Source organism: Metallococcus carri (assembly GCF_011440275.1).
Lineage (GTDB): Bacteria > Actinomycetota > Actinomycetes > Actinomycetales > Dermatophilaceae > Metallococcus > Metallococcus carri.
This window is the reverse complement of the sequence record NZ_JAAOIV010000011.1, coordinates 1-112,374: the sequence shown is the minus strand read 5'-3', so window position 1 is coordinate 112,374 and position 112,374 is coordinate 1. Positions and strand designations below refer to the sequence as shown.

The window sequence follows — 112,374 nt, the reverse complement described above, 5'->3', positions numbered from 1 at the left end:
GGCCAGGTCGGCCCGGTCGGCTGGCGCGAGCAGCAGGTCGGTGAGCACCGCCGCCAGATCACGCGAGTCCTCGTTGACGAAGAGCGCACCGGCCCACCCGTCGTCGAGCACCGCGCGGAAGGCATGCAGGTCGCTCGCGACCACCGGGGCGCAGGCGCTCATCGCCTCGACCAGGATGATGCCGAAACTCTCACCGCCGGTGTTGGGCGCGACATAGGCGTCGACCGAGCGCAACAGACGCGCCTTGTCCTCGTCGCTCACCCGCCCGAGAAAGACGCACGCCTCACGCACCGCAGGTGACCGGCCGGCGAGCGCCACCTGCGGGTCACCAGGGCCAGCCACCAGCACCCGAAGGCGCGGAAACCGTTGCAGCAGAGCGGGAATCGCGTCGAGCAGCACCGGCAGCCCCTTGCGTGGCTCCTCGATCCGGCCGAGGAAGCCGAGCGTCGGCGCCTCGGGGTTGCCCTGCCATTCGGGACGGGGAGCGGCAGCCGCGAACCGGTCGGCATACACGCCATTAGGTATGACGACCGCGTCGCCGCCGATGTGTTCGCGCACGAACCGTCGGGCCTCGTCGGAGACGGCGATCCGGCCGGAGATCTTCTCCAGGCCGGGTTGCAGCGCTGGCCGGGAGGCGAGCAGCGCACGCGAACGGGTGCCGGAGGTGTGGAAGGTCGCGACCAGCGGACCCTCGACGGCCCACATGGCGAGCATCGACAGGCTGGGGCTCACCGGTTCGTGCACGTGGACCAGGTCGAAGCGCCCGTGCTCCACCCAGCGCGCCACCCGCGCTCCGGTGAGCGGGCCGAAGAGCAACCGCGCCACCGAGCCGTTATAGGGCACCGGCACCGCGCGACCCGCGCCGGTGACATAACCCGGGAGCGGGGTGTCCTCGTCGGCGGGCGCCAGCACATTGACCTCGTGGCCGTGGCCGAGCAGCCATTCGGCGAGATCGCGCACGTGCAGTTGCACTCCCCCGGGGACGTCGAAGGAGTAGGGGCTGACGATGCCGACCCTCACAGGTCCTCGCTGAAGATCCGCTGCATCATGTGCCAGTCCTGCGTGTGCGTGCGGATCCGCTCGCCGAGTCCGTCCACGCACGCCTGGGTCATCGCGCGCACCTGCTCGGCCCGGTCTCCGTCCGGCACGACGACGCGGTCACCGAAATGCGCCACCACGCGCGGCGCCGCCCGCCCGGGCACGTCCTCGTAGGTGATCGCGAGGGGGAACAGTGCCGCGCCGGTGTCCAGCGCGAGGCGGGCTGGGCCGGTGGCCGCCTTGATCTGCTGGCCGCACAGGGTCACCTCGACGCCGTGGCTGGTCAGGTCGCGGTCGGCCAGCAGCGGCACGAAAGCCCCGCGCCCCAGCGCCGCGCGCAGCGTCGGATAGGGGTCGACGCCCCCGGTGAGGGGCACGATCGTCATACCGAGAGATTCGCGGAAGGTGAGGAACTCGGTGAAGACCTCCTCCGGCTCGAGGCGTTCGGCGACCGTGGTGACCGGCGCGAAATGTGTGGTCGCCCAGGCGCCCGCGAGATCCCAGTTGCCCAGGTGACCGAGGAAGAGGATGAGCGGCTCACCACGCGCCACGATCGCGCGCGCCTCGGCGTCGGCACCGGTCAGCCGGATCCGCTCGTCAAGCTGCTCGGGGGTGTGCACCGACAGCCGGAAGGCGTCGCACCAGTAGCGCAGGTAGGAGCGCACGCCGGCGGCAACGAGGTCCTCGAGCGCGGCAGCGTCGAGCTCGGGCCGGATGCGCCGGTAGTTCTCCCGCATCCGCTGCACGGAGCGGCCGTCGCGCCGGTAGGTCGCCTTCGCCGCCGCGTCGAACAGGCGGTATGCCGTGCGCTCGGGCAGGCGCCGCACCAGGGACCAGGCGGCGCGATAGCCGAGGACTTCGAGCCGGTCGGTGCTGATCACGAGATCACAGGGGCTTGCCCAGCGCCTGACGCCGCACAGTGAGCATGCGTTGCAGCACGGTCACGAAGCTGGCGACCGCTAGCAGGGCGAGCACCACGGTCAGCACCACCTTGGGCAGGCCGAGGCCGACCAGGCCGGTGGTGACCAGGACCGCGACCAGGCGGTCGGCGCGTTCGGCGATGCCCACGTTGGCCGTCATACCGAGGCCTTCGGCGCGGGCCTTGGCGTAGGAGACCACGCTGCCGAGGATCAGGCAGGCCAGGGCCAATCCGGCCATCACCATGTCGTGGCCGCGGTAGCTGGCGTAATAAAGGACCAGGCCGCCGAAGATGGCGGCGTCGCCCACGCGGTCCAGCGTGGAATCCAGGTAGGCGCCCCACACGCTCGAGCGGCCCGACATCCGCGCCATGACGCCATCGATGGTGTCGGAGAAGACGAAGAGGGTGATGACGATCGTGCCCCAGAAGAATTCGCCGCGCGGGTAGAACCCGAGCGCGCCGAAGGCGACCCCGAGGGTGCCGATGGTCGTCACGACGTCCGGGCTGATGCCGAGCTTCAACAGCAGGCGCGCGACCGGCGTGAAGACTTTGGTGAAGAACGCACGGGCGTATCTGTTGAGCATGGTGGCGTCAGCCTACTGGTGCGTTCGGTTGCGGCTCAGGCGTCCCAGGCTTCGGCGATTCGCCGGCGGGTGTCCTCCAGCAGCGCGGGCAGTGCCTTGGTCTGGGCGATGATCGGCAGGAAGTTGGCGTCGCCACCCCAGCGCGGCACCACGTGCTGGTGCAGGTGCGCGGCCACTCCGGCACCGGCGACCGCGCCCTGGTTCATCCCGAGGTTGAACCCGTGCGGGTTGCTCGCGCGCTGGATCGCCCTGATCGCCTGCTTGGTCATCGCGGTGAACTCGGTCGTCTCATCGTCGGTCAGGTCGAGATAGAGCGGCACGTGCCGGTAGGGGCAGACCAGCAGGTGGCCGGGGTTGTAGGGGAAAAGGTTCATTACGACATAGCCGGTCTCGCCGCGGTGGACGATCAGCCCGTCCTCGTCGGATTTGCTCGGCGCGGTGCAGAACGGGCAGGCGCCGTCATCGTCGTCGTGGGGCTTGTCGGCCTCGATATAGGCCATCCGGTGCGGGGTCCAAAGGCGTTCGAACCCGTCGGGCACGCGCGCGAAGTCGGCCTCGTTCTCCACCATGGCGGCATCCTACGGGCGGGAATGCGTCGGCCTTCGCCGCCGTTGCCGCGAGTAGGCCATCGTTGTCGGGTGGCCGTCGTTTGTCGGGTGGCCATCGTTTGTCGGGTGGCCATCGTTTGTCGGGTGAAGGAGTGGTGCGATGCCGTTGCAGGGTGAGTACGCCGTCGAGAAGACCCCCTGGGTCGCCGAACAGTTGGCCAAGATCGATGAGACCGGCACGACCGAGTCGGTCGACGTCATGGGGATGCGCGTCGTGGTCTTCACCATGCGCGGCGCCAAGACCGGCAAGCTGCGCCGTGTGCCGTTGATGCGCGTCGAGCACGGCGGCTCCTATCTCGCGGTCGCCTCCAAGGGTGGCGCGCCCGAGAATCCCGCGTGGTTCAACAACATCGTGGCTCACCCTGAAGTTGACCTTCAGGACGGGACGGAGCACCACGAGCTGGTTGCCCGCCGGTTGAGCGGTGCCGAGCGTGCCGAGTGGTGGGAGCGGGCGGTCGCGGCATACCCGCCCTATGCGGAATACCAGACCAAGACCGATCGCGAGATCCCGCTCTTCGTGTGCGAGCCCCGCTGACCCGCCCTCCCTCGCTGGTCGAGTAAGGCGGGTGACGCCCCTCCTTTCGCCGGTCGAGTAAGGCGAGCGACGCCCCCTTTCGCTGGTCGAGTAAGGCGAGCGACGCCCCCTTTCGCTGGTCGAGTAAGGCGAGCGACGCCCCCTTTCGCTGGTCGAGTAAGGCGAGCGACGAAGGAGCCGCCGCATCGAGACCACCGCAGCTGGTTTCGACGCGGCCTCCTTCGTCGGCCTTGCTCAACCAACGAACGTTCACGCTGCTACGCGACACCCCTCAGCGCTGCAGTTGCATCAACCGTTCGTCGGCCGGGCCAAAACCGAGCCGCTCGTAGAGCGTGCGCGCCTTCGGCTCGGCATTCAGCTGATAGCGCGTGATGGCGTGCTCGTCGCCCCACCGCAGCATGGTCTTGAGCATCCGCTCGGCCGTCCCCTTGCCACGGTATGCCGGGCTCACGAACACCAGCTTCACGTGCAGCCAGCCGACCGTCGGCCGGGTCAGGCTCGGCAGCTTCTTCACCCAGGAGGTGACGACGAGCCCAACCGCCGTCCCGTCGTCGGCGAACGCCAGCCAGGTTGGCGTGCGCTCGAAATCGGCCAGCCACGCATCGGCATACTCGGTCAGAAAGCCGTCGCGACGCTCACCGCCATCCTCCAGATCGGCCTGCACGGTCAGCGCCGCGCATACGAAGGCGTGCTCCCGCTCGGCTGGCACGATCTGGATGCTCACGCGGGCATCGAAGCACGTCAGCCGCGGGTTTGTCCTCGCCCGCGCCGCATCAGCGGTGGTTGTGGGCCCCCGCGGCTCAGTTGTCGCCCGGCCGGGTCTCGTAGGCGCGACCCGACGGCGAAACCCAGGCGCACACCCCTTCCTTGGTCATCGTCACCCGCCAGTGCGTGGCGGTCTTGGCGCGATGGTGATGACGGCACAGCGCCTGCAGGTTGTGCACCGCGGTCGGCCCCTGCGGCCACGGCACGACATGGTCGAGGTCGCATCGGTGCGCCGGCACGGTGCAACCGGGGAACCGGCAGGTGACGTCGCGCTGGATCACGAGCCGCCGTATGTCGGCCGTGGGCGCGTAGGCGTCGGTGCGCAGCTCGAGGGTGGCGCCGGTGGCCGCATCGACCAGGGCGCGACCGAACCGCACGCCGAGCTTGTCGATCAGGCCGGTGACCACCTCCGCGTCGATGACCCCGACGCCCGGCACGGTCACCGGGCCGAAGGTCACGCCACCATCGACGCCCACGCCACCATCGACGCCCACGCCATCCCGATCACACGCGGGCGCTCCGGTGTCGCTTGCGCCATCCCAACCACGCGATTCCCCGTCCCCACTCACGTCTCCCGGTGGGGCCGAGCCATGCCCGAGCCGCCCCGCGCTGGCGCTCCCGTTCCCCGGCGGCGCCGAGTCGTGTTCCTCCCGGCGGGCGCCCGAGTTATCCGGCGGCGCCGAGCCACGCCCGACGCCTCCCGCATCGGCGCTCCCGTTCCCCGGCGGCGCCGAGCCACGTGCGTGCCCTTGGGCGGAGGCACTCGCATTCCTCGTCGGGGGCGAGCCCAGGCGCTTGCGCCATCGCTCGAGCTCACGCATCGCCTCGGCGAAACTCAGTGGTGGACCGAGCTGTGGCAGTCCGGCTCGCCGCAACTGCTCGCGCCGGTCCTCGTCGGTGAGCTTCGTGCGGCTGCCAGCCGATCTGCCCGTTGGAGGGCTCGTTGCAGGACCGCTGTCGGTCGAATCTCCCACGGCCGCAGGCACATTCGACGCATCAGCCGAACTCGGTGGATGTCCTGCCGCCCCACCCGTGGAGGTGTCCGGCCCAGCCGCAGCACCCGGACCAGCCGCCGCCGCTTGCCCGCATGAACCACGGCTCACCGGCACCTGGAAGATCAGCCGATAGTCGATCTGCGCGTTGTGATTGACCAGATCGTCCAACGCATCCGCCCGGTGCTGGCCGATGGTCTTGTCGCAGGTGGAGTCCGCTCGCAAGTGCTGCGCCAGCTCATCGACCGCGCCGTAGATGCGCGCCGCCTGCTCCGTCGGCAGCACGGCACGGAACTCGGTGAGACCACTGATCTGGTGACCGTTCACCCACACGCCAACCTCGTGACGCATCTCCCGCCGACGGGTCTCGCGGACCGCGTCCGACTCGAGCTCATGGATCAGCGCCCGCGCGCGCCGGGTGATCTTGCCGAGCGACCAGCCGGCGACTCCGGCCTTCCACAGCCGCCGCTGCACCGCCCGACGGGTCTGCTCGCTCGCAGTCTCGAGTTCGCGGGTGATGGCGTTGAGCCGCCAGACGTCCAGCTCCCCCTCGACAACCTTGGCGAGCAGCATCGGACAGGCCTGCACCGCGAGGGCCGCCTCATCGACGCGACGCGAAGCGGTCCGCGTGCCCCACCCCATCGCCGCCGCCAGGTCGGTGTCGGCGAACTCGGCCCGGTGTCCCATCGGCTGCTCCCCCACCGCCGTCTCGCCCGTGTCGGCATCGATGAGTTCGTCATCGACGGCCGCATAGCGAGCGATCGCGATCAGCTGCGCGGCCTGCACCGTGGCGAGCAGCCGCTGCGAGGCCCGGATCACGTCCTCCAACTCGCGCCGCGGATCGGCATCCACTCCGGTCGCACACTGAACTCCGGTCGCGGCCCCCTCGGGATGCAGCAGCGCGCGCGAGGCAGGGTGCGCGTCCGCGATCAACCGCTCGGTCGTCTCGCCCGTCATCAGCCGGGCACGGTCCAGCAACGCTGTTAAGTCAGCAGAGGCGCGCCTCGGCGAATCCTGTTGCGGCGCAACGGCTTCCACATCAGCGCGCGTCTCACCAAGCCCCAGCGAGGGCCCGTCGATGAGTCGCGTCGTTGCCATGAAAAGACTCTACGACCGACCACCGACAGACCTCCCCGGCACAACCTCGGGCCCGGCTGATCCGGCAGATCAAGCTCGCCCGGATAAGGTCCGCAGTGTGCGCATCCGGGTGAAGTCGATGGCGATCCTGCCCAATCCTGAGTTCACCGCCCACGCCGTCGCGGTGCACCCGCCGACGCCGGAAAGCCCGCACGGCTACCACCGCCTCATCGGCGGGAGCGTCGAACCCGGTGAGACCCACCGCGCCGCGATCGCCCGCGAGATCCGCGAAGAGCTCGGCGCCGAACTCACCGACGAGCACCTGCTCGGCGTCGTCGAGTCCATCTTCACCATCCGTGGTGCGCCGGGTCACGAGATCGTCTTCCTGTATGCCGGGCGCCTCACCCCGCCGATTCCGCCCCAGGGCACGACGCTCACCGAGGACGACGGCGCGCAGCACCCGGTGGTCTGGCGGTCCCTCAACGACGCCGACGAGCAACTCCCCCTCTACCCGGCCGACGCCGCGCGGTTCGTTCATCGCCTCCCCCGCACCGACCAGGACCGCCAGGCGGAGCGCGAGGCGACCGTGGCGGCATACGACCTCGATGCGGAGGCCTACGCGAGCGGCACTGGCGCGATTCCGGAGGACCTGCTGGCCGAGCTCGATCGGTTCGCCGGGCTCGTCGGCACCGGCGGCAGCGTTCTCGAGATCGGGTCCGGGCCCGGTCGCGATGCCGCCCTGCTCGAAGCCCGCGGGCTGGCCGTCGACCGCACCGACATCACGCCGGCCTTCGTCGACCGGATGCGCGCCGCGGGGCACAACGCCCGCGTGCTCGATCCGCTGCGCGATGATCTCGGTGGACCGTATGACGGCGCCTGGTGCGACGCCGTCCTGCTGCACCTGTCGCGCCCGGAGATGGCGATCGTGCTGCACAAGCTGCACCAGGCGATCCGGCCCGGCGGCCACCTCTACGCCGGCGTCAAGGAGGGCGACGGCGACGGCTGGACCCGCCACGGCAATGTCGCCGGCGCGCGGCACTTCACCTATTGGACCGAGCCGGCGCTGCGCGAGGTGCTGACGGCGGCCGGCTGGCGGGTCGACGAGGTCCACCGGGCACCTGGGCGCAGACTGCAGGAGACCTGGCTGAACGTGTTCTGCTCCCGCTGACGACGCCGACCAAAAAGAGACCGCCCCGACGGGCTGTTCAGCCGGTCGGGGCGGTCGACTCGCCGGGTGTCACCGCGTCAGTTCGCGAGAGCGCCGACGCCGTGGCCGCAGCGCCGACATCGCACCTCGGCGCGGCCGCGAGGACTGCAGCGCGGCCACCTGCTGCCGGCGAAGCGCAGCCTGTCGGCCGTGTTCCACCTGGGAGGGATAGGAGGTCAATTCGTACAACATGGGGATAGTTCCGATCGTCGAGCCGGAAACGGGCGCGACGCAGCGCACCGCAAACCGGCGAAAGGAGGAGAGTTGGAACTGCGACCGAGAAGGGTCAGCAGTCGGTGAGCGAGGCCGTGGCGAGCAGGACATCTGCGACGCCCATCGGGGCTTCGCCCACGACCTCGGTCGGGTTGATCGGGATCACATCGCCACCTCCTTCGCTCGAACTCACCCGGTCGACGACCGGAATCTGATGATCAGCTCCTGCTGATACGCCAACGCTAACGACCGCGGGAGAGCCCGAGCAACCGATTTATGTCGACGATCCCCGCCGAGTTCGATCGGGCCGGAAACCCTTGTCGCACAGGCACATTCACGTCATACCCACCGCTCGGGAAGCGGAGCCTCTGTCGCACACGGCCGAGTGATGCCAGGATCGTGACTACCGGGTCCCGCGCCGGTGGGACCACTTCGTGAAGGAGCCACATCATGGCGTCACGCCTCAACCCCTACCTCAACTTCGCCGACAACGCGGCCGAGGCCATGGCCTTCTACCAGAGCGTTTTCGGCGGCCAGCTGGACGTGATGAAGTTCGGTGACATGCCGAACAGCCCGGCCGAAGAGGCCGACAAGGTCATGCACTCGATGCTCACCACCGATGGCGGCTTCGCCCTCATGGGCGCCGACACCCCGAACGGCATGCAGCAGACCCCCAACGGCTCGGTCAGCCTCAGCGGCGACGACGCCAAGGAGCTCGAGGGCTACTGGACCAAGCTGTCCGACGGCGGTCAGGTGGGCGTGCCGCTGGAAAAGCAGATGTGGGGCGACGTCTTCGGCATGTGCACCGACAAGTATGGCGTCACCTGGCTGGTCAACATCAGCCAGCAGAGCTGACGCCCACGCCGACGACCGGGCCGCACCGGGTCAGGCCAGGGTCGGACTCGGTCAGGCCAGGTCGTCGGCGGTCGTGATCTGCGATCGGCTGTCGATTGCCTTGCGCACCAACGCAAGTGCCTCATCGACCGGCACTCCGTTGCGCTGTGACCCGTCGCGGAAGCGGAAGGACACCGCACCTGCCGCACGGTCGTCCTCACCAGCGATGAACACGAAGGGCACCTTCGACTTCGAGGCATTGCGGATCTTCTTGGGGAATCGGTCATCGGATTCGTCCAGTTCGACCCGCACCCCCGCGTCGCGCAGTTGCACGAGGACCGACCACAGGTAGTCGTTGTATTCCTCGGCCACCGGCACCCCGAGCACCTGCACCGGCGACAGCCACACCGGGAACGCCCCGGCGTAGTGCTCCACCAGCACGCCCATGAACCGCTCAATCGAGCCGAACTTGGCCGAGTGGATCATCACCGGCTGCTGCCGCGAGCCGTCGGCCGCCTGGTATTCCAGGCCGAATCGCTCCGGCTGGTTGAAGTCGTATTGCACCGTCGACATCTGCCAGGTGCGGCCGATCGCGTCGCGCGCCTGCACCGAGATCTTCGGCCCGTAGAACGCCGCGCCGCCCGGATCGGGCACCAGCTCGAGCCCGGTCTCGCGGGCCGCCTCCTCCAGGATCGCCGTTGCTTCATCCCACTGCTCGTCGGAGCCGATGAACTTGTCCTTCTTGTCGCCCTCGGTCTCGCGGGTCGACAGTTCCAGGTAGAAATCGTCCAGCCCGAAGTCGCGCAGCAGCGACAGCACGAACTTCAGCAGGTGCTTGATCTCGTCGGCCGCCTGCTCGGCGGTGACATAGGAGTGCGAGTCGTCCTGCGTCATACCGCGCACTCGGGTGAGACCGTGGACCACACCGGACTTCTCGTAGCGGTAGACCGAGCCGAACTCGAAGAAGCGCAATGGCAGCTCGCGATAGGAGCGGCCGCGCGAGGAGAAGATCAGGTTGTGCATCGGGCAGTTCATCGCCTTCAGCCGGTATTCCGCGCCCTCGAGCTCCATCGGCGGGAACATCGTGTCCGCGTAGTAGGGCAGGTGCCCGGAGGTGTGGAACAGCCCCGCCTTGGTGATGTGCGGCGTCCCGACATACTGGAAACCCTCCTCGATATGCCGCCGCCGGACGTAGTCCTCCATCTCGCGCTTGATCACGCCGCCGCGCGGGTGGAAGACCGGCAGCCCGGACCCGAGTTCGTCCGGGAAGGAGTAGAGGTCGAGCTCCACTCCGAGCTTGCGGTGGTCGCGCTTCTCGGCCTCGGCGAGCCGGTCGAGATAGGCCTTGAGTTCGTCCTTGGTCGCCCACGCCGTGCCGTAGATCCGCTGCAACTGCGGGTTCTTCTCCGAGCCGCGCCAGTATGCCGCCGCCGACCGCATCAGCTTGAACGCATTGCCCAGCACCTTGGTGGAGGGCACGTGCGGGCCGCGGCACAGGTCGCCCCAGGCGCGAGACCCGTCCCGGCGCAGGTTGTCGTAGATCGTGAGCTCGCCGGCGCCGACCTCGGCGGAGGCTCCCTCGGCCGCGTCGGCCGCCGCACCCTTGAGCCCGATGAGCTCCAATTTGTAAGGCTCCGAGGCGAGTTCGGCGCGCGCCTCGTCGTCGGTGACGACCCGGCGCTCGAAGGTCTGCCCCTCGTTGACGATGCGCTGCATCGCCTTCTCCAGCGCCTTGAGGTCCTCGGGTGTGAACGGGGTGTCCACGTCGAAGTCGTAGTAGAAGCCGTCGGTCACCGGCGGCCCGATGCCGAGTTTGGCGTCCGGGTTGACCTGCTGCACCGCCTGGGCGAGCACGTGCGCGGCCGAGTGCCGCAGGATCGCCAGGCCCTCCTCCTGGCCGAGGTCGACGGCCTCGACCGTCGCGCCATCCGGCACCTCACGGAACAGGTCCTGCAACTGCCCGTCAACCCGCATCGCCACGACCGACCGGTTGTCGCCGAACAGGTCGGTGCCGGTCGTCCCCTGCGCCACCTGCCGCGGTTCACCGGCGATGGTCAGCGTCACGTCTGCGGACACGGGGGACTCCTTCGAGCACGGGATCGGGTGGCCGCACACGGCATACGGCGTGGATCAGATTATCGGCCGGCCGCGAGACCGACTCACCCGGCGACGACAGCACGACGGCGGGCCCTGCGCACAGGGCCCGCCGTCGGTGAGTGCTGGCTGCGTTACTGCGGGTCGCGCAGGTTCGCGGTGCGGGTGCCGTCACCCGGCAGGCCCGTGGAATGAACGGTCGGGTCGTTCGGGTTCGTCGGACCGGTCGGGCCGCCGTAGCTGCCACCGGGCGTGGGCTTCTTGGCCTGCTTCTGGATCGCCTCCTCGGCCTTGTTGCTGGCCTTGGCGATCTTGTCGGCGTACTTGCCCTTGGTGACCTGGTTGACGGTGCCGCCGACGCGGTCGATGCCCGCGCGCACCTTGTCCGGGTTCTCCTGGGCGGCCTTCTTCGCCTTGGCGACGCCGTCGAGGGCAGCCTGCTTGGCCTGGGTGATGATGTCCTTGGCCTTGTCCGAGTTGCTCATTCGAGCCTCCTTCATTCGAGGGACCTCTCCCACCCCATCAACGATCCGAGGTCCCGGGTTGCTCCCAGCCTGCCAAGACCGAGGCCCGGATGGGTCCGATCAGGCCGTCGGATGGTCGGCGAGGATGTCGCGGCTGGCCTTCTCGCTCATCAGGTAGACCGCCGAGGCGATGAAGAATCCGGGGATATCAGGGAACACCGAGGCGTCCACGACCCGCAGACCCTCGACGCCCCGCACCCGCAGCTGACCGTCGACGACGGCCATCGGGTCACCATCGACACCGATCTTGGCGGTGCCGCATGCGTGGTGGCCCCACGCCTGGTCGCGCACGAAGGTCTCCAGCTGCGCCCGCTCGGTCGCCTCGTCACCGGGCACGAGTTCCCGCGCGACCGTGACCTCTTGCAGGTGGCCGACGATGTCGCGGGCGATCTCGATGCCGTCGACCACGCCGCGCAGGTCGCGCTCGTGACCCTCGCTGCCCTCGGTGAAATAGCGGAAGCGAATGTCCGGCGGTTGCGTCGGGTCGGCCGAGCGCAGCACGACCTCGCCCGCGCGGTTGGTGGTGTGCCCCTTGAGCACCAGGATCGACAACCGGTTGTGCGCCTGCACCGCGTCCTTGGCATAGCCCGGGTAATAACCGCGGAAGTCGATCGGTAGCGAGAAGATGATGAGATCCGAATCCTGCTGTGCCACAGAGGATTTCGCGATGATCGCGGCGAGACTTCCGTTGGTGCTGTAGGGCCCGAACTTCTCGTCGCGCCATTCCCGAAAGAGCGCGTCCCCCTGCTGCGGGTCCTTGGGCACATCCAGGTCGGCGCCCTCGAAGAGCGGATAGTCCTGCGTCAACTCCGACACCACCGACACCTCATAGCGGTCGTGCAGGTTCTGCCCGACGCCCGGCAGGTCGACGACCGGCTCGATGCCGAGCGCCCGCAACCGCTCCGCCGGGCCGATGCCGGACAGCATGAGCAGCTGTGGGGTGTTGAACGCTCCCCCGGCAACGATCACCTCCCGCCGCGCGCGAAAGGTCGTGCGCTCACTGTCCGTGTCGCTCGCCTGTTGCTCCGGCGAGGCACCGTATGCCGCCCGCCCGCTCACCGTCTCGACGCCCGTCGCCCGGCCGTCCTCGATCACCAGACGCGTCGCCAAGTGGTCCATCGCAAAGGCCAGCCGGCCGTCGGTGCGCTCGGCGACATCCAGCAGCCGCTCGCGCGACCCATTGCGGACGCCGTGCGACACGGCCACCGGGATGAACGCCATACCTTGGAAGTCGTCCGGGGTGTCCACGGCGTTCGGATCGCGCGGCAGGGAGATCGACTCCTCGATGCCGAAGCGGTCGCGCGCGGTCGCCTCCATCGCGCCGATGATGTCGAGGAACATCGGCTCGCGGCCACCGACGCGCGGGTCGGCGCGGGTGGTGCCGAGCCAGCCGTCGTGGCCGTGCTCGGCCTTGGCGTCGCGCTGCTCGGGCGAGTCACCGGGCAGCGGCTCGGCGTCCTGACCGGACCAGCGCTCCATCGCGGTGAAATGCTCGCGCATCCGCTGCGGTGACCAGCCGTCGTCGCCGGTCAGCTCGGCGAGGCGCTGCCAGTCGCTGTCGTGCGGATAGATCGTCACCATGGCGCTGACCGCGGTGCTGCCGCCAAGCGTGCTGCCGCGGGGATAGAGCACGCCGTCGCGGGACTCGACATACTTGCTGTCCCGCTGTTGCTGGGCGGTGTCGTCGGTATGCCGGACGTAGAAGTTCCAGGTCATCTCCCGGTCCTCGCTGGCGTAGGCCTGCATGATCGGGATGTCGTAGTAGGGGCAGTCGTGCAGGTTGCCCGCCTCGATGACCAGCACGCTGTGCCCGGCCAGGGCGAGATTGGCCGCGACCGGGCCACCACCCGCGCCCGAACCCACGACGACGAAGTCGTACTCCTGCTCCATCGGTCCACCTTTCCGTCGACGGTATGCCGAGCCTCGCCTTGCACCCTAGGCCGCGGCGACGACGTCTCGGCGCGATCAATCGGGTCCTGTCCCCGGTGAGTTCGACGGCTGTTGTTCACCCGAGCGGCACGCGGGCGCAAGGCTCGCGGAGAAGGCTCGAAGCTATGACGAATCTGGGGCGACGCGCCTTCCTGACCGGCATCACCGTTGCGGCGGGCACCGCGGCCACGAGCAGTCTCGGTGGTGCGCGCGCGAGCGCCGCGCCGGCCCTGGTGCGCACCGACCGGCTGACCTTGCCCTCCGGGGTGCAGACCGGTGACGTCACCACCAAGGAAGGGGTGCTGTGGGCCCGCTCCAGCGGACCCGGCCGGCTGATGGCCCAGGTGAGTAGCGGTCGGCATACCCGCCTGCTGCGCGGCGGCCTGGCGACCGACGCGACCGACCAGACGGCGCGGCTGCCGCTGCAGGGGCTCACGCCGGGTCGGGAGTACGACGCCGCGCTGTGGTTCGAGGACGAGAACGGCAACCGCGGCGAGGTGCAGCGCGCGCGGTTCGGCACCGCCTCGCACCAGCGCCGGGGCACCAGCTTCGTGTGGACCGGTGACACCTGTGGTCAGGGCTGGGGGATCAACCCCGACCTGGGCGGGATGACCGGCTACCGCGCGATGGCGCAGACGCGTCCGGACTTCTTCGTGCACGCGGGCGACACGATCTACGCCGACGGCCCGCTGCAGGCCACCGTCACCGAGCCGGACGGGAAGGTATGGCGCAATATCGTCACGCCCGAGGTGAGCAAGGTGGCCGAGTCGCTGACCGAGTTCCGCGGCCGGCACCGGTACAACCAGCTGGACCAGAACATTCGCGCGATGTATGCCGAGGTCCCGGTGCTCGCGCAGTGGGACGACCACGAGACGCACAACAACTGGTATCCGGGGCAGATCCTCACCGACGACCGGTACACCGAGCGGCGGGTGGACGTGCTTGCCGCCCGGGCGCGGCAGGCCTGGCAGGAGAACATGCCGATCGCGGTGCGCCGCACGACCACTGACGGCTTCGCACCCGAGCGGATCTACCGCAAGATCGCTCGCGGGCGGCACCTCGACGTCTTCCTGCTCGACATGCGCAGCTACAAGGACCCGAACACCGCGGGCACCGAGCCGCAGCTCACCCACATCCTCGGCCAGGAGCAGGCCGACTGGCTGATCCGTGAGGTGAGCCGGTCCACCGCTACCTGGAAGGTCATCTCCGCCGACCTGCCGCTCGGCCTCGTCGTGGCCGACGGCCCGGTCAACGAAGAGAGCCTGTCCAACCGCGACCCGGGCAAGCCGCTGGGCAAGGAGCTCGAGATCGCCCGGGTGCTCTCTGGCCTCAAGCGCAACCGGGTGCGCAATGTCGTCTGGATCACCGCCGACGTGCACTACTGCGCGGCGCACCACTACGCGCCCGAGCGGGCCGCGTTTACCGACTTCGACCCCTTCTGGGAGATCGTCGCCGGCCCGATCGCCGCCGGCAGCTTCGGGCCCAACGACCTGGACGCCACCTTCGGCCCGAAGGTCGTCTTCCAAAAGACCGCCGACTATCCCAACCAGTCCCCGCGCGGCGGCAACCAGTTCTTCGGCCACATCGCGATCGCCGACGACGGCCGCCTCACCGCCAGCCTGCGCAACAGCGCTGGTGCGGTGCTGTGGAGTCAGGACCTGGAGCCCCAGCGTCGCTGATCCGGCATGTGGTCAGCTCGTGATCGCGAAACCGCCGCCGGGCACGACGACCTGGGGTCCGCGGATCGACCCCCGCTGCGCGCCATCGGCGGTGTAGGCACGGCCGCTGCCTCCTGCCAGGCTCCCGGTCTGCCTCGTACGGGTCGTGCCGTTGACATACAGCACCGCATCACGTTGTGCCACACGGTGATAGCGCGCGGTGAGCACGGCCGGCTCGATCAGCAGGGCGTCCAGGTGCAGCTCACCGGTCGTGGTGATCTCGACCGCGACTGTGCCGGGTGGCAGTGGGGTCGGGAGGGGGAACGGTCGCAACAATCCGTCGGTCTCGACCACGCCGGTCTGGCGCAGCCCACCATTGGCGAGCGTGCCGAGCAGGTGGTGCCGACCGCGATCGTCGATCGCGGTGTAGGTGCTCGTGCCCTGGTCGCCGACCTGCCGCTCGATCACCGGATGCACCAACGCGCCATCGGCTCCGGTGACCGGCACGCGCACCGAACCTCCTTGTGGCACAACGACATACCCGCCCGCTGACCAGTTGGCCGCGCCCGTCCAGGCCGACGGTGGCGTGACCACGCGAGCGCCGCCGGCGAGCACGCCGGACTCCGCCTCCACTACCCGCAGCCCCCGCACAGTCGTAGCCGGTGATCGACCGGGCCAGTGCAGCCGCCGTCGGGTGCGCGTCGAGGGCCAGCATGGCCAGCAGGCCGTGGATGGTGGATTCCGCGCCGGAGTTGGGGTTGACCCGGCCGTCGAACTCGATGCCGTCGACCGTTGCGCCGGTCGCCGGGTCGTATGCCGGGCGCCCGCTCGGGTTGGCGCCGAAGAACCAGCCACCGGCCAGGCCGCCGAGTTGCAGGAAGCCCGCCGACCCGGTGAGGTCGGCGGCCGCCAGCAAGCCACTGACGCGACCCTCCGCGCCATACGCGATCTGCGCCTCACCCGGCATCGGCGACCAGGCGTTGTAGGGACCGCGGGAGGCGAGCAGCACCGGGGTGAACGACCCCACATCGGCCAGGGCGGCCTGGCGCAGACCGCCGTCACCGAGCACCGCGCTGGCCCGGCACAGCGCCTGCGGTGCCTCACCACCCCAGGCGTGCCAGAGGCTTTGCGAGTGCGTCCACGGCAACACGGCGCCGAACGGCCAGGTGCCGGTGCCACCGCTGCCCATCGCAGCGACACCCTCGGCATACTGCGACAGGGCCGTGCGGACCCGCGGCTGCGGATCGACGGTGGCGAAGGCGGCCAGGCCGAGCACGGCTTCGGCGGTCGCGTCGGCCCCGTCCTGGATCAACCAAGAGGGAACGCGCACGTCGTCGGCGATGTCCCATCGGCCATAGCGCGACAGGGAGCGTTGCTCGAGCGCGCCGAGAGCGAGCAGGAATCGTTCGCGCAGGAATCCGGCGAAGGCGGGATCTCTGGTGCGGAACGCGGCGTAGGCCTCCCCCAGCGCCCAGAGCAGCCGTGCGACCCAATAGGACTCGTCGCTGTCGGACGGATCGGGCAACTCGGTCGGCTGCGCGCTCGGCGTGAGCGTGCCGTCGGCCTGCAGCCACAGCACGACCAGTCCGGCGTAGGGCCCGGACGCGTCCTGCAGGAAGGTCAGGGTGCGCAACAGCTCGACCGCATCGCTGCGGCTCTGCGCGGATCCCGTTGTCTCCCAATCGCGCACGAAGACAACCGCAGCGCGGGCGATATCGTCGGCGTTGTAGGCACCCTGACCCCAGTGGCCGGTCACCGGGTCGTAGCTGCCGCCACCGACGCGCTTCCAGCCACCGCCAGGCAAGGCGTCGGCGTAGGTCCACGGCGCGCGCGCAACGGGGCGCTGCGCGACCTGCCAGGTGGTGTGCACCGCATCCGCTCGCAGCGGCACCTCGTCGAGCAGGAAGCGCAGGTGTGCCAGGTTGGTCAGCCGGCCCGGAGCGGCCTGGGCAGCATCGACGCCACCCCAGGTCGTCACCGCCGCCCCTGCGGCGACGGCCGTGCCCTGCAACAGGTGGCGTCGGCTGATCACGGCACCCTCACCTCCGACCAGCGGTCCTTGCCGGGTGTGAAGGTCGCCACGGCCAGCGTCGAATCGGACTGACCGTAGTAGGCAAACCAGCTGTCCTGGAAGAAGACCAGGCCCTCGACGAAGGTGACATTGGAAACGAGGCCATGGGTGTCCTCGTACGTCGTCGGCTCGATCCACGGCCGGGTGAGCTCGGCGAGGATCTCCGTCGGACGCGCCGGATCGATGAGCAGCTGGCCCGCGGTATAGCGCACCGTGCCGTCGGCGTTCTTGGTGGCGGCGTTGTGCACCAACAGGATCAGCCCGTCGTCGGTCACCAGCGGCTGCGGGCCGACCTCGACCAGGAAGTCGCTGAAGGTGCCCCGCCGCGGCGCCATGATCGGTGGCTCACTGTCGGGCGTGACCGGGGTCCAGTGCAGCAGGTCCGTCGAGGTCGCCAGCCAGATCGAGCCCTCGCCGAAATACATCAACCACTTCCCGTCCACCTGGACCGGCAGGATGCCGCCGGCCTTCGACCAGGGTCCGGGCCGGTCGTTGCCCTGGGGCTGGAAGGTGTCGAAGTCGGGGAAAAGCGGGCCGTGCTTGGTCCACTGCCGCAGATCGGTGGAGGTCGCAAGACACAGCAGCGCGTGCTCGCGATCCCAGCCGGTGTAGGTGAGGTAGTAGGTGCCGTCGATCTCGGTGACCCGCGGGTCCTCACACCCGAACCGGTCGTACTCCTCGCTCGGTGACAAGACCGGCTCGGCTTCCCGCTCGAAGGTGAATCCGTCTGTGCTCCAAGCCAATCCGACGTGCGAGATGATGTCGTCGGCGTGCGCGCGGTAGAGCAGCGCGACCTTGTCCTCGACGACGATCGCCGCGGGGTTGTAGACGCTGCCCGACTCCCAGGTGTCGCCCTGCGGGCTCATGATCGGGTTCTTGTCGTGCGGAGTGAACGGGCCGAGCGGGAAGGTCACGGGGCCGGTGGTCATCGTCTGGATTCCTTCGTCTGGTGCGGTCTGGTGTCGGGTCGATCAGTCACAGAAGGTGCGCGGACGCCGCGAGTTCGACGGCCCGCCCCTCAACGGCGGCCGTGGTGGCCGCCTCGGCGAGGGCAACCGCCTCAGCCGCGGTGGTCGCGTTGGACCGAGGCGCTCGGGACCGGCCCACCCGGCAGGCATGCAGGTCCTGCAAGGCCGCGGCGACGCTCGCGGCATACACCTGCTGTTTGGCGGGCTCTCCCCCGAGACTGAGCCGTATGCCGACGCGCCGGCTGGCCGCGAAACTCACCCCCCGGCCGCGCGCCACGGGTGCACCGCCGTCGGTGGAGGTGATGCGGACCGCGTCCGGTGGCGCTGCGTGCCCCGGGAGGTCGAGGAGGCCGGGCGTGCTGAGCAACACGCGGACAGCTCGCTCCCCCGCTTCGTCGGTGAAGACGTCGAGCTCGGCCTCCACCGGGATCCAGCCGGCAATCCGCGCCTCTGCCGAGCCGAGGTCGATGCGCATGAGTTGCCGCTCCGCCCGATGGGCATGCGTGAACGAATGCGTATGCGTGGCAAGGCAATCGCCGTGCAGCACGGTGGCCGAGACCAGGTCCGGTGCGGGCCACCCGCTGCGCCTCGTGGCCGCGGCGACCACACTCGTCGGCGCGACATCGACGAACATCCGGGCCGCGTCGAAGAAGTGCACTCCGTGCTCGATGAAGATGCCGCCCGAATCGTGCTCATCCCAGAACCAGTGATCGGCGGGCAGGCTCTCATCGGCCGCGTCGTTCTCGAAGAGGAAGCGCACCGGGCGCAGACCGAGCTCGTCCTGCACCGCACGCACCGCGGCGAGCAACGGGTTGTAGCGCAGCACGTGGTCGACGACCAGCACCCGGCCGGCGCCGATCGCGTTGTCCCGCAACGCATTCGCCTCGACCTGATTGCCGCCGAGGGGCTTTTCGCAGAAGACGTCCTTGCCCGCGGCCAAGGCACGCTGAGCAAGAGCGAAGTGGGTGTGCGGCGGAGTCACAATCGCGACGGCGTCGACATCCTCGTCCGCCAGCAGCTGTTCGACCGACCGCGCGGGAGCTATCGCAGCCCGTGAAAGCCGTTGCGCTGCAGCGGGATCGGCGTCGGCAACGGCCACCAGCTCGACGTCCGCTGCGGCAGCCGCGGCGCCGGCGACGAAGTGGCCGAAATTGCCCGCGCCCACCAGGGCAAGGCGGGTCCTCATCCCTTGACCGACCCGCCGACGACGCTCGCCACGAGGAAGCGCTGCAGGAAGACGTAGACCACGAGCAGTGGCGCCGCCACGATCAGGGTCGCAGCCGCCAGCAGGCTCCACTGGCTGGTGTAGGTGCCCTTGAAGGCAAACAGTCCCAGCGTCACCGGGGATTTCGCCTGGTCCGGCAACAGAATCGTGGCCAGGATGATGTCGTTCCAGACGCCGATCGCCTGCAGGATGAACACCGTCGCGAGCACCGGCTTGATCAGCGCCGGCAGGAAGGTGAACAGGTAGCGCAGGTAGCCGACGCCGTCCAATGCGGCGGCCTCGTCGAGCTCGCGCGGCACCGACTTGAGGTAGCCGGTGATGAGCAGCGGACCGACGCCGACGCCCGAGGCCAGGATGATGATGTAACCCAGCCGGGTGTCGTAGAGATTGAGCCGCAGCGCCAGCTGGAAGACCGTCACCAGGGTGTTGGGCAAGAACAACATGGCCGCGAAGACGGCATTCCACAGCTTGTTGTACTTGAGGTAGCCGCGCGCCACCGGGAAGCCGACCAGCAGGGACACGACCGTGCCGATGCCCGCGGCGGCGAAGGTGTAGAGCACGCTGTTGCCGATGTATGCCGCGAAGTTGCCCCGGTCCCAGGCCGTCGCGAAGTTGCCGATCTGCGGGAGTTTGACGATCCCGGTCGGGTTGGAGAAGAACTCGCTGTTGGACTTCAAGGCGGTGTTGACCAGGAACAGCAGCGGGTAGAGGTAGATCAGCACCACGACCGCCATCAGCGTGTAGAGCACGATCTTGCCGATCGGGCGCGGGCCCTTCCCGGGGTCGGCCGATCGCACCGGCGCGGCGCCACCGTCGGCCTCGAGGTCCGGCACCGGTGTGCTGTTGACCAGACTCATAGCGCGGTCTCCTTCCGGCGCAGGTAGGCCAGCGTCAGCAGGGAGACGATCATCACGATGACGAACTGCACCATCGAGATCGCGGCGGCATACCCCTGGGACAGCGCCGTGCCGCCCTGCGCACCGCCGAAGCCCTGGGTGAAGATCGCCAGCGACAGCACCTGGGTGGCCGGGTTGATCGGGCCGGTGAGCACGTAGATCAGCTGGTAGCTCTGCAGTGAGCCGATCATCGGGCTCGGGCTTTTTGTCGGCAACTGGGCCGGCGGCAAGGCGGCCGACCGTTCCCTTGACCGCACGCTGGCGGCGATGCTCGGCCTGCTCACGCTCGCGATGGTCACCTTCGCGCTCGTCGCCCCGTGGCGACTGCCTGCCGTGGTCGCACTCGTCGCCATGGGAGCCTTCGCCTTCGGCGCGGTGCCCGCGCTGCAGATGCGGATCATGAGGTATGCCGGGGCCGCGCCGACCCTCGCCTCCGGGTCGAACATCGCCGCCTTCAATGTCGGCAATGCGACGGGAGCGTGGATCGGGGGCCTGACGATCAGTGCCGGGCTGGGCTATGTCTCGACCCTCTGGGCCGGTGCCGCGATGGCGGGGGCGGCCCTGCTCACCGCCGTCGTCGCCAGCCGCGCCGACCGGCTGCCGAAGTGCACCGCCGAGCTGGACACCGCCAAGGCTCACGCTGGAGCAACGGCCTGACCGCGCACCTCGCGTCCGCAGATCCGCACCACCGCTCGTGCGCACACGCGGACGCACACCCGACCGAGCGCCGTGCGTCCGCAGATCTGCAGCACCGTTCGTGCGCACACGCGGACGCACGCCGGAGCACCGACCTGGCCGAAGTTCTGGCTCATCCGCAGGTCGGCACGTCCGCGGTGGGGAGTTCGATGCGATTGCTAGGGCGCAGGGGTCGGTCGCTTGGCAAAAGGCACGTCTCGCGAGACGTTAGGTCGGCGGTGCGTACGTAGATGATGGAGCGGTCCTTTTCCCGCATGATCATCGACCAACTGCGGTCTAGATCAACGACGTAGCCGACTTCCGAGGTGCTCTGCCTCGTGCCTGTGTCAACGATCCCGATACGCTCGGCGGGAAGGTACGGGCGCGTGAGCACGGGTGCGACGTTGTGCGTCAACAGGTAAAAGGAGAACAGTGCGATGCCAAGGACTGTTGCCATCAGCGGCGCACTCTCAGCGGTGTCCTCAGAGCCCTTCCCGAACAGGTAACCGCCAACGCCCATAGCTGCAGCGCATGGTAGAAGCACCCATGGGCTCCCAGTGCTTCGCCATCCACGAAGTACGAGGCAAGGACCATCAGCAGCCCGGCGCCTCCGAAGCAGCTGACCGCAGTGCTGATGCGGTCCTGGGCGACCGCAGAGGCGCCACGTGTCAGGTACGCGATGGTCGCGGCTGTTATCAGCACGGGTCCGAGGTTGAGCAGGACGCCAGTGAGCAATGTCAGGGGCGGTGTCGACCGGAGGAGGGCCAGTGCCGTCGCCGGCTGGTAGTGCGACACGAGGAGAGTGTCGAGCACCACGAGGACGGCGGCGAGCAACAAGCCCTTGTTGATGATCGATCCCCGCGAGTTATGCGCGATCGCCCAGACACCGTCCGTTAGACGCTCACGCTGCACCTCGCGCTTGAGGTCACGCCACTCTTGTTGCGTTGTGCCAGCTCTCATATTTCAAGGTGTACCCGCCGGCACCGACAGGGCGCCCGCGCAGCCCATCTGACCGGCGCGCTCGAACGGGTCGCCGGGCTCATGCGGTAGGTGGGTAATGGTGGGCTGCGAACCTCAGATATCCGCGTCATTCCGGGTGGACGTAAAGGGACTCGAACCCCTGACCTCTCGCGTGTGAAGCGAACGCTCTAACCAACTGAGCTATACGTCCGTGAGGCCGCGCCGACGGGCGGCGCTGCGAGGGATGATGCTAGCCGAGCGACCCCGGCCGGGACCAATCGGGGCGGCTCACCGGTCGATGCCCGGCACCGCGTCCAGCCAGCCGGCCACCGGCTCGGGCGCGAAGCCGGGCACGCCGGTGAGGCTGAGCATCACCCAGAAGATGCCGAGCACCAGCGCGAAGGTGCCGAGCCCGACCAGGCCGGTCACCCACCATGGCTGCCGCTTCAGCCACATGTTCCAGGCGTGCAGCTTGCCCCGTCCCCAGCGCAAAAGCCTTGCGGCCCAGACGAATTCGGTCGCGAGGATGCCGAGACCGACGAAGACGATCAGCCAGCCCGGCCCCGGCGCGGGCACCGCGATCAGGCCACCTATGGTGACCGCCGCGCCGACGATCGCCACACCGATCCGATAGATCTGGTTGGGCAGGAAGTGCCCGTGCAGCTTGCGCCGCCACGCCCACCGATGCGAGGTCGGGCGCAGCGACTCTCGCTCCTGCGACTGGTCCTGCGTGTGGTCTGGCATCGTCGTCGACACGTCCTACTCCCCCGCTGCGCGCTCCTTGAACACCTCTGCCATCCGCCGGGTCAACGGTCCCGGCGCCGGCACCTCACGATCATCAACGCGCGAGACCGCCTGGACGTCCCGCGTCGAGGAGGTAATGAACACCTCGTCGCAGGACTGCAGCACCTCCAGCGGCATCGTCGCCTCCCGCACCGGCAGCCCGGCATCGCGTCCCCACTCGAGCACCAGGTCGCGCGTGATGCCCGGCAGCAGGCCGGATTCGACTGGCGGAGAAAGGATTTCGCCGTCCACCACGACGAAGATGTTGCTGCCCGTCCCCTCGCACAGCTCACCCCGGGTGTTGGCGAAGATCGCCTCCGTGCCCCCGCGTTCCTTCGCGTGAGCGAGCGCCACGACGTTTTCGGCGTATGACGTCGTCTTCAGTCCCGCGACCGCCGACCGTTCGTTGCGGGTCCAGGGCACGGTGCAGATCGCGGTGGTCGCGGGCGGCCGGGGCACCGGCCCGGCGAGCACGATGTAGGTCAGCCGATCGTCCAGCCGTTCCGAGCCGAGCGGACCCGCACCGGCGGTCACCGAATAGCGCACCCGACCGAAGTCCAGGCCGTCCGCGAGCACGGCCGCGATCCCCTGGTCGAGCAGATCGCGGTCGGCGGTGGGCAACCCCAGACCCTTGAGCGACCGGTCCAGCCGGTCGTGATGTCGCTGCAGCGCGAACACTTCGCCATCGACGACCTTGCAGGTCTCGAAGACGCCATCACCCACCGTCACGCCGTGGTCGAGCGCGCTGATGCTCGGCCGATCACCCACCAGCTCGCCGTCGACCCAGACCCGAATGTCCGCCATACCGGCCAGCCTAGGCAGTCTCCCGCCAACAGCGAAGGCCGCCGGAAACTCCGGCGGCCTTCGCACCATGGTGGGCGATACTGGGTTTGAACCAGTGACCTCTTCCGTGTCAGGGAAGCGCGCTACCGCTGCGCCAATCGCCCATGGTCGAGCATGGAGCGGACAACCGGGCTCGAACCGGCGACCTCAACCTTGGCAAGGTTGCGCTCTACCAACTGAGCTATGTCCGCCTTGCTGTCCGCCTCACGGGCGCGCAGCGGGGTAAACCATAGCTCACCGCCGCGCCCGATTCCATTCGGCCCCAGGGCGGCCACCCTTGACAGCGCCGGTGACCCGGCCCACACTCTTGTGGAATCTTGTTTTCAACATACGGAATCGACCCGAGGAGTGTTCTTCCATGACCACGGTGCTCACCGACAACCAGTACGGCAAGGCGGAGAACCGGGTTGTCCGGGTCAGCCGCGACACCGACCGGCACGACATCATCGACCTCAATGTCACCTCGCAGCTGCGCGGCGACTTCGACGCCGCGCACTACGAGGGCGACAACTCCCATGTCGTTGCGACCGACACCCAGAAGAACACGATCTTCGCCTTCGCTCGAGAGGAGATCACCTCACCCGAGGCCTTCCTGCTGAAGCTCGCCGATCACTTCACGTCCTCCTTCGACTGGGTGACCGGGGGCCGTTGGGCCGCAGAGGAATTCGGCTGGTCGCGGATCAATGACCACGACCACACCTTCGTCCGCTCCGCGCCCGAGACGCGCACCGCGGTGCTCGTGCGCGACGGTGACCGGGACACGATGATCAGCGGGTTCTACGGACTGACCGTGATGAAGACGACGGCGTCCGGCTTCGCGGGCTACCCCAAGGACAAGTACACGACGCTGCAGGAGACCGACGACCGCATCCTGGCCACCGACATCGCGACGCGCTGGGTCTACACCGGCACCGACCTGGACTTCGACGCGCTCTACGACGCGGTCAAGGCAACGATCCTCGACGGCTTCGGCAAGGAATACTCCAAGGCACTGCAGGAGACGCTCTTCCAGATGGCCTCGGCCGTGCTCGACAACCACCCGCAGGTCGAGCAGATCCGCTTCTCCTGCCCCAACAAGCACCACTTCCTGTCCGACCTGGCGTTCTGCGGGCTGGACAACCCCGGCGTCGTCTTCTATGCCGCCGACCGCCCGTACGGCCTGATCGAGGCCACCTTCGCGCGCGAGGGCTCATCCGCCTCGGCGGACGCGTGGACGGGCATCGCCGGCTTCTGCTGATCTTTCTCCCGTATGCCGCCCGCCGCACCTTGCGCGGCGGGCGGCCGCTTTGTCTGCCCGCGAGCAGGCGACGGCATACGCGAGGCCACCCACCTCGGCGAGCCGCCGGGACGACCGCACGAGACGACCAGCGAGACGACCGTTCAGGACGGGCCGCCGAGGTGGGGGCCGCTGCGCGCCGGCCCCGACCCACCGATGGTGAGAACCGCGGCGGGACTGAGCGACCAGTGGGACCGGTTGCGCAACGGGAACGCTCCAGCGCATTCCGTATCTCGGACTTTAGCTTCCACATTTCGGTACGGCAAGGGTTGACGCAGCCTCGCCCACGTCCTACCGTCCTTTCGTACCGCAAGAAGTGGTTTCCGCACTGCGAAAGTCAAGGGAGTCGCGAATGACGCGCTGGACCGTGAACTGCTCGATCCTGCTGACCGACCGCCCACTGCTCGAGCGACCGGCCGCCGCCAAGGCCGCCGGTTTCGACGCCGTGGAGTTCTGGTGGCCCTTCGCCGGCCCGACCCCCGCTTCCGCGGAGGTGGACGCCTTCTGCGCCGCCATCGAGCAGGCGGACGTGCAGCTGACCGGCCTCAACTTCTTCGCCGGTGACATGCCGGCCGGTGAGCGCGGCGTGCTGTCCGACCCCGCCCGGGGCGGCGAGTTCCGCGCCAACCTCCCGGTCGTCGTGTCCATCGCCGAGCGGCTCGGCACCCGCTGCTTCAACGCCCTCTACGGGCTGGTTCCGCCCGACGCAGACCGGTCGGCCGCCGAGGCCGAAGCCGCCCGCAACCTGCGGGCCGCGGCCGAAGCGGTCTCGGCGGTCGACGGCACCGTGTTGCTCGAGCCGGTATCGGGCGCGCCGGACTACCCGCTCGCGACGGCCGCCGACGCCCTCGCGGTCATCGACTCCCTCGGCACCGACCGCGTGCGACTGCTCGCGGACTTCTACCACCTGTCGGTCAACGGCGACGACGTTGCCGCGGTCATCGAGCAGCACGCTCCTGCTTTCGGTCACGTGCAGATCGCCGACAACCCCGGACGCGGTGCACCCGGCACCGGCAATCTGCCTCTCTCCCAGTGGATTTCGCGCACCGAGGAGCTCGGGTATGCCGGCCCGGTCGGCCTCGAGTACAAGGACGAGAGCGCCGACCCCTTCGCCTGGCTGCAGCGCTTCTGAAGCCCCTCGACCCTCTTCGAAAGGACATCACCATGGCTGACTCCAAGCCCAGCATCGCCGTCATCGGACTCGGCATCATGGGCGGCCCGATGGCCGCCAACCTCGTCAAGGCCGGCTACTCGGTCACCGGTTACAACCTGCACGCCGACAAGGTGCAGCAGCTCGTGGACGCCGGCGGCAAGGGAGCCGACAGCATCGCCGACGCGGTCAAGGACGCCGACGTGATCATCACGATGGTGCCCGACTCCCCCGACGTCGAGACCGTCGCGCTCGGCGAGGACGGCCTGATCGCCCACGCCACAAAGGGCGCCCTGTGGATCGACACCTCCTCGATCCGACCCGATGTCGCCGTCGAGGTGGCCAAGCAGGCGACCGACGCCGGTCTCGAGGCGCTCGATGCTCCGGTCTCCGGCGGCGAGAAGGGCGCCATCGAAGCCACCTTGTCGATCATGGTCGGTGGCGAGCCCGCCGCCTTCGAGCGCGCCAAGCCGGTGCTCGACGCCGTCGGTGGCACCGTCGTCCACGTCGGCCCCAGCGGGTCCGGCCAGACGGTCAAGGCCGCCAACCAGCTCATCGTCGCCGGCACCATCGAGCTGGTCGCCGAGGCGTTGGTCTTCCTCGAGGCGTATGGCGTCGACACCGACGCCGCCATCAAGGTGCTCGCCGGCGGCCTCGCCGGCAACCGGATCCTGGACAACAAGGCGGCCTCCATGGTCGCGCGCGAGTTCAACCCCGGCTTCCGGGTCGACCTGCACCACAAGGACATGGGCATCGTCACCTCGGCCGCGCGCGAGGCGGGCGTCGCCATACCCCTCGGTGCGGTGACCGCGCAGCTGATGGGCTCGCTGCGTCAGCTCGGCCACGGCGACCTCGACCACTCCGCGCTGCTGCTGCTCGTCGAGCAGCTGTCCGGCCGCACCAAGGACACGGACTGATGGCGCGGATGCGGGCGGTCGACGCGGCCGTCCTGATCCTGGCGAAGGAAGGCGCGACGCAGGCCTTCGGCCTGCCCGGTGCCGCGATCAACCCCCTGTATGCCGCGATGCGCGACCACGGCGGGATCTCGCACGTCCTCGCGCGGCATGTGGAAGCGGCCTCGCATATGGCCGAGGGCTTCACGCGCGCAGCACCCGGCAATATCGGCGTCTGCCTCGGCACCAGCGGCCCCGCCGGCACCGACATGATCACCGGTCTGTACTCCGCCTCCGCCGACTCGATCCCGATCTTGTGCATCACCGGCCAGGCGCCGATCACCAAGCTCGACAAGGAGGACTTCCAGGCGGTCGACATCGCCGCGATCGCCGCGCCGGTCGCCAAATGGGCGGTGACCGTCAAGGAAGCGGCGCAGGTGCCCGGCACCTTGCAGAAGGCCTTCTGGCTGATGCGCGAAGGCCGCCGCGGCCCGGTGCTGGTCGACATGCCGATCGACGTGCAGCTCACCGAGATCGAGTTCGACATCGACACCTACGACCCGCTTCCGGTCGCCCGGCCGGCGATGTCGCCGGCCCAGGCGGCCAAGGTGCTCGACCTGCTGGCTGCCGCCGAGCGACCGCTGATTGTCGCCGGTGGCGGCATCATCAACGCCGACGCCGCCGACGCGCTGGTCGAGCTCGCCGAGTTGCTCGGTGTGCCGGTCGTGCCGACCCTGATGGGCTGGGGCGTGATCCCGGACGACCACCCGCTGCACGCCGGCATGGTGGGCATCCAGACCTCGCACCGCTACGGCAACGAAACCTTCCTGGCGAGCGACTTCGTGCTGGGGATCGGCAACCGGTGGGCGAATCGGCATACCGGCTCCTTGGAGGTCTACACGGCCGGGCGCACCTTCGTGCATATCGACATCGAACCCACCCAGATCGGGCGGGTGTTCGCGCCGGACTACGGCGTCGTGTCCGACGCCGGTGCAGCCCTGGATGCCCTGCTCGCCGTGGCCCGGGAGCGCCGCGACCGGCACGAGCTGACCGACCGGGGCGTCTGGGCCAAGGAGTGCCAGCAGCGCAAGGCGACCCTGCAGCGCAAGACCCACTTCACCCAGGTGCCGATCAAACCGCAGCGCGTCTACGAGGAGATGAACCGCGCGTTCGGTCCGGACACCGTCTACGTCTCGACGATCGGGCTGTCGCAGATCGCCGGTGCGCAACTGCTGCACGTCTTCAAGCCGCGGCACTGGATCAACTGCGGCCAGGCCGGCCCGCTCGGCTGGACGCTGCCAGCAGCGCTCGGTGTGGCGACGGCGCGGCCCGAGGCCCCGGTGGTGGCGTTGTCGGGCGACTACGACTTCCAGTTCCTCATCGAGGAGCTGGCGGTCGGGGCGCAGTTCAACATCCCCTACGTGCACGTGCTGGTCAACAACAGCTATCTCGGGCTGATCCGGCAGGCGCAGCGCGGTTTCGACATGGCCTACCACGTGTCGCTCGGCTTCGACAACATCAACTCCCCGGACACCGAGGGATATGGCGTCGACCACGTCAAGGTGGTGGAAGGCTTGGGCTGCAAGGCGATTCGCGTGCACGAGCCTGACGATCTCGCCGACGCGTTCCGCGATGCGCAGCGCCTCGCCCGCGAGCATCGGGTGCCCGTGGTCGTCGAGGTCATCCTGGAGAAGATCACCAATATCTCCATGGGCGCCGCCGGGCTCGATGCGGTCAACGAGTTCGAGGCACTGGCCACCTCGGCCCAGGACGCGCCGACCGCGATCGCGCTGATGGAGCCGATGGGCACCACGGCCCTGGAGGCGACGGCCGCGCCCTGAGGGCCGCCTCACCCGCACGGGCGGGCGGCGCGAGAGACTATGGGTCTATGGCACGCCGAAACCCGCAGCCCGCGCCGCCGCCACGGGTGCAGTCGATCATGGTCACGCCCGGGCCACGGGTCACGGTGCCGTTCGGGACCATCCGGGTGCGCTACCTGTGGAGCGGTGCACCGGTCAGCTATCGCGTGGTCGCCACCCAGTGGCGCACGCCGACCCGCACGTCGGCGCCGGTCGAATGGGCCAATGTCGCCGCCCGGGTGGCACCACGCGGTGTGCTGCTCGCGGAGGACCAGGCCCATGTCTCGCAGCTGCTGCGCGGCGCCCGAGACGTGGCGACCGCCCTCAGCTACCAGACCGCGGGCGCCCAGCGACTCGCCGACGACTTCGCCGAGGCGCTGCGCAACCGTGACCTGCGCCGGCTGCGCCATCTGTCCGGCGTGGCCGACCAGTTGCTGCACGCGCCCCAGCAACCGCCGCGCGCCCGGACCCCACATGAGGAGTTGCAGGACGCCGCCAATCTGCTGCACCGAAGCGGCCGGGAGGAAGACGCCAGGGTCGTGATCGACCTGGCCGGTCGGGTCAACCACCTGCCGGTGCGCGACCAGGAGGCGGCGCGGCAGGCGGCGGCCGCCATACGGGATGCCTATCGGCACCTGGACCGCGTGCCCGCCGACCTCGCCGACCTGCCCGGCCCGGACGGGACGACTCCGCGCGAGGACGCGGCGAGTGTCGTGGACGCCTCGGTCGGTCACCTGCGCCGGGCCCGCACCGCAGCGACGACCTCCGACACCAATGCCTTGCGGGCGCTACGGCGCTATAGCGGTCAGTGGGCCGACAAGCCCGGGCCCCTCGACCTCGATCACTGACCACTCGCTGCCGAAGGAAAACCTCGTGCCCCCATCCCCCCGTGTCTGGCTGCCCGAACGTCGCCGCTCCGGAGCGGGCATCCTGGCCGCCGGGCTCACCGCGCTCGCGCTGATCACGGTCCGCGGCCCGTTCACAGCAATGACCGCGGCCGACATCTCGGTGGTCGCGCTGCTGGTCCACCTGGTGGTCTATCTGGCGATCACGCTGCTGGCCTTCTCCGCCGCCACCGAATCCGAGATCCGTGCCTGGGCGGAGCGCGACAGCCGCGGCACGGTGCTGCAGCGCTATGTCCTCGGCACCGCTCCCGGACCGGGCGCCTCGCTGTTCATCGCCACGGTCGCGCTGATCGTCGCCGTGCTCTGGCTGCCGGCGAACAACTCCCCCGCGCTGCAGGGACACCCGCGCGTGGCCGTGGGCGTCGCCTTGGTGGCGATCGCCTGGCTGTCGGTGCTGGTGTCGTTCGCGGTCACCTTCCACGCAGACAACATCCTCGAGGACGGCACGGCGCTCGCCTTCCCCGACGATGCCCGTCCGCGGTGGGCCGATTACATCTACTTCGCTGTGTCGGTCATGACGACCTTCGGCACGACCGACGTCACGGTGCAGTCCACCGACATGCGCCAGACCGTCTCCTTCAACGCCGTCATCGCGTTCGTCTTCAACACGGTGACGGTCGCCGCCCTGGTCTCCGCCGTCTCCGGCTGATCCGGTATGCCGCTGTCGGTCCCCTAGGCGCGCGCCTGGACGACCACATTGCCCCGCAGGTGACCGTCGGCCCGTCGGCCCGAGGTCGAGTCACAGGTGATGAGCGACAGCACCTTGCCTGGGTTCGCCGACTGCCAGATCCAGCGGTTCTGCTGGGCGGCGATCTGGGTCTTGCCGATGGAGACCGGCCCCCGGCTGACCGTGAACTGCGTGGCGCCGCCGCTCGCGTCCGTCACCGTGACGAGGTCACCGGGGCGCACCGACGCCAGCGCCGCGAAGGTGTCCGGCTGATCGCCCCAACTCACGTGTCCGGCCAGCACCGAGTTGTTCGTGCTGGTCGTGCCCGGCGTGGGCCAGCCCGGGGCGGCATACCACCCGACCACGCCCTTCGGCGGGTTGAGCACGCCGTTGGGAGCCTGGACCGGAATCACCGTGGCGGACACCAGGGACCGCCCACCCCGGGTGACCGCGATCTGCACGGGAGTGCCGCCCTTGCCGGCGCGCACCGCACCCCCGCCGCCGCTCTTCGGGCGGACCGACGAGGACGACGAGCTGGTCGAGCTGGCGGACGTCGAGGACTTCGAGGACTTCGACGGCGAGGCTTTGGAGGACGTCGAGGACCGGGCAGTCTTCGACGAGGTCGACGACGACGCCGCGGACGAACTCGAGCCCGTCGAGGTCGTCGGCGCAGCCGACGACGCGCTCCTCGAGCCGGACGAACTCGAGGCGGTGCTGGGACTGGCCGGGGTGGAGGCCGCGACCGCAGCATTGGACGACCAAGGCGTGTGCCCGTCGAAACCGTCGGCTGCGATGTAGACCCCCGTCCCGGCCAATCCGAGGCCGAGGACCATCGCCCCGGTCGCCCACGGGTGGCGTGGACGGCCGGGGCGATGGCGTGGTGCGTGCTTCGGCACCGGTGACCTACCTGATCGGATCAGTACCGGCCGCGGCGCACCCGTCCGGCGAGAACCGTCGCAGTGCCGCCGCCGATGATCAGCAACAGACCGGCAACGATGCCCATCGCGGACAGCGGGGACGACGGAGGCGGTCCATCGGTCTGCACCTCAGTCGGGATGCCTCCACCAGGGCCGGTGCTGGGCGGCGGAACCGCACCAGTCGTGCTCGAGGTCCAGGTCGAGGTCGACGTCGAGCTCGTCGGACCGGTCGTCGTCGGAGTCGGCGTCGAGGTGCCCGTCGGCGTGGACGTGCCGGTCGGCGTGGACGTCGTCGTCGACGTCGGGCCGCAGCCGCTCACCCAGAAGACCTTGGACTTGGTCATGTTGCCGTTGGAGTCATTGGTCGAGACCGTGACCTTGACGTGGTAACCCTGCTGAGAGTTCGGGTCACCGGTGAACGAGAGGGTGTAGTCCTCGCGGTGGTTGAGACCCGGGCCTCCCTTGAAGCTCGGGCTCTGGTCGCCAGTGACGTTGATGGAACCGTCGCTCGGCGACTGGATCTCGAAGGTCACATCCGAGGTGACGGTCGTGCCGTCGAAGCCGTACCACTCGACCGAGAAGTTGCAGCCCACGTGCGGGACGTTGTCTTTGGGCGAGGTGATGTCCTCGCCATTGACCTTGACGGTGCCGTTGTTGCCCGGCGCTGCGGCAGCGGACGACATGTTGACGCCGAGGAGCGCCATGGCTGCTGCCACCAGCGCGATCAGGACCACCCAAAGACGGCGGTCGGATGTGGATCTGGTCTGCATTCCTACCTCCCCTGTGGCACCCGATCGGATGCCAACTGAACTCGACACCGACCTTTGCCGGCGTCTCCCCCGAGTTCCCCGCAACGGTGTCCAGCCGTGAGCCACCCCCGCGACTGCGTTGCCAGGTGACGCTCAGCCTGCCCCAAAAAATGCGATCTGTATACCTTCTGCTGACCAGCCCTTTACTTCTTTCAGACACGCCCCAGCGGTGCATTAATTGGACGACCGTCGAAGGTGCCGCTTCACCCGGACGAACGCGCCGGGCAGGAAAGGTCGCAGGAGGGTCGCGACGCCGCGTGGTGACGCAGCTGCTGGTGGGCGATACTGGGTTTGAACCAGTGACCTCTTCCGTGTCAGGGAAGCGCGCTACCGCTGCGCCAATCGCCCGTGGAGGTGGCGACGGGATTTGAACCCGTGTAGACGGCTTTGCAGGCCGTTGCCTCGCCTCTCGGCCACGCCACCGAAGGCCTCACCTGGGGCAAGACCAGAGCGGACAACCGGGCTCGAACCGGCGACCTCAACCTTGGCAAGGTTGCGCTCTACCAACTGAGCTATGTCCGCCTGCGCGGGACCTTCCGGCGCCCGTGCGATGCATGAGACTAACCCATGCCGATCACGCGACTCCAATCGAGGGGTCGGGCGTGTCCCGCCGGGCGGCGAGGTGGTCTGGCGGGTCGTCCGAGCGCGATGGATCGTCGTCCTCGAGGGGCTCGTCGTCCTCCTCCGCGACCCCGGCCGGCTCGTCGTCCTCCCGGCCGCGGCGACGCGTCAGCTGCACGCCGGAGACGAGCAGGTCTTTCGCCCGCTCGCGCACGGGGATCTTCTGATCCATCGGCCACAGCCGGTTCACCGCGGCGTTCAGCGAAGCGCCGATCAGCACCGCGATGCCGATGAAGTACAACCAGATGAGCACCACGATCGTGGCGGCGAGCGGGCCGTAGATGCTCGTGCCGCCCACCGAATTGCCGAGCACCCAGCGCAGCACCATCGAGCTCAGCACCCACACCGCGAGGGTCAGCACGGCACCGGGCAGGTCACGCACCCACGGGGTGCGCACAGGAGTGGCGATGTAGAACAAGGTCGCCATACCCAGGATGGTGAGGCCGCCGACGAGGGGCCAGTAGAGCAACATCAGCGCCTGCAAGCCGCCGGGCAGCCACTCGCTGAGCAACTGGGGGCCGATGACGATCAACGGCAACACGATCGCTCCGAAGAGCAGCGACATGATGTAGAGGCTGAGGCTCAGCACCCGGGTGCGCACGATGCCGCGCTTGCCGCCCTGGCCGTACATGATCGAGATCGTGTCGAGCAGCACGTTGAGCGCACGTGATCCTGACCACAGCGACAGCACGAAACCGATCGAGATGACGTCGGGCCGACCGCCGTGCAAGGCGTCGGTGATCGTCGGCAGCAGCACCTCGCGCAGCGACTCCTCGGTGAGGAACTTCGCGGCATAGTTCTCGATCGCCTCGGTGACCCGGTTGACCGTGTTCGGGCCGAGCCAGCCGCCGAGATAGCCGACGCCACCGAGCAGCCCGAACACCAAGGGCGGGAAGGACAACAGGGCGAAGAAGCCGGCCTCGGCGGCCAGACCGGTGACGCGATATTGCAGGCAGATGCGCACCGTGGTGACGATGAGCCGGGCGAGCGCGACGGCGCCGGGCACGCGGGAGAGCACCTGCTTCAGCCACGGCTTCACACCGGGCCGACCGGGACCGCCGGACGCCCGGTCGGGTGCTGTGCCTTCGCTCACTGGCACCACGGTAGTGGTCAGACCATCCAGACCCGTGCACCACAATGGCGTGCCATGGACATCTGGCCCGGCCACCCCTATCCCCTGGGTGCCACCTATGACGGCACCGGCGTGAACTTCGCGATCTTCTCCGAGGTAGCCACCGGGGTGCAGTTGTGCCTCATCGACCCGCCGGCCAGTGAGGGCGGACCGCTGCGTGAGACCCGGGTCCCGCTGACCGAGGTGGACGGCCATGTGTGGCACGGCTACCTGCCCGGCATACAGCCCGGACAACGCTACGGCTACCGCATCGAGGGTCCCTTCGATCCGGCGAACGGCCACCGGTGCAATCCGGCCAAGCTGCTGCTCGACCCCTATGCCAAGGCGTTCGACGGGCAGATCGACGGCGACGAGTCGCTGTTCTCGTATCGCTTCGATGACCCGACGGCGTTCAACGACGCCGACTCGCTGGGCCACACGATGCTGTCGGTCGTCGTCAACCCCTTCTTCGACTGGGGTCACGACCGGCCGCCGCGGCACGAGTACCACGAGAGCGTCATCTACGAGACGCACGTCAAGGGCCTCACGATGACCCACCCGGACGTGCCCGAGGAGATCCGCGGGACGTATGCCGGCGTGGCGCACCCGGCCGTCATCCGGCACCTGCGCGAGCTGGGAGTGACGGCGGTCGAACTGCTGCCGGTGCACCAGTTCGTCCAGGACACCACGCTGGTCGACAAGGGCCTGTCGAACTACTGGGGTTACAACACCATCGGCTTCCTCGCCCCGCACAATGCCTATAGCGCCTCCGGCACCGACGGCCAGCAGGTGACCGAGTTCAAGGCGATGGTCAAGGCGCTGCACGCCGCCGGGATCGAGGTGATCCTCGATGTGGTCTACAACCACACCGCCGAGGGCAACGAGCTCGGCCCGACGCTCGCCTTCCGCGGCTTGGACAACGCGTCCTACTACCGGCTGGTGGATGACGACCGCAGCCACTACTACGACACGACCGGCACCGGGAACAGCCTGCTGATGCGCAGCCCGCACGTGCTGCAGCTGATCATGGACTCGCTGCGCTACTGGGTCACCGAAATGCACGTCGACGGTTTCCGGTTCGATCTGGCCGCGACGCTGGCGCGGCAGTTCCACGAGGTCGACCGGCTCTCGGCCTTCTTCGACCTGATTCAGCAGGACCCGATCGTGTCGCAGGTCAAGCTGATCGCCGAGCCCTGGGATCTCGGCGACGGCGGCTACCAGGTCGGCAACTTCCCGCCGCTGTGGACCGAGTGGAACGGCAAATACCGCGACACCGTGCGCGACTTCTGGCGCGGTCAACCGGCGACCCTCGGGGAATTCGCCTCCCGGCTCACCGGATCCAGCGACCTCTACGCCCACTCCGGCCGACGCCCGATCGCCTCGATCAACTTCGTGGTCGCGCACGACGGGTTCACCCTGCGCGATCTGGTGTCCTACAACGAGAAACACAACGAGGCCAACGGCGAGGGCGGCAACGACGGCGAGAGCTACAACCGCTCGTGGAACTGCGGGGTGGAGGGTCCCACCGACGACCCGGCGATTCAGACCTTGCGGCTGCAGCAGCAGCGCAACTTCATCACCACGCTGCTGCTCAGCCAGGGCGTGCCGATGCTGGCGCATGGTGACGAGCTCGGCCGCACGCAGGGCGGCAACAACAATGTCTACTGCCAGGACAACGAGATCTCGTGGATCGACTGGGATCTGTCCCAGGACGACCGCGACCTGCTCGCCTTCACCCAGCAGGTCATCGCCCTGCGCAGCGCCCACCCGACCTTCCGGCGCCGCCGGTTCTTCGTCGGCGACGCGCAACACGGTGGCACCGGCAATGGCGACATCGAGTGGTATCTGCCGACGGGCACGCCGATGGGCGAACTCGACTGGGCCAACGGCCTGGCCCGCTCGCTCATGGTGTTTCTCAACGGCGACCTGATCGAGGGTCCGGACGCGCACGGCCGGCCGGTGGTGGACGACCACTTCCTGTTGTTGTTCAACGGTGGGGACGAGGCGATGACCTTCACCGTGCCCGACCTGGAGGGGCGCGAGTGGGCCACCCGGCTCGACACCACGACGGCGACGGTCGGCGAATCGCCGGATCGCCACGCAGCCGGTGACCAGATCGAGGTGGCCGGCCGCTCGATCCAGGTGCTGCGCGCCCCGCGCGGCTGAGCGCGGCAGTCGCCGCGGCCGCTCAGGTCGCGGCGACGCGCTTCTGTTCGGCCTTCACATCGAAATCGGCCGGCGGCCAGTCCAACTGCAGCGAGCGCAGTTCATTCAGCAGGATCTGCTGCACCGCGAGCCGGGCGTACCACTTGCGGTCCGCGGGCACGACATACCAGGGAGCTTCGTCGGTGGAGGTGCGGTCGAGCACCGCTTGATAGGCCTCCAGGTAGCCGTCCCAGAACTCGCGCTCGGTCACATCGCCCGGGTTGTACTTCCAGTATTTGTCCGGACGGGCGAGCCGCTCGGACAGCCGCGCGCGCTGCTCATCGGAGGAGATGTGCAGCATCACCTTGACCACGTGTGTGCCGGCGTCGGTGACGCTCTGCTCGAAGGCGTTGATCTGCCCGTAGCGACGCCGCCACGTCGTCGGCGGCACGAGATTGTGCACCCGCACGATGAGCACGTCCTCGTAGTGCGAACGGTCGAAGACGCCGATCATGCCCGGCTTGGGCAACTGTTGGCGGATGCGCCACAGGAAGGGGCGACGCTTCTCCTCCGCGGTCGGTGCCTTGAAGGCATGCAGCGAAATCCCTTGTGGGTCAACCGAACCCACGACATGACGCATGATGCCGCCCTTGCCGGAGGTGTCCATCCCCTGCACGACGAGCAGGATCGAGGGACCATCGCCGTCGCGCCCGTTGGCGTAGAGCCGCTCCTGCAGGTCATCGATCTCTGCCCGTTGGTCGGCCATGACCTTCTCGGCATCGGCCTTCTTGCCCTTGAACCCCGGGGTGGCGTCGGTCGCCAGCTTGCTGAGCTCGAATCCCTCTGTCACCCGGAGCTTCTCGCTGATCTTGGCCGCGAGATCGTTCTTGCTGCGCTTCTTCTTCGCCATTGACCGATGGTCTCACGCAAGGATGGCGGACATGCGTGAACTGCTCCCGCGAAGCCGCCCTCTCACCGACGCGGACCTGCTCCAGCTGTATGCCGCCGTGCCCGCCGACCAGCCGCTCCTGCGGCTGAATTTCGTGACCACCGTTGACGGTTCGGCGCAGGGGCCCGACGGTTTGTCCGGCTCGATCAACACCGACGCCGACCATCTCGTCTTCGACCTGTTGCGCGCGTGGGCCGATGTCATCGTCATCGGCAGCGGCACCGTCGTGGCCGAGCGGTATGACGCCCCGCGGACTCCCGCTCGCTGGCAAGCCCTGCGCGCGGGCCGCCCGGCAGACCCGGCGATGGCCGTGTTGTCCCGCACCGGGACGCTGCCCGCGGGCATGGACACCCACGGCCGCGCAGACGTCTTCGTGATCGACACCGACACGGTCGGCGAGGCGGTCGGCATACTGCACGATCGCGACTACCGGCACATCCTGTGCGAGGGTGGCCCGACGATCGCGCGGGCGTTGCTCGAGGCCGGGCTCGTCGACGAGATCTGCTTGACCACCTCTCCCCTGCTGGTGCTCGGCGATGGTCCGCGTTTCGTCACCGCGCAGCAGTGGCAGCCCACCCCACTGCGGCTGGAGTCACTGATCGAGGAGGACGGCACGCTGATCGCCCGCTGGTCGGTCGAGCGGACCTGACCCGCGAGGCTCAGGGCACGAGCTGGGGCGCGCAGAACGCCCGGACCAACCGCTCCCACCGCTCGCTGTCGACATTCCACTCGCGACAGTGGCCGGCCAGATCGAAGGCTTCCAGCCGCACCAGGTCAGGGCGCTCGTGGGCGAGATCCTGCGACGGCCCGAAGGGCACGAAGTCGTCGTCGCGGGAATGGATGAGCAGCACCGGCTTGGTGAGATCGTCGGCCCGGGTCACCCAGTCGGCGCGGGCCAGGTCCAGCGGTTCGCCGAGGCCGACGGCGCGCCGGTGCAGGCGGCGGCTGCTCAGCAGCTTCTGACCGACCCGGCCGATCGGTGGCGGCAGGTGGTTCAGCCCGGCCTGGAAGGCCAGCACATTGCCCCAGTCAACGACCGGAGCGTCGAGCACCAGCCGGGAGACGAGCGCGGCGCGCGGCGACCGATCGGCCGTCTGCAGCACGGTCGCCCCACCCATCGACCAGCCGAAGAGCTGGACGTCTTCGGCTCCGTGCGCCTCGGCATAGGCGATCGCCGCATCGACGTCCTGCCATTCCGATAGACCGAGGTTGTAGAGCCCGTCCGGGGCCGCGGGGCAGCCGGGGTCGTTGCGGTAACTGACCGTGAGGGTGTTGATGCCGAGGGCGTCGAGGACCTCGACCGCGCGCAGGCATTCGGCCCGATGTGCGCCGCGTCCGTGCACGAGCACCGCCCAACGACGCGAGTCCAGGACGCGCGACTCCCAGGCCGGCATACCTCCGAGCGGACCATCGACCACGACGTCGGCGAGTTGCACGCCGAGCGACTGCGCGGGCGGCCCGGCATAGAAATACCCGTTGAAGCGCGCGGGGCCGACCGACAACTCGCCGAAGTCGACGCCGAGCAGCTCGCGGGTGACCTCCTTGCGCTCGACACTCATCACCTCGCCCAGCCGCACGTGCGCACTGCCGCCGGTGGCCCACAGGCCATAACGCCCGGGGGCGGTGGTGGCGGCGTCGGCGGCGAGGGTGACGGTCAGATCGGTGAACGACCGCACCGTCGTGTCGTCCGCCGGCGGCTCCGGGGTGACGACGCGGCGGGCGAAGTAGGCGGCCACACCCACCGCACCGATGCTCCCGGCGATGGCCCCGGACCCGGCGGTCGCCGCCGCCGTCAGCAGATGTCGCGCGCGCACGTCTCCATCGTCGCAGACAGGCAGCACAATGGCGGGCATGCCGTTCCCGTTTGCCACTCCGCTGACCCCCATGCTCGCCAAGGCCACGCCGAGCGTGCCGGCCGCCGACGCCGTCGAGGGCGGCTATCTCTACGAGCCGAAGTGGGACGGCTTCCGCTGCATCCTGCTCAAGGACGGCGACGACGTCGAGATCGCCTCCCGCGGGTCCAAGCCGCTCACCCGCTATTTCCCCGAGCTGGTCGAGGCGGCGCTCGAGTTCCTGCCCGCGCAGTGCGCCTACGACGGCGAAGTCGTCGTGCGCTCCGGTGAGCCGGGAGCCCAGCGGCTGGATTGGGAGGCGCTCGGGCAGCGCATCCACCCGGCTGCCTCGCGGGTCGCCAAACTGTCGGTCGAGACACCGGCCGAGATCATCTTCTTCGACGCCCTGTGGACCGGTGGCGAGTCGCTGCTGGACTCACCCTTCGAGGAGCGTCGCGCGCAGCTGCTGCGCAGCCTGTCCGGTATGCCGTCCGGCTCGCCCTTCCACATCACCCGCGTCACCGACGACGCCGCCGAGGCCACCGACTGGTTCGAACGCTTCGAGGGCGCGGGGCTGGACGGGGTGATCGCCAAGGCGAGGCGGTCGGCATACAGCCCGGGCAAGCGGACGATGCTGAAGATCAAGCACTCCCGGACCGCCGAGGCGGTGCTCATCGGATACCGAATCCATAAGAGCGGCAAGGGAGTTGGCTCTCTCCTGCTCGGGCTGTATGACGACGAGGGTCACCTGCGCAATGTCGGCGGGATCCTGGCGTTCACCGCCAAGCGGCGCGAGGAACTCATCGACGAACTCGCCGACCTGGTGGTCCGGGACGACGAGGGTGGTGCGGTGCGCGGTGAGACCGACCGGTCGCGGTTCAGCAGCAACAAGGATGTGTCCTTCGTGCGGTTGCGGCCCGAGCGCGTCGTCGAGGTGAAATTCGACCAGCTCGAGGGCGCGCGCTTCCGGCATGGCGTGGGCTTCCTGCGCTGGCGACCGGATCGGGAGCCGAGCTCGTGCACGCTCGATCAGGTCGAGCGGGCCCCGGCATACGACCTGGGGCAGGTGCTCGCCGACGAGAGTTAGCGGACGTGCTGTTGGCGCAGCGCTGCGACCAGAGCACCCTGCTCGCGGATGAGCTCTCGGCGGCGCGACCGGCAGGCCGGTGTCTGCTCGGCGAAGCGCAAGGTGCGCAACTCGTCCTCGGTCGCCGCCAGCTCGATGATGAGCGAACGGACGCTTCTGCTCGACATCAGGATCCCCGTCATGTCCCCCAACTTTCTCCGCCCTGCTAACAGTGTGGCAGGTCACTGCTTTCAACGGACTGTGAGCCGGGCGAAGTTCCGTCACCCCTCGATGCGGTTGCCGTGTTCGTCCCAGTGCGCGGCGACCTTCTTGCTCGGCTGCACCCGTGGTGGCTCACCTGGCATCTTGGGGTAGTCGGGCGGGAAGTTGAGCTCGCCGCCGGGCAGGGTCTGCCACAGCTCGAGCAGCGGATCGAGGGAGTAGGCCTGGTCGTTCATGTCCTGCCACGGGTCGCCGTCGGCGAGATAGTCCGGCACGGTGAACAGGTTGAACTCGGCTGGGTCCTTGACCTCGGCGATGGCCTCCCACGTCATCGGTGTGCTGACCGGTGCCCCCGGGCGCGGCCGCAGGCTCCAGGCGCTGGCGATGGTGCGGTCGCGGTTGTTCTGGTTGAAGTCCAAGAAGATCCGTTCACCCCGCTCCTCCTTCCACCACGAGGTGGTGACACCCTCGTCGCGACGTTCGAGCTCGCGGCCGAGACCGATGGCCGCGTGCCGCAGGTCCTCGAAGCTGTAGCGCGGCTCGATCCGCACATATATATGTATGCCGCGGTTGCCGCTGGTCTTGGGGTAGCCGCGCAGGCCCAACTCCTCGAGCAGTTCACGCGTCACGCCGGCCACCCGTTGCGCGTCGGCGAAGGTGGTGCCGGGCTGCGGGTCGAGGTCGAGGCGCAACTCATCGGGATGGTCCACATCGGGACGGCGCACCGGCCACGGGTGGAAGGTCAGTGCACCCATCTGCCCGGCCCACACCAGGGACGCCGGCTCGGTCGGGCACAGTTCGGCGGCGGTGCGGCCGCTCGGAAAGGTGACCTCGACCGTCTCGATGTAGTCGGGGGCGCCCTTGGGCAGCCGCTTCTGATAGAACCCGTCACCCTCGCGGTCCTGCGGCCCGGTCGCGAGGCGCATCCCCTCGCGCCAGCCGTCCGGCCACCGCTCCATCGCCGTCGGCCGCTCGCCGATCGCACGCATCAGGGCGTCGCCCACGGTGGCGAAATAGGTGCACACCTGCAGTTTGCTGACGGCCGGGGTGCGCTCGGTCGCCTCGTAGATCACCCGGTCCGGGCTGGACACGCGCACTTCTCGGTCTCCGACCGGCACCATCGCCGGGGTGCTCTTCGCCATACGGCCAAAGTAGTGGCGTTCGGCCGAAGTTCACGTGACCGCCACCGTGCCTCGCCGCGAATCCCACGTGCGCGCACTAGCGTGCCGGAGTCTCGTTCCGTCCGTCACCGCATCGAGAGGTCCCCCATGCCAGTCCTACGACGCGCCCTCGCGCTCAGTTGCGTGAGCGCGCTCGGTCTCGCGACCGCCGTCTCCCTTGCACCCGCAGCGCACGCCGCCTCGCCCGATCTCGTCGTCAACCAGGTGTATGGCGGCGGCGGCAACTCCGGCGCCCCCTACGCCAGTGACTATGTCGAACTGTTCAACCGCAGCACCAACGCTGTCGACCTCACCGGCTGGACCGTGCAGTACTGGTCGGCTTCCGGCACCACCGCTCAGAAGACCCCGTTGACCGGATCCATCGGCGCCGGTGGCCGCTTCCTCGTCAAGGAGGCCGACGGCGCCAACACCTCAGCGCAGCCCCTGCCCACCCCCGACGCGACCGGCACCATCCCGATGGCCGCCACCGGCGGCCGCGTGGCGATCGTGAACCCGGCCGGCACCGTCGTCGATCTGCTCGGCTGGGGTGCGGCCACTGCATCGGAGGGTGCACCCGCGGGCGCGACCAACAACTCGACCGCAGTCTTCCGCAGCAATGCCTGCATCGACACCGACAACAACGCCGCCGACTTCACGACCGGCACGCCGACGCCGCAGAACTCCACGACCGCTCCGGTCGACTGCAGCGGGGCCACGCCGCCCCCGGCCGGCACGCCGGCGACCATCGCCCAGATCCAGGGCGCCGCGCACATCTCGCCGATGAAGGGCCAGCAGGTCACCGACGTCAAGGGCGTTGTGATCGCCCGCAATTCCGGCGGCTTCTGGATGCAGTCGACCACCCCGGACAACGACCCCGCCACCAGCGAGGGCGTCTACGTCTACACCCGCACCGCGCCGGCCGCCGCCGTCGGCGACGCGGTGAGCGTCAACGCGACCGTGACCGAGTTCCGCCCCGGCGGCACCAGCGGCACCGACAACCTGACCACCACCGAACTGACCACCCCGACGGTCACCGTCACCAGCAGCGGCAACCCGCTGCCCGCGCCGGTGGTCATCGGCCAGGACCGCATCGCCCCGCAGCAGAATGTCGAGTCCGGCGACCCCGGTTCGGTCGAGAACACCGGCGTGCCCTTCGACCCGACGGTCGACGCCATCGACTTCGATGAGTCCATGGAGGGCATGCGGGTGGCGCTGAGCGACGCGCGCGCCGTCGGGCCGACGAACCTGAAGTATGGCGAGACCGCGGTCGTGCCCGGGCAGAATGTCACCGCGACCCAGTCGCCCCGGGGCGGCGTCCTCTACGGCAGCTACAGCCAGCCGAACTCGATGCGGCTGATCCTGGACGACGCACTCGTGCCCGCGGGCACCATCGGGACCGCGAATGTCGGTGATGTCTACCGCGGCCAGACCGTGGGCGTGCTCGACTATGCGTTCAGCAACTTCCGGGTGATGGTCACCCAGGCGGCACCGGTGCAAAGCGCCGGGCTACAGCGCGAGGTGACGGCGGCGGCCGCCGACGGCCAGCTGGCGATGTCGACCTTCAATGTCGAAAACCTCGCGCCGTCCGACCCGGACACCAAATACCAGCGCCTCGCCACCCAGATCGTGCGCAACCTGCAGGCGCCCGACATCATCGCCCTGGAGGAGATCCAGGACAACAGCGGTGCCGCCGACGATGGCACGGTGGACTCCACCACGACCAGTGACAAGTTGATCGCCGCGATCACCGCCGCCGGCGGTCCGGCATACCAGGCTCGGTGGGTCAACCCCGAGAACGACAAGGACGGCGGTCAGCCGGGCGGTAACATCCGCCAGGTCTTCATCTTCCGCACCGACCGGGGCGTGAGCTTCGTCGACAAGCCGGGCGGCACGGCCACCACCGCGACCACGGTCGTGGGCACCGGTGACAAGACCACCTTGTCGGTCTCCCCCGGACGCATCGACCCGACCAACAGCGCCTGGTCCAACTCGCGCAAGCCGCTGGTGGGCCAGTTCCGCTGGAACGGCAAGTCGGTCTTCGTCATCGCCAACCACTTCAACTCCAAGGGTGGTGACGACCCGTTGTTCGGTCGCTGGCAGCAGCCGCAGCGCAGCTCGGAGACCCAGCGCAACGCGCAGGCGCAGGTCGTGCGGTCCTTCGTGGACTCGTTGCTCAAGGCGGACGCCGGCGCGAATGTCGCGGTCGTGGGTGACCTCAACGACTTCGAGTTCAGCAAGACGGCCGACATCCTCGTCGGCAGCGGCACGACCGCGCTGACCGACCTGCCGCGCACGCTGCCGGCCAACGATCGCTACACCTACATCTACGAGGGCAACAGCCAGGTGCTCGACCACATCCTGATGAGCCCGAGCCTGGTGCGCGGCTTCTCCTCGGGCGCGACCTACGCCTACGACATCGTGCACACCAACAGCGAGTTCGCCGACCAGGACTCCGACCACGACCCGCAGGTCGTGCGCGTCCCGGTCCAAGCCACCCGCTGACGCACCACCTTCGCAGGGCCCGGTGGAATGATCCGCCGGGCCCTCGTCGTTGTGCGTGATGCCCCCTTTTCTGACGGACCGAAGGAGACACCGTGCCCGACTACCAGGTGACCAAGACCGACGAGCAGTGGCGCGAGGAGTTGTCGCCGCAGGAGTATGCCGTGCTGCGCGAGTCCGCGACCGAGCGTCCGTTCACGGGTGAATACACCGACACCGAGACCGAGGGTGTCTACTCCTGTCGCGCGTGCGGCGCCGAGCTCTTCCGCAGCACCACGAAGTTCCACAGCCACTGCGGCTGGCCATCGTTCTACGCGCCCAGCAAGGACGACAACGTCGAGCTGATCGAAGACCGTTCCAGCGGCATGGTGCGCACCGAAGTGCGTTGTGCCAGTTGCGGATCGCATCTCGGCCACGTCTTCGAGGGCGAGGGCTTCGACACCCCGACCGACCAGCGTTACTGCATCAACTCGGTGAGCCTGAAGCTCCAGCCAACGCAGTGACGACGTGCCGGGTCGCTCAGCGCAGGCGGCGCACCAGATCGCCGATCGGCGTGAGCGGCCCGGTGAAGAACGGCGTCTCCTCACGCACGTGCCGCCGGGCCTCGGTGGCGCGCAGATCCCGCATCAGATCGACGATCCGGTGCAGCTCGTTGGCCTCGAAGGCCAGCAGCCACTCATAGTCACCGAGCGCGAACGCCGGCACGGTGTTGGCGCGCACGTCCGGATAGTCGCGCGCGGCCAGGCCGTGGTCCTTGAGCATCGTGCGGCGCTCGGCGTCGGGCAGCAGATACCACTCGTAGGACCGCACGAACGGGTAGAGGCACAGATACTTCTTCGGCTCCGGGTCGACCAGGAAGTCCGGCACGTGCGACTTGTTGAACTCCGCCGGCCGGTGCACGGCGGCGTTGGACCAGAACGGCTCGAAGTAGCGGCCAAGATCGCTGGCGAGGAAGCCGTGATAGGCCGCCTGCAGTGGCTCGATTGTGGGCGCGTGCCACCAGATGAGCAGGTCCGCCTCGGCCCGCAGACCGCCGACGTCGTAGGTGCCGCGCACGATCACGTCCTGCGCTGACAACTCCTTGAAGAACCGCTCGGCGCCCGCGATCAGCTCCTCGCGGTCCTCGGGCAGGTCGCGAGCCGCGCGGAACACCGAATACATCGTGTAGCGCACCGTGTCATTGATCTCGTTGATCGCCTTCGCACCCGGTCGCAGCCGCTGCTCGTCACTCATGTTCTTGGCCGCGCCTCTGCCCTCGTCTGCGGGCCTCGCTCGTGCCTCGCTCGTGTCCTCAACTCGGTCGTCGCTCATGCCGTTTGCCGCGCCTCTGCCCTCGTCTGCGGGCCTCGCTCGTGCCTCGCTCGTGTCCTCAACTCGGTCGTCGCTCATGCTCATGTTCTCCATTGTCGTGGTCGACCGTCCCACCCTGGAGGGAGGTCAGAATGTGTTGCGCGGCCGTCCTGCCGGAGGCAATGCACGCCGGTATGCCGACTCCGTCATACGCCGCTCCGGCCAGGCGCACCGTGCCGTCCTCGGGCAGCGCGGCACGCGCGCGGGCGACTCGGTCGAGGTGGCCGACGGCATACTGCGGCAGCGCGCCGCCCCAGCGCTGGACGTGCACGGCCTTCGGTCGCGGGAGGTCAGCGCGCACAGCCTCGCCAAGCTCACGCGCCGCGAGGGCGGCGAGTTCCGCGTCGGAGCGTTGCAACACAGCAACCTCGCGGTGCCGACCGAGTGAGGCGCGCACGTAGAAGGTGTCCGGGGCCGAAGCCGCCAGCCACGGCCACTTGCGACTGCTGAAGGTCGACGCCTTCACCGAGCGACCGTCGACCGCCGGCACCAGGAAGCCGCTCGACTCCGGGAAGCGCTCGGCGACCGAGGCGTCATACCCGAAGGTGACGATCGCCATCGAGGCGTAGTCGATGGCGGCGAGTTCCGTTACGGCAGAAGGCGATAGCTCACCCAGCAGGCGAGCGGTCGGGGCCGCCGGAGTGGCCAGCACCACCGCGTCAGCGACGAGATAGTCGTCCGACCGCGTGGAGCCGGTGCGCAACCGCCAGCGGCCGTCCGCGCCGCGGGTGGCGTGCGTCACCGGAGCGTTGACCCGCAGGTGCACCCCGCGGTGTTCGAGGGCGAGCACAAGTTCGCCGGGCAGCCGACCGACGCCACCCTCGAGCCCGGCGAAGACCGGCGCCGGCGTCGCGCCGGGCGCGGGCTGTGCGGCTCGGGCCACCGAGGACAGCGGGGCGCCCTCGCTCGCCGCCGTGAAGAGGGCGGGCAGGCAGGCGCGGGCGGAGAGCAGCCGCGCGTGCCCGGCATACACCCCGCCGAGCAGCGGCTCGACCAGCCGGTCCACGACCGCAGGGCCGAAGGCGCGCGCGATCAGGTCGCCGAGTGACTCGTCGGCAGAGTGGGTGTGCACCGTGACCTCGTGCGCGGCCCGGTCGACCTCGGCTCCGGTGAGCAGTCCGCCCAAGGACCGCGGGTCTGACGGGACGCCCATCACGGTGCCCGAGGGCATCGGAGTGAGAACTCCCCTGCTCCAGATGTATGCCGGAAGCCGCTGGGGATGAACGGTATTCGCACCAGCTGCGGTGATGATCTCGCCGGTCTCCGGTCGGCGGGCGAGCATCGACTCCGCACCGACGTCCACCTGGTGGTCGCCGACCTGGGCGAGTCTGAGCTTGCCGCCGATGCGGTCGCTGCCCTCAAGCAGGTGCACCTCGTGGCCGCTGCCCGCGAGCTCGAGCGCGGCGGCCAGGCCGGTGATCCCGCCACCGACGACCGCGATGGTGCTCACGCCCACGTCCTCTCACCGATGCCTGCTACGACCGATCGTAGTAATGGAATCCGCACCACCCCGCGGCGGGATCCTCAGCCGATGCCGACCTCGATGGCCGCCTCCCGCAGCGGCGGCAGCGCAGTCGCTAATCGGTCCGGGGCGAGGGCGAAGGGTGTGCGCACATAGCGGTCCAGGCCGCGCCCATCGACCGCGAAGGCCGACCCGCTGTGCAGCGCCACCCCGCGCCGGCGGCCCGCAGCGACGAGGGCAGTCGATCGCGCCGCGGGCAGCGTCCACCACACAGCGAGTCCACCGCCCGGCGTCGTCGCGCTCCACCCGAGCGACCGGCCGAACTCCAGCAGCAGGTCACGCGATGCCGTGTACTGCGCTCGCGCCTCCGGCGGAACCGTGGGCTGGGAGCACAGCAACTCCACCAGGGTGAGTTGGTCGATGACCGGCGGCGCGAGGTCCAGCGCCCGGCGGGCGGTGGACAGCGCGGCGACGCGGCGTGGCGTGGTGCGGATCCACCCCATCCGCAGGCCGCCCCAGTAGGTCTTGCTCGCCGAACCGATCGTCACGACGTCACCGTCGAAGGCCGCGACCGGCGACACCTCCGGCCGCTCGTCGAGCCAGGTCTCGCAAAGGGTTTCGTCGACGATGCCGAGCACGTCGTGCCGTCGCCAGATCCGCGTGAGCCGCTCGCGATCGGCGTCGTTGAGCAATCGACCGGTCGGGTTCTGGAAGTCGGCGACGACCAGCATCGCCGAGACCGCGCCGCTCGCCGCGAGGCGCTCGATCTCCTCGAAGTCCGGACGTTCGGTGGCCGGGACCGACACCACTCGATGGCCAGCATTGCGCACTGCCGCAACGGAATTCGGATAACCAGGGGTCTCCAACAGCACCCTGCCACGCGCGACGGCGCCCTGCATCAGCAGGGCGGCAGCGGCCTGGGCTCCGCCGGTCACCAGGATCTGGTCCGGTGTCGTCGGCACTCCGCGCTCGGCATACCGATCAGCGATCGCCTGCCGCAGCTCCGGCAGCCCTTCGGCGAAATAGCCTGCGTCACAGGCGAATCGGGGCAGCTGCTCGGCCGCCGTGCGGACCGCCGCGGCCACCCCGGGCACCGGCGCCGGCGAGGCGCAGATGAGATCGTGCGGCACAGCCCCCGGATCACCGGCCGGTCCGATTGGCTCTCCGCCCCCGGCCGCCGGGCCACCCGGCACACTCACGACCGTGCCCGACCCACGGCGCGCCACGGCATACCCCGCATCGATCAGCTCGCCATACGCCTTGGTGACGGTCGTGCGTGAAACCCCCAGTGCGACAACAAGTTCGCGCTCGCTCGGCAGTCGCGTGCCGTCCAACACCCTGGCATCCCAGACCAGCGAGCGGATGCCGTCCGCGAGCGAGCGATAGCGCGGCACCGAGACATCGGCCGGCCCGAGCAACTCGGCGAGGCGGCGACCGGACAATCGGGTGGTCATGCGTCCACTCTCTCCGAAGTGGACCTTTTCGACAAGACCACTTCGCGAGGAGACTGGCTGCATGATGACCGAACGCCGCGCGCTCGCCAACCTCACCCCGCTGGACCAGCTGCGAGCCGGTGCCCTGCCCCGTCGACTCGCGCAACTCTTCGTCGGCCTCACGCTCTACGGCATCGCGATGGCTCTGATGGTGCGTGCGGGCATCGGGCTCGACCCGTGGGACGTCTTCCACGTCGGCGTCTCGCTGCACACGGGGTGGAGCCTCGGCCTGGCGGTGATCATCGTGAGCCTGCCGGTGCTGCTGCTCTGGGCGCCGCTGCGTCAGTGGCCGGGATTCGGCACCATCGCCAACGCGATTTGGATCGGCATCGCGACCAACATCGGGCTCGCGCTGATCCGGCCGATCCACGGGCTGGTGCTGCAGACCGCGATGTGCCTGCTCGCCGTCGTCATCAACGCGATCGGCGGCGCGCTCTACATCGGCAGCCAGCTCGGCCCTGGGCCGCGCGACGGACTGATGACCGGCATCCACCGTCGCACCGGTGTGAGTCTGCGCGCAGTCCGCACCGGCCTCGAACTCACCGTGCTCGTCATTGGCTGGCTGCTCGGCGGCGTCGTCGGCATCGGCACCCTGCTGTATGCCGTCCTGATCGGCCCGCTGGTGCAGTTCTTTCTGCCGTGGTGCATCGTCCCGCTGGCCCACCGGCGCGCGCCTGCTCCCCCGGTGGCCGAAACCGTCGCCCAACCCCTACACCCGTAGTAGAGCCCTCCGGTCGTTATAGCGACCACTTCACGGGGCTTCGGCGGGCGGCGCTCAGCCGGCGGAGAGTTCGTGCACCAGCGCGGTGACGCGGGTCAGCATGTCCGGGTCGGTCGAGGGCAGCACGCCGTGCCCGAGGTTGAAGATGTGACCGGGCGCGTGTGCGCCCGCCGCGAGGATCTCGCGCACCTTGGCCTCCAGCGGCTCCCACGGCGCGAAGAGCAGCGCCGGGTCGAGATTGCCCTGCAGTGCGTACTGCCCACCGAGCCGCGCGTTCGCCTCCTCGAGGCTGATCCGGTAATCGACACCGACCACGTCGGCACCGGCCGCACCCATCGACGCGAGCAACTCCCCCGTGCCAACACCGAAGTGGATCCGCGGCACCTCCAGGTCGGCGACGCCCGACAGCACCGCCGCCGAATGCTGCTGCACGTGCCGCTCGTAGTCCGGCCGTGACAGTGCGCCGACCCACGAGTCGAAGAGCTGTATGGCGGACGCGCCCGCCTCGATCTGCACCCGCAGGAAGGTCGTGGAGATGCGAGCAAGCTTGGCGCACAACGCATTCCAGGTGACGGGGTCGCCATACATCATGGCTTTGGTGTGTTCGTGGTTGCGCGACGGACCGCCCTCGACGAGATAGGAGGCGAGGGTGAACGGTGCCCCGGCGAAGCCGACGAGGGCCTTGTCACCGAGCTCAGCCACGGTGAGCCGCACGGCCTCGGCGATGTCGTCGATCACCGCGGGGTCGAGGTCGGGCAGTGCGTCCACATCGGCTCGCGTGCGCACCGGCGACGCGACCACCGGGCCGGTGCCGGGCACGATGTCGACGTCGATGCCGGCGGCCGCGAGCGGCACCACGATGTCGCTGAAGAAGACGGCCGCGTCGACATCGTGCCGGCGCACCGGCTGCAGGGTGATCTCGGCAACCAGCTCGGGGGTGCGGCAGGCCTGCAACATCGGGACGCCCTCACGGACCCGGCGGTATTCGGGCAACGACCGGCCCGCCTGACGCATGAACCAAACGGGAGTGTGCGACACGGGCAGGCCGCGAGCGGCACGAACGAGGAGACTCACGATCCCCGATCCTCCCACGGCCCGAGCAGGGCCCGAGCACGGCTCAGAGCTCCGCTCAGCTGCCCGCCTCAGAGCACGGTCAGCGCCACACCGACCAGCGCAAGCAGCACACCGACCAGCTGCACCCGCCGCAACCGCTCGTGCAGCAACACCCAGGCGAGCACCACCGTCACCACCGGATAGAGCGAGGAGAGCACCCCGACGACGCCGACCGCGCCGAGCCCGGACGCGATCGAGAACAGCGCATTGGCCAACAGGTCACCGCAGCCGGTGAGCCACAGCCCGGGCAGGTCGCGCCGGGCCGGCCGTCCGCCGCTCGGGCGACGCACCAGCAGCACCACGGCCAGCATCACCACGCTGGTCAGCCGCATCGCCCACAACGTGCCGACAATGTTGCTGCGCGCGCCCTGGTGCAGCGACACCATCGAGGTGCCGAAACCCGCGGCGGCGACGAGCGCGAGCAGCACCGGCATCCGGCCGACCGCGCCACTCAGCTCCGGCCCGGACGCCAGGATGATCCCGGCCAGCGCACAGCCGATCCCGGCCAGCGTCAGCGCTCCCAGCCGGTCCCCCGCGACCCACCCGGCCACCACCGGCAGGATCGCTCCGGTCGCCGCGATCGGCGACACCACGCCCATCGTCCCGCGGGCGAGCGCGGCGTAGAAGCTCGTCAGGGCGACCGTCCCGGCGACGCCACACAGGGCTCCCCACCCCAGCCAGGCACCTCCCGGCATACCGGATCTGACCAGGCGTGCGGCGAAGACGAGGGTCATCACGGCCAGCGCGCCCGCCTGACTGACGACCACGACCCGCACCGCGGCGATCCGCCGGGCGAAGATGCCCCCGGCATAGTCCGCGCTCCCCCACGACAGGGCCGCCGCGAGCGCGATGGCGACGGGCAGCACGGGCATGGGGCGCATCGTCGCAGATCGTCGACCTTCCTCGGCGCGCCCTCCCGGGTTCGAAGGGGTGTTCGACCTACGCTCGTCGGCGTGGGGACTTCGAAGATGAGCGGAGACGCCGGGTCCTTCTTCGCGAAGGCCGTCGCGGCACTGCATGGCGTGCGCCTGCGCCCGGAGATCCGGCTCGAGGAGGTGCCGGCGCCGGGACGCATCGCGCCCTATTCGCTGGCGCTGACCGCCGACGTGATCTCGACCCAGGACGGCGAGGACGAGCTCGCCTCCGGCCGCTTCGTGGTGTTGCACGACCCGACCGCGCCCGATCCCTGGGATGGCGTATGGCGGGTGGTCACCTTCGCGCGCGCCGCTCTCGATCCGGAGATGGGCACCGACCCGATGCTGTCCGATGTCGGCTGGAGCTGGCTCACCGACGCCTTGGCGGAGAACGGCTGCGCCTTCACCGCGCCGGCCGGCACCGTCACCACCGTGCTCTCGCAGGGTTACGGCAGCCTGTCCGACAATGGCGCGAGCGTCGACATGGAGGTGCGGGCCTCGTGGACCCCGACCACCGACGACCTCACCACGCACCTGCAGGCCTGGACGACCCTGCTGTGCACGATCGCGGGCCTTCCCCCGCTGCCCGAGGGCGTGGTGGCCCTGCCGGGGCAGCGTCGATGACCGACGCGCCCGACTATCCCCTGCTGTCGGCGCCGGCCGACGGCGTGCCCGACCTCATCGTCGACGAACGCGCGCTGCAACGGGCTGCCGACGCGATCGCGGCGGGCTCCGGTCCGGTCGCCTTGGACGCCGAGCGCGCCTCGGGATTCCGGTATGGCGGCCGCGCCTATCTGGTGCAATTGCGCCGCGAAGGTGTCGGCAATTTCCTCATCGACCCGATCGCCTGCCCCGACCTGACCCCGCTGAACGACGCCATCGGTGATGCCGAATGGGTGCTGCACGCCGCCACCCAGGACCTGCCCTGCCTGGCCGAGGTCGGGCTGCGCCCGGTGCGGCTGTTCGACACCGAGCTCGGCTCCCGGCTGGCCGGGCTGCCCCGCGTCGGGCTGGCGTCGGTGGTCGAGCACTACCTCGGGGTGACGCTCGCCAAGGAGCACTCCGCAGTGGACTGGTCCGAGCGGCCCCTGCCGCAACCCTGGCTGGTCTACGCCACCCTCGACGTCGAGCTGCTGGTGCCGGTGCGCGACCACCTGGCCGCCGACCTGGAGGCGCAGGGCAAGACCGAGATCGCGGCGCAGGAGTTCGACGCGCTCACCCGATTCACCGGCCCGCCGCAGCGCACCGACCCCTGGCGCCGCACCGGGGGCATGCACAAGGTGCGCGGCCGCCGGGCCATCGCCCGGGTCCGCGAGCTCTGGCTGGCCCGCGACGCCATCGCCGCGCATCGCGACATTGCCCCGGGGCGCGTCCTGCCCGATGCGCTGCTGGTCGAGATGGCGGTCGCCGATCCGAAGAATTCCGGTGAGCTGCTGGCGTTGCGCCAGCAAAACTCCCGCTCCGGCCGGCCCCACCCCTCGCTCGGGCGCTATCAGCGCGACTGGCTGAGTGCCCTGCACCGGGTGCGGGCCCTGCCCGAGGCCCAGTTGCCGCCGGCCACCGTGCGCAGCGACGCGCCGCCACCACCCAAGGCCTGGGCCGACCGGCACCCGGTCGCGGCAGCCCGGCTGACCGACGCGAGGGCGGCTCTGCAGCGCGAGTCCGAGGAGCGCGGCATACCGGTGGAAAATCTCCTCACGCCCGACTCGCTGCGTCGCGTCTTGTGGGAGGCGCCGGAAACGGTTGAGCCGCAATGGTTTTCCGACCGGCTCGTCGCCCTTGGCGCTCGACCCTGGCAGGTCGACCTGGCGCTGCCGATCCTGACGCGCACCGTCGCCGACCACCCTGCTACTGACGAGTAACTACATCGGTAGAGTGGGCCGCACCAACACGTCTCACCCTGGGAGGCCACGTGCCCCGCACACTCTCCGAGGTCGTCTTCGTCGACGGGGTCCGCACCCCATTCGGCAAGGCCGGTGACAAGGGCATCTACGCCCAGACCCGTGCCGACGACCTGGTCATCAAATGCATCCGTGAGCTGCTGCGCCGGCAGCCGAACCTGCCGCCGGAGCGGGTCGAGGAGGTCGCGATCGCGGCCACCACCCAGATCGGTGATCAGGGCCTGACCCTCGGCCGGGTCGCCGGGCTGCTCGCCGGCCTGCCGAAGAGCACGCCGGGCTATTCGGTCGACCGCATGTGCGCCGGCGCGATGACCGCGGTGACCAACACCGCGTCCTCGATCGCCTTCGGGTCCTACGAGATCGGCATCGCCGGCGGCGTCGAGCACATGGGCCGCCACCCGATGGGTGAGGGCGTCGACCCCAATCCGCGGATCGTCGCCGAGAAGCTCGTCGACCCCTCCGCGCTGGTCATGGGCCAGACCGCCGAAAACCTGCACGACCGCTTCCCCGCGATCACCAAGGAGCGCTGCGACGCCTTCGCGGTCGCCAGCCAGAACAAGCTGGAGCAGGCGTATGCCGACGGCAAGATCCAGCCCGACCTGATCACCGTCGCCACCCGCCACGACGAGCGCGGCTGGGGCCTGGCCACCGAGGACGAGCCGCCGCGCAAGGGCGTGCAACTGGACGACCTGGCCGATCTCAAGACGCCCTTCCGCGCGCACGGCAAGGTCACCGCGGGCAACGCCGCCGGCCTCAACGACGGCGCCACCGCCTGCCTGCTCGCCTCCGAGCGCGCGGCGGCCGACCTCGGCCTGCCGGTCGCGATGCGGCTGGTCACCTACTCCTTCGTGGGTGTCGAGCCGGAGGTCATGGGCATCGGACCGGTGCCCGCGACCGAGAAGGCTCTCGACCACGCCGGCCTCGACATCAGCGACATCGGCCTCTTCGAGCTCAACGAGGCCTTCGCCGTGCAGGTGCTCGCCTTCCTGGACCACTTCGGCATCGCCCAGGACGACCCGCGGGTCAACCCGTGGGGCGGCGCGATCGCCACCGGCCACCCGCTCGCGTCCTCCGGGGTGCGGCTGATGACCCAGCTCGCGCGCCAGTTCGCCGAGCAACCGCAGGTGCGCTACGGCCTCACCGCGATGTGCATCGGCATCGGCATGGGCGGCGCGGTGATCTGGGAGAACCCGCACCACGCCGACTACCAGCCCTCGATCAGCACGTCCTCGATCAGCACGTCCTCGATCAGCAAGGAGGAGGCCTCCGCATGAGCGAGGAGCAGACCTACACCGAGGTCGTCACCCACGTCCGCGCACAAGACATCCGGCTGCCCGCCGGCACCTTCGTGTTGCTGACCTTGGACAACGGTTTCGATCACACCAAACCCAATTCGTTCGGCGATCAGGGTCTGGCCGAACTCGCCGAGCAGCTCGACGCCGCCAAGGCTCGGGCCGAGGCCGGCGAGATCGTCGGGCTCGGCATCACCGGCAAGCCGTTCATCTTCGCCGTCGGCGCCGACCTCAAGGGCGTCGGCACGATCACCTCGCGCGAGGAGGCGCTGCGCGTCGCCCGCCAGGGCCACGACACCTTCAGCAAGATCAGCGAGCTGTCGGTGCCGACCTTCGCCTTCATCAACGGTGCCTCGATGGGCGGCGGTGTCGAGATCGCGCTGTATGCCGACCACCGCACCATCTCCTCCGACGTGCCGGCCTATGCCACGCCGGAGGTGTTCCTCGGCCTGGTCCCGGGCTGGGGCGGCACCTACCTGCTGCCGCGCCTGATCGGTGTCGAGAAGGCCTTGCAGCTGATCGTCACCAACCCGCTCAACAACAACCGGATGATCAAGGGCAAGGACGCCTTCGCCCTCGGCGTCGCCGAGCAGCTCTTCGAGCCGGTCACCTTCCTGGAGGATTCCCTGGCGTATGCCGGGGACGTCATCTCCGGCAAGGTCACCCCGAAGGCACCCGAGGTGGACACCGATGAGGCCTCCTGGAATGCCGCCGTCGATGCGGCCCAGACGGCCGCGGACCAGCGCACCGGCGGGGCGAGCCCGTCGGCATACCGCGCCTTGGAGTTGGTGCGGCAGGCACGCACGGCGACCCGCGAGGAGGCCTTCGAGGCCGAGAACCAGGCGCTCGCCGACCTGATCATGGGCGACGAACTGCGCGCCGGGCTCTACGCCTTCGACCTGGTGCAGCGCCGGGCCAAGCGGCCGGCGGGCGCGCCGGACAAGTCGCTCGCCCGGCCGGTGACCAAGGTCGGCATCGTCGGCGCGGGCCTGATGGCCAGTCAGCTGGCGCTGCTGTTCGCCCGCCAGCTGCGGGTGCCGGTCATCCTCACCGACCTCGATCAGGAGCGGGTGGACAAGGGCGTGGGCTATGTCCACGACGAGATCGACAAGCTGCTCGCCAAGGGCCGAGTGTCGCAGGACATGGCGAACGGGCTGAAGGCCCTGGTCACCGGGTCGACCAGCAAGGACGGCTTCGCCGACGCCGACTTCGTCATCGAGGCGGTCTTCGAGGAGATGGGCGTCAAGCAGAAGGTGTGGGCCGAGGTCGAGCAGGTCGTCGGCCCCGAGTGCGTGCTGGCGACCAACACCTCCTCGCTGTCGATCACCGAGATGGCGGCCGGGCTGCAGCACCCCGAGCGCGTGGTGGGCTTCCACTTCTTCAACCCGGTCGCGGTGATGCCGCTGCTGGAGATCATTCGCGGTGAGCGCACCGACGACGCCACGCTCGCGACCGCGTTCGCCACCGGCAAGTCGCTGAAGAAGACCTGCATCCTGGTGAAGAACTCCCCGTCCTTCGTGGTGAACCGGCTGCTCGGCCGGTTCATGGGTGAGGCCGGCAAGATCGCCGACGAGGGCACGCCCTTCGAGACCGTGGAGCGCGCCTTCGCCGGGGTCACGCCGATGCCGCCGTTCATGTTGATCTCGCTGGTCGGCCCGGCGATCGCGCTGCACAACAGCGAGACGCTGCACGCGGCCTTCCCCGAGCGGTTCTACGTCTCGCCCAACTTGGCCAAGGTGGTCGCGGCGAAGGCTGGCGGGTTCTACGGCGCCGACGGCAAGCCCGACGAGCAGGTGCTCGCGCTCTTCGACCCGCCGGCGCAACCGGTCGAGCTCAGCGAGGAGCAGGTGCGCGAGCGGGCGCTGGAGGCGCTCGCGGACGAGATCCGCCGCATGCTGGACGAGGGCGTCGTCGCCGCCGCGCAGGACATCGACCTGGCGATGATCACCGGCGCCGGCTTCCCGTTCTGGAATGGCGGCGTCACCCCGCTGCTCGACCGCACCGGCATCGCCGAGCGCGTCACGGGTGAGCGATTTCTCACCCCTGGGGTGGCCAGCGTTCCGGCCGGCTAGGGCTTAGGCTGGTCTGACGCCGCGCGAAACGCCGTGCCCCGACACGCTCGGGTGCACGGCGTTTCGTCATATCTCACATATGAGATACCGTTCTCGGCATGAGCGACGACTACCTGTCCCGGATCGGAGTGCTGATCCGAGACGCCCGTCGCCACAAGAACCTGACCCAAGCCGAGCTTGCGACCTCGCTGCGCACCAGTCAGAGCGCTGTCGCCCGCATCGAGCAAGGCAAACAGAACCTGACGTTGGAAACCCTCGCCCGCATCGGCGAGGCCCTGGACACTGAGGTGGTCACCGTGGCAGCTGCGACACCGACGAACTTGCGCATCGAAGGTGGGCGCAAGCTCTCCGGCGCGATCGACGTGCGTACTTCCAAGAACGCGGCGGTCGCGTGCCTGTGCGCCGCGCTGCTCAACAAGGGGCGCACGACCTTGCGCAACCTGGCGCGCATCGAGGAGGTGAACCGGATCACCGAGGTGCTCGACTCCATCGGGGTCAAGACCCGCTGGCTGCCGGGCACGAGCGATCTGGAAATCACCCCGACCGGTGAGCACGTCACGCTCGACACGATGGACGAGGCCGCGGCCCGGCGCACCCGCACGATCTTGATGTTCCTCGGTCCGCTGCTGCACGAGTTCGATGAGTTCAAGCTGCCCAACGCCGGCGGCTGCGACCTCGGCGAGCGCACCGTGGAGCCGCACCTGCAGGCGCTGAAGAACTGGGGTCTGGACGTGGTGGCCTCGCACGGCTACTACCACGCCACCGTCGACCGTTCAGTGAGCCCGACGCGTGCGGTCGTGCTGACCGAGCGCGGCGACACCGTCACCGAGAACGCGCTCTTCGCCGCGGCCCGCTACGACGGCACCACCACGATCCGCAACGCCAGCCCCAACTACATGGTCCAGGACCTGTGCTTCTTCCTGCAGGAGCTCGGCGTCGAGATCGAGGGCATCGGCTCCACCACGCTGACCGTCAAGGGCGTGCCGCAGATCAACAAGGACGTCGAGTACCACCCCTCCGAGGACCCGATCGAGGCGATGTCGCTGGTCGCGGCCGCCATCGTGACCCAGTCCGAGATCACCATCAACCGGGTGCCGATCGAGTTCATGGAGATGGAGCTCGCCCAGCTGGAGCTGATGGGTTTCACCTACGAGATGACCCCGGAGTACACCTCCTGCAACGGGCGCACCCGCCTGGTCGACCTCACCACCAAGCCGGGCCCGCTGCACGCGCCCAAGGACAAGATCCACCCGATGCCCTTCCCCGGCCTCAATATCGACAACCTGCCGTTCTTCGCGGTGATCGCCGCGATCGCCGAGGGCAGCACGACGATCCACGACTGGGTCTACGACAACCGGGCGATCTACCTGATCGACCTCAACGCGCTCGGCGCCAAGGTGCAGCTGATGGACCCGCACCGCGTCCTCATCGAAGGCCCGACCCGCTGGCGGCCGGCCGAGGTGATGTGCCCGCCGGCGCTGCGCCCGGGCGTGGTGATCCTGCTCGGCATGCTCGCCGCGCCAGGTGTGTCGGTGCTGCGCAACACCTACGTCATCAACCGCGGTTACGAGGAACTGGCTTCGCGCCTCAACGCGATTGGCGCCAAGATCGAGACCTTCCGCGACATCTGAGTCCGGTATGGCGATCACCGGCTTCTTCGAGCATCCGGGAGTCATCGCGATGGCTCACCGCGGGTTCTCCCGCGCGGGCCTGGAGAACTCGATGGAAGCCTTCGGGGCGGCAGTCGACCTCGGTTATCGGTATGTCGAAACTGACGTGCACGCCACCGCCGACGGCGTCTGCGTCGCCTTCCACGACGACACCCTCGACCGGGTGACCGATGGCACGGGGCGCCTGCGGGAGTTGCCGTGGGCCACCGTGCGGGAGGCCAAGATCGGTGGTGTGGCCGCCATACCTCGGCTGGACGATTTGTTCGAGCAGTGGCCGGACCTGCGGATCAACATCGACTGCAAGCACCCGAGCGCGATCGGTCCGCTCGTGGACGCGATCGAGCGGCACCGGGCGCACGAGCGAGTCTGTGTGGCGTCCTTCTCCGACCGGACCCGGCGCACGGTGTTGCGGCGGCTGTCCGCACCGGCCGCGACGTCGGCCGGGCAGACGCAGATCGCGGCCTTCGTGCTCGCCTCGCAGGCGCGCCTCGGCCACCTCGCCGCGACCACGCTGCAGGGCGTCGACTGCATCCAGGTGCCACCGAGCCACGCCCGCATCCCGATCGTCACGCGGGCCACCATCTCGGCCGCACACGCGGCCAGCGCCCAGGTGCATGTCTGGACCATCGACGAGCCATCGGAGATGCACGCCCTGCTCGACCTCGGCGTGGACGGCATACTCACCGATCGTGCCGATATGCTGAAAAACGTTCTCGTGCAACGCAATCAGTGGGCGTGATCTCGATCGTATGCCGCTCGCTCACCGCTCGACGGCGAGCTTGCCGGCCAGCCCGATCATCGCTAGTCCGCCGCCGGCTCGCAGACGCTGGATCCGCTGCGGACGTCGCTGGAACCACGAGCGGAGCGATCCGGCAGCGAACACCCACACGGTCTCGATCAGCACCTGCGCGATTCCGCCGGCCAGCCCGATGATGAGCATCTGCACCGTCGGGTGGGCGATTCGGTGGTCGACGAACTGCGGCAAGATCGCCATCAGCGAGACGATGCTCTTGGGGTTTGCGACGCCGACGAAGACGCCCTGGCGGACCGATGCCTGGGCTCCCACCGCGACCGTCGACTCCGTCGGTCCGAAGTCGATGCCACCGCGGGCCGATCTGATCGACTGGATGCCCAGCCACAAGAGATAACACGCGCCGGCGATCTTCACGACGAAGAACAGCTTCGCCGAGGTCGCGACGATCGCTCCGAGCCCAGCGAGCACCAGTGCCAGCAGGGCCATTCCGCCGAGGGCGTTGCCCAGCACGATCCACATCGCCGACCGGCGCCCGCGGGTGATGGCCCGGCTGGTCTCCAGCAGCACCGACGGCCCAGGGATCGCCGACAAAAGAGCCGAGAGCACCAGGAATCCGAGGACGAGGCCGGGGTTAACGGGCACCCAGCCAACCTACCGGCGTCATCGCCGGATTGAGCGTCCTCAGCTAGCGTCCAGTGCATCACTTGTGCACCTGGCCCCGAGGAGCCCCATGACCGCCGCCGCGGAACGTCACCAGCAGTTCGCCGCCACCTTCGCCTCGGTGATCGAGGCGACGACCGACTGGGACGCGCAATCCCCCGTGCCCGACTGGAAAGCCAAGGATGTCGTCGACCACCTCCTCGGCTGGCTGCCGCCGTTGGTGAGCGCCTGGTCCACAACCTCGCTGGCCGACGCATCCGGCGACACGGCCGCCGAGCGGTGGGCCGGTCGCGCCGCCGAGGTGCAGACCTTGCTGGACGACCCCGCCCGCAGCGCCGAGCCGGTCAGCACCGGACCGTTCGCCGGCCAACCGCTCGGCGACGTCATCGACCGGATCTACGTCTCGGACATCTTCATGCACACCTGGGACCTCGCCCGCGCCGGAGGCATCACGGTGCAGCTCGACCCGGACTTCGCCCGCCAGATGCTGGCCGGGATGCGCGAGATCGAGTCGGTGTTGCGCGAATCGGGTCAGTACGGTCCGGCCACCCACACCGACAGCACCGACCCGGTCGACCAGTTGATGGCCTTCGTCGGTCGACAGGTCTAGCCACAGCGTCCGCAGCAACGCACCACCGCTCGCGCCCAAACGCGGACACAACGGCCCCGCCGTGCGCAGCGTCCGCAGGAACGCACTACCCCTCGTGCGCATCTGCGGACACACGATCCACACGGCGTCACAGCGTCCGCAGTAACGCACTACCCCTCGCGCGCATCTGCGGACACAACGCCGCGAGCGTCAGCGGGACTCCGCGACGACCTCGGCGATCCAGTGCGTGATCGACGGACGCCACCGATCCCGTTCCGCAGCCGTGCTGCGCGACAGCGCACGCTGCCAGCCGAGGATCCGTCCGACCCGAGCGAGCAGCAAGGCATCCGGCACCACCGACAGCAATTCCGCCGTCGGTGCGACATCGGACCAGCAGGTCAGATAGGCCCGCAACAGCCGGGCATCACGGCCGGCGTCGTCGGGCAGGTCGAAATTGTTCGAGGGGTCGCGCAGCGCGATCAGCAAGGAGCACAACGGGTTGCCGACATACGCATCACCCCAGTCGAAGATCCGCGCCTCATGCCCGCCCGCGCTCGACCCGTCGGCGAAGACATTCCCCGAGTGCAGGTCGTCGTGCTGAATCGTGAGCGGCAGTCCGACGGCGTCGAGCCGTTCCGCCGCCGCGCGCAGCGCCGGCAGGCATTCCGGATGTATGCCGAGTTCATCCCACGCGGCCACCAGGTCGGCCGGCGCGAGGAGAGGCACCCCGCGCGCCACCAGTGCGTCGGTCACCTTGATCGACGCCCGCTGCAACCGCGCATAACGGCGCAGCATCCCCGACAACAGGCTGACGATCGTGTCGGCGGTCGCGACCTCGCGCAAGGTCGTGCCCTGGTCGGGCACCAGCAACCACTCGCGAGCAGGGTCCGCGGCCCACACCGGCGGCATCAGGTCGGGCGCGACATCGGTGAGCAGGTCGTAGACCGCGGTCTCGGAGGTGGCCTCCGGCACCGACGCCTTGCACCACACCCGCCCCTGCGAGGTCTCGGCCACCAGTTGGGTCGACCACGGCCGCACCCGCGGCTGCAAGGGTGTGGTCGGCACCCGGGTCACGCCGCGGGACGCGAGCGCCTGATCCATCCAGCGCACCGCCTCCCAGCGCCAGGCGTCGCTCGACCACACCTCGCTCGCCGGGCCAGCGAAAGCCGATCCCGGCAGTGCCTCCAGGGTCAACGGGTCAGGCAATGGGCCCGAGCCGACGCGACACCTCGGTGCTCACGACATCCGCGGTGAGGCCGATTTGCTCGAGCACCTGCGAGCGCGAGGCGTGCTCCGGGAAGGTCTTCGGCACGCCAAAACAATGCACCGGCTGGAACTGGCCGTCCTCGCGCAGGGCGTGCACCACCGCGGAGCCGATGCCGCCCTCGACCAGGTTGTCCTCGACCACGACGCAGTGGCGGGCCCGCCGAGCCAGATGCACCAGGTCGGGGCTCACCGGCAGCACCCAGCGGGGGTCGACGACCATCACCGAGTGGCCCTGGGCCTCGATCTTGTCGGCGGCGTCGAGCGCCAGCGGCGCCATCGCACCGACCGCGACGATCAGCACCTCCGGGTCGTCGCTGTCGCGCAGCACGTCGACCGCGCCCTCGCGGCGCACGGCGAGCAGCGGGTCGCCGACATCGCCCTTGGGGAACCTGATCACCGTCGGCGCGTCATCCACCTCGACCGCTTCGCGCAGCTGTGCCTTCACCTGCTCGCCATCGCGCGGGGCAGCGAGCCGCAGCCCGGGCACGATCGAGCAGATCGCCATATCCCACATGCCGTTGTGCGACGGGCCGTCCGAGCCGGTGATGCCCGCGCGATCGAGCACGAAGGTCACGCCCTGCTGGTGCAGCGCGCAGTCCATCAGCAACTGGTCGAACGCCCGGTTGAGGAAGGTGGAGTAGACCGCGACCACCGGGTGCAGCCCGGCATACGACATCCCGGAGGCCATGGTGACCGCATGCTGCTCGGCGATGCCCACGTCGACGACCCGGTCGGGATAGGCCTCGGCGAATTTGTCCAGTCCGACCGGGATCAGCATCGCCGCCGTCACCGCGACGATGTCGGGACGTTCGGCACCGAGGCGGACCATCTCCTCGGCGAATTCGTCGGTCCAGATGCGACCGGACACCTCGAAGGGCAGCCCGGTCTCGGGATTGATCTTGCCGATGCCGTGCATCCGGTCGGCGATATCGTCCAGCGCCGGCTGGTAGCCGCGGCCCTTCTCGGTGATGACGTGCACCAGGCACGGGCCGCCGAAGTCGCGAGCCCGCTGCAGCGCGTGCTCGACCGCCTGCTCGTCGTGCCCGTCGACCGGCCCGAGGTACTTCAGCCCGAGGTCTTCGAACATCCCCTCCTGCGGGGCGATGATGTCCTTGATCCCCTTCTTCACCCCGTGCAAGGTGCCGTATGCCGCGTTGCCCACCACCGGGGTCTGCTTGAGTCGCGACTTGCCCCAGCCGAGGACCTTCTCGTACTGCCGCGTCGTGCGCAGCACCGCCAGGTGCTCGGCCAGCCCGCCGATCGTCGGTGCGTAGGACCGCTCGTTGTCGTTGACGACGATGACCAGCGGCAGGTCCTTGTCGACCGCGATGTTGTTGAGGGCCTCCCAGGCCATCCCGCCGGTGAGTGCGCCGTCACCGATCACCGCGACGGTATGCCGGTCGTTCTCCCCCGCCACGCGACGCGCCTTGGCGATGCCGTGGGCCCAGGACAGCGACACCGAGGCGTGGCTGGACTCGACCACATCGTGCTTGGACTCCGCGCGGCTCGGGTAGCCGGACAGGCCGCCCTGCTTCTTCAGCTTGCTGAAGTCCTGCCGGCCGGTGAGCAGCTTGTGCACATAGGACTGGTGGCCGGTGTCGAAGACCAGCGTGTCGTGCGGGGAGTTGAAGACCCGGTGCATCGCGATGGTGAGTTCGACGACCCCGAGGTTAGGCCCCAGGTGTCCCCCGGTCTTGGAGACCGCTTGCACGAGGAACTCCCGGATCTCCTGCGCCAGCGCGTCCAGATCCTCGACCGGCACCTTCTTGACGTCGCTCGGGCCGGCGATTCTTGCAAGCAGTCCCACGGAGGTCGACTTCCTTTTCGATGACAACTCGTCCGAGTCTAAATGCTGGACACCGGTCACCGGGCCGGTCGCCCTGACCGGCATCGGCTCGATGCCGGTCAGGGCGGGATGCGCCGATCGTTACTTCTGGAAGGGCGTCTTGTATGCCGCCGCGTCGTCCGAGGTCTCCGGACCGGTGCCGATCATCTTCAGGCCGCCGGGCACCTTCGCCGGCTGGTAGACGAACATCGACCGGGTCGAGGGCTGGCCCGGCTTGGTGAAGTCCAGCGGCGGGGTCAGCCCCTGGGTGTCGACCGTGGTCTTGCGCACCGCCTTGAGCACGCCGGCCCGGGTCAGGTCACCGTCGGAGCAGGCCTGCTTGAGGATCGCGCCCCACACCAGACCGAAGGCGTAACCCTGCATCGGGCCGTAGGTCGGCGTCTGGTCCGGGTGCTCCTTGGTGAACTGCGCCGCGATCTCCTTGGCCTTGGGCAGGTCGGAGTTGAACGGCACCTGCAGCGCGTCGGTGGTGTACTGCCCACTGGTGAGCAGGCCGGCGACCGGGCTGGACAGCAACTGCGGGGTGTAGGTCGGACCGCTGCCGTAGATCGGCACCGTCATCCCCTGCGCCTTGGCGGTGCCGAGCGCCGATGCGGTCTGCGCCGGGGTGGTGGTGAGCAGGATCGCCTTGACGCCGGCGCCCTTGAGCTTGGTCACCGCCGAGGTGAGATCGCTCTGGGTCGAGGTGACCGTCGCCTCGACCAGCTTCATCTTGTGCTTGGAGGCGTAGTACTTCGAGCCGAGCGCGCCGTTCTTGCCGTATTCGGAATCGATGTAGATGTGGCCAATGGTGTCGCCGTCCTTGATCTTGCCCGCCTTCTGCAGGCGGCTCAGACCGTTGATCGACTCGATGTCATAGGTCGCGCCGACCATCACCACATTGGGCACGTCCAGGTTGCTCGAGGCCCACGAGGACGGGATCGCGGCCATCTTGTCGGCCACCATGGACTTCTTCAGCGCTGCCAGGATCGGGGACCCCAGCAGCTGGATCATGCCGAGCTCTTTGGTCTTCATCTGGTTGTAGAGCGGCACCGCCTTCTCCGCGCTGTAGCCGGAGTCGCTGGTGATGATCTTGATCTGCCGGCCGCAGATGCCACCCTGCTTGTTCACGTCATCGGCCCACATCTGGTTGCCCTGGGTGATGCCGAGGCCGAGCACCTTGAACACGCCGGACAGGTCGGTGAGCGCACCGAGGGTGATCTCCTTGTCGGTCACGCCGACGTCGGTCTTGACGCCACCGTTGCCGCCGCCCGCGCCGGACCCGCCATTGGATCCGCCGTTGTTGGCCTTGGTGCTGCAGCCGGTGAGAGCCATCGTCACGGCCACGGCCGCGGTGGCCGCGGTCTTCGCCATCCTGCTAGAACGCATCGGGGTCTTCCTTTCACTGCCGACCGGGAGGGGCGCCCGGCCGTGGTCCGTGGGGGAACTCATCTGCGCACGAGCCGCACGATCCGCTGCCCGAGCCCGGCGAAACCCCGAGGCTCGAACATGATGATCAGCACGATCAAGGCACCGAAGATGAGATTGGTGATCACCACTGGGGTGAAGGCGGTGCCGCTCAGGCTGCCCGCCGAGGTGGAACCGTTGAGCAACGGCAGTAGTTGCGGCAGGCCGAAGACGATCGCCGCGCCGAGGATCGAACCACCCAGGCTGCCGAGGCCGCCGATGACGCACATCGCCAGATAGGAGATCGCCACCGTGGTGCCATAGGTGCCGAAGTCCACCGCCTCGTCCGGCTTCATCAGCCCGGAGTACCACCACACGACCATCACGCCGGCCAGCCCGGCATACGCGCTGGAGACGGCGAAGGCGGTCGCCTTCTGGCGCACCACCGAGACGCCCATGACCGTGGCCATCGCCTCGTTGTCCCGAACGGCGCGCCAGCCACGGCCGACCCGGCCGCTGAGCGCGCCGCGGCCGGCAACATAGGCCAGGGCGGTGAGCGCCGCGAACAGCCAGAACGACCGCTCGGCCGACCCGATCTCGACGTTGAGGACGTAGAGCGAGGGGTTCTGCTCACCGAAGTCGAAGCCGGGCAGCTTCAGCGACGGGGCGTAGCGCCCGCTCGAGGCGCTGCCGGCGATCGACGGGAGCTGGTTGGCCAGCCAGAAGCCGAGGAACACCAGGCTGAGGGAGGCCACCCCCAGGTAGATGCCGCGCAGTCGGCCCGAGATCGGCGCGAAGAGGGCACCGACCAGCCCGGTGGTGACCACGGCGAGCACGAGCGCGAGCAGGGTGGGCAGCCCGAAGCCGATGGTGTCCTTGTCGCCCGGGCTGGCGTAGACGGCATACGACACACCGCCGACGAGCACGAAGAAGGAATGCGCGAGCGAGAGTTGCCCGGCCTGCCCGATCAGCATCGTCAAGCCCATCGCGCCCACCGCGCCGGTGAAAACCCACATCAGCACCAGGAGGTACTGCGAGGACAGGTAGAGCGGGAGGAGGAAGACGACGACTCCGAGCGCGAGTGCGCCAATCGTCTTGAGCAGCAACGTCTTTCGCGCCCCTGCAGGGCGCGCCGTGATCGGTGCGGCAACGGTCTCAGACACGGAGCTGTTCCACCTTCCCGAAGAGTCCGGCCGGCCTGGCGAGCAGCACGACGAGCATCACCAGGTAGACCGCGACATTGGCGAAGTCGAGGCTGACGTATTGCGCCGCGATGGCGTTGGCCAGACCCACCACGAGGCCGCCGACCACCGAACCGCCGGGCGAGGTGAGCCCGCCGATGATCGCGGCGGGGAAGGCGGCGAAGGCGACCGTGTGGCTCGACAGCAAGCCGGAGCCGCCGCCGATGTCGTTGGTGGCGAGGAAGAGCACGGCGATGCCGGCCAGAGCACCACCGACCGCCCAGGCGCTCGCCGTCACCCGCCAGCTGCGGATGCCCATGAGCGCCGAAGCCTCGCGGTTTTCCGACTGCGCCCGCATCTCCAGGCCCCAGCTGGTGTAGCGGAAGGCGAGGAAGAACAGCCCGATCAGTATGGCGGCCACGACCAGGGCGACCACATAGGTGCGCGACACGGTGAGACCGAGCAGCTGCATCGCCTTGTTGTCGTAGGGGTCGCCGAGGAAGGGCGCGGCGGCGGTGCCGAGCCGGCGGGTGACCTCGGTGAGGATGATGACGTCGACGCCGATGGTGAGGATGGCGAGGCTGTCCGGAGAGGCGTTGCGCGAGTGGGCGAGCAGCACCCGCTCGATCAACAGGCCGGCGATCGCCGCGACCAGCACGCCGACCAGCGCGGCGACCAGCCACCCGAGATGCGGCTTGACCGCGAAGGCGACATAGCCGCCGATGAGGACGAGCGAACCGTGCGCGAAGTTGATGGTCTCGGTCGCTTTGTAGATGATCACGAAACCGAGGGCGAGCAGCGCGAAGACCGCCCCCTGCCCCAGGCCGTTGACGATCACCTGCAGGAAGGTGCTCACGGTGTCTCCTGCCTCTCGTCGTCGTCCGAGCCGAGGTAGGCGCGGATCACCTCGGGGTCCTTTTGCACCGCGGCCGGCACGTCATCGGCGAGGCGTCGGCCGAAGTCCAGCACCGTCACCCGGTCGGCGATGCCCATCACCAGGCCCATGTCGTGCTCGACCAGCAGGATCGAGATGCCAAGCTCATCGCGGATGTCGCGGATCAGCTCGGACATCTCGGCGGTCTCACTGGCGTTCATGCCCGCGGCCGGTTCGTCCAGCAGCAGGATCGTCGGTTCGACGGCCAGCGCCCGCGCAATATCGACGCGCTTCTGGTCGCCATAGGACAGCATCCCGGCCGGGCGGTGCAGGTGCTGCCCGACCCCGAGGAAGTCGCAAATCTCGGCCGCCCGGTCGGCGTGCCGGCGCTCGGATTTCATCGTCCAGGGCGCGCGGACGGCATACGACAAGAAGCCGCCCTTGGTGAGCGAATAGCGACCGAGCATGACGTTGTCGATCACCGTCGCGGAGTCGACGAGCGCGAGGTTCTGGAAGGCGCGACCGACGCCCAGCGAGGCGATCCGGTGACCGGGAACGCTGGCAAGGTCGTTGTCCCCCAACAGGATTCGCCCGGACGCCAGGGGGTAGATGCGGGTGATGGCGTTGAAGCAGGTCGACTTCCCGGCACCATTGGGCCCGATCAGCGCGTGGATGGTGCCGGGCGCGACGGTGAAGGACACGCTGTCGAGCGCGAGGATGCCGCCGAAGCGGACGCTGATGTCTTCGATCTGCAGGGGTTTGACGTTGCGGGTGGCGGCGGGCGGCGAGGCGGCAGCGGGCGTCGCGGTCACGGCGTCCACACTCCGAGCGGTCGACGTGCCCGAGCCCCTCGCCTCGCGGCGGTGGTCTCCTCCTCGGCCTGTCGCTCGGACTCGGCGTGACCACCGAGGTAGAGGCGCTGCACCTCGTCGGAGGCGGCGAGCTCGGCGGCGTCACCCTGCAGGGCCAACTCCCCGACCTCGAGCACCACCGCGAGGTCGGCGACCCGCAGCGCCATGGTGGCGTTCTGCTCGACGAGCAGCACCGCGGTGCCGGTGGCGTTGATGTCGCGCACGATGCTGCCGATCCGCGCGACCATCTGCGGCGCGAGGCCGAGCGAGGGCTCGTCGAGCAGCAGGATCTCCGGTGCGGACATCAGCGCCCGGCCGATGGCGAGCATCTGCTGCTCACCACCGGAGAGCAGGCCGGCCGGCTGGCCGGCTCGCTCCTTCAGGATCGGAAAGAGGGTGTGCACCCGCTCCATCGCCTCGGCGCGGGCGCTGGCCGGTGCGACCAGGCCGCCGGCGCGCAGGTTCTCCTCCACGCTCATCCGCCCGAAGATCTGCCGGCCCTCGGGCACCTGCAGCACGCGGTGCCGCACGATGCTGGCCGGCTTCAACCGGTCGAGCCGCTGGCCCTTCCAGGCGATCTGCCCCGCGGTGATCGAGCCACCGTGCAGGCCGAGCGTGCCGGAGATGGCGCGCAGCAGCGTGGACTTGCCGGCGCCATTGCTGCCGAGGACTGCGACGACCGAGCCCTCGGGCACGGTCAGGCTGACATCCCTCAGGGCACTGACCGAACGGCCATAACGCGCCGACAATTGTTCGACGGTGAGCATGCGACTCCTCGTGCGGGCGGACCAAAGCCGATGTGACCCCCATCACACGACGTGGCGCATACTGTGCTGGCGACTCACCGGTAACTGTCGGATGCGAAGCCGGTCGTGATCAATTCGTGATGATTCAACCGTTTCCGAGGATCACGCCCACCAGCGGCACGGCGATGGTGCTCAGAAGCAGCACCACGAGCGCCACCCCGATCAGCCGGCCGGCCGGATGACCGAAGTTGATCGTCGAGCCGATGCCGACCCGCTTGGGCACCATCAGCGCCGGATCGTCGGCGTTGACGTAGAACATCCCGGCCTTCCACAACCGGTCGTCGTCGGACCCATCCGTGGTCGTTCGTTGCGATTCGACGGCCCGCGCCTGGCTGGACGACACCACGATGATCAACGCCAAGGCGCCGAGGACGACACTCACGACCGTGGCAACCAGGCAGACGGTGAGCGCGGTCGGGTCGGCACCGAGCAGGATCACGACATTGGTCGCGGAGATGAGCAGCGCGAGCGCCAGATTGAGACCGGCGAGCCCGGTGACGGTGAGCCGCCGCACCTCCGCGCTCCCGGCGGCACCCCGCTGCGGCGTGCGCCAGACGAGCGCGCAGGCGCCGACCATGACCATGCCGAGCGCCACGGGCAACAGCAGGATCAGCACGACACCCGGGCCCTTGTCGGTCCAGCCGTCCGGCTGTCCGGCGCCGGTGAAATGCGTCGGCACCCGCTGGGGCAGATCCTCCCAGCGCAGCCACGCCACCACCAGCGCCACGACCGGGCCGATCAGGCTCGCCAGGAACAGGCCGATCGCCAGCCGCGGGACTGTGACCCCGCGTCGCCGCGCCATGTCAACCCCCTGCCGTGAATCCCGTTGCGGCACAGTCGATTCCGCCATGTATGGCGACCACGGACTGCCGCTGCACCTCAACCTACTGCTTTCCCGGCGGACGCTATAACAGCCGGAAGGCTCTACTACGGGTGTAGAAATGACGACGCCCCCGGCCGCTCAGGCAGGGAGCGTCGTCGTGGAGCGCGTGGCGGTTACTTCACCAGCGAGCGCAGCACGTACTGCAGGATGCCATCGTTGCGGAAGTAGTCGGCCTCACCCGGGGTGTCGATGCGCACGACCGCGTCGAACTCCACGGTCGAGCCGTCCTCCTTGGTGGCGGTGACCTTGACCGTCTTGGGCGTCGAGCCCTCGTTGAGCGCCGTGACCCCGGTGATGTCGAAGGTCTCGGTGCCGTCCAGCCCGAGGCTGTCGGCGGTCTCGCCCTTGGGGAACTGCAGCGGCAGCACGCCCATGCCGATCAGGTTGGAGCGGTGGATCCGCTCGAAGGACTCGGTGATCACGGCCTTCACCCCGAGCAGCCGGGTGCCCTTGGCCGCCCAGTCACGCGAGGAACCCGAGCCGTACTCCTTGCCACCGAGGACCACCAGCGGGGTGCCCTGCTTGGCGTAGTTCTCGGCCGCGTCGTAGATCGCCGCCTGCTCACCGCCCTGGGTGAAGTCGCGGGTGAAGCCGCCCTCGACGCCATCCAGCAGCTGGTTCTTCAGCCGGATGTTGGCGAAGGTGCCGCGCACCATCACCTCGTGGTTGCCGCGGCGCGAGCCGTAGGAGTTGAAGTCCTTGCGCTCCACCCCGTGCTCGGTGAGGTAGCGGCCCGCGGGGCTGTCGGCCTTGATCGAGCCGGCCGGGCTGATGTGGTCGGTGGTCACCGAGTCGCCCAGCTTGGCGAGCACCCGGGCCCCGGTGATGTCCTCGACGGGCGCGGGTTCCTTCGCCATACCGTCGAAGTACGGCGGCTTGCGCACGTAGGTCGACTCGCCGTCCCACTCGAAGGTGTCGCCCTCCGGCGTGGGCAGCGAGCGCCAGCGCTCGTCGCCGGCGAAGACATCGGCATAGTCCTTGACGAACAGGTCCTTGCTGATGGCCGAGGCGATCGTCGCCTCGATCTCGTCCGGGGCCGGCCAGATGTCCTTGAGGAAGACGTCATTGCCGGCGGTGTCCTTGCCGAGCGGGTCGGTGTCGAAGTCGAAGTTCATCGTCCCGGCGAGCGCGTAGGCGATCACCAGTGGCGGCGAGGCCAGGTAGTTCATCTTCACGTCGGGGTTGATGCGGCCTTCGAAGTTGCGGTTGCCCGAGAGCACCGAGACCACCGACAGGTCGTTGTCGTTGATGGCCTTGGAGATCTCGTCCTCGAGCGGGCCGGAGTTGCCGATGCAGGTGGTGCAGCCATAACCGACGAGGTAGAAGCCGAGCTTCTCCAGGTAGGGCCACAAACCCGCCTTGTCGTAGTAGCCGGTGACGACCTGCGAGCCGGGCGCCATCGAGGTCTTCACCCACGGGGGCACCGCCAAGCCCTTGTCGACGGCGTTCTTGGCGAGCAGCGCCGCGCCCATCATCACCGAGGGGTTGGAGGTGTTGGTGCAGGAGGTGATCGAGGCGATCACGACCGCGCCGTCCTTGAGCTCGAAGTCCTGGCCGTCCTTGCTGACCGTCGCACTGCGCAGGTCGCCGTCGACGCCGTAGTTCTTGATGTCGAGCTTGAACTGCTCCTTGGCCTCCGACACCACGATGCGGTCCTGGGGACGCTTCGGACCGGCGATCGAGGGCACGACGGTGGACAGGTCCAGCTCGATGTACTCGGAGTAACGCGGCTCGTTGCTGGCGTCATGCCACAGGCCCTGCGCCTTGGTGTAGGCCTCGACCAGGGCGACCTGCTCGTCGCTGCGGCCGGTAAGGCGCAGGTAGTCCAGGGTCACCTCGTCGATCGGGAAGATCGCACAGGTGGAGCCGAACTCGGGGCTCATGTTGCCGATCGTGGCGCGGTTGGCCAGCGGCACCGAGGCGACACCGTCGCCGTAGAACTCCACGAACTTGCCGACTACGCCGTGCTGGCGCAGCATCTGGGTGATGGTGAGCACGACATCGGTCGCGGTCGCGCCGGCCGGGATCTCGCCGGTGAGCTTGAAGCCGACGACGCGCGGGATGAGCATCGACACCGGCTGGCCGAGCATGGCGGCCTCGGCCTCGATGCCGCCGACGCCCCAGCCGAGCACGCCGAGACCGTTGACCATCGTGGTGTGGCTGTCGGTGCCGACGCAGGAGTCGGGATAGGCGACGCCGTCGCGGACCATCACGGTGCGGGCCAGGTGCTCGATGTTGACCTGGTGCACGATGCCGGTGCCCGGCGGGACGACCTTGAAGTCGTCGAAGGCCGTCTGGCCCCAGCGCAGGAACTGGTAGCGCTCCTTGTTGCGGCCGTATTCGATCTCGACGTTCTTCTCGAAGGCGTCCGGCCGGCCGAAGACGTCGATGATCACCGAGTGGTCGATGACCATCTCGGCGGGCGCGAGCGGGTTGATCTTCTTGGCGTCACCGCCGAGGTCGGCGACCGCCTCACGCATGGTGGCCAGGTCGACCACGCACGGCACACCGGTGAAGTCCTGCATGATCACGCGGGCCGGCGTGAACTGGATCTCGGTGTCCGGCTCGGCGTTCTCGTCCCACTGACCGAGCGCGTTGATGTGGTCCTTGGTGATATTCGCGCCGTCCTCGGTGCGCAGCAGGTTCTCCAGCAGCACCTTGAGGCTGAACGGCAGGTTCGCACTGCCCTCGACCTTGTCGATCCGGTAGATCTCGTAGGACTGGTCCCCGACCTGGAGGGTGTCCTTGGCGTCGAAACTATTGGTGCTGGGGCTCACGCCGACTCCTTCGTCACGTTTCACGGGCGATGGCGGCCCGCCGCCGTTTATCTTGATGTCAAGATAAATCTAACCACACGACGATCCGGTATGGCGGTCAGGTTCACCTAATCGTGTGGTCCGGCGGGCCCGGGCTGCAGGATCGCGATGCACTCGATGTGCTGGGTCATCGGGAAGGCGTCGAAGGCGCGCAGCGAACGCACCCAGTAGCCGTGCTCGGCGGCATACGCCAGGTCGCGGGCGAGCGCGGCGGGATCGCAGGCGACATACGCGATGGCGCGGGGCGCGGCGGCGGCGATCGCGGCGATGACCTCGCGACCGGCACCGGCGCGCGGCGGGTCGAGCACGACCAGGTCGGCGCTGAAGGACTCCTCCGCGAGCACCGCGGCGACATCGCCACCGAAGACCTCGGCCTGCGGCAGACCGGCGAGGTTCGCGCGGGCGTGCTCGACCGCGGTGGCGTCGCCCTCGACGCCGATCACCCGGCCGCGCTCCCCCACCGCGTCGGCGAGGAAGGCCGCGAACAGCCCGACGCCGCAGTAGAGATCGAGGGCACGTTCGCCCGGCTGCGGGTCGAGCCCCGCCAGCACGACGTCGACGAAGGTGGGTGCGGCACTTGGGTGCACCTGCCAGAAGCCCCGGGCATCGACGGTGAAGGCCCGCTCGCGCACCACCTCGGTGATCGGGGCGGGCTCGGTGTCGGGCAGTTCGACCACGGTCACCGAGCCGTCGGAGGCGACCGCGACATCGGCGCCGGTGACACCGGAGGCCATCGATTCGGCGAGCACGCCGGTGGCGGTGACCTGCGGGACCGCGATCAGGCAGTCCTCGATGGTGACGACATCGTGCGAGCGGTGCTTTCGCAAACCGAGCCGGCCGCGAGCACCTGTGGTGAGCTCCAGCCTTGTGCGCCAACGCAATCCGTCGTCGGTCTCGCTCGGCAGCGCCTCGACCTCACCGTCCCAGTCGAGGCCGGCCAGCCGGCGCAGCTGCTCCTGCACGACATGCGTCTTCAGCGCCCTGCCGTATGCCGGGGTCGCGTGCTGCCAATCGCAGCCGCCGCAGCGTCCGGGTCCGGCATACGGGCATGGGGGCTGGACCCGGTGTGGTGAGGCGGTCAGCACCTCGATCGCGTCGGCGCGCAGGAAGCGGGAGCCCTCGGAGCCGTCGGTGACCAGCGCGACGACCTGCTCGCCGGGCAGCGCGTGCCGCACGAACACCACGCGGCCCTCGTGCCGGGCGACGCAGTGGCCGCCGTGCGCGACCTCGCCGACCTCGAGGGTGAGGCGTTCGCCCTTGAGCGAGCGGCCCTGCTGGGTGCGCGACCTGGGCCGGCACCGGTCGCGACCGCGGCCGCTCATCGGCCCAGGCCGGTCGGGCGGCGGGGCGAGGGCGGCTGCGCCCACGGCTGCATGCCCTCGGACGACCGCAGCTGCCACGGCACGCTGGCGACCATGACGCCCGGCATGAAGTGCAACGCGGTCTTCAGCCGCAGCGCCGACTGGTTGTGCAGGATGTGCTCCCACCAGCGCCCGACGACATACTCCGGCACGTAGATGACGATGACATCGCGCGGGCTGTCCCGCCGGATCGACTTGACGTATTGCAGCACCGGCCGGGTGATCTCGCGGTAGGGCGAGGCGACCGACTTCAGCGTGACCGGTATGCCGCGACGGTCCCACTCCGCGCGCAGGGCCTCGGTGTCGTCGTGGTCGATGTCGACCGTCAACGCTTCCAGGATGGAGGGCCGGGTGGCCCGGGCATAGGCGAGCGCCCGCATCGTCGGCTTGTGCAGCTTGGACACCAGCACGATCGCGTGCACCCGCGAGGGCAGCAACTGCTGGAAGTCCTCGTCGTCGACGTCGAGCTCGGCCTTGACGTGCCGGTAATGCCGCTGGATGCCGAGCATGATCAGGTAGAGCACCACCATCGCCCCGACCGCGTAGCCCGCGCCGTGGGTGAACTTGGTGAGCAGCACGACCGCGAGCACGGTGCCGGACATCACCGCGCCGACGGCGTTGATCGCCCGCGAGCGCTGCATCCGCCGGCGCGCGCGGGTGTCGGTCTCGGCGGGCAGCAGCCGGTTCCAGTGCCGGATCATGCCGATCTGGCTGGTGGTGAACGAGACGAACACACCGACGATGTAGAGCTGGATCAGCCGGGTGGGCTCGGCGTCATACATCACGATCAGCAGCACCGCGACGCCGGCGAGGATCAGGATGCCGTTGGAGAACGCCAGGCGGTCGCCGCGGTTGTGCAGCTGTCGCGGCACCTAGCCGTCGCGGGCGAGGATCGAGGCGAGCACCGGGAAACCGTTGAAAGCGGTGTTGGCCGCGAGCACCAGGATGATGCCGGTCACGATCGAGATGTAGATCATGCCCGGGGTGAAGCCGGCGAAGACCGCCTTGGACAGCTGGCCGAGGACGGTGTCCTCTTGGTAGTTGACCACCGGCACGCCGTTCAGCAGCAGGTGGCCGGGCTTGTCCGGGTCCTGCATGCGGATGCCGGTCCACCGGGCGAGGGTGACGATCGAGATCAGCATCGTCACCGAGATCAGGCCCATCATCAGCAGCGTCGTCGCGGCGTTCTTGGACTTGGGCTTGCGGAAGGCCGGCACGCCATTGGAGATCGCCTCGACACCGGTGAGCGCCGCACACCCGCTGGAGAAGGCCCGCAGCAGCAGGAAGAGCATCGCCAGCTGGCCGAGGGTGTCCATCTCCGGTTGCGGGGCGAGGGTGTATTTCGCGCTCTCGGCCATCGGCAGGTCACCCGCGAGCTTGCGGTAGACACCGACCACGGCGAGCGCGATCACCCCGAGCATGAACAGATAGACCGGGACCGCGAAGAACGAGCCGGACTCGCGCACCCCTCGCAGGTTCATCGCGGTGAGCAGCACCACGACCACGATCGCGGCCTCCACCTCGTGCCCGTGCAGGAACTGCATCGAGGACGCGGCGTTCTGGATGCCCGAGGACACCGACACCGCGACCGTCAGCGTGTAGTCGACGAGCAGCGCCGAAGCGACCGTCAGCCCGGCCTTCGGCCCGAGGTTGACCGTCGCCACCTCGTAGTCGCCGCCGCCGGACGGATAGGCGTGCACGTTCTGCCGGTATGACGCCACGACCACAGCCATCACGAAGACCACAGCGGCAGTGATCTGCCACGAATGGGTGGCCGCGAACGCGCCCCCCGCCATACCGAGGGTGATGAGGATCTCGTCCGGCGCGTAGGCGACCGACGAGAGAGCGTCGCTGGCGAAGATCGGCAGGGCGAGCCGCTTGGGCAGCAATGTTTCGGCGAGCCGGTCGCTGCGCATGGCGCGGCCGACGAAGACGCGCTTCAGCGCTCTACCCGTGGCTGCTGACACGACCAGCGAGTGTAAGCGGCGGTGTGCCCCGGTTGCGAACTGCCGCCTCCGGTAGCGTCGCCTTCGTGCACTACGTGATCATGGGCTGCGGCCGCGTCGGCTCCACCCTCGCGCTCACCCTGCAGCAGCAGGGCCACGAGGTGGCGGTCATCGACCGGGACGAATCGGCCTTCCGGCGGCTCGGCACCGGCTTCGAAGGGCAACGGGTGACCGGGGTCGGATTCGACCGCGACACCCTCGTGCAGGCCGGCATCGAGCGGGCCTACGCCTTCGCCGCGGTGAGCAGCGGAGACAACTCCAACATCCTCGCCGCCCGGGTGGCGCGCGAGACCTTCGACGTCGAGCATGTCGTCGCGCGCATCTACGACCCGGGCCGCGCCGAGATCTACCAGCGCCTCGGCATCCCCACGGTCGCGACCGTGCGCTGGACCGCCGACCAGGTGTTGCGCCGGCTGGTGCCGGCCGGCGCGGTGCCGCTGCACACCGACGCCTCCGGCAAGGTCACGCTCACCGAGATCCCGCCGCACCTGAGCTGGGTCGGCACGCCGCTCGCCAAGCTCGAGCACGAGACCGGCATCCGGGTCGCCTATGTCACCCGGCTCGGCGAGGGCATCCTGCCCACCAAGGAGACCGTCTTCCAGGAGGGCGACCTGTTGCACTTCCTGGTGCCCACCGAGCGGATGAGTGAGATCGAGCAGGTGCTCGTCTCGCCTCGGCCCGCCGATTTCTAAGCCGCACAAGGGAGTTCGCAGGTCATGCGTGTCGTCATCGTCGGGGCCGGCAGCGTCGGCAAGTCCATCGGCCGGGAGTTGCTGCACAACGGCCACGAGGTGCTGTTCATCGACAAATATGCCGAGGAGGCTCGCTCGCGCTCGGTGCCGGAGGCCAGTTGGCTGCTCGCTGACGCCTGCGAGACCTCCAGCCTGCACGAAGCAGGCCTCGAGGACAGCGACGTGGTGGTCGCCGCCACCGGTGACGACAAGGTCAACCTGGTGGTCTCGCTGCTCGCCAAGACCGAATTCGGCGTCGGCCGCACGGTCGCGCGGGTGAGCAATCCCAAGAACGAGTGGATGTTCGATGAGTCCTGGGGGGTCGACGTCGCCGTGTCGACCCCGCGGATCATGACCGCGCTGGTCGAGGAGGCGGTGAGCGTCGGCGACCTAGTGCGCCTCTTCCAGTTCCAGCAGGGCAAGGCGACGATGGTCGAGATCACCGTGCCGGCCGACGGTCCGGTCGTCGGCAGCGCGGTCGGCTCGATCCAGCTGCCGCCCGACACCGTGCTGGTCGGGATTATCCGCGACGAGACCCCGATCGCCCCGAGCGCCGAGGACGCCATCGAGGCCTTCGACGAACTGCTCTTCCTCACCACGCCCGAGGCCGAGGCCGAACTCGGCGCGGTCTTCACCGGTAAGGGTGCCGACGAGGTGCGCACGGTGAGCGGCGAGGTCGGCTAGCGCCTCACTCCGCGGTCTTGGGCGGGTTGATCTCGTAGGACGGGTTGAACATCGTCGGGCTGCCCTTGCGCAGGGAGACCCGGCCCCGAACGGTCAGCATGACGCCGGGATGTATGCCGGCAATTCGCCTGCGCCCCAGCCAAATCACCGTCAGCGTGCGGTGCCCGTCATCGAGGTCGACGACCAGCGCCGGCGCTTCACCAGCACGCGGTCGCAGGCTGAGCGAGCGCACCGTGCCGGTGCACTGGCACAGCTGCCGGTCGATGAGTTGATCGGCCGGCACCGACCCGGCCTGGGCGGAGGTGGCTTGCAGCTCCTCGCGTTCGCGCTCGGAGCTGGGGCGCGACAGCCGGCGAAGCAGCCGCTGCACCGGGCCGGTCATCAGCGGACCTCGGTGATCTCCGGGCCGCGCTCGAAGGGCGAGGGCACCGACTGCTCGGCGTCGTCGGCCGACTCGACGGGGGCCTCGGTCTGCACGGCATCGGGAACGCGCAGGGGCAGCAGCTCCCGCGGTGCGCGAGCTTCCTTGCCGCGGGTGACGACGATATTGCGCACGAAGGTCACCATCTCCTCGGCCGCCTCGTCGGTCATCGCCGCCGCGCCGGACAGCACCGCCCGCAGGAACCAGCGCGGACCGTCGACGCCGACGAAACGCGCCGGCGAATAGGTGGTGCGGCCGTCCGGGCCCTGGGCGGGCATCCGCACGTGCAGCTCCCGGCCGAGGACCCCGTCATACTCGCTGGCGTCCCCCCGCTGGCCGGCGAGGTTGTCGGCGATCTCGTGGCGGATCTCCCGCCAGAGGCCGCGGCTCTTGGGCGCGGCGAAGGCCTGCAGCTGGCAGGCCGACTCGCCGTGGATGGCGGTCAGGCCGGTGATCTCCTGGCCGGTCTCGTCCACGTCCAGCCGCAGCTCCATCCCGGCGACCGGCACAATCGCGATCGCGCCGAAGTCGAGCCGCCCCTCGAGATCGTCGACCTCGCTGCGGTCGTAGGGCCCGTTGGACCGGTCGATCGCCGGGTCCGAGAGCTGGGTGCGGTCGGTGCTCGGGGCGTCCGACGCATCGGCCGTGGTCGCCGAATCGCTCCCGTCCGACACATCCGCCGCGGCCGAGGAGTCGGTCGCCTCCGCCGTGCTGGTCGAGGACTGCGCGACGACCTCGTCGCCGGACTCCTCGGTGGCCTGCTCGTCGGTGTCGACCTCGTGCGGTTCGACGTCGGCGGGCTCGTCCTGCTTGCGTCGGCGGAAGATCGCCACGTCCCTACACCTCGTTCTCGTCGGTCGTCAGTGCGTCACTCAGGCGACGCACTCGGTGCACACTGGCAGCCCGCCGACCTCCTTGGCCAACTGGCTGCGGTGGTGCACCAGGAAACACTTCGAACAGGTGAACTCGTCCGCCTGGCGCGGGATCACCGTGATCGCGAGCTCTTCGCCCGACAAATCGGCGCCCGGCAGCTCGAAGCCGTCGGCCTGTTCGGTCTCGTCCACATCCACGCTCGCACTCTTGTCGTTGCGGCGTGACTTCAACTCCTCGAGCGAGTCCTCGTTGAGGTCGTCGTCAGTCTTGCGAGGAGCGTCGTAATCGGTTGCCATGCTCGTCTTTCCTGTCCACTCGCCCCCGGGACGTTTACACGCCCCGGCCCCATGTCCTCGGTCTGCCGCGCCCAACGTGCACGCACGCGACATCGTGCCCAACCGAGCGGGGATTGTGCCTTATTCCCGTCCCACCCGTCGAGGCGGGGTCGAAACCGCCGACTACTGCAGCCGCAGCGCCGTGAGTGCCGCAACCGTCTCGGCCGCACCCGCAACCGTGAGTTCGCCACTCGCCGGACCACCGTCGGCACCGAGCACGACTCCCCCGGCCTCGGTGACCAACAATTGCCCGCCGAGGCGGTCCCAGGGGTTCAGACCCGACTCGAAATAGACGTCCAGGCGCCCCGCAGCGACCGCACACAGGTCGAGCGCGGCACTGCCCGCGCGGCGGATGTCGCGGACCACCGGCAGCAACTCGGCGACCACAGCACCCTGCCGGCGGCGCTTGTCCGCCGCATAACCGAAACCGGTGCCGAGCAGCGCCTGCGCCAGCGGCACCGGAGCGTTGACCGCCAGCCGCCAGGTGCGCTCGTCGCGGGTGCACCAGGCCCCCTCGCCCCGGGCGGCGTGGAAGAGCTCACGCGTCATCGGGTTCACGACCGCGGCCGCTACCGGTTCGAGCGACTCGGGAACCTGCGCGTCACCGGTGCAGGCGGCCACGGACACGGCATACGCCGGGATCTCGTAGAGATAGTTGACGGTCCCGTCGATCGGGTCGACCACCCAGGTGATCCCCGAGGTGCCCGCGCTGGAGGTGCCCTCCTCCCCCAGCAGCCCGTCGTCCGGCCGCAACTGCTCCAGGCGGCGGCGCAGCAGGTCCTCGCTGCGCCGGTCCATCTCGGTGACGACATCGGTCGCCGAAGTCTTGGTCGCGGCGACGCCCAGCTGGTCGGGGCGTTCGTCGACGATGAGGCGGGCGGCCTCCGTCGCGAGCTGGCACGCGACCTCGCGCAAGCTGTCCATCTCAGTCCTCCCCGCACGCGGCCGGCAGCGCCTCGCGCAGGTTGGGGCAGCAGCCGCGCCGGCAGATCGAGGGCATCGCCTCGCCGGGCCAGGCCGCCGGGGTGACGCTCTCGCCGCGCGCCTCGGCGGCGCGCTCCTCGACCAGGTCGATCAACCCGCTCACGAACTCCAGGTCGACGCCCACCGTCGGCACGCGTTCCATCCGCAGGCCGAGGCGGTCGGCCGTCGCGCGAGCCTCGGTGTCCAGGTCGTAGACGACCTCCATGTGGTCGCTCACGAAACCGATCGGCGCGACCACGACGTCGGTGATGCCCTGGGCGGCGAGCTTTTCCAGGTGGTCGTTGATATCCGGCTCCAGCCATGGCTGGCTCGGCGGCCCGGACCGGGAGCAGTAGACCAGCGCCGAGGACAGGTCGCGGTCCAAGGTGATGCCCGCCTCGTCGGCGATGACATGCGCGAGCTCGTCGTGCTGGTGCTCGTAGAGATTGCCCTCCTCGTCCCCGGGGCCGGAGGTGTCGTCCATCGCGGTCGGGATCGAGTGGGTGACAAAGACCAGCCGCAGCTTGGCGTCGTCGGGCTGGTCGATGCGGCGCACCGCCTCGGTGACCAGCCGGATGTTCGTGCGCGCGAAGGAGGGATGGGTGGCGTACTGGCGCACCTTGTCGACGCGCAGTTCGCGGCCCTCCTCCTGCAGTTCGGCGAGCGCCTCGGCGATGTTCTCGCGGTACTGCCGACAGGAGCTGTAGGACGCGTAGGCGCTGGTGGTCACCACCAGGATGCGGCGCATCCCGCGCTCGTGCGCGTCCCGCAGCGCATCGGTGAGGAAGGGCGCGGCATTGCGGTTGCCCCACAGCACTGGCGTGGACAGGCCGCGGCGCCGCAGCTCGCCGTGCATCGCCTCGACGAGCGCGCGGTTCTGGTCGTTGATCGGGCTCTTGCCGTCGAACAGGTAGTAGTGCTCGGCCACCTGCTCCAACCGGTCATCCGGTATGCCGCGCCCCTTGGTCACCTGCCGCAGGAACGGCATGACCTCCTCGCGGTTCTCCGGTCCGCCGAAGGACAGCAGCAGCACCGCGTCATATGGCGGGAGGGTCTCGTCGTCACCTTCGGGGGTTTCCGCCGGGTCGTATGCCGGCTCGGTCCGGTCCACATTCGCCAGCGGATCGGTCGTGGCGGCGGGGTCCTTCGCAGCGGGAGCCGAGGCCGACGGATCGGTCGAATCGGCAGTCGGGGAACTCATGAGCCTGATTCTCTCCCCTCCGAAGGACCGGTCTCCGGCCGGGCTGCTGCGATCGCGCGGCGCGCCGCATCCCGGGCCCGGAACGCGCGTGGCATCGTTGACGCTGGCAATCGAGTGAGAGGCGTGAAGTCGATGCGGGATCTACGGTTCGTCGGGGTGTCGGACGACGGCGGGTTCGTGCTGCTGGGGGACGACGAGGGTGCCGACTTCCGGGTGCCGTTGAACCCGGCGCTGCGCGAGGCGCTGCGCCCGGTGCGCCGCTCCTCCGGGCACGCGACCCAGGCGGAGCTGCCCGAGCAGGTGCGCCCGCGCGATGTGCAGGCGCTGCTGCGCGCCGGTTCGACCGCCGAGGAGGTCGCCGAGCGCACCGGCTGGCGGGTGGACAAGGTCGAGCGCTTCGAGTTCCCGATCCGCGCCGAGCGCGACCACGTCGCCCGCACCGCCCAGGCCCTGCCGCTGCAGTCGCGCACCGGCGGCCGCGACACCACCACGACCGTCGGCGAGCGTGTCACCGACCGCCTCACCCACCGCGGCGTGATCGCCGAGGAGGTCTCCTGGGACGCCTGGCGCACCGACGCCGGCTGGACCGTGCTGTGCCGCTTCCACGCCGGCGGCCGCGACCGCTCGGCAAGCTGGCGCTTCGATGCGGTCAGCGGCGCACTGCAGCCGCTGGATGACGAGAGCCGTTGGCTCAGCGAGGACGACCAGTCCGCCGGTCCCCTGCCGTCGGCCAAGGCGGCGCCGTCGACCGTCTATGACGTCGAGGCCGAGGGCGGCCTGGACCGGCCAGTGCGGGTGCGCCGTTCGCGCGGCGGCTCGCGGCGGCCGACCGCCATACCGCACGCGACCGTGACCGAGAGTGACCCACAGGAGGAGGCCGCCGCGGAGGCGAGCACCACTGCGAAGGTCGACCAGCCGGCCGAATCCGAGGACGCGGTCGACCTGGTCTCGGTGATGCGAGAGCGCTCGCGCAACCGCCGCCGCGGCCGGCGCACCGGCGGGCGCGAGGCCGCTGCCGATGCTCCGCCGCTCGGCTCGCATCCGCGCCCGGAGGAGCTCGAAGAAGCCGGTGAGCCGGTCGAGGAGCCAGCGCAGGTCAAGCCGTCGGTGGACGAGCTCGGTCACGACCCGGTGACCGGCACCGGCGATCTGTTCGCCGACCTGCCCGGCGCCGCCGGCGACGCTGAAGAGGCCGACCTCGAGGGGGTCGAGGTCGCCGTCGCGGATGCCGATGAGGTCGGCGCTGAGGACCAGCCGAGCGACCACGACGACCACGACGACCGCCACGACGACCGCCAGGACGACGACGCCGACGACGAGGTCGCGGTCCCCTCCCGCCCGAGTGCCGCCCGCAAGGGCCGCCCGTCGGTGCCAAGCTGGGACGACATCATGTTCGGCCGGCGCGGCTGAGGTCTATCACCACTCGGGTGGGGCGCTTCGTCCTTCCCGCATGACCTGACGCCGGTCGAAACCTTCGGTGGGTGAGTCGTGCACCGGGTCATGCCCGATGGTGCCACCGCGCACCGACCGGCCGCTGTGCCACAGCAGCACGAAGAACGCCCACACCACGAGCAAGACGGCGGCGAGGATCATGCCCACGTCGGCCCGGGTCGGGATGACCACCGCGACGATGCCGCCGAGCACCCAGGACAGCTGCAGCAGGGTCTCGGAACGGCCGAAGACGCTGGTGCGCATGTGGTCGGGCACCCGGTCCTGGATGAGCGAGTCCAGCGCGAGCTTGCCCAGCTGCTGACCGACGCCGGCCACCAGGCCGACGATGATGGCGCTGGTCAGCCCGAAGGAGATCGCGGCATACACCGCGACGACCGCGTCGGCGACGAGCGTGGCGAGCACGATCACCCGCGGTGAGGCGATCTTGAGCACCGCTCCCATGACGGTGCCGAGGCCGTTGCCGACCCCGGCCGCGCCGAGCACGAGGGCCAGCAGCAGCGCCTGCTTCTGCTCCCACCCGGCGAACGGGTGCTCGCGCATCAGGAAGGCCATGAACAGCATCAGGAAGCCCGACAGCCAGCGCAGGCCGGCGTTGGCGCGCAGCGCCGAGATGACATCGGCGGTGAGTGGCACCCGGCCCCGGCCCCGGCCGCGCATCGCGATGCCGCCGGACTCCCCCACGCTGGAGTCGACCCGTGGCGGCAGCATGATCGCCAGGATGGTGCCGATGGTGAACAGCACGAAGGCCACCCGCAGCGACCAGCTGGCGCCGCCGAGCTTGGTGGCCAGGCCGGCGAGACCACCGGCGACGATCGCACCGACCACGCCGGCCAGCGACATCCGCCCGTTGGCGGTCACCAGACTCATCCCCTCGGGCAACAGCCGGGGCGCGGCGGCCGAACGGGTCACCAGATAAGCCTTGGAGGAGACCAGCACGCACAGCGCAACGGGGAACAGCCAGGTCGAGTGATCCTCGACCGCCTGGGCGAGCACCCAGCACAAGAACGCGCGGATCGCGAGCGTGCCACCCAGGGCCCACCGGCGGCCGTGCCGGAAGCGGTCCAGCAACGGACCGACGAGCGGGGCGACGATCGCGAACGGCAGCATGGTGAGCAGCAGGAAGAGCAGCGTTTGGGTGCGCGCCTTGTCACCGGGCGCGGCGAAGAAGACCGTGCCGGCCAGCCCGATGGCGACCGCGGCGTCGCCAGCATTGCTGAAGGCGTGCACCTCGATCAGCCGGGACAGGCCGGACTCGCCGGCGCCCTGCGCGGAGCTGGCGCGGCGCGCCACCCGTCCGACCGCGCCGATGCCGTGCGCCATACCTCGCCCGGCCCGGCGGGTGCGCGAGGACGACTGGGGGTGGGAGGGTTCCGGGCCGGAGGGTCGACGCGGCAGGGGCCGCGTCCGCCGGCCACGCGTCCCCCCTGGGTGCCGCGGTGGATCCTCCATGGGGTCCATCATGCCGTGGGCTGCCGCCCCGGGAGCGGGCATAGATCCAGATCGAAGGGCAGCAGATCGGGGTCGGGTGACTGCTGCCGCGCGGCGTGCGAGGTCATCCGGCGCATGTGATGCCGCCGGCAGAGCACCTCGTATTCCACGACGCTCGGATCACCACCGGCGACATCGCCGACGACCACCTGGTCGCCCTCGACCACCATGTGGCCGTCGATCACCCGGGCGTTGTGGGTGGCCCGACGCCCGCACCAGCACAACGCTTCGACCTGCAGCACCTCGAGCCGGTCGGCGAGCTCGATCAGCCGCTGCGAGCCCGGGAAGAGCGCGGTGCGGAAGTCGGCGGTGATGCCGAACGCATAGACGTCGATATCGCATTCGTCGACGATCCGGGCCAGCTGGTCGACCTGCTCGGGCAGGTAGAACTGGGCCTCGTCGCAGATGAGGTACTGGATCGGGCGGCCGTGCGTGGCCTGTTGCACGACCAGGTCCCAGAAGTCGAGCTCGTCGGTGACCTCCAGCGCGTCCCGGGACAGACCGAGTCGCGAGGACAGCACGGCTTCGCCGGCCCGGTCATGTTTGGTGAGCACCAGCCCGGAGCGGCCGCGCGCCCGGTGGTTGTGGTCCATCTGCAGCGCAAGTGTCGACTTGCCGCAGTCCATCGTCCCGGAGAAGAAGACCAGCTCTGCCACAGCCGAAACCCTAGGCGTTGTGCAGGCTCAACACCGGCACGGCCACCTCGGCGCGCGTCATCGCGCCGTGCTGACCGATGAGCCCGCTGACCGACGGGGGCATCACCCGCGAATCCCATACGCCGATCGGGGCGTCCATCACCACGAGCAGGTCGCCGAGGCGGGGTGCGACCCGCTCGGTCACCGGCCCGAACCAGCCCGCGGCCACCGCTTCCTGCGTCGGTATGACGTGGGCCCGCTCCCCGAGCCTCGCGCGCCAGGTGGCCGCGACGTCGTCGACCGCGCCGGGTCGGCAGTACAACTGCAGGGAGCGCATCTCGCCACCGGCCAGCTCGATGCCGTCGGCCAGCTCGGCGTCGTGGGCGAGGTCCACCTGGGCCTCGAACGGGACGTCGACCATGCCGTGGTCGGCGGTGATGGTGAGTGAGGTGCCGCGGGGCAGCGAGCGCGCCAGCCGCTGCAGCCCGGCGTCGACCACCTCGAGCGCCTCGCCCCATTGCCAGGACGAGCAACCGAACTGGTGGCCGGTGCGGTCGACATCGCCCCAGTAGAGGTAGACCAGCGCCCGGCGGTCGGCCCGGAGCGCGGCCACGGCGAGGTCGACCCGGTCGGTGAAGGATGCCGCGGTGCGGAAGGTCCCGGCTCCCCGCAGCGCCGCCTCGGTCAGCCCGGAGCCCTGGAAATAGTCGGTGGCAACCATGGTGACCGGCACGCCGGCTCGCGAAACCCGTTCGAAGACAGTCGGTTCCGGCTGCCAGCGCCGAGGATCGGGGCCGTCCTCCCAGGACAGTTCGTTGAGCAGCCGGTCGGTGCCGGGCACCCGCACCTGGTAGCCGACCAGGCCGTGGCTGCCCGGCGGCAGCCCGGTGCCGAAGGTGCCCATGCTCGTTGCGGTGGTGGTCGGGAATCCGGCCGTCACCTCCCGGGCATCGGCGAGCAACCCCCGCAGGAAGGGTGCATGGCCGGACCGCGCGCGCAGCAGCTCCAGGCCCAGGCCGTCGACAAGCACGACCACCGCCTTGTCCACCGCGGGCGGTGATCTGCGGTCGAAACCGCGCACCCCCAGCGATCCGGCGACGCGCGGGAGCACGCCGGCGAGCCCGGCGTCGTCATACGCCGGGGCGGCGGGCAGGACGGCCACGGTCAGTGGCCGATGGCGGCACTGAGCGCGGCGGCGAAGGCCTGGGCCCGGTGCAGGATCTGGTCGCCGTCGGCGTCCGCGCTAATGCGCAAGGTGAGGTCGTCGCCGGTCACGGTGCCTTCGTAACCGTGGTCGGCCTCGCAGCTCGGGTCGGCGCACGCCGCCGGGAGCAGGTCGACCCGGCTGACCGCCCCCCAGCCGATGGTCAAGGTGATCTCGCGGCCGAGCTGGCCCGCCCGGTAGGACTCGGGGTCGGCGACGACGTGCACGAGCATGACGCCGCGCACCCCGCGCAGCGGGATCGACTCGGTGGTCGCGGTGGCCACCGATCCGCCCACCGGGCCGGGGTCGTCCATCGACGGGGTGTGATCGTCGGCGTGGGCGATGATCAGCCGGGTGTCGGTCAGCCCGAGGACGGTGATATGCCGGCGCACGTGCTCGCCGTCGAGGGTGGTCTCGGCGTGCACGAGATGCGCCCGCAGGGTCTGGTCGGCGAGCCCGGCCGCGACGACATCGGCGACGAGCAGCGGGTAGTAGCCCGCCTTCTCGATGTCGGCGATCAGGTCGCGGGGCAGGCCCGCGGAGGCCACGGAGCGCGTCGGAGACATGGTCGGCATTCTGACACCGACCGCCGACACGGGGTGGCGGTGGGCCGGATCAGGCGTCCACCGTCATCGTGCGGCGGTCGCTGTCGGAGCGGAAGGCCGGAGCGAGGTGCACGCTCGCGCCGAGCACGTCCGCGCCGTCGCGATGGCAGTTGACCGAGGTCAGTTCGATCGAGGCCAGCTCGGGGTGGTCATCGGCCAGCACGCTCACCCGCGCGATCAGGTCGGCGAGCGCGGCCCGGTCGGCCGGGCCGAGCCCGTCGCGGCCGTTGAGCAGCGGTGCAGCGCGCACCGACCCGATCAGGTCCAGCACGTCGCTCTCGCGCAACGGCGGGATGCGATAGCCGATGTCCCCCATCACCTCGGTCGGCGCGCCGGACAACCCGAAGCGCACCATCGGGCCGAAGAGTGGATCCTCACTGGAGGCGATCACGCAGGCGATGCCCGGCGTCGCCATCCGTTGCACGACATAGCGATCCGCGTGCAGGGGCACCAGCCGCGCGTCGAGGGCGGCATACGCCTGCCGCACGGCGGCGGCGTCGACGAGGTCGGTGCGCACCGCGGTCACCGGCTGGGTGCGGGCGATCGGTGACACCGACTTGAGCACGACCGGATAACCGAGCCGCTCGGCGGTCTCGACCGCCTCCTGCGCGGACTGCACGGGGAAGGAGGGCCAGACCTCGATCCCGTAGTGCCCCAACAGTTCTCGGGTCTCGTCCGCGGTCAGGGCGCGGCCACGGGGTGACCCGGCGAGGACCCGGTCGATGAGTTGCTCGGCCTTGGTGCGGCTGATCCCCTCGGGCGAGACGGGCTCGCCGCGGTCGCGGTCGCGCCACTGGCCGTATTGCGTCGCGGCGGCGAGCGCCCGGATGCCGTCCTCGGGCATCGCATAGGCCGGCACCGTCTGCCGGGTGCCGTCCGCCGCCCGCGCCGACAGGGCATCGGTCACGCCGCGGATGCCCAGGAAGGTGGTGATGCACGGCTTGCCCGAGTCCAGCGCTGCGATCGCCAGCGTCTGGGCGACCGCGACGCCGGCGAGCGCCCGCGGCGGGATGAACGCGGTGACGACCGAGTCCACGTCGGGATCCTCGAAGGCGGCCGACACGGCCTGGCGGAACTCCTCGGCGCTCGCCTCGGCCGGCAGGTTCACCGGGCCGTGACTCACCTGCAGTCCCCACGCGACACACGAGTCCGCGGCGAGCGCGCCGAGCGCATCGGAGTTGCCCACGATCGCGACCCGGTTGCCCCGAGGGATCGGCTGGTGCACGACCAGCTGGGCGATATCGAACAGCTGGTGGACGTTCTCGACGCGCATCACCCCGGCCTGGGCGAGCATCGCGGCGAAGGCTTCGGGCCGGGTCTGCGTCGCTCGCACCCGGTGTCCGGGCGGGACACCGTATGCCGACATCCCGGACTTCACGACGATCACCGGTTTGAGGGCGGCCAGGCGGCGGGCGATCCGGTTGAACTTGCGGGGGTTGCCCATCGACTCCAGATAGAGGCCCACCGCGGTGGTGGTGTCGTCGTCGATCCAGTGCTGCATGACGTCATTGCCGGACACGTCGACCCGGTTGCCGGCGGAGACGAAGTCGGAGATGCCCAGGCCACGCCGAGTCGCCGAGTCCAGCACCGCGATCGCGAGCGCACCGCTCTGGGAGAACAGCCCGAGCGAGCCGGCCGGCGGCATCTCGGGCGCGAGCGAGGCATTGAGGCGCACCTCGGGCCGGGTGTTGAGCACACCAAAGGAGTTGGGTCCGACGACGCGCAGACCGAGGCGGCGGGCGGTGCGCAGCAGTTCGTGCTGCAGCGCCGCGCCCTGCTCGCCGACTTCGGCGAAGCCGGCCGAGATCACCACGACGGCGCGCACCCCGTGGCCGGCGCAGTCGAGCAGCACGTCGTGCACCTCGCCGGCGGGCACCGCGATGACCGCGAGCTCGACGGGCTCAGGGATATCGCGCACCGAGGCGTAGACCGGGTGGTCCTCGATCTGCGCCGCCCCAGAGGAGCTCACGGCATACACCTGGCCGGTGAACCCGCCGCGCACCAGGTGGGTGAACAGATCGCGACCGGCCGAGCCGCGCGAGCGGCTGACGCCGACCACGGCCACCGAGGCCGGGTTGAGCAGGGCGCGCACGCTCTGGGACTCGGCGCGCTGCTCGCGCGCGACCCGCACGTCCTCGCTCTGGCGGGTGGCGCGGATCGGGAACGACAGGGAGATGACGCCGTCGTCGAAACCGTGCTCGACGAGATAACCGGCGTCGAGGAAGACGCCCATCATCTTGCGGTTCTGCGGCAGCACGTCGGCGACGAATTCCTTGACGCCGGCCTCGCGGCCGATGGCGGCCAGGTGTTCGAGCAGCACCGACCCGGCGCCGCGACCTTGGAAGCGGTCGGAGACATTGAAGGCCACTTCGGCGCGCGGGCCGTCCGGCCCGGCGAGGCGGTCGTAGCGAGCGATCGCGACGAGGTCACCGGCCGCGATCATCACCAGCGCGACGCGGGCGCGGTAGTCGACATGGGTGAAACGGTGAATGTCCTTGTCGGACAAGCGTTTCAGCGGTGCGAAGAAGCGCAGGTAGATCGACTCGTCGGACTGACCGGCGTGGAACTCCTGCAGCGCCGGACCGTCCGAGGGGCGGATCGGCCGGACCTGGGCGACCGATCCGTCGCGCAGCACGACGTCGGCCTCCCATGCACGTGGGTAGCCCGGAGGATCCTCGTCCGCAGCCATGCCGCCCAGCATGCCAGGTCAGGAGGTGGGATCCACGACCTTCCAGGTGCGTCCGCGGTCGGTGCTCCACCAGTAGCCGGCGGTGGTCCGCGGCACGGCATAGAACTCCGAGGAGCCCGGTGAGGCGGACCAGTCGAAACCACTGCTCGGCACCGGCGCCGCGCTCGTGGGCGGGGCGAAGCTGCGGCCGCCGTTGGCCGATACGACCAGCGCCCCGGCCGAACTCGCGCCCGTGGCCGAGCCGCTGCGCGGGCCGCCGGCCGTGGCGACCAGGTGGGCCTGGTCGGCCGCGGCGAGCGTCACCCGGCCGAGCCGCGGCATCGTGAGGGTGCGGTTGCCGGCCACGCTCCAGCGGTTGCCGGCGTCGGTGCTGCGCAGCACGCTGTAGGTCGTGGTGGTCGCCGTGGACGAGACCGCGCACAGGCCCCACATCAGCCGGCTGACGTTGCTGGCGAGCGCGATGCTCTCCAGCGGCGCGGTGCCGCAGCCCTGGGGCGAGGGGATGGTGTCGAGGTTGCCGTCCGGCGCGGGCACCAGCGGCGGGATCGGCGTGCCGGCCTTCTGCGGGATCGGGCTGACGACCGTGACGCCGTCCTGCACCGCCAGCAATGCCCCGCGCAAGGGCGTGCCGACATCGGCGGACGCGATCGTGGTGAGCGCCGCGCTGCCGGCCTGGGGGGTGGTCCGGCTGAGGTAGATCGGACCCCGGCATACGCCGGCGGAGCAGTCGTCGGCGCTGAGCACCATGACCTGGTTGCGCGACACCTCGAGGCCGAGCACCGCCTGCCCCGGATGGTCGACCTGCTGGAAGCTCGCGCCGCCGTCGGAGGTCACCCACAGGGCACCGCCGAAGGCATAGCCGATCTGCGGGGTGGCGAAGCGCACCTCGGTGACCGCGCGGTTGGGCTGGATGAGCGGGCGCGCCGAACCGACCGCCTGGGAGGTGTCGGTGCCGGCGAAGGTGTGCACCGAGCGCCAGGTCGAGCCGTTGTCGGCCGATCGCAGCAGGGTCGGGCAGACCTGCTGGCCGCAGACCGCCGAGCCGAGGTCGTAGAGCGTGCCGTTGCCCGCGTTGCTGACCGACCAGCTGGCGAAGGAGGACGGCACCGGACCCGGCACCTGGGTGCTATTGCTCGGCCCGGATGCGACCGACGCGGCGTAATCCGCGCTGCCGCTGATCTGCTGACCCGGTCGCACGCCACCGGTGCCGAAGGGATGCTGCTGCCACGACCACACGCCGAAGACCGCCACGGCGGCCGCCGCGCTCGCCGCGAGGAAGGACCGCAACCGATGATGCGATCGGCGCGGCCGGCGGCTGTGCACCACGCGTTGCCAGGTGAGATCGGTGGCCGGCTCCTCGCGCACCGCCGCTCGATGCTCGGCGAAGAAGTGGGCGACCGGGTCGTCGTCGTATGCCGGGCCGCGGCGATCGGGGGTCATCACGTTCCCTCCAGTCGGGCGGCGAGCTGCTTGCGGGCATCGAACAGGTCACGCTTGACGGCACCATCGGATTTGCCGAGCTGAGTGGCCACCTGGGCCACGGTCAGGTCAGCGTAATAATGCAGGAGCACCGGCAACCGCAGCCGCTCGGGCAGCGACTCGACCGCGTCGCGCACGGTGAGCCGGGTGGCGTGGTCGGTGGCGGGGGCGACCGGCTCGGGGTCGATCCGGCCGCCGCTCCACCGCCCGTAGGCGGCGGCTTCCCGGCCGCGGCGCCGCCAGTGGTCGCGCACCTGGTTGGCGACGGTGGTGTAGAGCCAGGCGCGCGGGTCGTCGACCGACTCCCAGTGGCGCAGCAGCTTGACGAAGGCCTCGGTCGCGAGGTCGTGGGCGAGGTCGCGGTCACTGAGCAGCGGGGTCGCCCAGCCGACCAGCCGCCCGAAATGGGCGTCGTAGACCTGGCGCACCGCGGTTTCCACCGAGTCCTCGCGTGCGACCACGATTCGTGTGCTCCCCATGTCTCGCGCCGTTACGGCTCGGGGGACGCGCAAGGTGGCGACCGTCATACCCTGCTGGACGCCCGAGGCGGGAACCTGGTTGGCCCGGCATTGCTCCCCCGAACAATGTGACCCCCGTTACATTCGGGCGTATGTCCTCCTCAGAGCCTATCTCCCCCACCGTCGCCGCCTTTCGCGCCATGCGGGATGCGCTGCTGGAGCATCGCACCGATCCGCGGGCCGCGCGGGCGGCCTGGCAGCCGCTGCCGGACGGGGAGTTCAACTGGGCGACCGACTGGTTCGACGCCCTCGCCGCCGACCCGCGTCATGCCGACCAGCCCGCGCTCGTGATCGTCTCCGAGTCCGGCCGGCAATCCCTGACGTATGCCGAACTGTCGGCCCGCTCCCAGCAGGTCGGCGCCTTCCTGGCCGCGCAGGGGGTGGCGCCGGGCGACCGGGTGCTGCTGATGCTCGGCAACCAGGTCGAGCTGTGGGAGACGATGCTCGCCTGCATCCGCATCGGGGCGGTGACCAGCCCGGCGACCACATTGCTCACCGCGGCCGACCTGCGCGATCGGATGAGTCGCGGCAACATCCGGCACGCCGTCGTGGGATCGGCGGTCACCTCGGTGTGGCGCACCGTCGAGGGGGATTTCACCCGGATCGCGGTCGGTGAGCCGGTCGAGGGCTGGACGGCATACGACGACGCGCGGTCCTTTGATGGCGAGCCGCCGCGGGTCGTGACCCGGGCGCACGACCCGATGCTGCTGTATTTCACCAGCGGCACCACTGCCAAGCCCAAGCTCGTGCTGCACACCCAGACCTCCTATCCGGTGGGGCATCTGTCGACGATGTACTGGATCGGCGCCGGGCCGGGCGATGTGCACCTCAACATCTCCTCCGCCGGCTGGGCCAAGCACGCGTGGAGCAATGTCTTTGCGCCGTGGAATGCCGGGGCCACCGTGCTCGTGGTCGACCAGCCGCGGTTCGACGCCGCCGCTCTGATCGAGCAGGTCGTGGCCGAGCGCGCGACGACCTTCTGCGCGCCGCCGACGGTCTATCGGATGCTCATCCAGGCCGATCTGGCCGCCTACCGAGAGCAGGTGTCGCTGCGCGAGATGGTCGGCGCGGGCGAGCCGCTCAATCCCGAGGTGATCGGGCAGGTCGAACGCGCGCTGGGCATCACGGTGCGCGACGGCTTCGGTCAGACCGAGACCACCTGCCAGGTCGGCAACACTCCCGGCCAGCCGGTGGTGCCGGGCTCGATGGGACAGCCGCTGCCCGGATATGACGTGGTGCTGGTCGATCCGGCGACCGGTGCCGAAGGGGACGAGGGCGAGTTGTGCCTGCGCCTCGACGGGCCCCTGGGACGGCCGGTCGGGCTGATGGTCGGTTATGAGGGCGACGAGGCCAAGACCGCCGAGGTGATGCGCGATGGCGTCTATCACACCGGCGATGTCGCCTCCCGTGACGCGGAGGGCAATATCACCTATGTCGGGCGCGCCGACGATGTCTTCAAGGCGTCCGACTACCGCATCTCCCCCTTCGAGCTGGAGTCGGTGCTCATCGAGCACCCGGCCGTCGCGGAGGCCGCGGTGGTCCCGTCCCCGGACCCGACCCGGCTCACGGTGCCCAAGGCGTATGTCGTTCTCACTGCTGCGAATTCACCGTCGCCGGAGCTGGCACGCGACATCCTGGCCTTCGCCCGCGAGCACCTCGCGCCCTACAAGCGGATCCGCCGGATCGAGTTCGCCGAGCTGCCCAAGACCATCTCCGGCAAGATCCGCCGGGTCGAGTTGCGCCAGCGCGAGGTGGACGCGCATGGCACCGGGGGTGACGACTCCTCGCGGGCGAGCGACCTCGAATACTGGGAGACCGACTTCCCCGACCTGAAGGGCTGAGGCCGATGCAGTTGCAGGATGCGATCCGCAAGCGGCGGATGGTGCGCCGGTTCGACGTCTCCCGGCCGGTGCCGCCCGAGCTCGTGGACCGCCTGCTCGAGCTGGCCGTGCGGGCGCCGAGTGCTGGTTTCAGCCAGGGCTGGGATTTCGTCGTGCTCACCGATCCCGTTGCGCGGCAACGGTTTTGGGACGCAGGTTCCGAGGATGGCATCCCCGACGCCTGGCTGCGCGGCGTGCAGGCGGCGCCGGTGCTGATTGTCTGCTGCTCGGACCGCACGACCTATCTCGATCGGTATGCCGAGCCGGACAAGCCCTGGCAGGACCGCGACGAGGCGCACTGGCCGGTGCCCTACTGGGATGTCGACACCGGCATGGCGGCCCTGATCATGCTGCTGGTCGCGGTGGACGAGGGCCTGGGCGGACTGTTCTTCGGGGTCCCGGTGGAGCGGCTCGATGCGGTGCGTGGGGCACTCGGCATACCGGCGGATCGCAACCTCGTCGGGGTGGTGGCCGTCGGTTATCCGGCCGAGCAACGCTCGTCGGGCAGCCCGCGCACCCGGCCCCGGCGCGAGCTGTCCGAGGTGGTGCACCGCGAGGGCTGGCAGACGCCGGGCCGGCGGATGGACCTCACCGGCGAGCGGCATCGCGGACCGATCCCCCGCCTCTGACCCCTTCACAGCATCCGTCGCGAGGGTGAGGATGAGGTCATGAAGAAGCTCATCAATGACCCCGCCGATGTCGTCGCGGAGGCGCTCAAGGGCGTCGCGGCGGCTCACCCCGACCGGTTGCGGGTAGACCACGAGCAGAAGATCGTCTATCGCAGGGACGCCCCTCGCCAGGGCAAGGTCGGTCTCATCTCCGGCGGTGGGTCGGGTCACGAGCCGATGCACGCCGGCTATGTGGGGCTCGGCATGCTCGACGCGGCGTGCTGCGGTGAGGTCTTCACCTCGCCCGTGCCCGATCAGATGATGGCCGCGACCACCGCGGTCGACGGCGGCGCGGGCGTGCTGCACATCGTGAAGAACTACACCGGTGACGTGATGAACTTCGAGATGGCCGCCGAGATGGCCGCGGCCGACTCCGGGGTGCGGGTCGAGTCGGTGGTCACCAATGACGATGTGGCAGTGACCGATTCGCTCTACACCGCCGGTCGGCGGGGTGTCGGGGTGACCGTCTTGCTGGAGAAGATCGTCGGCGCCGCGGCCGAGGAGGGCCGCGACCTCGACGCCGTGCTCGCCCTCGCCCAGCAGGTCAACGACAACGGCCGCTCGATGGGTATGGCGCTCACCTCGTGCACCGTGCCCGCCGCGGGCACACCGACCTTCGAGCTGGCCGACGACGAGATGGAGCTCGGCATCGGCATCCACGGCGAGCCGGGCCGCTCGACCGTCAAGCTGGCACCCGCTCGCGAGATCGCTCAGCAGCTCGTCGAGCCGGTGCTGGCCGATCACGACTTCACCGGTGCCCCGGCCATCGTCATGCTCAACGGCATGGGCGGCACCCCGCTCATCGAGCTCTACCTCATGTATGGCGAGGTGGCGCAGATCCTGCGCAAGTCCGGTGTCGAGGTGGCTCGCTGCCTCGTCGGCAACTACATCACCTCGCTGGAGATGGCGGGCTGCTCGGTGACGGTGCTGCGCGCCAGTGACGAACTGCTGAAGCTCTGGGACGCGCCGGTCAACACCACCGGCCTGCGGTGGGGCGTGTGATGGCAGCGATCAGCACCGAGCAGGCCGGGGCCTGGCTGGCCGATTACGCCCAGGTCATCGGTGAGAACGCCGCGATGCTCACCGACCTGGACCGGCAGACGGGTGACGCCGACCATGGTTCCAATATGGACCGGGGCATGAAAGCCGTTGCCGCACTTGATGTTTCGTCATTCGACTCGCCGGGGGCGCTGCTCAAGAAGGCCGGCATGACGCTGGTGTCCAATGTCGGCGGCGCCTCGGGACCGCTCTACGGCACCTTCTTCCTGCGCTTCGCGGGCGCGCTCGACGACGGCCCCGATGACGCTTCGGGGCTGCTCGGCGCGCTGCGGGCCGGCCTGGAGGGCATCGAGCAGCGCGGCAAGGCCGAGCGCGGTGACAAGACGATGATCGACGCGCTCGCGCCGGCCGTCGAGGCCTTCGAGACGCAGTCCGGTGCGGGCACGTCTGCGGCGCTGACTGCCGCCGCGAAGGCCGCGGCTCGGGGTCGCGACGAGGCCACCGATCTGATCGCGCGCAAGGGGCGGGCGTCCTATCTCGGTGAGCGATCGAAGGGCAAGCAGGACCCGGGCGCCACGAGCATGACCCTGCTGCTCGAGAGCGCCGCCCGCACGCTGGGGTCGGCGTGATCGGCATCGTCGTCGTCTCGCACAGCCGGGCGCTGGCAGAGGCGGCCGTCGCGCTCGCCGAGCAGATGGTGCCGCAGGAGTCGCGGCCTCAGCTTGCGGTCGCCGCGGGCGCTGCGGACGGCAGCTTCGGCACCGACGCGTCCGCGGTGGCTGCGGCCATCGAGCAGGTCGACTCCCCCGACGGTGTGCTCGTGCTGCTCGACCTCGGCAGCGCGGTCATGAGCGCCGAGATGGCCACCGAGTTCCTCGATCCCGCGATGGCCGAGCATGTGCGACTGAGCGGTGCGCCCTTGGTCGAGGGGCTGGTGGTTGCGCTGGTCACGGCGTCGACGGGAGCGACGCTGGACAAGGTCGAGTCGGAAGCACGAAATGCGTTGCAGGCCAAGGGAAAAGCGGTCGGCTGAGGTTGCGTCATACGAGATAGCTGCGGTCCAGGTCCGCGGTGCGCGCGGCTCCCGCGCAACCGGCCCAGTGCCGTATGTCGGCCGCGAACTCCTCCAGCACCTGTTGGACGCCGGCGGCTCCTGCGGTGCGCAGGCCCCACAGCACGGGGCGGCCGACGAAGGCCATCCGGGCGCCGAGGGCGAGGGCGGTGAGCGCGTCGAGACCATCCCGGACTCCGCCGTCGACCACCACCGGGATGTCGTCGTCGACCGCGTCCACGATCGACGGCAGCGCATCCGCGGTGGCGATCGCCCGGTCGAACTGCCGGCCGCCGTGGTTGCTGACCCAGATCCCGTCGGCCCCGTGGTCAACACAGGCGACCGCGTCGGCCGGGTGCAGCACGCCCTTGACGAGGATGGGCAGGTCACTGATCTCGCGCAACCAGTCGATGTCGGTGAGCGACAGCGCGGGGTCCTGGTCGATGAGCGGCCACGGGTCGGCTCCCGCGTCCAGGGCGAGGTGCTCGGCGATGTTGATGAGCGCGTCGTCATCGGTGATCGGCAGCGGCCGGGGGCCGGTCGCGGAGGCGCGGTAGCCGACATACGGGGTGTCTCCGGTGAGCACGAGAGCCGTCGCGCCATGGCGTTCCGCGCGCTGCACGAGCGCCTTGGTGACCGACCGCTCGTGCATCAGATAGACCTGGAACCACCACGGTCCGCCGATCGCGGCGGCGACGTCCTCGATCCGGCGAGTGGCGCGCGAGGAGAGCACGAACGGCACGCCGGCCGCGGCGGCTCCGGTCGCTGTCGCCACCTCGCCCCCGTCGTGCAGCAGGCGATGGAAGGCGGTGGGTGCGACGCCGAGCGGCATCCGCCAGTCACCCCACAGGCGGACGCCGGTGTCGATCCGCGACACATCGCGCAGCACCCGCGGCCGCCAGCGACGCGCCCGCCAGGCCTCGGGTGCCTCGGTGGCGACCAGGTCGTCACCACAGCCTCGCGTGAAATAGTGCGCGACGTCCGGATCCAGAGACTCGATCGCGCGAATCTCCTTGTCCTGCAACCACTTGCGCATTCACCCTCCTGACGGGTTCCGGTGGGCGCACCATCGGCCTACGATCGCCACCATGACACGACCGGTGCGCATTGGCGTCCAGATCCAGCCCCAGCATGCCTCCTACGACCAGATCCGGGACGCGGTGCGCCGCGCCGAGGACATGGGCGTGGACGTGATCTTCAACTGGGACCACTTCTTCCCGCTGTCGGGTGACCCGGAGGGCGCGCACTTCGAGTGCTGGACGATGCTCGCCGCGTGGGCTGAGCAGACCTCGCGGGTGCAGTTCGGAGCGCTGGTGAGCTGCAATAGCTACCGCAATCCGCAATTGCTCGCCGACATGGCGCGCACCGTCGACCACATCAGCGACGGACGCCTGATCCTCGGCATTGGCTCGGGTTGGTTCGAGCGTGATTACGACGAATACGGCTACGAGTTCGGCACCGCCGGCGGCCGCCTCGACGATCTCGCCGAGGCGCTCCCCCAGATCGAGCACCGCTGGGCCCAGCTCAACCCGAAGCCCGCGCACGACATACCGGTCATGATCGGCGGCGGCGGGGAGAAGAAGACCCTGCGGCTCGTCGCGCAGTATGCCGACATCTGGCACTCCTTCTCCGACGCCGCCACTTTGGAGCGCAAAATCGGTGTGCTGCAAGGACATTGCTCCGACGTCGGTCGGCCAGCGGACGAGATCGAGATCTCGGTCGGCGTGGGTGGCAAGGGCCGGGAGGGCCGCAGCCCCGATGCGCCCGAGGACGAGGGTGCGCCGCTGCGCGAGCTGGGCGCCAGCCTGTTCACGATGGGCGTGAGCGGACCCGACTACGACCTGGCGCCGCTCGAGCCCTGGCTGCGCTGGCGCGACGACCTCAACGCCTCCTGACCTCCCACGCGGGAGCGGTTACGGCAGGTAGTACGTCGGGTTCGGCAGCTTCACCGGCGTCAGTGCGTTGCCGCCGATCAGGTCGCTGAACTGGTCACCGAAGTTGGCCAGGATCGTGTAGCCGCCGCCGGAGGCCGACTGCACGTGCGCCCGAGTCTGCGACTTGTACTCGATCGTCGTGCACTTGGCCGTGGCACAGGTGATGTAGGACGGCTGCTGGCCGGCCGGCCACTTGGTGTAGTAGTCCGGCGCGGTGAAGCCGGTGTAGCCCACCTTGGCGAGGTTGCCGAGGGTCGCGGCCTTCTGGCTGGCCGACCGTCCGGTCAGGCCGATGATCGTGCAGCCGGCGTTGCTCGCGGCGTTCGCCAGCGCCACCATGCCGGGGGTCGCCGGGAAGCGCTGCTCCTGGACCCACACGTCCTGCAGGGCCGGGTCGAAGGTGAAGTGCATCGCCGCGTCCTCCATGTCGTAGGTCCACAGCGTGGTGTCGTCGGCGTCGAGCACGATCGCCGGCTTGGTGCCGGCGCGCGCGGTCGCGGTGCACGCCTTGGTGAGCACCGGCGTGATCTGGCCGGTGAGCTTGGTCAGCTCGGTGATGTAGGGCGAGCTGGTCTTGTCCGCGATCCCGCTCGAGCCCGCGCCGTAGTAGGTGCGGATGGTGGCCTTGGTCGAGTCGATATTGGGGATGCCCTCACCGTCCTCGGCGAGCCCGCTCGAGCCGTCCGGCTTCATCGTGAAGCGGGTCCGCGGCGCGAGCTGCGGCTCCTGCAACCCCGGCAGGTTCGGCGACGGCAGGTAGTAGGTCGGGTTGGGCAGCTTGAGGGTCGTGTTCGCATACCCGCCCTTCAGGTCGGAGAACTGGTCGCCGATGTTGAGGGCGATGTCATAACCCTGGGTCTCGATGTACTTGCGGGTGCCCGCCTTGTACTCCACCGTCGTGCACTTCACCGCCGCGCAGGAGATGTATGACGGCTGCTGGCTGGTGCCCTTGCCCGTCCACTTGGTGAAGAACCGGCCGGCAGTAAACCCGTCATACCCGACCTTGGTGAGGTTGCCCAAGGTGGCGGCCTTCTGGTCGTCGTTGCGGCCGGTGATGCCGAAGATCGTGAAGCCCATCGCCTGCGCCTTCTTCTGGAAGGCGACCATCGCCGGCACGGCCGGGAACCGCTGCTGCTGCACCCACACGTCCTGCAGCGCGGGGTCGAAGGTGAACCGCATCGCGGCGTCCTCCATGTCGTAGGTCCACAGCGTGGTGTCGTCGGCGTCGAAGACGATCGCGGGCTTCTTGCCGTGCTTCTGCGCCTGCTTGAGCAGCTTCGGCAGTTGCTGCTCCTGCTGGGCGATGATCCGGTTCATCTGTCGGATGTAGGGCGAGTCGGTCTTGTTGGCGATGCCGCCCGTGGCCGCGTAGTAGGTGCGCACGGTCGCCTTGACCGAGTCGATATTCGGTATGCCGGCGCCGTCGGGGAGCGTGCCGCTCGATCCGTCCGGCTGCATCGTGAACTGGGTCCGGGGCGCCAGGTTGCGGTCGCGGAAACGCTGCAGCTGCTTAGTGGCGGCGGTCGCCTGACCCTGGTCGGAAGGGTGCGCGCTGGCCGGTGCGGCATACGCGAGCGGGATGAGAGTGACGGCGGTGACGGTGAGCAAGCTGCCGCGTAGGCGGCGTGACGGAGTGGCCATTCTGGTGACGCTAGCCCCAGCAGGGCGGACACGCCAGGGTCCATCCGGGTTGTCACCCCTTGGTGCGACAAACTGGCGGGTGCACCACCCGGCATACGAGGAGATCCATGGCACCGCGCCGCCGCAAGGACGAACCGCTCGAACCCGACTTCGTGGAGAAGATCGTCGACATCGACGTCGGCGACGAGATGGAGACGGCATACCTCGAGTACGCCTATTCGGTCATCTACTCGCGCGCGCTGCCCGACGCGCGCGACGGGCTGAAGCCGGTGCAGCGGCGGATCCTGTTTGCGATGGACGAGATGCGGCTGCGCCCCGATCGCAATCACGTCAAGTGCTCGCGCGTGGTCGGCGAGGTGATGGGCAAGTACCACCCACACGGCGACCAGGCGATCTACGACACCCTCGTGCGGATGGCGCAGCCGTTCACCATGCGGCTGCCGCTGATCGACGGGCACGGCAACTTCGGTTCGCTCGATGACGGCCCGGCCGCGCCGCGCTACACCGAGGCCCGGCTCGCGCCGTCGGCGATGCTGATGACCGGCAGCCTCGATGAGGACACTGTCGACTTCATCCCCAACTACGACGATTCGGAGATGCAGCCGGCGGTGCTGCCGGCGGCCTTCCCCAACCTGCTCGTCAACGGCGCCGCCGGCATCGCGGTCGGTATGGCGACCAACATGCCCCCGCACAACCTCGGCGAGGTGATCGGCGCGGCCCGGCATCTGATCACCCACCCGGACTGCTCGCTGGACGACCTGATGAAGTTCGTCCCCGGCCCGGACCTGCCGCTCGGCGGTCAGATCGTTGGGCTGGAGGGCATCCGGGATGCCTATCTCACCGGCCGCGGGTCCTTCCGCACCCGCGCCACCTGCCGGATCGAGAATGTCACGCCTCGCAAGAAGGGCATCGTCGTCACCGAACTGCCCTATCTGGTCGGCCCGGAGAAGGTCGTCGACAAGATCAAGGATCTCTACCAGGCCAAGAAGATCCAGGGCATCTCCGACGTCAAGGACCTGTCCGACCGCACCAACGGCCTGCAGCTGGTCATCGAGATCAAGAACGGCTTCAACCCCGAGGCGGTGCTCGAGCAGCTCTACAAGCTGACCCCGTTGGAGGAGTCGTTCGGCATCAACAACGTCACCCTCGTCGAGGGCCAGCCGCGCACCCTCGGGCTGAAGGACCTGCTCAAGGTCTATGTCGACTTCCGCATCGACGTGGTGCGGCGGCGCACGCAGTTCCGCCTCGCCAAGAAGCGCGACCGGTTGCACCTGGTCGACGGCCTGCTGGTCGCGATCCTCGACATCGACGAGGTCATCCAGCTGATCCGCTCCTCCGACGACGCGGCGACCGCTCGCACCCGGTTGATGCAGGTCTTCGATCTGAGTGAGCGCCAGGCCGATTACATCCTGGAGCTGCAGCTGCGCCGGCTGACGAAGTTCTCCCGGATCGAGTTGGAGAAGGAAGCCGAGGAGTTGCGCCGCGAGATCGAGCAGCTGGAAGGCATCCTCGCCGACGAGAAGGTGTTGCGGAAGCTCGTGTCCGACGAGCTTGCCGCCGTCGCCAAGGAGCACGGGACGCCGCGCCGCACCGTGCTGCTGGAGTCGCCGTCGGCGCCCGCGACGACCGCCGCCACTCCGCTCGAGGTCACCGACGATCCGTGCTGGGTGCTGCTGTCCTCGACCGGCTTGCTCGCCCGCACGACGACGGCAGATCCGTTGTCGGACAGCGGAACTCGCCGCAAACACGACGCCGTCGTGTCCGCGGTCCGCACGACCGCGCGCGGGGAGTATGGCGTGGTCACCTCCAGCGGCAAACTCTTCCGGCTCGGCGCGGTCGACCTGCCGACGCTGCCGCCGACCAACGACTCCCCCACGCTGTCCGGCGGTGCGCCGCTCGCGGCCTATGTCGACCTGCCCGCCGGCGAACGCGTGCTCGCGCTGGTGTCGGTGACCGGCTCCGGCCCGGGACTCGCGCTCGGCACCGCGCAAGGCGTCGTCAAGCGGGTCAACCCCGACTTCCCCAAGGCGACCAACTTCGAGATCATCACGCTCAAGGACGGCGACGAGTTGGTCGGAGCGGTCGAACTCGCCTCTGGCACAGAGGAACTCGCCTTCGTGACCTCCGACGCGCAGCTGTTGCACTATGGCGCGGACAAGGTGCGCCCGCAGGGACGCGGCGGCGCAGGTATGGCAGGCGTGAAGCTCGCCTCGGGTGCCCGGGCGGTGTGGTTCGGCGCTCTCGACCCGGCCCGCGACAACGTCCTGGTCACCGTGGCCGGTTCCTCGGGGGCGCTCCCGGGGACCGGCGGCGGATCGATCAAGGTGACCGAGTTCTCGGCATACCCCGGGAAGGGACGCGCGACCGGAGGGGTGCGCTGTCAGCGGTTCCTGCGCGGAGAGGACGAGCTCGTCTTCGCGTGGGCGGGGCCGGCGCCCGCGCGCGGCGCTACCGCCGCAGGTGTCGCGATCGAACTGCCGGAGGCCGACACCCGCCGCGACGGCAGCGGGGTGCCGCTGGCCGGCGACCTAGCCGCGGTGGCCGGATCGCTGGCAGGATCTGAGGAGTGAACCTGCCCTGCTCACGCCAGTGGGACGACGCGGATCTGCCCGCGCCGGGGTCGGCCTCACGCGCGTCCTTCTGGGTAGCGCTGGAGCAGCCCGGTCCCTGGGGGCATGACGCCATCGCCACGTCACGGCTGGACAACCGGCTGGGGCCGCAGCTGGAGCGGGCCTGCTCGGAGGCCGGCGGTCGGCTGCTGCTGATCCGGCGCCCCGGTCGCCACGTCGCCCTGGACGGCCCGCACCAGGTGCTTGTGGCCGGTGGCCTCAATGGTGAGCCGTGGCTGGTCGAGGGCGCGCTCGATGACCCGTGGGCGCTGTTGCGGGCGCCCTTCGAGGAGTTGTGCGGTGCGGACCCCGACGCGCTCACGATGGCGCTGCCCGAACTCGAGGAGACCCGCGAGGCGGCCCTGTTGGTGTGTGCCAACGGTCGGCGCGATGTGTGTTGTGCAGTGCGCGGGCGGCCGATCGCGACGGCGGCTCATGCTGTGCACCCGGGCCGCGTGTGGGAGTGCTCGCACACCGGCGGCCACCGGTTCGCGCCGACCGCGGTGATGTTGCCGTCGGGGCAGACCTACGCGCGGCTGGACGAAGAGACCGCGGTCGAGGCCTTGGAAGCCGAGCGGCGCCGGGAGATCCCGTTGTCGCTCAACGACCTTCGCCATAACCGCGGCCGGTCATGCTTGGCACCTGGCGGTCAGGCGGCGGAGGCGGCCGTGCGCGAGCAGACTGGTGAGGTGTCGCTGCTGGCGCTCACCACTCGCCCCGACCGCGAGGCGGATCGCTGGATCGTGACCCACCGCGACGGCCGCACGTGGACCGTCGAGGTCGAGCAGCAGGACGGACCGATGTTGCAGAGCTCGTGCGCGAAGGACGCCGGCCGGTCAGGCTTCTGGAGCGCTTCGATCGTCGGCTGACAACGGCAGGTGCATCAGCCGCGGTATTGGCCTCGACCACGGCGTTGAACTGGATGCCGTGAAAGCCCCGCTCGCGGTGCCAGCGCACGACATACTCCCCGAGCAGTCGCCCGACTCCCCGTCCCCGGGCCGCCGGCCCGACCATGAAACTGGCGGTGCCGATGTGGTCGCCGTTGCCCGGCCGGTTCGGGCCCATCTTGGCCGTGCCGAGCACCTCCCCCGCGTCGACCGCGACCACGGGCTGCCCTGGCGGCTGCTGGAGCCACAACGCCTTGGCGGCGTCGTTGGTGAGGTCGAGTGGGTAGGCGTAGGTGTCGCCCGCCCCCACCACCGCCTCGACGATCGGCCAGATGCGCGGCCAGTCGGCCTCGGTCGCTGGGCGGATCTCGACGCTCACACCCCCACCTTGCCGTCGACCGACTCACGCACGAGGTCGGCGTGGCCGTTGTGGCGCGCGTATTCCTCGACCATGTGCACCAGGATCCAGCGCAGCGAGAAGTGCTGTCCGGAGCGCTTCTCGGCCCGGGCCGACATCTGATCGAGGTCACCACGCCGCAGTGCCGCGTCGAGCCGGCGGTCGGACTCGGCGATCATCCGGTCCCACAGCGCGAAGAGCTCCTCGGGGGTGTCGTCGGCGGCGCTGTGCCAGTCCCAGTCTTCGTCGGCCGACCAGTCGACCTCCGACCATGGGGCGATGGCCGCCTCGCCGTCGAGCACCTCGACGAACCAGTTCTCCTCGACATAAGCCATGTGCTTGACCAGGCCGCCGAGCGTGATGGGCGACGGGCCGCAGGTTTGGTTGAGGCCCGCGCTGTCGAGGCCAGAAGCCTTGTCCCGCAACGTTTCTCGGTGGAAGGTCAGCCAGCCGCGCAGCATCTCGACCTCGGAGGCGGACAGGGGCGGTTCGGTGCGCTCGCTCGTCATACCGACACCGTATGGCGGCCCACCGACAGCCGCGACCGTGTTCAGCCCTGGGCGGCGGCCGCCTTGGCCTGCGCCTTGGCGGCCTTCTTGAAGTCGCGCACCTTCTGCAACGAGTCCCCGTCGACGACATCCGCGACCGAGCGGAAGGATCCGGGCTCGGCATACGGGCCGATCGCCTCGCGCCAACCGTCGGGGGTGACCCCGAACTGCTTGCCGAGCAGCGCCGCGAAGATGCGGGCCTTCTGGTCGCCATAACCGGGCAGCGCCTTCAGCCGCTTGAGCAGTTCGTCGGTCGAACCGGCGGTGGTCCAGATCTTCGAGGCGTCACCGTCGTAGTCGTCGACGATCGTTTGGGCGAGTTGCTGCACCCGGCCGGCCATCGACTTGCCGTAACGATGGATCGCCGGCGGCGTCGACGCCAGCTCGGCGAACTGCGAAGGGTCTTGTGCCGCAATGACTTTGGGGTCGATCGTTCCCAGCCGGTCGAAGATCTTCGCCGGGCCACGGAAGGCATGCTCCATCGGGTACTGCTGGTCCAGGAGCATCCCGACCAACAGCGCGAACGGGTCGTCCGACAGCAGCTTGTCGGCAGCGGGCTCCTGGGCGATCTGCAGCGACACCATGGCAGCAGCCTAGACGGGTGTCTCAGCCCGGGTCTTAGACCGTCAGCCCACAAACTTCGGCCCGGGTCTTATGGAGGCGGACGGCGCCCCGCAGTTGAATTGAGTCATGCCGGAGGGGGGACGCCGGCGACAAGGGGATCACAGGGGGATGAGAGGCCCGGTGGCTTTGGGGGAAGCCACCGGGCCTCTCAATGTCCAGGCACATCGGGCAGCGTCGGGACCGACAGACCCTCGGTCTTGCCCACGAGCACCCCGCGCCGCACCGCCGAGGAGCCGAACCGCTCGCGCACCTCGTCCAGCGTCCCGTCCAAGGCACCGGGCACCTCATCGCCGAAGGGCAGCGGCAGCTGCACCGCACCCGAACCGTCGAGACCGCCGATCGACAAGCCCAGCAACGTGATGCCACGATCGGCGATCATCGGCCGCAACCCGAGCAGCAGCTCGCGGGCCACCCGCACGACCGTCTCGGTCGCGGTGGTTGGCCGCGGCAGCGTGTGCGAGCGGGTGACCGCCTCGAAGTCGGCGAACCGCACCCGCAGCGTCACCGTCCGCCCGGGTCGCCCGCCATCGCGGACCCGGCCCATCACCCGGTCGGCGATGCCGAGCAGGATCTGGTCGAGCTCGGCGTCGCTGCGCGGCCGCAGCCCCAGCGCACGTTGCGATCCGATCGAGCGCCTGCGCCGGCCGGTGGTCACCGGCCGCGGATCCTGCAGGTGCGCCAGCGCGAACAGGTGCCGACCGGACGCCTTGCCCACCGCCGCGTCGAGCGACGTGCGCTCCAACCGCGCCAACTCCCCTACCGTCCGTATGCCGCGCGCGTGCAGCTTCTCGGCGGTGACCTTGCCGACACCCCACAACCGCTCCACCGGCAAAGGATGCAGGAACTCCTCCTCGCCGTCCGGCTCCACGACGAGCAGGCCGTCCGGCTTGCACACCGCCGAGGCGATCTTGGCGAGGAACTTGGTGCGCGCCACCCCGACCGAGATCGGCAGCCCGACCTCGCCGCGCACCCGCGAGCGCACGATCTGGGCGATCATCTCCGGCGGCCCGACCAGCCGGCGCAGCCCGCCGACCTCAAGGAAGGCCTCGTCCACCGAGATGCCCTCGACGAGCGGGGTGATGGACCGGAACACCTCGAACACAGCCCGGCTGGCTTCGGCATACGCCTCGAACCGCATCGGCACCACGACCAGATCGGGGCACAACGCCCGGGCGGCACGCTCGCCCATCGCCCCGCGCACGCCATACGCCCGGGCTTCGTAGGAGGCGGCCATGACGATCCCGCCGCCGACCGCGATCGGCCGGCCGCGCAGTGAGGGGTCATCGCGCTGCTCCACCGACGCGTAGAACGAGTCGAGGTCGGCGTGCAGGATATTCGCCGCGGACACGAACATATGTTCGCACTATCGACCGACAGCCGCCACTATCGTGGGCGGTATGACCAACGAAGGTGACTTCGGCGAGACCGAACTCGACCCCCAAGAGCGTTTGGACGCTCAGATCAATCTGGACGACCCGCAGGACAGCGACGACGAACCGTGGACCCCGCCCGAGCGCCAGCCGCGCGGGTCGGAGTTCATCGGCCTGGAGGAGGAGGGCGAGACGATCGACCAGCGGATCGCCCAGGAGGAGCCCGAGGAGGGCACCGCCTACGGCCAGCCCGGACCGGAGGACCAGTTCGCCGACCCCGAGCAGCAGGACATGGAGGGCGGCGACGACCCGGACGCGATCCCGGCCGACCAGGACGTGCTCGGCGGTGAGTCCTATGCCGCGGAGGTCGACGAGGAGTTCACCACTGACGACACCGCGCCCGCCGAGGAGCAGGCGCTGCACTACGACGAGGAATAGGCCTCAGGCGTCGATGCGCTCGGTGTCGAGCTGGTCGGCCGAGGAGACCAGGAACTCCTTGCGCGGCGCGACATCCGAGCCCATCAACAATTCGAACACCGTCTCGGCGCGCTCGGCGTCAGCCAGCGTCACCCGGCGCAGCGTGCGGTGCCGCGGCTCCATCGTGGTCTCGGCGAGTTGGTCGGCGTCCATCTCACCCAGGCCCTTATAACGCTGCGGCTGTTTGATCGTGCGGCCCTTGCGCTGGAAGTCGCCGATCGTCTTGCGCATCTGATCCTCGGTGTAGGTGTAGATCACCTCGCCCTTGGCGCGCCCGGACGCCGCCACCTCGATGCGATGCAGCGGCGGCATGGCGGCATACACCCGGCCCGCCTCCACCAGCGGGCGCATGTAGCGGAAGAAGAGCGTGAGCAGCAGCGTGCGGATGTGCGCGCCGTCGACGTCGGCGTCGGTCATCAGGATGACCTTGCCGTAGCGGGCCAGATCGACGTCGAAGGTGCGACCTGACCCGGCACCGATCACCTGGATGATCGCGGCGCACTCGGCGTTTTTCAGCATGTCGCCGACCGACGCCTTCTGCACGTTGAGGATCTTGCCGCGGATCGGCAGCAGCGCTTGGTATTCGGAGTTGCGCGCGGCCATGCCGGTGCCGAGCGCGCTGTCGCCCTCGACGATGAACAACTCGGTGCGCGACACATCGGTCGAGCGGCAGTCCTTCAGCTTGCCCGGCAGCGAGGAGGACTCCAGCGCGGTCTTGCGCCGCTGGGTCTCCTTGTGCAACCGCGCGCTGATGCGCGACTTCATCTCCGCGACGACCTTGTCCAGCAGCAGCGCCGACTGCGCCTTGTCGTCACGCTTGGTCGAGGTCAGCCGGGCGGTGAGCTCGGTCTCGACCACCTTGGCCACGATCTGGCGCACCGCCGAGGTGCCGAGCACCTCCTTGGTCTGCCCCTCGAACTGCGGCTCGGCCAGCCGGACGGTGATGACCGCGGTCAGCCCGGCGAGGATGTCGTCCTTGTCGACCTTGTCATTGCCGACCTTCAGCCGGCGGGCGTTGACCTCCAGTTGCTTGCGGAACACCTTGAGCAGCGCCTGCTCGAAACCGGCCAGGTGGGTGCCGCCCTTGGGCGTGGCGATGATGTTGACGAAGGAGCGCACCTTGGTGTCATAGCCGGTGCCCCACCGCAGCGCAACGTCGACGCCGCACTCGCGCTCCACCTCGGTCGGGGTCATGTGTCCCTGGTCGTCCAGCACGGGGACCGTCTCGGTGAAGGTGCCGGTGCCCTCGAGCCGCCATACCTCGGTCACTGCGGGATCGGAGGCGAGGAATTCGGTGAACTCGCTGATGCCGCCGTCGTGTTTGAAGGTCTCCTCGTGCGGGCCGTCGGCGCCCGGGGTGTTAGGCAGCCGCCGCTCGTCGCGGATCGCGAGCTCGAGTCCGGGGATCAGGAAGGAGGTCTGGCGGGCGCGACCGACGAGCCCCTCGTAGTCGAACTCGGCGTCCTTCATGAAGATGTGCGGGTCGGCCCAGTAGCGGGTGCGGGTGCCGGTCACGCCGCGCTTGGCCTTGCCGACCACACGCAGCTCGGAGCCGTTGACGAAGGGCTCGAAGGGCGCGTCCGGCCCCTCACCCTTGAAGATGCCCGGCTCACCACGCCGGAAGCTCATGCCGTAGGTCTTGCCCGCGCGGTCGACCTCGATGTCGAGGCGCGAGGACAGGGCGTTGACGACCGAGGCACCCACGCCGTGCAGACCACCGGACGCGGTATAGGACCCGCCGCCGAATTTGCCGCCCGCGTGCAGCTTGGTCATCGCGACCTCCACACCGGTCAACCCGGTGCGCGGCTCGATGTCGATCGGTATGCCGCGTCCGCGGTCGCGGACTTCCACCGACCCGTCACCGTGCAGGATCACGTCGATCCGCTCGCCCACACCCGCCAGAGCCTCGTCCACCGAGTTGTCGATGATCTCCCAGAGGCAGTGCATGAGGCCGCGGCCATCGGTCGAGCCGATGTACATGCCGGGGCGCTTGCGCACCGCCTCCAGGCCCTCGAGCACCTGCAGGTGCCGGGCGCTGTATTCGTCCTTGGACGCGGTGGAACGGGAAACCACGAATGCCACTCCTGCGGGTCGATGCCGGATCTTCAGCAGACTAATCGGGCGCACCGACATCGCCTCGCAGGCGTGGCCGAAAGGGTGAAACCGCGCCACGCGACACCAAATGTGCCCAGCGGGAATGCCCCCTCGTGCTTGACTGTTGCCACGTCCGACAGGTCGACGCGATGGGCGCCCGGAACAACGGAGCCGGACCACCCGTTCAGTCGTCCGAGCAGACGAATCACCCTTTGCCGAGGGACCCCGGCACCGACAGGTGCCGAACAGAGAGGATGGACCGCATGGCCACTGCACTCGCACCCACGCTGACCGCGACCGACCGCTGTGACCGTTGCGGCGCGCAGGCGTTCATCAAGGCCCGCCTCGACGGCGACATGGAACTTCTCTTCTGCGCCCACCACGGCCGCGCGCACCTGGACAAGCTGCGCTCGGTTGCCGTGGAGGTCATCGACGAGACCGACCGCTTGCACGACGAGGACTGACCTCACCAGACCGACTCAGGTGATGGGCCGGTCGGCACGCCATACCGCGCGTGCCGACCGGCCCTTCGTCACATCTAGGGCATCATGACCGCCGTGAACAACGACACCGTCACCGTGGTCTCGGGACTGATCATCGCGGCCGGCATCCTCGGCCTGATCGTGCCGATCCTGCCCGGCCTCGCCCTCACCCTGCTCGGCGTCCTGGTCTGGGCCGGCTCTCACGGCGGCACCACCGCGTGGGTGATCTTCGGCATCTGCGTGGTCATCGCGGCGGTCGGTTACGTGCTGCAGTACCGGCTGCCGAACCGGCGCCTGAAGACCGCCGGCGTGCCCGGCTGGTCCCGGCTCGCCGGAGTCGTGACCGCGGCGGTCGGCTTCTTCGTCGTGCCGGTCGTCGGGCTCTTCCTCGGTTTCGTGCTCGGGGTGTATGTCGCCGAGCAACTGCGGCTGCGCAACCCGGCGGCGGCCTGGACCTCGACCAAGGCGGCGGTGCGGGCGGTGCTGCACAGCGTGGGCATCGAACTCGCGGCGGCCTGCCTGGTGGCGGCGACCTGGGTGGTCGGGCTGATCGTCACCTGAGGACGACGCTGCCGGCCGGCGACTGCGTCAGGACAGTGAATCGCGGCGGCGGCGCTCCCACCGCGCCTCGAGCCGCTGCATGAAGGAGCCGGGCGTGCGCTCGGCTCGGCGTGATCGCGGGGTGGCGCGCAGCACCGTGCCGTCGTCCTGCACGGTGCCGAGCGAGGTCGTGCGACTGGCCGGCGCGAAGGCCCAGGCCGCCGCGGCCACCATCACCACGAAGCCCGCGACACCGAGCCAGATGAGTTCACTCATCACCCCGCCGAGCACCAGCCCCAGCCCGGCGAGCATGCCGATGGCACCGAGCAGCAAGCGACCGCGGTGGCGATCGGCCCACTGACCCCGCATCTGGGATGCGAACTTGGGGTCTTCGAGGGCAAGCGCGTGCTCCATTTCGTCGAGCATGCGCTGCTCGTGCTCAGAGAGCGGCACGGCGGCACCTCCGGGGTCATCGTGTGCGACGGGCGCAAGTGTCTTTCTCTTGAGGATAGGTCGCGATCGTCGCGCGTGGTAGCGGGGTCAACCATCAAATCCGTCCGGACCGCCGCGCGGGCGCCACGAGGGTCGGCGGAGCGACCCACCGGCCGAGCGGTTCACGCATCGGCAGCCCGAGCGCGGCGAGCACGAGCCCGAGGAAGGTCTCGGTCTGGCGGATCAGATCGTCGGCCTCGCGCGCGCTGGGCTCGGTCGCGCCGCGCTCGAAGGCGCTGCGCCGCCGGGCGGTGTCGGCGAAGAAGTCGGCCCACTCGGTGAGCTCCGGTGCGACCTTGGGCAGCACCTGCCAGACACTGCGTGGGCGCGAGCGCGGGGACGGCGTGCTGCGCGCCGCCAGCACGGCCGCCGCCGCGCGCAGCGCACCGATGTGCGCCAGCCGGTAGCGCTCGCACAGGTCAGGGGTGTGACATGCCTCGAGCAGGCAGCCACGGGCCCGTTCGACCAGGTCGAGGGCGGCTGGTGGGGCCGCGGCGGAGTGGGGCGAGCGAGACATCGGGGACCTCCTGGAGCCGTGAGCTTGGTCGAACGCGTGTTCGGACAAATCTCACGGTAGGACCGGCCACCGACAGGCCTCAGCCGCGCAGCCGCTCCCACACCTCGACGGTCGCGGTGGAGCGGTTCATCGTGATGAAGTGCACCCCGGGCGCACCTTCGTCGATCAGCCGCTGCGCGTGCTCGGTCGCGATGTCGATGCCCTCGCGGCGCACGGCGTCCTTGTCGTCCTTGACCGCCTCAATCCGCTCGATCACCTCGCGGGCGAGCGGCTGGCCGTTGAGCGCCGTCATCCGCTGCAGCTGGCCGTGCGCGGTCACCGGCATCAGGCCCGGAACGATCGGTATGGCGCGGCCCGATGCGGCAACCAGATCGCGCAACCGAAGGTAGGCGTCGACGTCAGTGACCATCTGGGTGATCGCAAAACTCGCTCCCGCATCGGCCTTGCGCACCAGCACCTCGGCGTCATGCTCGAGCGACGGCGACTCGGGGTGCTTGTCGGGGAAGGCCGCAACGCCGACGGTGAATTCCTCGGATTCGGCGACCAGCCGCACCAGGTCCTCGGCGTGGTCCAGCCCCTCGGGGTGCGGCGTCCAGGGCTGACCCAGCCCACCCGCGGGGTCGCCGCGCAGCGCGAGCACGTTGCGGATGCCGGCCCCGGCATACGCCCGCAGGACCTCGCGCAACTCGGCGACCGAGGAGCCCACGCAGGTCAGATGCGCCATGGTGCGCAACGAGGTCTCGTGCTCGATCCGCGAGGTGACCCGCACCGTCCGGTCGCGGGTGGTGCCCCCGGCGCCATAGGTGACCGAGATGAAGGCCGGCTGCACCGCTTCGACGCGCCGGATGCTGTCCCACAAGACCTCCTCGGCCGCGTCGTCCTTCGGCGGGAAGAACTCGAAGCTGAATGCGGTCTGCGATGCGGCCAGCAGGTCTGGGATGCTGGTGGCGGGCTGACGGACGACCCGAGAGCCTGGTGGTGACATGGGCCAGACCTTATAACCGGCCGGCCCCGCTCACCCGGAACGACCGACACATGGAAGGACGACCTGTGCCGCAGCCCCAGGGCCTGGACGATCTGCGCGTCCTGGTGCAACAGGTCCTCGACGAGCAGCAGCGTCGCCACCGCGAGGATCTCGCGCCGCTCGGGCCGCAGATGGCCTCGCTCACCGCTCCGATCGACGACCTGTTGCGTGGTGGCAAGCGGCTGCGCGCCGCCTTCTGCTACTGGGGATACCGGGCCGCGGGCGGCCCGCACGGCGAAGGCATCGTCCGGCTGGCGACCGCGATGGAGGTCTTCCAGGCCGCCGCTTTGCTGCATGACGACGTCATGGACCGCAGCGACACCAGGCGCGGTATGCCGTCCGCGCACCGTCGCCTCGGCGGGTTGCACGCCAGCGAGGGCTGGGACGGCGACAGCGAACGTTTCGGCGACGCCGGGGCAATCCTGGCCGGCGACCTATGCCTCAACTGGACCGACGAGCTCTTCGCGACCAGTGGCCTGCCGAGCGAGGAACTCGCCCGCGGCCGGCGCACCTTCGACCTGATGCGCACCCAGCTCATGGGCGGGCAATATCTCGACGTGCTGGAGTCGGTGCGGCCGTGGGAACAACTCGACACCAGCGAGCGCGTCGATCGGGCCCGCACCGTCATCCGGTTCAAGAGCGCCAAATACACCATCGAGCAACCGCTGCTCATCGGCGCCCAGAGCAGGGGCGTTGACCCGCAGACCGACGCCGCGCTGTCGGCATACGGCCTGGCGCTCGGGGAGGCCTTCCAGCTGCGCGACGACCTGCTCGGCGTCTTCGGTGACCCGGCACAGACCGGCAAGCCGGCCGGTGACGACCTGCGCGAAGGCAAGCGCACCGTGCTCGTGGCGCTCGCGCTGGACCGCAGCACCGCCGCCGATCTCGACCGCTTCAACACGCTCTTCGGGCGCGAGGACCTGACCGGTGCCGAGGTCGACTGGCTGCGGGACTGGTGCGTGCGCACCGGCGCGGTCGAGCGGGTGGAGCAACTGATCGACGAAGGTGCCGGGCGGGCCCGCGCCGCGCTCGACCCGTTGCGGCTGGACCCTGACGGCACGCGCGTGCTCGGTGAACTGATCGAGGTATGTGTGGCGCGCAGCGCCTGAAAAGCCTTGTCTACCAGGCGAGTTCGGAGGCTCGCTTGCGGACCTCGGCCTTGCGACCGAGCTGCAGCATGGTCATCGGCGAGCCGACCACCGGCAGCGTCTCGTCCGGCGTGAACAGCCAGGTGAGCGACTCCTCCGAGGAGAGCCCAGCATCGGCGAGCACCGTGATCGTGCCGAGCAGCGCGGGCAGGATCTGACCCTCCCGGACGAAGGCGGCGGGGATGCTGAGCGCGTCATTGGGGCCGATCCGGTGCGCCAGCAACTGGCCGTCGTCGATCATCGCGCGCACGTCGCGCTGTCGCACGCCGATCGCGTCGGCCACCTCCGGGATGCTCATCCAGGAGCCGACCAGGGTCTGCAGTCCGTTCACAACGACCAAGAGTGCCATGCCGACACTCCGAGCCGCTTCGGTGCCACCCTGTGACGGTTCCGTTACTTTGCAGGGCCATGGCACCCCCCGTCGCCGACCACGCCCCTCCGGCCAATGTGCACGCCGTCCACCAGCAGGCTGCTGCCGCCACCGCCACCACCTGGCGGTCCTACACGATCCGGCCGGGTGACACCCTGACCGCGATCGCCAAGGCGCACCGCACGACGGTGGCCGCGCTCGTCGCCCACAACAAGCTGAGCACGCCGGGGCGCATCCTCGCCGGCCAGCAGTTGCAGGTGCCGGTCGCCGCCCCGGCCAAGTCCAAGGCGCCGGCGCCTCGCCGTGCCCCCAACCCCAAGACGATCGCAAAGAAGACCACCACCCGCTCGGGCACGCCGTATGTCGTGCGCCGCGGCGACACGCTCATCGGGATCGCCCGCGCCCACCACACCTCCGCGGCAGCCCTGGCCAAGGCCAACCAGATCGGCAACCCCAACACGCTGCGCGCCGGTGAGGTTGACCCCGTTCGGTGGACATCCTGATCGTCAGGTTTCGGCCTGGCAGGGAAGGATGCCCTCATGGGTGCGAAGAGGAAGAGTTACACCCCGAAGTACCGGCAGGAAGCCGCGCACTTGGT

104 protein-coding genes, 6 tRNA genes and 2 pseudogenes (1 of these 112 only partly in view) are annotated in these 112,374 nt (G+C 69.5%); 41 read left to right on the top strand and 71 right to left on the bottom strand.

Going from position 1 to position 112,374, the window contains the following annotated elements:
* The 4 genes in view from G9U51_RS14450 to G9U51_RS14435 are tightly spaced (at most 35 nt apart) and all read right to left on the bottom strand, a layout consistent with a single transcriptional unit that may run on beyond the window.
* Positions 1-1,020, bottom strand: the 5' portion of a protein-coding gene (locus tag G9U51_RS14450) for a glycosyltransferase family 4 protein (RefSeq protein WP_166197735.1). It extends 153 nt beyond the left edge of the window; only the first 1,020 of its 1,173 coding nucleotides appear in the window; its start codon is at positions 1,018-1,020; the stop codon falls past the left edge of the window.
* Positions 1,017-1,919, bottom strand: coding sequence for a phosphatidylinositol mannoside acyltransferase (locus tag G9U51_RS14445; protein WP_166197733.1), 903 nt, complete (start codon positions 1,917-1,919; stop codon positions 1,017-1,019). Before G9U51_RS14445 ends, G9U51_RS14450 begins: the two co-directional genes overlap by 4 nt.
* Before the next feature lie 4 nt (positions 1,920-1,923).
* Positions 1,924-2,541: a phosphatidylinositol phosphate synthase gene (gene pgsA / locus G9U51_RS14440; protein WP_166197731.1), complete on the bottom strand. Its 618-nt coding sequence runs from the start codon at positions 2,539-2,541 to the stop codon at positions 1,924-1,926.
* A 35-nt stretch (positions 2,542-2,576) separates the two neighbouring features.
* Positions 2,577-3,110, bottom strand: coding sequence for an HIT family protein (locus G9U51_RS14435; protein WP_166197729.1), 534 nt, complete (start codon positions 3,108-3,110; stop codon positions 2,577-2,579).
* 139 nt (positions 3,111-3,249) lie between these two features.
* Between G9U51_RS14435 and G9U51_RS14430 the strand changes: the two genes are divergently transcribed.
* Entirely contained in the window at positions 3,250-3,684 is a 435-nt protein-coding gene (locus tag G9U51_RS14430) for a nitroreductase family deazaflavin-dependent oxidoreductase (RefSeq protein ID WP_166197727.1), read from the top strand.
* A 271-nt stretch (positions 3,685-3,955) separates the two neighbouring features.
* On the opposite strand, the gene G9U51_RS17515 is transcribed toward G9U51_RS14430, so the two are convergent.
* Both G9U51_RS17515 and G9U51_RS14420 read right to left on the bottom strand, forming a co-directional pair.
* Positions 3,956-4,408, bottom strand: a complete 453-nt coding sequence (locus G9U51_RS17515; RefSeq protein WP_166197725.1) for a GNAT family N-acetyltransferase — start codon at positions 4,406-4,408, stop codon at positions 3,956-3,958.
* Positions 4,409-4,484: 76 nt separating this feature from the next.
* Entirely contained in the window at positions 4,485-6,539 is a 2,055-nt protein-coding gene (locus tag G9U51_RS14420; RefSeq protein WP_166197722.1) for an HNH endonuclease signature motif containing protein, read from the bottom strand.
* Between the two features lie 97 nt (positions 6,540-6,636).
* On the opposite strand from G9U51_RS14420, the gene G9U51_RS14415 reads away from it, so the two are divergent.
* Positions 6,637-7,686: an NUDIX domain-containing protein gene (locus G9U51_RS14415; RefSeq protein ID WP_174878645.1), complete on the top strand. Its 1,050-nt coding sequence runs from the start codon at positions 6,637-6,639 to the stop codon at positions 7,684-7,686.
* A gap of 702 nt (positions 7,687-8,388) precedes the next feature.
* The gene (locus tag G9U51_RS14410; RefSeq protein ID WP_166197717.1) at positions 8,389-8,793 is read left to right on the top strand and encodes a VOC family protein; all 405 of its coding nucleotides are present in this window, start codon (positions 8,389-8,391) and stop codon (positions 8,791-8,793) included.
* A 51-nt stretch (positions 8,794-8,844) separates the two neighbouring features.
* On the opposite strand, the gene thrS is transcribed toward G9U51_RS14410, so the two are convergent.
* The 3 genes from thrS to G9U51_RS14395 all read right to left on the bottom strand — a co-directional run bounded on the left by thrS (position 8,845) and on the right by G9U51_RS14395 (position 13,280).
* Complete coding sequence (gene thrS, locus G9U51_RS14405; RefSeq protein WP_166197715.1) at positions 8,845-10,848, bottom strand: threonine--tRNA ligase; 2,004 nt, start codon at positions 10,846-10,848, stop codon at positions 8,845-8,847.
* 152 nt (positions 10,849-11,000) lie between these two features.
* Entirely contained in the window at positions 11,001-11,351 is a 351-nt protein-coding gene (locus G9U51_RS14400) for an antitoxin (protein WP_166197713.1), read from the bottom strand.
* Between the two features lie 99 nt (positions 11,352-11,450).
* Positions 11,451-13,280, bottom strand: a complete 1,830-nt coding sequence (locus tag G9U51_RS14395; protein ID WP_166197711.1) for a GMC family oxidoreductase — start codon at positions 13,278-13,280, stop codon at positions 11,451-11,453.
* A gap of 164 nt (positions 13,281-13,444) precedes the next feature.
* Here G9U51_RS14395 and G9U51_RS14390 point away from each other — a divergent pair, with 164 nt between their 5' ends.
* Entirely contained in the window at positions 13,445-14,998 is a 1,554-nt protein-coding gene (locus tag G9U51_RS14390; protein ID WP_166197709.1) for an alkaline phosphatase D family protein, read from the top strand.
* 12 nt (positions 14,999-15,010) lie between these two features.
* Here the strand turns inward: G9U51_RS14390 and G9U51_RS14385 are convergent, their stop codons facing one another.
* The 6 genes from G9U51_RS14385 to G9U51_RS14360 are packed head-to-tail and all read right to left on the bottom strand — an operon-like array spanning position 15,011 to position 20,421.
* Positions 15,011-15,205, bottom strand: coding sequence for a hypothetical protein (locus tag G9U51_RS14385; RefSeq protein ID WP_166197707.1), 195 nt, complete (start codon positions 15,203-15,205; stop codon positions 15,011-15,013).
* A gap of 34 nt (positions 15,206-15,239) precedes the next feature.
* Positions 15,240-17,009: a twin-arginine translocation signal domain-containing protein gene (locus tag G9U51_RS14380; RefSeq protein WP_166197705.1), complete on the bottom strand. Its 1,770-nt coding sequence runs from the start codon at positions 17,007-17,009 to the stop codon at positions 15,240-15,242.
* A complete protein-coding gene (locus G9U51_RS14375; protein WP_166197703.1) occupies positions 17,006-17,977 on the bottom strand; it encodes a glycoside hydrolase family 130 protein in 972 nt (323 codons plus the stop codon). The genes G9U51_RS14380 and G9U51_RS14375 overlap by 4 nt, the downstream gene beginning before the upstream one ends.
* 46 nt (positions 17,978-18,023) lie before the next feature.
* Positions 18,024-19,202 (bottom strand): Gfo/Idh/MocA family protein, encoded by a 1,179-nt coding sequence (locus G9U51_RS14370; protein WP_166197701.1) that lies wholly within the window; start codon positions 19,200-19,202, stop codon positions 18,024-18,026.
* Entirely contained in the window at positions 19,199-20,098 is a 900-nt protein-coding gene (locus tag G9U51_RS14365; protein ID WP_166197699.1) for a carbohydrate ABC transporter permease, read from the bottom strand. Before G9U51_RS14365 ends, G9U51_RS14370 begins: the two co-directional genes overlap by 4 nt.
* A complete protein-coding gene (locus G9U51_RS14360; RefSeq protein ID WP_166197697.1) occupies positions 20,095-20,421 on the bottom strand; it encodes a sugar ABC transporter permease in 327 nt (108 codons plus the stop codon). The genes G9U51_RS14365 and G9U51_RS14360 overlap by 4 nt, the downstream gene beginning before the upstream one ends.
* Between G9U51_RS14360 and G9U51_RS14355 the strand changes: the two genes are divergently transcribed.
* Positions 20,405-20,794 carry an MFS transporter gene (locus G9U51_RS14355; RefSeq protein ID WP_166197695.1) on the top strand — a complete coding sequence of 130 codons (390 nt, stop codon included), beginning with the start codon at positions 20,405-20,407 and terminating at the stop codon, positions 20,792-20,794. The genes G9U51_RS14360 and G9U51_RS14355 overlap by 17 nt on opposite strands.
* 474 nt (positions 20,795-21,268) lie before the next feature.
* Here the strand turns inward: G9U51_RS14355 and G9U51_RS14350 are convergent, their stop codons facing one another.
* The 6 genes from G9U51_RS14350 to G9U51_RS14325 form a co-directional block, all read right to left on the bottom strand.
* The gene (locus G9U51_RS14350) at positions 21,269-21,772 is read right to left on the bottom strand and encodes a hypothetical protein (protein WP_166197693.1); all 504 of its coding nucleotides are present in this window, start codon (positions 21,770-21,772) and stop codon (positions 21,269-21,271) included.
* A gap of 137 nt (positions 21,773-21,909) precedes the next feature.
* Positions 21,910-21,983 (bottom strand) — tRNA-Val (locus tag G9U51_RS14345).
* Positions 21,984-22,060: 77 nt separating this feature from the next.
* On the bottom strand, positions 22,061-22,528 hold the full coding sequence (locus G9U51_RS14340; RefSeq protein WP_328823490.1) for a TIGR02611 family protein: 468 nt from the start codon (positions 22,526-22,528) through the stop codon (positions 22,061-22,063).
* A gap of 3 nt (positions 22,529-22,531) precedes the next feature.
* Positions 22,532-23,359, bottom strand: a complete 828-nt coding sequence (locus tag G9U51_RS14335; protein ID WP_171715575.1) for an aminotransferase class IV — start codon at positions 23,357-23,359, stop codon at positions 22,532-22,534.
* Positions 23,360-23,427: 68 nt separating this feature from the next.
* Positions 23,428-23,502: transfer RNA gene (locus G9U51_RS14330), tRNA-Val, on the bottom strand.
* 11 nt (positions 23,503-23,513) lie between these two features.
* A tRNA-Gly gene (locus tag G9U51_RS14325) sits at positions 23,514-23,589 on the bottom strand.
* Between the two features lie 167 nt (positions 23,590-23,756).
* On the opposite strand from G9U51_RS14325, the gene pucL reads away from it, so the two are divergent.
* From pucL to G9U51_RS14295, 6 genes are all read left to right on the top strand, one after another.
* A complete protein-coding gene (gene pucL, locus G9U51_RS14320; RefSeq protein ID WP_166197691.1) occupies positions 23,757-24,635 on the top strand; it encodes a factor-independent urate hydroxylase in 879 nt (292 codons plus the stop codon).
* A 391-nt stretch (positions 24,636-25,026) separates the two neighbouring features.
* Positions 25,027-25,806 (top strand): hydroxypyruvate isomerase family protein, encoded by a 780-nt coding sequence (locus tag G9U51_RS14315; protein ID WP_166197689.1) that lies wholly within the window; start codon positions 25,027-25,029, stop codon positions 25,804-25,806.
* A gap of 32 nt (positions 25,807-25,838) precedes the next feature.
* A complete protein-coding gene (locus tag G9U51_RS14310) occupies positions 25,839-26,741 on the top strand; it encodes a 2-hydroxy-3-oxopropionate reductase (protein WP_166197687.1) in 903 nt (300 codons plus the stop codon).
* Positions 26,741-28,558, top strand: a complete 1,818-nt coding sequence (gcl, locus tag G9U51_RS14305; RefSeq protein ID WP_166197684.1) for a glyoxylate carboligase — start codon at positions 26,741-26,743, stop codon at positions 28,556-28,558. The genes G9U51_RS14310 and gcl overlap by 1 nt, the downstream gene beginning before the upstream one ends.
* 47 nt (positions 28,559-28,605) lie before the next feature.
* Positions 28,606-29,424 (top strand): hypothetical protein, encoded by an 819-nt coding sequence (locus G9U51_RS14300; protein WP_166197682.1) that lies wholly within the window; start codon positions 28,606-28,608, stop codon positions 29,422-29,424.
* 25 nt (positions 29,425-29,449) lie between these two features.
* The gene (locus G9U51_RS14295; RefSeq protein WP_207948337.1) at positions 29,450-30,130 is read left to right on the top strand and encodes a DUF1345 domain-containing protein; all 681 of its coding nucleotides are present in this window, start codon (positions 29,450-29,452) and stop codon (positions 30,128-30,130) included.
* Between the two features lie 23 nt (positions 30,131-30,153).
* Here the strand turns inward: G9U51_RS14295 and G9U51_RS14290 are convergent, their stop codons facing one another.
* On the bottom strand, positions 30,154-30,636 hold the full coding sequence (locus G9U51_RS14290; protein ID WP_166197678.1) for a class F sortase: 483 nt from the start codon (positions 30,634-30,636) through the stop codon (positions 30,154-30,156).
* On the opposite strand from G9U51_RS14290, the gene G9U51_RS14285 reads away from it, so the two are divergent.
* Positions 30,623-30,946 (top strand): hypothetical protein, encoded by a 324-nt coding sequence (locus G9U51_RS14285; protein ID WP_166197676.1) that lies wholly within the window; start codon positions 30,623-30,625, stop codon positions 30,944-30,946. The two genes, G9U51_RS14290 and G9U51_RS14285, sit on opposite strands and share 14 nt — an antisense overlap.
* Positions 30,947-31,064: 118 nt before the next feature.
* Here G9U51_RS14285 and G9U51_RS14280 read toward each other — a convergent pair whose 3' ends face one another.
* The 5 genes from G9U51_RS14280 to G9U51_RS14260 form a co-directional block, all read right to left on the bottom strand.
* Positions 31,065-31,835, bottom strand: a complete 771-nt coding sequence (locus tag G9U51_RS14280; protein WP_166197544.1) for a hypothetical protein — start codon at positions 31,833-31,835, stop codon at positions 31,065-31,067.
* A 312-nt stretch (positions 31,836-32,147) separates the two neighbouring features.
* Positions 32,148-32,222, bottom strand: a tRNA-Val gene (locus G9U51_RS14275).
* A 1-nt stretch (position 32,223) separates the two neighbouring features.
* Positions 32,224-32,297, bottom strand: a tRNA-Cys gene (locus G9U51_RS14270).
* A 26-nt stretch (positions 32,298-32,323) separates the two neighbouring features.
* A tRNA-Gly gene (locus G9U51_RS14265) sits at positions 32,324-32,396 on the bottom strand.
* 52 nt (positions 32,397-32,448) lie between these two features.
* The gene (locus tag G9U51_RS14260) at positions 32,449-33,588 is read right to left on the bottom strand and encodes a YihY/virulence factor BrkB family protein (RefSeq protein ID WP_328823489.1); all 1,140 of its coding nucleotides are present in this window, start codon (positions 33,586-33,588) and stop codon (positions 32,449-32,451) included.
* Between the two features lie 54 nt (positions 33,589-33,642).
* Between G9U51_RS14260 and glgX the strand changes: the two genes are divergently transcribed.
* Positions 33,643-35,772: a glycogen debranching protein GlgX gene (gene glgX, locus G9U51_RS14255; protein ID WP_166197674.1), complete on the top strand. Its 2,130-nt coding sequence runs from the start codon at positions 33,643-33,645 to the stop codon at positions 35,770-35,772.
* 22 nt (positions 35,773-35,794) lie between these two features.
* Here the strand turns inward: glgX and G9U51_RS14250 are convergent, their stop codons facing one another.
* Complete coding sequence (locus G9U51_RS14250) at positions 35,795-36,661, bottom strand: polyphosphate kinase 2 family protein (protein WP_166197672.1); 867 nt, start codon at positions 36,659-36,661, stop codon at positions 35,795-35,797.
* A gap of 31 nt (positions 36,662-36,692) precedes the next feature.
* Here G9U51_RS14250 and G9U51_RS14245 point away from each other — a divergent pair, with 31 nt between their 5' ends.
* Entirely contained in the window at positions 36,693-37,349 is a 657-nt protein-coding gene (locus tag G9U51_RS14245; RefSeq protein ID WP_166197670.1) for a dihydrofolate reductase family protein, read from the top strand.
* Positions 37,350-37,359: 10 nt separating this feature from the next.
* On the opposite strand, the gene G9U51_RS14240 is transcribed toward G9U51_RS14245, so the two are convergent.
* A complete protein-coding gene (locus tag G9U51_RS14240) occupies positions 37,360-38,514 on the bottom strand; it encodes an alpha/beta hydrolase family protein (protein ID WP_328823488.1) in 1,155 nt (384 codons plus the stop codon).
* A 37-nt stretch (positions 38,515-38,551) separates the two neighbouring features.
* Here G9U51_RS14240 and G9U51_RS14235 point away from each other — a divergent pair, with 37 nt between their 5' ends.
* Positions 38,552-39,619, top strand: coding sequence for an ATP-dependent DNA ligase (locus G9U51_RS14235; protein ID WP_407941447.1), 1,068 nt, complete (start codon positions 38,552-38,554; stop codon positions 39,617-39,619).
* Here the strand turns inward: G9U51_RS14235 and G9U51_RS14230 are convergent.
* Together G9U51_RS14230 and G9U51_RS14225 are read right to left on the bottom strand one after the other, a co-directional pair.
* The gene (locus G9U51_RS14230; protein WP_166197666.1) at positions 39,616-39,801 is read right to left on the bottom strand and encodes a hypothetical protein; all 186 of its coding nucleotides are present in this window, start codon (positions 39,799-39,801) and stop codon (positions 39,616-39,618) included. The two genes, G9U51_RS14235 and G9U51_RS14230, sit on opposite strands and share 4 nt — an antisense overlap.
* 78 nt (positions 39,802-39,879) lie before the next feature.
* The gene (locus tag G9U51_RS14225) at positions 39,880-40,962 is read right to left on the bottom strand and encodes a DNA polymerase domain-containing protein (RefSeq protein WP_166197664.1); all 1,083 of its coding nucleotides are present in this window, start codon (positions 40,960-40,962) and stop codon (positions 39,880-39,882) included.
* 162 nt (positions 40,963-41,124) lie between these two features.
* Between G9U51_RS14225 and G9U51_RS14220 the strand changes: the two genes are divergently transcribed.
* Positions 41,125-43,482 (top strand): lamin tail domain-containing protein, encoded by a 2,358-nt coding sequence (locus G9U51_RS14220; protein ID WP_328823487.1) that lies wholly within the window; start codon positions 41,125-41,127, stop codon positions 43,480-43,482.
* A gap of 92 nt (positions 43,483-43,574) precedes the next feature.
* Positions 43,575-43,982: a peptide-methionine (R)-S-oxide reductase MsrB gene (gene msrB, locus G9U51_RS14215; RefSeq protein ID WP_171715574.1), complete on the top strand. Its 408-nt coding sequence runs from the start codon at positions 43,575-43,577 to the stop codon at positions 43,980-43,982.
* A 16-nt stretch (positions 43,983-43,998) separates the two neighbouring features.
* Here the strand turns inward: msrB and hemQ are convergent, their stop codons facing one another.
* From hemQ to G9U51_RS14200, 3 genes are all read right to left on the bottom strand, one after another.
* On the bottom strand, positions 43,999-44,712 hold the full coding sequence (gene hemQ / locus G9U51_RS14210) for a hydrogen peroxide-dependent heme synthase (protein ID WP_166197660.1): 714 nt from the start codon (positions 44,710-44,712) through the stop codon (positions 43,999-44,001).
* A 136-nt stretch (positions 44,713-44,848) separates the two neighbouring features.
* Positions 44,849-46,279 carry a protoporphyrinogen oxidase gene (hemG, locus tag G9U51_RS14205; protein WP_328823486.1) on the bottom strand — a complete coding sequence of 477 codons (1,431 nt, stop codon included), beginning with the start codon at positions 46,277-46,279 and terminating at the stop codon, positions 44,849-44,851.
* Between the two features lie 74 nt (positions 46,280-46,353).
* Positions 46,354-47,745, bottom strand: coding sequence for an aminotransferase-like domain-containing protein (locus G9U51_RS14200; protein WP_166197658.1), 1,392 nt, complete (start codon positions 47,743-47,745; stop codon positions 46,354-46,356).
* Positions 47,746-47,806: 61 nt separating this feature from the next.
* Between G9U51_RS14200 and yczE the strand changes: the two genes are divergently transcribed.
* The gene (yczE, locus tag G9U51_RS14195) at positions 47,807-48,505 is read left to right on the top strand and encodes a membrane protein YczE (RefSeq protein ID WP_407941446.1); all 699 of its coding nucleotides are present in this window, start codon (positions 47,807-47,809) and stop codon (positions 48,503-48,505) included.
* A 54-nt stretch (positions 48,506-48,559) separates the two neighbouring features.
* Here the strand turns inward: yczE and hemE are convergent, their stop codons facing one another.
* Together hemE and G9U51_RS14185 are read right to left on the bottom strand one after the other, a co-directional pair.
* Positions 48,560-49,582, bottom strand: a complete 1,023-nt coding sequence (gene hemE, locus G9U51_RS14190) for a uroporphyrinogen decarboxylase (RefSeq protein WP_166197840.1) — start codon at positions 49,580-49,582, stop codon at positions 48,560-48,562.
* A gap of 65 nt (positions 49,583-49,647) precedes the next feature.
* Positions 49,648-50,490, bottom strand: coding sequence for a DMT family transporter (locus G9U51_RS14185; protein WP_166197656.1), 843 nt, complete (start codon positions 50,488-50,490; stop codon positions 49,648-49,650).
* 81 nt (positions 50,491-50,571) lie between these two features.
* Between G9U51_RS14185 and G9U51_RS14180 the strand changes: the two genes are divergently transcribed.
* From G9U51_RS14180 to G9U51_RS14155, 6 genes are all read left to right on the top strand, one after another.
* Positions 50,572-51,156 carry a DUF3000 domain-containing protein gene (locus tag G9U51_RS14180; protein WP_328823485.1) on the top strand — a complete coding sequence of 195 codons (585 nt, stop codon included), beginning with the start codon at positions 50,572-50,574 and terminating at the stop codon, positions 51,154-51,156.
* On the top strand, positions 51,153-52,394 hold the full coding sequence (locus G9U51_RS14175) for an HRDC domain-containing protein (protein ID WP_166197653.1): 1,242 nt from the start codon (positions 51,153-51,155) through the stop codon (positions 52,392-52,394). Before G9U51_RS14180 ends, G9U51_RS14175 begins: the two co-directional genes overlap by 4 nt.
* 50 nt (positions 52,395-52,444) lie before the next feature.
* Positions 52,445-53,707 (top strand): thiolase family protein, encoded by a 1,263-nt coding sequence (locus G9U51_RS14170; protein WP_166197651.1) that lies wholly within the window; start codon positions 52,445-52,447, stop codon positions 53,705-53,707.
* Positions 53,704-55,797, top strand: a complete 2,094-nt coding sequence (locus tag G9U51_RS14165; protein ID WP_166197649.1) for a 3-hydroxyacyl-CoA dehydrogenase NAD-binding domain-containing protein — start codon at positions 53,704-53,706, stop codon at positions 55,795-55,797. The genes G9U51_RS14170 and G9U51_RS14165 overlap by 4 nt, the downstream gene beginning before the upstream one ends.
* Before the next feature lie 98 nt (positions 55,798-55,895).
* Complete coding sequence (locus G9U51_RS14160; RefSeq protein ID WP_166197647.1) at positions 55,896-57,428, top strand: helix-turn-helix domain-containing protein; 1,533 nt, start codon at positions 55,896-55,898, stop codon at positions 57,426-57,428.
* Positions 57,429-57,435: 7 nt separating this feature from the next.
* On the top strand, positions 57,436-58,206 hold the full coding sequence (locus tag G9U51_RS14155; RefSeq protein ID WP_166197645.1) for a glycerophosphodiester phosphodiesterase: 771 nt from the start codon (positions 57,436-57,438) through the stop codon (positions 58,204-58,206).
* 21 nt (positions 58,207-58,227) lie between these two features.
* Here G9U51_RS14155 and G9U51_RS14150 read toward each other — a convergent pair whose 3' ends face one another.
* Positions 58,228-58,863, bottom strand: a complete 636-nt coding sequence (locus G9U51_RS14150) for a LysE family translocator (protein WP_166197643.1) — start codon at positions 58,861-58,863, stop codon at positions 58,228-58,230.
* Positions 58,864-58,951: 88 nt separating this feature from the next.
* Between G9U51_RS14150 and G9U51_RS14145 the strand changes: the two genes are divergently transcribed.
* Positions 58,952-59,491, top strand: coding sequence for a maleylpyruvate isomerase N-terminal domain-containing protein (locus G9U51_RS14145; RefSeq protein ID WP_166197641.1), 540 nt, complete (start codon positions 58,952-58,954; stop codon positions 59,489-59,491).
* A gap of 189 nt (positions 59,492-59,680) precedes the next feature.
* On the opposite strand, the gene G9U51_RS14140 is transcribed toward G9U51_RS14145, so the two are convergent.
* The 11 genes and pseudogenes from G9U51_RS14140 to G9U51_RS14090 form a co-directional block, all read right to left on the bottom strand.
* Complete coding sequence (locus G9U51_RS14140; RefSeq protein ID WP_235946154.1) at positions 59,681-60,664, bottom strand: aminoglycoside phosphotransferase family protein; 984 nt, start codon at positions 60,662-60,664, stop codon at positions 59,681-59,683.
* A 4-nt stretch (positions 60,665-60,668) separates the two neighbouring features.
* Entirely contained in the window at positions 60,669-62,543 is a 1,875-nt protein-coding gene (gene dxs, locus G9U51_RS14135; protein WP_166197639.1) for a 1-deoxy-D-xylulose-5-phosphate synthase, read from the bottom strand.
* Positions 62,544-62,663: 120 nt separating this feature from the next.
* On the bottom strand, positions 62,664-63,950 hold the full coding sequence (locus G9U51_RS14130; protein WP_207948335.1) for an ABC transporter substrate-binding protein: 1,287 nt from the start codon (positions 63,948-63,950) through the stop codon (positions 62,664-62,666).
* 59 nt (positions 63,951-64,009) lie between these two features.
* Complete coding sequence (locus G9U51_RS14125) at positions 64,010-65,131, bottom strand: branched-chain amino acid ABC transporter permease (RefSeq protein WP_166197637.1); 1,122 nt, start codon at positions 65,129-65,131, stop codon at positions 64,010-64,012.
* Positions 65,124-66,005 (bottom strand): branched-chain amino acid ABC transporter permease, encoded by an 882-nt coding sequence (locus G9U51_RS14120; RefSeq protein WP_166197635.1) that lies wholly within the window; start codon positions 66,003-66,005, stop codon positions 65,124-65,126. Before G9U51_RS14120 ends, G9U51_RS14125 begins: the two co-directional genes overlap by 8 nt.
* Positions 66,002-66,835, bottom strand: a complete 834-nt coding sequence (locus tag G9U51_RS14115) for an ABC transporter ATP-binding protein (protein WP_171715573.1) — start codon at positions 66,833-66,835, stop codon at positions 66,002-66,004. Before G9U51_RS14115 ends, G9U51_RS14120 begins: the two co-directional genes overlap by 4 nt.
* Positions 66,832-67,641, bottom strand: a complete 810-nt coding sequence (locus tag G9U51_RS14110) for an ABC transporter ATP-binding protein (protein ID WP_166197630.1) — start codon at positions 67,639-67,641, stop codon at positions 66,832-66,834. Before G9U51_RS14110 ends, G9U51_RS14115 begins: the two co-directional genes overlap by 4 nt.
* Before the next feature lie 124 nt (positions 67,642-67,765).
* Positions 67,766-68,482 (bottom strand): DUF5808 domain-containing protein, encoded by a 717-nt coding sequence (locus G9U51_RS14105; RefSeq protein WP_166197628.1) that lies wholly within the window; start codon positions 68,480-68,482, stop codon positions 67,766-67,768.
* Positions 68,483-68,676: 194 nt separating this feature from the next.
* On the bottom strand, positions 68,677-71,340 hold the full coding sequence (gene acnA / locus G9U51_RS14100; protein WP_166197626.1) for an aconitate hydratase AcnA: 2,664 nt from the start codon (positions 71,338-71,340) through the stop codon (positions 68,677-68,679).
* A gap of 107 nt (positions 71,341-71,447) precedes the next feature.
* Entirely contained in the window at positions 71,448-72,701 is a 1,254-nt protein-coding gene (locus G9U51_RS14095) for a class I SAM-dependent RNA methyltransferase (protein WP_166197624.1), read from the bottom strand.
* A pseudogene (locus G9U51_RS14090) lies at positions 72,698-74,656 on the bottom strand (APC family permease). Before G9U51_RS14090 ends, G9U51_RS14095 begins: the two are co-directional and overlap by 4 nt.
* Positions 74,657-74,772: 116 nt before the next feature.
* Here G9U51_RS14090 and G9U51_RS14085 point away from each other — a divergent pair.
* Together G9U51_RS14085 and G9U51_RS14080 are read left to right on the top strand one after the other, a co-directional pair.
* Positions 74,773-75,438 carry a potassium channel family protein gene (locus G9U51_RS14085; protein WP_166197622.1) on the top strand — a complete coding sequence of 222 codons (666 nt, stop codon included), beginning with the start codon at positions 74,773-74,775 and terminating at the stop codon, positions 75,436-75,438.
* Positions 75,439-75,462: 24 nt separating this feature from the next.
* Positions 75,463-76,161: a potassium channel family protein gene (locus G9U51_RS14080; protein WP_166197620.1), complete on the top strand. Its 699-nt coding sequence runs from the start codon at positions 75,463-75,465 to the stop codon at positions 76,159-76,161.
* Positions 76,162-76,165: 4 nt separating this feature from the next.
* Here G9U51_RS14080 and G9U51_RS14075 read toward each other — a convergent pair whose 3' ends face one another.
* The 5 genes from G9U51_RS14075 to G9U51_RS14055 form a co-directional block, all read right to left on the bottom strand.
* Positions 76,166-76,543 carry an OB-fold nucleic acid binding domain-containing protein gene (locus G9U51_RS14075; protein WP_166197618.1) on the bottom strand — a complete coding sequence of 126 codons (378 nt, stop codon included), beginning with the start codon at positions 76,541-76,543 and terminating at the stop codon, positions 76,166-76,168.
* Complete coding sequence (locus G9U51_RS17510; protein WP_166197616.1) at positions 76,543-77,415, bottom strand: DUF3710 domain-containing protein; 873 nt, start codon at positions 77,413-77,415, stop codon at positions 76,543-76,545. Before G9U51_RS17510 ends, G9U51_RS14075 begins: the two co-directional genes overlap by 1 nt.
* Before the next feature lie 39 nt (positions 77,416-77,454).
* On the bottom strand, positions 77,455-77,751 hold the full coding sequence (locus G9U51_RS14065; RefSeq protein WP_166197614.1) for a DUF4193 domain-containing protein: 297 nt from the start codon (positions 77,749-77,751) through the stop codon (positions 77,455-77,457).
* 162 nt (positions 77,752-77,913) lie between these two features.
* The gene (locus G9U51_RS14060; RefSeq protein ID WP_166197612.1) at positions 77,914-78,714 is read right to left on the bottom strand and encodes an inositol monophosphatase family protein; all 801 of its coding nucleotides are present in this window, start codon (positions 78,712-78,714) and stop codon (positions 77,914-77,916) included.
* 1 nt (position 78,715) lies between these two features.
* Positions 78,716-79,954 carry a ferrochelatase gene (locus G9U51_RS14055; RefSeq protein ID WP_166197610.1) on the bottom strand — a complete coding sequence of 413 codons (1,239 nt, stop codon included), beginning with the start codon at positions 79,952-79,954 and terminating at the stop codon, positions 78,716-78,718.
* Between the two features lie 132 nt (positions 79,955-80,086).
* Here G9U51_RS14055 and sepH point away from each other — a divergent pair, with 132 nt between their 5' ends.
* Positions 80,087-81,364, top strand: coding sequence for a septation protein SepH (gene sepH / locus G9U51_RS14050; RefSeq protein ID WP_235946162.1), 1,278 nt, complete (start codon positions 80,087-80,089; stop codon positions 81,362-81,364).
* 6 nt (positions 81,365-81,370) lie between these two features.
* Here the strand turns inward: sepH and G9U51_RS14045 are convergent, their stop codons facing one another.
* From G9U51_RS14045 to G9U51_RS14015, 7 genes are all read right to left on the bottom strand, one after another.
* Positions 81,371-82,726: an MFS transporter gene (locus G9U51_RS14045; RefSeq protein ID WP_235946152.1), complete on the bottom strand. Its 1,356-nt coding sequence runs from the start codon at positions 82,724-82,726 to the stop codon at positions 81,371-81,373.
* Between the two features lie 137 nt (positions 82,727-82,863).
* Complete coding sequence (locus G9U51_RS14040) at positions 82,864-83,550, bottom strand: thymidine kinase (RefSeq protein ID WP_166197604.1); 687 nt, start codon at positions 83,548-83,550, stop codon at positions 82,864-82,866.
* Positions 83,551-83,560: 10 nt separating this feature from the next.
* The gene (locus tag G9U51_RS14035; RefSeq protein WP_166197602.1) at positions 83,561-84,691 is read right to left on the bottom strand and encodes an alkaline phosphatase family protein; all 1,131 of its coding nucleotides are present in this window, start codon (positions 84,689-84,691) and stop codon (positions 83,561-83,563) included.
* A gap of 2 nt (positions 84,692-84,693) precedes the next feature.
* Positions 84,694-85,308, bottom strand: a complete 615-nt coding sequence (locus G9U51_RS14030) for a DUF5998 family protein (protein WP_407941445.1) — start codon at positions 85,306-85,308, stop codon at positions 84,694-84,696.
* Between the two features lie 40 nt (positions 85,309-85,348).
* A complete protein-coding gene (locus tag G9U51_RS14025; protein ID WP_166197598.1) occupies positions 85,349-88,027 on the bottom strand; it encodes a bifunctional acetate--CoA ligase family protein/GNAT family N-acetyltransferase in 2,679 nt (892 codons plus the stop codon).
* A gap of 18 nt (positions 88,028-88,045) precedes the next feature.
* A complete protein-coding gene (locus tag G9U51_RS14020; RefSeq protein ID WP_166197596.1) occupies positions 88,046-89,467 on the bottom strand; it encodes a beta propeller repeat protein in 1,422 nt (473 codons plus the stop codon).
* Positions 89,467-89,985 (bottom strand): RNA polymerase sigma factor, encoded by a 519-nt coding sequence (locus G9U51_RS14015; protein WP_166197593.1) that lies wholly within the window; start codon positions 89,983-89,985, stop codon positions 89,467-89,469. Before G9U51_RS14015 ends, G9U51_RS14020 begins: the two co-directional genes overlap by 1 nt.
* 131 nt (positions 89,986-90,116) lie before the next feature.
* Here G9U51_RS14015 and G9U51_RS14010 point away from each other — a divergent pair, with 131 nt between their 5' ends.
* The 5 genes from G9U51_RS14010 to dhaM are packed head-to-tail and all read left to right on the top strand — an operon-like array spanning position 90,117 to position 94,604.
* On the top strand, positions 90,117-91,865 hold the full coding sequence (locus tag G9U51_RS14010) for an AMP-binding protein (RefSeq protein WP_166197591.1): 1,749 nt from the start codon (positions 90,117-90,119) through the stop codon (positions 91,863-91,865).
* 5 nt (positions 91,866-91,870) lie between these two features.
* Complete coding sequence (locus G9U51_RS14005) at positions 91,871-92,533, top strand: nitroreductase family protein (RefSeq protein WP_166197589.1); 663 nt, start codon at positions 91,871-91,873, stop codon at positions 92,531-92,533.
* Positions 92,534-92,572: 39 nt separating this feature from the next.
* Complete coding sequence (gene dhaK, locus G9U51_RS14000; RefSeq protein WP_166197587.1) at positions 92,573-93,574, top strand: dihydroxyacetone kinase subunit DhaK; 1,002 nt, start codon at positions 92,573-92,575, stop codon at positions 93,572-93,574.
* The gene (gene dhaL, locus G9U51_RS13995; RefSeq protein WP_166197585.1) at positions 93,574-94,200 is read left to right on the top strand and encodes a dihydroxyacetone kinase subunit DhaL; all 627 of its coding nucleotides are present in this window, start codon (positions 93,574-93,576) and stop codon (positions 94,198-94,200) included. The genes dhaK and dhaL overlap by 1 nt, the downstream gene beginning before the upstream one ends.
* On the top strand, positions 94,197-94,604 hold the full coding sequence (gene dhaM / locus G9U51_RS13990) for a dihydroxyacetone kinase phosphoryl donor subunit DhaM (RefSeq protein WP_166197583.1): 408 nt from the start codon (positions 94,197-94,199) through the stop codon (positions 94,602-94,604). The genes dhaL and dhaM overlap by 4 nt, the downstream gene beginning before the upstream one ends.
* A gap of 7 nt (positions 94,605-94,611) precedes the next feature.
* Here dhaM and G9U51_RS13985 read toward each other — a convergent pair whose 3' ends face one another.
* Positions 94,612-95,658, bottom strand: a complete 1,047-nt coding sequence (locus tag G9U51_RS13985) for an alpha-hydroxy acid oxidase (RefSeq protein WP_166197581.1) — start codon at positions 95,656-95,658, stop codon at positions 94,612-94,614.
* Positions 95,659-95,710: 52 nt separating this feature from the next.
* Here G9U51_RS13985 and G9U51_RS13980 point away from each other — a divergent pair, with 52 nt between their 5' ends.
* Complete coding sequence (locus G9U51_RS13980; RefSeq protein WP_171715572.1) at positions 95,711-96,517, top strand: LLM class F420-dependent oxidoreductase; 807 nt, start codon at positions 95,711-95,713, stop codon at positions 96,515-96,517.
* A gap of 18 nt (positions 96,518-96,535) precedes the next feature.
* On the opposite strand, the gene G9U51_RS13975 is transcribed toward G9U51_RS13980, so the two are convergent.
* Complete coding sequence (locus G9U51_RS13975; protein ID WP_207948334.1) at positions 96,536-98,197, bottom strand: HAD family acid phosphatase; 1,662 nt, start codon at positions 98,195-98,197, stop codon at positions 96,536-96,538.
* 107 nt (positions 98,198-98,304) lie between these two features.
* On the opposite strand from G9U51_RS13975, the gene G9U51_RS13970 reads away from it, so the two are divergent.
* Both G9U51_RS13970 and G9U51_RS17505 read left to right on the top strand, forming a co-directional pair.
* Complete coding sequence (locus G9U51_RS13970) at positions 98,305-100,767, top strand: DNA gyrase/topoisomerase IV subunit A (protein ID WP_166197579.1); 2,463 nt, start codon at positions 98,305-98,307, stop codon at positions 100,765-100,767.
* A complete protein-coding gene (locus G9U51_RS17505; RefSeq protein WP_328823483.1) occupies positions 100,764-101,675 on the top strand; it encodes a sucrase ferredoxin in 912 nt (303 codons plus the stop codon). The genes G9U51_RS13970 and G9U51_RS17505 overlap by 4 nt, the downstream gene beginning before the upstream one ends.
* 28 nt (positions 101,676-101,703) lie before the next feature.
* Here the strand turns inward: G9U51_RS17505 and G9U51_RS17500 are convergent.
* From G9U51_RS17500 to dinB, 4 genes and pseudogenes are all read right to left on the bottom strand, one after another.
* Positions 101,704-102,003, bottom strand: a pseudogene (locus G9U51_RS17500) (N-acetyltransferase family protein); the annotation flags it as partial.
* A 65-nt stretch (positions 102,004-102,068) separates the two neighbouring features.
* Positions 102,069-102,599, bottom strand: a complete 531-nt coding sequence (locus G9U51_RS13960; protein ID WP_166197575.1) for a DinB family protein — start codon at positions 102,597-102,599, stop codon at positions 102,069-102,071.
* 41 nt (positions 102,600-102,640) lie between these two features.
* Positions 102,641-103,222, bottom strand: a complete 582-nt coding sequence (locus G9U51_RS13955; protein ID WP_166197573.1) for an HhH-GPD-type base excision DNA repair protein — start codon at positions 103,220-103,222, stop codon at positions 102,641-102,643.
* Positions 103,223-103,410: 188 nt separating this feature from the next.
* A complete protein-coding gene (dinB, locus tag G9U51_RS13950; RefSeq protein WP_166197570.1) occupies positions 103,411-104,616 on the bottom strand; it encodes a DNA polymerase IV in 1,206 nt (401 codons plus the stop codon).
* 43 nt (positions 104,617-104,659) lie between these two features.
* Here dinB and G9U51_RS13945 point away from each other — a divergent pair, with 43 nt between their 5' ends.
* The gene (locus G9U51_RS13945; protein WP_166197568.1) at positions 104,660-105,070 is read left to right on the top strand and encodes a hypothetical protein; all 411 of its coding nucleotides are present in this window, start codon (positions 104,660-104,662) and stop codon (positions 105,068-105,070) included.
* A gap of 3 nt (positions 105,071-105,073) precedes the next feature.
* On the opposite strand, the gene G9U51_RS13940 is transcribed toward G9U51_RS13945, so the two are convergent.
* Complete coding sequence (locus G9U51_RS13940; RefSeq protein ID WP_328823482.1) at positions 105,074-107,182, bottom strand: DNA gyrase/topoisomerase IV subunit B; 2,109 nt, start codon at positions 107,180-107,182, stop codon at positions 105,074-105,076.
* Between the two features lie 284 nt (positions 107,183-107,466).
* Here G9U51_RS13940 and G9U51_RS13935 point away from each other — a divergent pair, with 284 nt between their 5' ends.
* Positions 107,467-107,667: a DUF7455 domain-containing protein gene (locus G9U51_RS13935; protein WP_171715571.1), complete on the top strand. Its 201-nt coding sequence runs from the start codon at positions 107,467-107,469 to the stop codon at positions 107,665-107,667.
* 93 nt (positions 107,668-107,760) lie between these two features.
* On the top strand, positions 107,761-108,246 hold the full coding sequence (locus G9U51_RS13930) for a DUF456 domain-containing protein (protein WP_407941444.1): 486 nt from the start codon (positions 107,761-107,763) through the stop codon (positions 108,244-108,246).
* Between the two features lie 27 nt (positions 108,247-108,273).
* Here G9U51_RS13930 and G9U51_RS13925 read toward each other — a convergent pair whose 3' ends face one another.
* The 3 genes from G9U51_RS13925 to metF all read right to left on the bottom strand — a co-directional run bounded on the left by G9U51_RS13925 (position 108,274) and on the right by metF (position 110,219).
* Positions 108,274-108,678 carry a DUF3040 domain-containing protein gene (locus G9U51_RS13925; protein ID WP_166197563.1) on the bottom strand — a complete coding sequence of 135 codons (405 nt, stop codon included), beginning with the start codon at positions 108,676-108,678 and terminating at the stop codon, positions 108,274-108,276.
* Positions 108,679-108,772: 94 nt separating this feature from the next.
* A complete protein-coding gene (locus G9U51_RS13920; RefSeq protein WP_166197561.1) occupies positions 108,773-109,234 on the bottom strand; it encodes an SAV_6107 family HEPN domain-containing protein in 462 nt (153 codons plus the stop codon).
* Between the two features lie 79 nt (positions 109,235-109,313).
* Complete coding sequence (gene metF / locus G9U51_RS13915) at positions 109,314-110,219, bottom strand: methylenetetrahydrofolate reductase [NAD(P)H] (RefSeq protein WP_166197557.1); 906 nt, start codon at positions 110,217-110,219, stop codon at positions 109,314-109,316.
* A 65-nt stretch (positions 110,220-110,284) separates the two neighbouring features.
* On the opposite strand from metF, the gene G9U51_RS13910 reads away from it, so the two are divergent.
* A complete protein-coding gene (locus G9U51_RS13910) occupies positions 110,285-111,367 on the top strand; it encodes a polyprenyl synthetase family protein (RefSeq protein WP_328823480.1) in 1,083 nt (360 codons plus the stop codon).
* 10 nt (positions 111,368-111,377) lie between these two features.
* Here the strand turns inward: G9U51_RS13910 and G9U51_RS13905 are convergent, their stop codons facing one another.
* Complete coding sequence (locus tag G9U51_RS13905) at positions 111,378-111,755, bottom strand: Rv2175c family DNA-binding protein (RefSeq protein WP_166197551.1); 378 nt, start codon at positions 111,753-111,755, stop codon at positions 111,378-111,380.
* A gap of 59 nt (positions 111,756-111,814) precedes the next feature.
* Between G9U51_RS13905 and G9U51_RS13900 the strand changes: the two genes are divergently transcribed.
* A complete protein-coding gene (locus G9U51_RS13900; RefSeq protein ID WP_166197548.1) occupies positions 111,815-112,279 on the top strand; it encodes a LysM peptidoglycan-binding domain-containing protein in 465 nt (154 codons plus the stop codon).
* The last annotated feature ends 95 nt before the right edge of the window (positions 112,280-112,374 follow it).

What these genes read in the sequence shown, in the direction of transcription:
- pgsA (WP_166197731.1), bottom strand. Translation starts at nt 2,541, where the DNA reads ATGCTCAACAGATACGCCCGTGCGTTCTTCACCAAAGTCTTCACGCCG.
- G9U51_RS14435 (WP_166197729.1), bottom strand. Translation starts at nt 3,110, where the DNA reads ATGGTGGAGAACGAGGCCGACTTCGCGCGCGTGCCCGACGGGTTCGAA.
- G9U51_RS14430 (WP_166197727.1), top strand. Translation starts at nt 3,250, where the DNA reads ATGCCGTTGCAGGGTGAGTACGCCGTCGAGAAGACCCCCTGGGTCGCC.
- G9U51_RS14420 (WP_166197722.1), bottom strand. Translation starts at nt 6,539, where the DNA reads ATGGCAACGACGCGACTCATCGACGGGCCCTCGCTGGGGCTTGGTGAG.
- G9U51_RS14410 (WP_166197717.1), top strand. Translation starts at nt 8,389, where the DNA reads ATGGCGTCACGCCTCAACCCCTACCTCAACTTCGCCGACAACGCGGCC.
- G9U51_RS14400 (WP_166197713.1), bottom strand. Translation starts at nt 11,351, where the DNA reads ATGAGCAACTCGGACAAGGCCAAGGACATCATCACCCAGGCCAAGCAG.
- G9U51_RS14395 (WP_166197711.1), bottom strand. Translation starts at nt 13,280, where the DNA reads ATGGAGCAGGAGTACGACTTCGTCGTCGTGGGTTCGGGCGCGGGTGGT.
- G9U51_RS14390 (WP_166197709.1), top strand. Translation starts at nt 13,445, where the DNA reads ATGACGAATCTGGGGCGACGCGCCTTCCTGACCGGCATCACCGTTGCG.
- G9U51_RS14375 (WP_166197703.1), bottom strand. Translation starts at nt 17,977, where the DNA reads ATGACCACCGGCCCCGTGACCTTCCCGCTCGGCCCGTTCACTCCGCAC.
- G9U51_RS14370 (WP_166197701.1), bottom strand. Translation starts at nt 19,202, where the DNA reads ATGAGGACCCGCCTTGCCCTGGTGGGCGCGGGCAATTTCGGCCACTTC.
- G9U51_RS14365 (WP_166197699.1), bottom strand. Translation starts at nt 20,098, where the DNA reads ATGAGTCTGGTCAACAGCACACCGGTGCCGGACCTCGAGGCCGACGGT.
- G9U51_RS14355 (WP_166197695.1), top strand. Translation starts at nt 20,405, where the DNA reads ATGCTCGGCCTGCTCACGCTCGCGATGGTCACCTTCGCGCTCGTCGCC.
- G9U51_RS14350 (WP_166197693.1), bottom strand. Translation starts at nt 21,772, where the DNA reads ATGAGAGCTGGCACAACGCAACAAGAGTGGCGTGACCTCAAGCGCGAG.
- G9U51_RS14335 (WP_171715575.1), bottom strand. Translation starts at nt 23,359, where the DNA reads ATGGCGGACATTCGGGTCTGGGTCGACGGCGAGCTGGTGGGTGATCGG.
- pucL (WP_166197691.1), top strand. Translation starts at nt 23,757, where the DNA reads ATGACCACGGTGCTCACCGACAACCAGTACGGCAAGGCGGAGAACCGG.
- G9U51_RS14315 (WP_166197689.1), top strand. Translation starts at nt 25,027, where the DNA reads ATGACGCGCTGGACCGTGAACTGCTCGATCCTGCTGACCGACCGCCCA.
- G9U51_RS14310 (WP_166197687.1), top strand. Translation starts at nt 25,839, where the DNA reads ATGGCTGACTCCAAGCCCAGCATCGCCGTCATCGGACTCGGCATCATG.
- gcl (WP_166197684.1), top strand. Translation starts at nt 26,741, where the DNA reads ATGGCGCGGATGCGGGCGGTCGACGCGGCCGTCCTGATCCTGGCGAAG.
- G9U51_RS14300 (WP_166197682.1), top strand. Translation starts at nt 28,606, where the DNA reads ATGGCACGCCGAAACCCGCAGCCCGCGCCGCCGCCACGGGTGCAGTCG.
- G9U51_RS14280 (WP_166197544.1), bottom strand. Translation starts at nt 31,835, where the DNA reads ATGCAGACCAGATCCACATCCGACCGCCGTCTTTGGGTGGTCCTGATC.
- glgX (WP_166197674.1), top strand. Translation starts at nt 33,643, where the DNA reads ATGGACATCTGGCCCGGCCACCCCTATCCCCTGGGTGCCACCTATGAC.
- G9U51_RS14250 (WP_166197672.1), bottom strand. Translation starts at nt 36,661, where the DNA reads ATGGCGAAGAAGAAGCGCAGCAAGAACGATCTCGCGGCCAAGATCAGC.
- G9U51_RS14245 (WP_166197670.1), top strand. Translation starts at nt 36,693, where the DNA reads ATGCGTGAACTGCTCCCGCGAAGCCGCCCTCTCACCGACGCGGACCTG.
- G9U51_RS14235 (WP_407941447.1), top strand. Translation starts at nt 38,552, where the DNA reads ATGCCGTTCCCGTTTGCCACTCCGCTGACCCCCATGCTCGCCAAGGCC.
- G9U51_RS14230 (WP_166197666.1), bottom strand. Translation starts at nt 39,801, where the DNA reads ATGACGGGGATCCTGATGTCGAGCAGAAGCGTCCGTTCGCTCATCATC.
- G9U51_RS14225 (WP_166197664.1), bottom strand. Translation starts at nt 40,962, where the DNA reads ATGGCGAAGAGCACCCCGGCGATGGTGCCGGTCGGAGACCGAGAAGTG.
- hemQ (WP_166197660.1), bottom strand. Translation starts at nt 44,712, where the DNA reads ATGAGTGACGAGCAGCGGCTGCGACCGGGTGCGAAGGCGATCAACGAG.
- G9U51_RS14200 (WP_166197658.1), bottom strand. Translation starts at nt 47,745, where the DNA reads ATGACCACCCGATTGTCCGGTCGCCGCCTCGCCGAGTTGCTCGGGCCG.
- yczE (WP_407941446.1), top strand. Translation starts at nt 47,807, where the DNA reads ATGATGACCGAACGCCGCGCGCTCGCCAACCTCACCCCGCTGGACCAG.
- G9U51_RS14185 (WP_166197656.1), bottom strand. Translation starts at nt 50,490, where the DNA reads ATGCCCGTGCTGCCCGTCGCCATCGCGCTCGCGGCGGCCCTGTCGTGG.
- G9U51_RS14175 (WP_166197653.1), top strand. Translation starts at nt 51,153, where the DNA reads ATGACCGACGCGCCCGACTATCCCCTGCTGTCGGCGCCGGCCGACGGC.
- G9U51_RS14165 (WP_166197649.1), top strand. Translation starts at nt 53,704, where the DNA reads ATGAGCGAGGAGCAGACCTACACCGAGGTCGTCACCCACGTCCGCGCA.
- G9U51_RS14160 (WP_166197647.1), top strand. Translation starts at nt 55,896, where the DNA reads ATGAGCGACGACTACCTGTCCCGGATCGGAGTGCTGATCCGAGACGCC.
- G9U51_RS14155 (WP_166197645.1), top strand. Translation starts at nt 57,436, where the DNA reads ATGGCGATCACCGGCTTCTTCGAGCATCCGGGAGTCATCGCGATGGCT.
- G9U51_RS14145 (WP_166197641.1), top strand. Translation starts at nt 58,952, where the DNA reads ATGACCGCCGCCGCGGAACGTCACCAGCAGTTCGCCGCCACCTTCGCC.
- G9U51_RS14130 (WP_207948335.1), bottom strand. Translation starts at nt 63,950, where the DNA reads ATGCGTTCTAGCAGGATGGCGAAGACCGCGGCCACCGCGGCCGTGGCC.
- G9U51_RS14110 (WP_166197630.1), bottom strand. Translation starts at nt 67,641, where the DNA reads ATGCTCACCGTCGAACAATTGTCGGCGCGTTATGGCCGTTCGGTCAGT.
- G9U51_RS14105 (WP_166197628.1), bottom strand. Translation starts at nt 68,482, where the DNA reads ATGGCGCGGCGACGCGGGGTCACAGTCCCGCGGCTGGCGATCGGCCTG.
- G9U51_RS14095 (WP_166197624.1), bottom strand. Translation starts at nt 72,701, where the DNA reads ATGAGCGGCCGCGGTCGCGACCGGTGCCGGCCCAGGTCGCGCACCCAG.
- G9U51_RS14080 (WP_166197620.1), top strand. Translation starts at nt 75,463, where the DNA reads ATGCGTGTCGTCATCGTCGGGGCCGGCAGCGTCGGCAAGTCCATCGGC.
- G9U51_RS14075 (WP_166197618.1), bottom strand. Translation starts at nt 76,543, where the DNA reads ATGACCGGCCCGGTGCAGCGGCTGCTTCGCCGGCTGTCGCGCCCCAGC.
- G9U51_RS14065 (WP_166197614.1), bottom strand. Translation starts at nt 77,751, where the DNA reads ATGGCAACCGATTACGACGCTCCTCGCAAGACTGACGACGACCTCAAC.
- G9U51_RS14060 (WP_166197612.1), bottom strand. Translation starts at nt 78,714, where the DNA reads ATGGACAGCTTGCGCGAGGTCGCGTGCCAGCTCGCGACGGAGGCCGCC.
- G9U51_RS14055 (WP_166197610.1), bottom strand. Translation starts at nt 79,954, where the DNA reads ATGAGTTCCCCGACTGCCGATTCGACCGATCCGTCGGCCTCGGCTCCC.
- sepH (WP_235946162.1), top strand. Translation starts at nt 80,087, where the DNA reads ATGCGGGATCTACGGTTCGTCGGGGTGTCGGACGACGGCGGGTTCGTG.
- G9U51_RS14045 (WP_235946152.1), bottom strand. Translation starts at nt 82,726, where the DNA reads ATGGCGCACGGCATCGGCGCGGTCGGACGGGTGGCGCGCCGCGCCAGC.
- G9U51_RS14030 (WP_407941445.1), bottom strand. Translation starts at nt 85,308, where the DNA reads ATGCCGACCATGTCTCCGACGCGCTCCGTGGCCTCCGCGGGCCTGCCC.
- G9U51_RS14025 (WP_166197598.1), bottom strand. Translation starts at nt 88,027, where the DNA reads ATGGCTGCGGACGAGGATCCTCCGGGCTACCCACGTGCATGGGAGGCC.
- G9U51_RS14020 (WP_166197596.1), bottom strand. Translation starts at nt 89,467, where the DNA reads ATGACCCCCGATCGCCGCGGCCCGGCATACGACGACGACCCGGTCGCC.
- G9U51_RS14015 (WP_166197593.1), bottom strand. Translation starts at nt 89,985, where the DNA reads ATGGGGAGCACACGAATCGTGGTCGCACGCGAGGACTCGGTGGAAACC.
- G9U51_RS14010 (WP_166197591.1), top strand. Translation starts at nt 90,117, where the DNA reads ATGTCCTCCTCAGAGCCTATCTCCCCCACCGTCGCCGCCTTTCGCGCC.
- G9U51_RS14005 (WP_166197589.1), top strand. Translation starts at nt 91,871, where the DNA reads ATGCAGTTGCAGGATGCGATCCGCAAGCGGCGGATGGTGCGCCGGTTC.
- dhaK (WP_166197587.1), top strand. Translation starts at nt 92,573, where the DNA reads ATGAAGAAGCTCATCAATGACCCCGCCGATGTCGTCGCGGAGGCGCTC.
- dhaL (WP_166197585.1), top strand. Translation starts at nt 93,574, where the DNA reads ATGGCAGCGATCAGCACCGAGCAGGCCGGGGCCTGGCTGGCCGATTAC.
- G9U51_RS13985 (WP_166197581.1), bottom strand. Translation starts at nt 95,658, where the DNA reads ATGCGCAAGTGGTTGCAGGACAAGGAGATTCGCGCGATCGAGTCTCTG.
- G9U51_RS13980 (WP_171715572.1), top strand. Translation starts at nt 95,711, where the DNA reads ATGACACGACCGGTGCGCATTGGCGTCCAGATCCAGCCCCAGCATGCC.
- G9U51_RS13975 (WP_207948334.1), bottom strand. Translation starts at nt 98,197, where the DNA reads ATGGCCACTCCGTCACGCCGCCTACGCGGCAGCTTGCTCACCGTCACC.
- G9U51_RS13970 (WP_166197579.1), top strand. Translation starts at nt 98,305, where the DNA reads ATGGCACCGCGCCGCCGCAAGGACGAACCGCTCGAACCCGACTTCGTG.
- G9U51_RS13960 (WP_166197575.1), bottom strand. Translation starts at nt 102,599, where the DNA reads ATGACGAGCGAGCGCACCGAACCGCCCCTGTCCGCCTCCGAGGTCGAG.
- G9U51_RS13955 (WP_166197573.1), bottom strand. Translation starts at nt 103,222, where the DNA reads ATGGTGTCGCTGCAGATCGCCCAGGAGCCCGCTGCCGACAAGCTGCTG.
- dinB (WP_166197570.1), bottom strand. Translation starts at nt 104,616, where the DNA reads ATGTTCGTGTCCGCGGCGAATATCCTGCACGCCGACCTCGACTCGTTC.
- G9U51_RS13945 (WP_166197568.1), top strand. Translation starts at nt 104,660, where the DNA reads ATGACCAACGAAGGTGACTTCGGCGAGACCGAACTCGACCCCCAAGAG.
- G9U51_RS13935 (WP_171715571.1), top strand. Translation starts at nt 107,467, where the DNA reads ATGGCCACTGCACTCGCACCCACGCTGACCGCGACCGACCGCTGTGAC.
- G9U51_RS13920 (WP_166197561.1), bottom strand. Translation starts at nt 109,234, where the DNA reads ATGTCTCGCTCGCCCCACTCCGCCGCGGCCCCACCAGCCGCCCTCGAC.
- metF (WP_166197557.1), bottom strand. Translation starts at nt 110,219, where the DNA reads ATGTCACCACCAGGCTCTCGGGTCGTCCGTCAGCCCGCCACCAGCATC.
- G9U51_RS13905 (WP_166197551.1), bottom strand. Translation starts at nt 111,755, where the DNA reads ATGGCACTCTTGGTCGTTGTGAACGGACTGCAGACCCTGGTCGGCTCC.
- G9U51_RS13900 (WP_166197548.1), top strand. Translation starts at nt 111,815, where the DNA reads ATGGCACCCCCCGTCGCCGACCACGCCCCTCCGGCCAATGTGCACGCC.